This is a genomic window from Afipia felis ATCC 53690, from assembly GCF_000314735.2.
GTDB classification, from domain to species: domain Bacteria; phylum Pseudomonadota; class Alphaproteobacteria; order Rhizobiales; family Xanthobacteraceae; genus Afipia; species Afipia felis.
Map to the genome: position 1 here is coordinate 3875026 of NZ_KB375270.1, position 115343 is coordinate 3990368.

The 115343-nt window shown below is 57.9% G+C and carries 105 protein-coding genes, 2 tRNA genes and 1 pseudogene (2 of these 108 only partly in view); 79 read left to right on the forward strand and 29 right to left on the reverse strand.

Annotated elements, in window-relative coordinates; genetic code table 11:
- Nucleotides 1-163: the 5' portion of an Rrf2 family transcriptional regulator gene (locus tag HMPREF9697_RS18515; RefSeq protein ID WP_002718783.1), read on the reverse strand. 290 nt of this gene lie to the left of the window's left edge; only the first 163 of its 453 coding nucleotides appear in the window; its start codon is at nt 161-163; its stop codon lies off the left edge, out of view.
- A 182-nt stretch (nt 164-345) separates the two neighbouring features.
- On the opposite strand from HMPREF9697_RS18515, the gene HMPREF9697_RS21285 reads away from it, so the two are divergent.
- The 9 genes from HMPREF9697_RS21285 to HMPREF9697_RS18555 all read left to right on the forward strand — a co-directional run bounded on the left by HMPREF9697_RS21285 (nt 346) and on the right by HMPREF9697_RS18555 (nt 12331).
- Nucleotides 346-492 (forward strand): hypothetical protein, encoded by a 147-nt coding sequence (locus HMPREF9697_RS21285; RefSeq protein WP_002718784.1) that lies wholly within the window; start codon nt 346-348, stop codon nt 490-492.
- Nucleotides 493-515: 23 nt separating this feature from the next.
- Nucleotides 516-821, forward strand: a complete 306-nt coding sequence (locus HMPREF9697_RS18520) for a TehB family protein (protein ID WP_002718785.1) — start codon at nt 516-518, stop codon at nt 819-821.
- A gap of 243 nt (nt 822-1064) precedes the next feature.
- Complete coding sequence (locus HMPREF9697_RS18525; RefSeq protein ID WP_002718786.1) at nt 1065-2810, forward strand: chloride channel protein; 1746 nt, start codon at nt 1065-1067, stop codon at nt 2808-2810.
- 274 nt (nt 2811-3084) lie between these two features.
- A complete protein-coding gene (locus tag HMPREF9697_RS18530; RefSeq protein ID WP_002718787.1) occupies nt 3085-6114 on the forward strand; it encodes a molybdopterin oxidoreductase family protein in 3030 nt (1009 codons plus the stop codon).
- A complete protein-coding gene (locus HMPREF9697_RS18535) occupies nt 6111-6869 on the forward strand; it encodes a 4Fe-4S dicluster domain-containing protein (RefSeq protein WP_002718788.1) in 759 nt (252 codons plus the stop codon). The genes HMPREF9697_RS18530 and HMPREF9697_RS18535 overlap by 4 nt, the downstream gene beginning before the upstream one ends.
- A 9-nt stretch (nt 6870-6878) precedes the next feature.
- Entirely contained in the window at nt 6879-7826 is a 948-nt protein-coding gene (locus tag HMPREF9697_RS18540) for a dimethyl sulfoxide reductase anchor subunit family protein (protein ID WP_002718789.1), read from the forward strand.
- Between the two features lie 532 nt (nt 7827-8358).
- Entirely contained in the window at nt 8359-9351 is a 993-nt protein-coding gene (locus tag HMPREF9697_RS18545) for an ABC transporter substrate-binding protein (RefSeq protein ID WP_002718791.1), read from the forward strand.
- A gap of 76 nt (nt 9352-9427) precedes the next feature.
- Entirely contained in the window at nt 9428-10627 is a 1200-nt protein-coding gene (lhgO, locus tag HMPREF9697_RS18550; protein WP_002718792.1) for an L-2-hydroxyglutarate oxidase, read from the forward strand.
- 99 nt (nt 10628-10726) lie between these two features.
- A complete protein-coding gene (locus HMPREF9697_RS18555; RefSeq protein WP_002718793.1) occupies nt 10727-12331 on the forward strand; it encodes a thiamine pyrophosphate-binding protein in 1605 nt (534 codons plus the stop codon).
- A 75-nt stretch (nt 12332-12406) separates the two neighbouring features.
- Here HMPREF9697_RS18555 and HMPREF9697_RS18560 read toward each other — a convergent pair whose 3' ends face one another.
- Complete coding sequence (locus tag HMPREF9697_RS18560; RefSeq protein ID WP_002718794.1) at nt 12407-13513, reverse strand: transglutaminase-like domain-containing protein; 1107 nt, start codon at nt 13511-13513, stop codon at nt 12407-12409.
- A 24-nt stretch (nt 13514-13537) separates the two neighbouring features.
- Nucleotides 13538-14101: a TlpA disulfide reductase family protein gene (locus HMPREF9697_RS18565; protein WP_244597821.1), complete on the reverse strand. Its 564-nt coding sequence runs from the start codon at nt 14099-14101 to the stop codon at nt 13538-13540.
- Nucleotides 14102-14579: 478 nt separating this feature from the next.
- Between HMPREF9697_RS18565 and fdnG the strand changes: the two genes are divergently transcribed.
- From fdnG to HMPREF9697_RS18615, 10 genes and pseudogenes are all read left to right on the forward strand, one after another.
- Nucleotides 14580-17654 carry a formate dehydrogenase-N subunit alpha gene (gene fdnG / locus HMPREF9697_RS18575; RefSeq protein ID WP_147293870.1) on the forward strand — a complete coding sequence of 1025 codons (3075 nt, stop codon included), beginning with the start codon at nt 14580-14582 and terminating at the stop codon, nt 17652-17654.
- Between the two features lie 15 nt (nt 17655-17669).
- The gene (fdxH, locus tag HMPREF9697_RS18580; protein ID WP_002718798.1) at nt 17670-18608 is read left to right on the forward strand and encodes a formate dehydrogenase subunit beta; all 939 of its coding nucleotides are present in this window, start codon (nt 17670-17672) and stop codon (nt 18606-18608) included.
- Entirely contained in the window at nt 18605-19276 is a 672-nt protein-coding gene (locus HMPREF9697_RS18585; RefSeq protein WP_002718799.1) for a formate dehydrogenase subunit gamma, read from the forward strand. Before fdxH ends, HMPREF9697_RS18585 begins: the two co-directional genes overlap by 4 nt.
- Before the next feature lie 150 nt (nt 19277-19426).
- Entirely contained in the window at nt 19427-20341 is a 915-nt protein-coding gene (gene fdhE / locus HMPREF9697_RS18590; RefSeq protein ID WP_002718800.1) for a formate dehydrogenase accessory protein FdhE, read from the forward strand.
- 10 nt (nt 20342-20351) lie between these two features.
- Nucleotides 20352-21767, forward strand: a complete 1416-nt coding sequence (selA, locus tag HMPREF9697_RS18595) for an L-seryl-tRNA(Sec) selenium transferase (protein WP_002718801.1) — start codon at nt 20352-20354, stop codon at nt 21765-21767.
- Nucleotides 21767-22591, forward strand: a complete 825-nt coding sequence (locus tag HMPREF9697_RS18600; protein WP_002718802.1) for a tetratricopeptide repeat protein — start codon at nt 21767-21769, stop codon at nt 22589-22591. The genes selA and HMPREF9697_RS18600 overlap by 1 nt, the downstream gene beginning before the upstream one ends.
- Nucleotides 22588-24417 (forward strand): annotated as a pseudogene (gene selB, locus HMPREF9697_RS18605) (selenocysteine-specific translation elongation factor); the annotation flags it as partial. The gene HMPREF9697_RS18600 and the pseudogene selB, both read left to right, overlap by 4 nt.
- A 141-nt stretch (nt 24418-24558) precedes the next feature.
- Nucleotides 24559-24654 (forward strand) — tRNA-Sec (locus HMPREF9697_RS21115).
- A 29-nt stretch (nt 24655-24683) separates the two neighbouring features.
- Nucleotides 24684-25190, forward strand: a complete 507-nt coding sequence (locus HMPREF9697_RS18610) for a hypothetical protein (RefSeq protein ID WP_002718803.1) — start codon at nt 24684-24686, stop codon at nt 25188-25190.
- Nucleotides 25174-25584 carry a hypothetical protein gene (locus tag HMPREF9697_RS18615; protein ID WP_002718804.1) on the forward strand — a complete coding sequence of 137 codons (411 nt, stop codon included), beginning with the start codon at nt 25174-25176 and terminating at the stop codon, nt 25582-25584. Before HMPREF9697_RS18610 ends, HMPREF9697_RS18615 begins: the two co-directional genes overlap by 17 nt.
- Before the next feature lie 2 nt (nt 25585-25586).
- On the opposite strand, the gene selD is transcribed toward HMPREF9697_RS18615, so the two are convergent.
- Nucleotides 25587-26636: a selenide, water dikinase SelD gene (gene selD, locus HMPREF9697_RS18620; protein WP_002717255.1), complete on the reverse strand. Its 1050-nt coding sequence runs from the start codon at nt 26634-26636 to the stop codon at nt 25587-25589.
- A gap of 189 nt (nt 26637-26825) precedes the next feature.
- Nucleotides 26826-27092 (reverse strand): PepSY domain-containing protein, encoded by a 267-nt coding sequence (locus HMPREF9697_RS18625; RefSeq protein WP_002718805.1) that lies wholly within the window; start codon nt 27090-27092, stop codon nt 26826-26828.
- A gap of 140 nt (nt 27093-27232) precedes the next feature.
- Between HMPREF9697_RS18625 and HMPREF9697_RS18630 the strand changes: the two genes are divergently transcribed.
- From HMPREF9697_RS18630 to HMPREF9697_RS20215, 12 genes are all read left to right on the forward strand, one after another.
- Nucleotides 27233-27481: a hypothetical protein gene (locus HMPREF9697_RS18630; RefSeq protein WP_002718806.1), complete on the forward strand. Its 249-nt coding sequence runs from the start codon at nt 27233-27235 to the stop codon at nt 27479-27481.
- Between the two features lie 108 nt (nt 27482-27589).
- A complete protein-coding gene (locus tag HMPREF9697_RS18635) occupies nt 27590-27868 on the forward strand; it encodes a PepSY domain-containing protein (protein ID WP_244597823.1) in 279 nt (92 codons plus the stop codon).
- A gap of 2 nt (nt 27869-27870) precedes the next feature.
- Nucleotides 27871-28536, forward strand: coding sequence for a response regulator transcription factor (locus tag HMPREF9697_RS18640; protein WP_002718808.1), 666 nt, complete (start codon nt 27871-27873; stop codon nt 28534-28536).
- The gene (locus HMPREF9697_RS18645) at nt 28533-29894 is read left to right on the forward strand and encodes a sensor histidine kinase (protein WP_002718809.1); all 1362 of its coding nucleotides are present in this window, start codon (nt 28533-28535) and stop codon (nt 29892-29894) included. Before HMPREF9697_RS18640 ends, HMPREF9697_RS18645 begins: the two co-directional genes overlap by 4 nt.
- Before the next feature lie 150 nt (nt 29895-30044).
- A complete protein-coding gene (locus HMPREF9697_RS18650) occupies nt 30045-30629 on the forward strand; it encodes a D-sedoheptulose-7-phosphate isomerase (protein WP_002718810.1) in 585 nt (194 codons plus the stop codon).
- Between the two features lie 14 nt (nt 30630-30643).
- The gene (locus HMPREF9697_RS18655) at nt 30644-31849 is read left to right on the forward strand and encodes an HAD-IIIA family hydrolase (RefSeq protein ID WP_051053956.1); all 1206 of its coding nucleotides are present in this window, start codon (nt 30644-30646) and stop codon (nt 31847-31849) included.
- 3 nt (nt 31850-31852) lie between these two features.
- Nucleotides 31853-32848, forward strand: a complete 996-nt coding sequence (locus HMPREF9697_RS18660; RefSeq protein ID WP_002718812.1) for a GHMP family kinase ATP-binding protein — start codon at nt 31853-31855, stop codon at nt 32846-32848.
- Nucleotides 32849-33068: 220 nt separating this feature from the next.
- Nucleotides 33069-38087 carry a glycosyltransferase gene (locus HMPREF9697_RS18665; RefSeq protein ID WP_002718813.1) on the forward strand — a complete coding sequence of 1673 codons (5019 nt, stop codon included), beginning with the start codon at nt 33069-33071 and terminating at the stop codon, nt 38085-38087.
- A 42-nt stretch (nt 38088-38129) separates the two neighbouring features.
- Nucleotides 38130-39356: a rhamnan synthesis F family protein gene (locus HMPREF9697_RS18670; RefSeq protein WP_002718814.1), complete on the forward strand. Its 1227-nt coding sequence runs from the start codon at nt 38130-38132 to the stop codon at nt 39354-39356.
- Between the two features lie 155 nt (nt 39357-39511).
- Nucleotides 39512-40738, forward strand: a complete 1227-nt coding sequence (locus tag HMPREF9697_RS18675) for an FIST signal transduction protein (RefSeq protein ID WP_002718815.1) — start codon at nt 39512-39514, stop codon at nt 40736-40738.
- A gap of 12 nt (nt 40739-40750) precedes the next feature.
- A complete protein-coding gene (locus HMPREF9697_RS20210) occupies nt 40751-41797 on the forward strand; it encodes a GGDEF domain-containing protein (RefSeq protein ID WP_002718816.1) in 1047 nt (348 codons plus the stop codon).
- A 13-nt stretch (nt 41798-41810) separates the two neighbouring features.
- The gene (locus HMPREF9697_RS20215; protein WP_002718817.1) at nt 41811-42764 is read left to right on the forward strand and encodes an EAL domain-containing protein; all 954 of its coding nucleotides are present in this window, start codon (nt 41811-41813) and stop codon (nt 42762-42764) included.
- Between the two features lie 123 nt (nt 42765-42887).
- Here HMPREF9697_RS20215 and HMPREF9697_RS18685 read toward each other — a convergent pair whose 3' ends face one another.
- On the reverse strand, nt 42888-43505 hold the full coding sequence (locus tag HMPREF9697_RS18685; RefSeq protein WP_244597825.1) for a GntR family transcriptional regulator: 618 nt from the start codon (nt 43503-43505) through the stop codon (nt 42888-42890).
- 299 nt (nt 43506-43804) lie between these two features.
- On the opposite strand from HMPREF9697_RS18685, the gene HMPREF9697_RS18690 reads away from it, so the two are divergent.
- The 11 genes from HMPREF9697_RS18690 to HMPREF9697_RS18740 are packed head-to-tail and all read left to right on the forward strand — an operon-like array spanning nt 43805 to nt 54122.
- Entirely contained in the window at nt 43805-44686 is an 882-nt protein-coding gene (locus HMPREF9697_RS18690) for an amino acid ABC transporter substrate-binding protein (protein WP_002718819.1), read from the forward strand.
- 43 nt (nt 44687-44729) lie between these two features.
- The gene (locus HMPREF9697_RS18695; RefSeq protein WP_002718820.1) at nt 44730-45452 is read left to right on the forward strand and encodes an amino acid ABC transporter permease; all 723 of its coding nucleotides are present in this window, start codon (nt 44730-44732) and stop codon (nt 45450-45452) included.
- Complete coding sequence (locus HMPREF9697_RS18700; protein ID WP_002718821.1) at nt 45452-46105, forward strand: amino acid ABC transporter permease; 654 nt, start codon at nt 45452-45454, stop codon at nt 46103-46105. Before HMPREF9697_RS18695 ends, HMPREF9697_RS18700 begins: the two co-directional genes overlap by 1 nt.
- Nucleotides 46102-46830: an amino acid ABC transporter ATP-binding protein gene (locus tag HMPREF9697_RS18705; protein ID WP_002718822.1), complete on the forward strand. Its 729-nt coding sequence runs from the start codon at nt 46102-46104 to the stop codon at nt 46828-46830. The genes HMPREF9697_RS18700 and HMPREF9697_RS18705 overlap by 4 nt, the downstream gene beginning before the upstream one ends.
- Before the next feature lie 9 nt (nt 46831-46839).
- A complete protein-coding gene (locus HMPREF9697_RS18710; RefSeq protein ID WP_002718823.1) occupies nt 46840-47805 on the forward strand; it encodes a 2-hydroxyacid dehydrogenase in 966 nt (321 codons plus the stop codon).
- 19 nt (nt 47806-47824) lie between these two features.
- Entirely contained in the window at nt 47825-48604 is a 780-nt protein-coding gene (locus HMPREF9697_RS18715) for an SDR family oxidoreductase (RefSeq protein WP_002718824.1), read from the forward strand.
- Nucleotides 48605-48619: 15 nt separating this feature from the next.
- Nucleotides 48620-49351 (forward strand): ribonuclease activity regulator RraA, encoded by a 732-nt coding sequence (locus tag HMPREF9697_RS18720; RefSeq protein WP_002718825.1) that lies wholly within the window; start codon nt 48620-48622, stop codon nt 49349-49351.
- A gap of 5 nt (nt 49352-49356) precedes the next feature.
- Nucleotides 49357-50286: a dihydrodipicolinate synthase family protein gene (locus HMPREF9697_RS18725; RefSeq protein WP_002718826.1), complete on the forward strand. Its 930-nt coding sequence runs from the start codon at nt 49357-49359 to the stop codon at nt 50284-50286.
- A gap of 28 nt (nt 50287-50314) precedes the next feature.
- Nucleotides 50315-52018: an IlvD/Edd family dehydratase gene (locus HMPREF9697_RS18730; protein ID WP_002718827.1), complete on the forward strand. Its 1704-nt coding sequence runs from the start codon at nt 50315-50317 to the stop codon at nt 52016-52018.
- Between the two features lie 29 nt (nt 52019-52047).
- Nucleotides 52048-53172 (forward strand): mandelate racemase/muconate lactonizing enzyme family protein, encoded by a 1125-nt coding sequence (locus tag HMPREF9697_RS18735; protein WP_002718828.1) that lies wholly within the window; start codon nt 52048-52050, stop codon nt 53170-53172.
- Nucleotides 53169-54122, forward strand: coding sequence for a 3-hydroxyacyl-CoA dehydrogenase family protein (locus HMPREF9697_RS18740; RefSeq protein ID WP_002718829.1), 954 nt, complete (start codon nt 53169-53171; stop codon nt 54120-54122). The genes HMPREF9697_RS18735 and HMPREF9697_RS18740 overlap by 4 nt, the downstream gene beginning before the upstream one ends.
- Before the next feature lie 98 nt (nt 54123-54220).
- Here HMPREF9697_RS18740 and HMPREF9697_RS18745 read toward each other — a convergent pair whose 3' ends face one another.
- From HMPREF9697_RS18745 to HMPREF9697_RS18765, 5 genes are all read right to left on the reverse strand, one after another.
- Nucleotides 54221-54634, reverse strand: a complete 414-nt coding sequence (locus HMPREF9697_RS18745; RefSeq protein ID WP_157223258.1) for a thioredoxin family protein — start codon at nt 54632-54634, stop codon at nt 54221-54223.
- A 183-nt stretch (nt 54635-54817) separates the two neighbouring features.
- Complete coding sequence (locus tag HMPREF9697_RS18750; protein WP_002718831.1) at nt 54818-55477, reverse strand: L,D-transpeptidase; 660 nt, start codon at nt 55475-55477, stop codon at nt 54818-54820.
- Nucleotides 55478-55586: 109 nt separating this feature from the next.
- Complete coding sequence (locus HMPREF9697_RS18755; RefSeq protein WP_002718832.1) at nt 55587-56390, reverse strand: TlpA disulfide reductase family protein; 804 nt, start codon at nt 56388-56390, stop codon at nt 55587-55589.
- On the reverse strand, nt 56387-58243 hold the full coding sequence (dsbD, locus tag HMPREF9697_RS18760; protein ID WP_002718833.1) for a protein-disulfide reductase DsbD: 1857 nt from the start codon (nt 58241-58243) through the stop codon (nt 56387-56389). Before dsbD ends, HMPREF9697_RS18755 begins: the two co-directional genes overlap by 4 nt.
- A 260-nt stretch (nt 58244-58503) precedes the next feature.
- A complete protein-coding gene (locus HMPREF9697_RS18765) occupies nt 58504-59139 on the reverse strand; it encodes a DsbA family protein (protein WP_002718834.1) in 636 nt (211 codons plus the stop codon).
- 105 nt (nt 59140-59244) lie between these two features.
- Here HMPREF9697_RS18765 and HMPREF9697_RS18770 point away from each other — a divergent pair, with 105 nt between their 5' ends.
- The 4 genes from HMPREF9697_RS18770 (at nt 59245) to HMPREF9697_RS18785 (ending at nt 62991) form a co-directional block, all read left to right on the forward strand.
- A complete protein-coding gene (locus tag HMPREF9697_RS18770) occupies nt 59245-59910 on the forward strand; it encodes a response regulator (RefSeq protein WP_002718835.1) in 666 nt (221 codons plus the stop codon).
- Nucleotides 59907-61271 (forward strand): ATP-binding protein, encoded by a 1365-nt coding sequence (locus HMPREF9697_RS18775; RefSeq protein WP_002718836.1) that lies wholly within the window; start codon nt 59907-59909, stop codon nt 61269-61271. Before HMPREF9697_RS18770 ends, HMPREF9697_RS18775 begins: the two co-directional genes overlap by 4 nt.
- Before the next feature lie 197 nt (nt 61272-61468).
- Entirely contained in the window at nt 61469-61654 is a 186-nt protein-coding gene (locus HMPREF9697_RS18780; protein ID WP_002718837.1) for a hypothetical protein, read from the forward strand.
- Between the two features lie 29 nt (nt 61655-61683).
- Complete coding sequence (locus HMPREF9697_RS18785; protein ID WP_002718838.1) at nt 61684-62991, forward strand: c-type cytochrome; 1308 nt, start codon at nt 61684-61686, stop codon at nt 62989-62991.
- On the opposite strand, the gene HMPREF9697_RS18790 is transcribed toward HMPREF9697_RS18785, so the two are convergent.
- Nucleotides 62992-64968: a 4Fe-4S binding protein gene (locus HMPREF9697_RS18790; RefSeq protein ID WP_002718839.1), complete on the reverse strand. Its 1977-nt coding sequence runs from the start codon at nt 64966-64968 to the stop codon at nt 62992-62994.
- A 148-nt stretch (nt 64969-65116) separates the two neighbouring features.
- Between HMPREF9697_RS18790 and HMPREF9697_RS18795 the strand changes: the two genes are divergently transcribed.
- The 15 genes from HMPREF9697_RS18795 (at nt 65117) to HMPREF9697_RS18865 (ending at nt 81197) form a co-directional block, all read left to right on the forward strand.
- Nucleotides 65117-65860: a biotin/lipoate--protein ligase family protein gene (locus HMPREF9697_RS18795; protein ID WP_002718840.1), complete on the forward strand. Its 744-nt coding sequence runs from the start codon at nt 65117-65119 to the stop codon at nt 65858-65860.
- The gene (locus HMPREF9697_RS18800) at nt 65857-66390 is read left to right on the forward strand and encodes a DUF6505 family protein (RefSeq protein WP_002718841.1); all 534 of its coding nucleotides are present in this window, start codon (nt 65857-65859) and stop codon (nt 66388-66390) included. The genes HMPREF9697_RS18795 and HMPREF9697_RS18800 overlap by 4 nt, the downstream gene beginning before the upstream one ends.
- Complete coding sequence (locus HMPREF9697_RS18805; RefSeq protein ID WP_002718842.1) at nt 66387-67394, forward strand: DUF6352 family protein; 1008 nt, start codon at nt 66387-66389, stop codon at nt 67392-67394. The genes HMPREF9697_RS18800 and HMPREF9697_RS18805 overlap by 4 nt, the downstream gene beginning before the upstream one ends.
- Complete coding sequence (locus HMPREF9697_RS18810; RefSeq protein WP_002718843.1) at nt 67391-67912, forward strand: DUF3305 domain-containing protein; 522 nt, start codon at nt 67391-67393, stop codon at nt 67910-67912. The genes HMPREF9697_RS18805 and HMPREF9697_RS18810 overlap by 4 nt, the downstream gene beginning before the upstream one ends.
- Nucleotides 67905-68582 (forward strand): DUF3306 domain-containing protein, encoded by a 678-nt coding sequence (locus tag HMPREF9697_RS18815; RefSeq protein ID WP_002718844.1) that lies wholly within the window; start codon nt 67905-67907, stop codon nt 68580-68582. The genes HMPREF9697_RS18810 and HMPREF9697_RS18815 overlap by 8 nt, the downstream gene beginning before the upstream one ends.
- A 122-nt stretch (nt 68583-68704) precedes the next feature.
- Entirely contained in the window at nt 68705-69481 is a 777-nt protein-coding gene (locus HMPREF9697_RS18820; protein ID WP_002718845.1) for a molecular chaperone TorD family protein, read from the forward strand.
- Between the two features lie 35 nt (nt 69482-69516).
- Entirely contained in the window at nt 69517-69729 is a 213-nt protein-coding gene (locus HMPREF9697_RS18825) for a twin-arginine translocation signal domain-containing protein (RefSeq protein WP_002718846.1), read from the forward strand.
- A gap of 12 nt (nt 69730-69741) precedes the next feature.
- Entirely contained in the window at nt 69742-72693 is a 2952-nt protein-coding gene (locus HMPREF9697_RS18830) for a formate dehydrogenase subunit alpha (protein WP_002718847.1), read from the forward strand.
- Nucleotides 72694-72705: 12 nt separating this feature from the next.
- A complete protein-coding gene (gene fdh3B, locus HMPREF9697_RS18835) occupies nt 72706-73302 on the forward strand; it encodes a formate dehydrogenase FDH3 subunit beta (protein WP_002718848.1) in 597 nt (198 codons plus the stop codon).
- A gap of 60 nt (nt 73303-73362) precedes the next feature.
- Nucleotides 73363-74376: a formate dehydrogenase subunit gamma gene (locus HMPREF9697_RS18840; protein WP_002718849.1), complete on the forward strand. Its 1014-nt coding sequence runs from the start codon at nt 73363-73365 to the stop codon at nt 74374-74376.
- Nucleotides 74377-75140: 764 nt separating this feature from the next.
- Nucleotides 75141-76229, forward strand: coding sequence for a hypothetical protein (locus HMPREF9697_RS18845; RefSeq protein WP_002718850.1), 1089 nt, complete (start codon nt 75141-75143; stop codon nt 76227-76229).
- Between the two features lie 11 nt (nt 76230-76240).
- Nucleotides 76241-77248: a polysaccharide deacetylase family protein gene (locus HMPREF9697_RS18850; protein WP_002718851.1), complete on the forward strand. Its 1008-nt coding sequence runs from the start codon at nt 76241-76243 to the stop codon at nt 77246-77248.
- 33 nt (nt 77249-77281) lie between these two features.
- The gene (locus HMPREF9697_RS18855; protein ID WP_002718852.1) at nt 77282-80056 is read left to right on the forward strand and encodes a xanthine dehydrogenase family protein molybdopterin-binding subunit; all 2775 of its coding nucleotides are present in this window, start codon (nt 77282-77284) and stop codon (nt 80054-80056) included.
- Nucleotides 80053-80568 (forward strand): (2Fe-2S)-binding protein, encoded by a 516-nt coding sequence (locus tag HMPREF9697_RS18860; protein ID WP_002718853.1) that lies wholly within the window; start codon nt 80053-80055, stop codon nt 80566-80568. The genes HMPREF9697_RS18855 and HMPREF9697_RS18860 overlap by 4 nt, the downstream gene beginning before the upstream one ends.
- A 65-nt stretch (nt 80569-80633) precedes the next feature.
- Complete coding sequence (locus HMPREF9697_RS18865) at nt 80634-81197, forward strand: hypothetical protein (protein WP_051053958.1); 564 nt, start codon at nt 80634-80636, stop codon at nt 81195-81197.
- Nucleotides 81198-81866: 669 nt separating this feature from the next.
- On the opposite strand, the gene ccoS is transcribed toward HMPREF9697_RS18865, so the two are convergent.
- The 7 genes from ccoS to ccoN form a co-directional block, all read right to left on the reverse strand.
- Nucleotides 81867-82019: a cbb3-type cytochrome oxidase assembly protein CcoS gene (gene ccoS, locus HMPREF9697_RS18875; protein ID WP_002718856.1), complete on the reverse strand. Its 153-nt coding sequence runs from the start codon at nt 82017-82019 to the stop codon at nt 81867-81869.
- Between the two features lie 229 nt (nt 82020-82248).
- The gene (locus tag HMPREF9697_RS18880) at nt 82249-83058 is read right to left on the reverse strand and encodes a DUF2189 domain-containing protein (protein ID WP_002718857.1); all 810 of its coding nucleotides are present in this window, start codon (nt 83056-83058) and stop codon (nt 82249-82251) included.
- A 12-nt stretch (nt 83059-83070) separates the two neighbouring features.
- On the reverse strand, nt 83071-83283 hold the full coding sequence (locus HMPREF9697_RS18885; protein ID WP_002718858.1) for a hypothetical protein: 213 nt from the start codon (nt 83281-83283) through the stop codon (nt 83071-83073).
- Nucleotides 83280-84161, reverse strand: a complete 882-nt coding sequence (ccoP, locus tag HMPREF9697_RS18890) for a cytochrome-c oxidase, cbb3-type subunit III (RefSeq protein ID WP_002718859.1) — start codon at nt 84159-84161, stop codon at nt 83280-83282. The genes HMPREF9697_RS18885 and ccoP overlap by 4 nt, the downstream gene beginning before the upstream one ends.
- Nucleotides 84162-84164: 3 nt before the next feature.
- Nucleotides 84165-84356 carry a cbb3-type cytochrome c oxidase subunit 3 gene (locus tag HMPREF9697_RS18895; protein ID WP_002718860.1) on the reverse strand — a complete coding sequence of 64 codons (192 nt, stop codon included), beginning with the start codon at nt 84354-84356 and terminating at the stop codon, nt 84165-84167.
- Nucleotides 84353-85090 (reverse strand): cytochrome-c oxidase, cbb3-type subunit II, encoded by a 738-nt coding sequence (gene ccoO, locus HMPREF9697_RS18900; RefSeq protein ID WP_040308036.1) that lies wholly within the window; start codon nt 85088-85090, stop codon nt 84353-84355. The genes HMPREF9697_RS18895 and ccoO overlap by 4 nt, the downstream gene beginning before the upstream one ends.
- An 11-nt stretch (nt 85091-85101) precedes the next feature.
- Nucleotides 85102-86754, reverse strand: coding sequence for a cytochrome-c oxidase, cbb3-type subunit I (gene ccoN, locus HMPREF9697_RS18905; RefSeq protein WP_172583907.1), 1653 nt, complete (start codon nt 86752-86754; stop codon nt 85102-85104).
- 489 nt (nt 86755-87243) lie between these two features.
- Between ccoN and HMPREF9697_RS18910 the strand changes: the two genes are divergently transcribed.
- Nucleotides 87244-88632 carry a sensor histidine kinase gene (locus HMPREF9697_RS18910; protein WP_002718863.1) on the forward strand — a complete coding sequence of 463 codons (1389 nt, stop codon included), beginning with the start codon at nt 87244-87246 and terminating at the stop codon, nt 88630-88632.
- Nucleotides 88633-88775: 143 nt separating this feature from the next.
- Here the strand turns inward: HMPREF9697_RS18910 and HMPREF9697_RS18915 are convergent, their stop codons facing one another.
- Together HMPREF9697_RS18915 and HMPREF9697_RS18920 are read right to left on the reverse strand one after the other, a co-directional pair.
- Nucleotides 88776-89162: a PLD nuclease N-terminal domain-containing protein gene (locus HMPREF9697_RS18915; RefSeq protein WP_244597827.1), complete on the reverse strand. Its 387-nt coding sequence runs from the start codon at nt 89160-89162 to the stop codon at nt 88776-88778.
- 77 nt (nt 89163-89239) lie between these two features.
- A complete protein-coding gene (locus tag HMPREF9697_RS18920; RefSeq protein ID WP_002718865.1) occupies nt 89240-89944 on the reverse strand; it encodes a carbonic anhydrase in 705 nt (234 codons plus the stop codon).
- A gap of 358 nt (nt 89945-90302) precedes the next feature.
- Here HMPREF9697_RS18920 and HMPREF9697_RS20645 point away from each other — a divergent pair, with 358 nt between their 5' ends.
- Nucleotides 90303-90503, forward strand: coding sequence for a DUF992 domain-containing protein (locus HMPREF9697_RS20645; protein WP_347329683.1), 201 nt, complete (start codon nt 90303-90305; stop codon nt 90501-90503).
- 63 nt (nt 90504-90566) lie between these two features.
- Here HMPREF9697_RS20645 and ureG read toward each other — a convergent pair whose 3' ends face one another.
- Nucleotides 90567-91202, reverse strand: coding sequence for an urease accessory protein UreG (gene ureG / locus HMPREF9697_RS18925; protein WP_002718867.1), 636 nt, complete (start codon nt 91200-91202; stop codon nt 90567-90569).
- Nucleotides 91203-91230: 28 nt separating this feature from the next.
- Complete coding sequence (locus HMPREF9697_RS20650) at nt 91231-91764, reverse strand: urease accessory protein UreE (RefSeq protein WP_081602567.1); 534 nt, start codon at nt 91762-91764, stop codon at nt 91231-91233.
- Nucleotides 91765-91863: 99 nt separating this feature from the next.
- Here HMPREF9697_RS20650 and HMPREF9697_RS18935 point away from each other — a divergent pair, with 99 nt between their 5' ends.
- Genes HMPREF9697_RS18935 through HMPREF9697_RS18955 form a run of 5 tightly spaced genes read left to right on the forward strand, consistent with a single transcriptional unit; the run spans nt 91864 to nt 96293 of the window.
- The gene (locus tag HMPREF9697_RS18935; protein ID WP_347329686.1) at nt 91864-92835 is read left to right on the forward strand and encodes an urease accessory protein UreD; all 972 of its coding nucleotides are present in this window, start codon (nt 91864-91866) and stop codon (nt 92833-92835) included.
- A 24-nt stretch (nt 92836-92859) separates the two neighbouring features.
- Complete coding sequence (ureA, locus tag HMPREF9697_RS18940; protein WP_002718870.1) at nt 92860-93162, forward strand: urease subunit gamma; 303 nt, start codon at nt 92860-92862, stop codon at nt 93160-93162.
- A 9-nt stretch (nt 93163-93171) separates the two neighbouring features.
- Entirely contained in the window at nt 93172-93477 is a 306-nt protein-coding gene (locus HMPREF9697_RS18945; protein WP_002718871.1) for an urease subunit beta, read from the forward strand.
- Nucleotides 93478-93486: 9 nt separating this feature from the next.
- A complete protein-coding gene (gene ureC, locus HMPREF9697_RS18950; protein WP_002718872.1) occupies nt 93487-95190 on the forward strand; it encodes an urease subunit alpha in 1704 nt (567 codons plus the stop codon).
- 53 nt (nt 95191-95243) lie between these two features.
- Nucleotides 95244-96293 (forward strand): urea transporter, encoded by a 1050-nt coding sequence (locus tag HMPREF9697_RS18955; protein ID WP_002718873.1) that lies wholly within the window; start codon nt 95244-95246, stop codon nt 96291-96293.
- On the opposite strand, the gene HMPREF9697_RS18960 is transcribed toward HMPREF9697_RS18955, so the two are convergent.
- Nucleotides 96279-97013, reverse strand: coding sequence for an urease accessory protein UreF (locus HMPREF9697_RS18960; RefSeq protein ID WP_002718874.1), 735 nt, complete (start codon nt 97011-97013; stop codon nt 96279-96281). The two genes, HMPREF9697_RS18955 and HMPREF9697_RS18960, sit on opposite strands and share 15 nt — an antisense overlap.
- Nucleotides 97014-97104: 91 nt before the next feature.
- Nucleotides 97105-98544, reverse strand: coding sequence for a GntP family permease (locus HMPREF9697_RS18965; RefSeq protein ID WP_002718875.1), 1440 nt, complete (start codon nt 98542-98544; stop codon nt 97105-97107).
- Between the two features lie 326 nt (nt 98545-98870).
- Here HMPREF9697_RS18965 and HMPREF9697_RS21120 point away from each other — a divergent pair, with 326 nt between their 5' ends.
- From HMPREF9697_RS21120 to HMPREF9697_RS18980, 4 genes are all read left to right on the forward strand, one after another.
- Nucleotides 98871-99254, forward strand: coding sequence for a hypothetical protein (locus HMPREF9697_RS21120; RefSeq protein ID WP_147293871.1), 384 nt, complete (start codon nt 98871-98873; stop codon nt 99252-99254).
- A 171-nt stretch (nt 99255-99425) separates the two neighbouring features.
- Nucleotides 99426-100610, forward strand: a complete 1185-nt coding sequence (locus tag HMPREF9697_RS18970; protein ID WP_115622209.1) for an efflux RND transporter periplasmic adaptor subunit — start codon at nt 99426-99428, stop codon at nt 100608-100610.
- Nucleotides 100607-103738, forward strand: a complete 3132-nt coding sequence (locus HMPREF9697_RS18975) for an efflux RND transporter permease subunit (RefSeq protein ID WP_002718878.1) — start codon at nt 100607-100609, stop codon at nt 103736-103738. The genes HMPREF9697_RS18970 and HMPREF9697_RS18975 overlap by 4 nt, the downstream gene beginning before the upstream one ends.
- Before the next feature lie 86 nt (nt 103739-103824).
- Nucleotides 103825-104427 (forward strand): HdeD family acid-resistance protein, encoded by a 603-nt coding sequence (locus HMPREF9697_RS18980; protein ID WP_081602599.1) that lies wholly within the window; start codon nt 103825-103827, stop codon nt 104425-104427.
- A gap of 63 nt (nt 104428-104490) precedes the next feature.
- Here HMPREF9697_RS18980 and nikR read toward each other — a convergent pair whose 3' ends face one another.
- Nucleotides 104491-104889 (reverse strand): nickel-responsive transcriptional regulator NikR, encoded by a 399-nt coding sequence (gene nikR, locus HMPREF9697_RS18985; RefSeq protein WP_002718880.1) that lies wholly within the window; start codon nt 104887-104889, stop codon nt 104491-104493.
- A gap of 153 nt (nt 104890-105042) precedes the next feature.
- Here nikR and HMPREF9697_RS18990 point away from each other — a divergent pair, with 153 nt between their 5' ends.
- The 7 genes from HMPREF9697_RS18990 to urtE all read left to right on the forward strand — a co-directional run bounded on the left by HMPREF9697_RS18990 (nt 105043) and on the right by urtE (nt 114040).
- Nucleotides 105043-107349 (forward strand): TonB-dependent receptor, encoded by a 2307-nt coding sequence (locus HMPREF9697_RS18990; RefSeq protein WP_002718881.1) that lies wholly within the window; start codon nt 105043-105045, stop codon nt 107347-107349.
- A 59-nt stretch (nt 107350-107408) separates the two neighbouring features.
- Entirely contained in the window at nt 107409-108104 is a 696-nt protein-coding gene (locus HMPREF9697_RS18995) for a HoxN/HupN/NixA family nickel/cobalt transporter (protein ID WP_002718882.1), read from the forward strand.
- Between the two features lie 270 nt (nt 108105-108374).
- Entirely contained in the window at nt 108375-109703 is a 1329-nt protein-coding gene (gene urtA, locus HMPREF9697_RS19000; protein WP_002718883.1) for an urea ABC transporter substrate-binding protein, read from the forward strand.
- A 97-nt stretch (nt 109704-109800) separates the two neighbouring features.
- On the forward strand, nt 109801-111414 hold the full coding sequence (urtB, locus tag HMPREF9697_RS19005) for an urea ABC transporter permease subunit UrtB (protein ID WP_002718884.1): 1614 nt from the start codon (nt 109801-109803) through the stop codon (nt 111412-111414).
- Complete coding sequence (gene urtC, locus HMPREF9697_RS19010; RefSeq protein WP_040308038.1) at nt 111411-112577, forward strand: urea ABC transporter permease subunit UrtC; 1167 nt, start codon at nt 111411-111413, stop codon at nt 112575-112577. Before urtB ends, urtC begins: the two co-directional genes overlap by 4 nt.
- 3 nt (nt 112578-112580) lie before the next feature.
- Nucleotides 112581-113342: an urea ABC transporter ATP-binding protein UrtD gene (urtD, locus tag HMPREF9697_RS19015; RefSeq protein WP_002718886.1), complete on the forward strand. Its 762-nt coding sequence runs from the start codon at nt 112581-112583 to the stop codon at nt 113340-113342.
- A gap of 2 nt (nt 113343-113344) precedes the next feature.
- Nucleotides 113345-114040: an urea ABC transporter ATP-binding subunit UrtE gene (urtE, locus tag HMPREF9697_RS19020; RefSeq protein ID WP_002718887.1), complete on the forward strand. Its 696-nt coding sequence runs from the start codon at nt 113345-113347 to the stop codon at nt 114038-114040.
- A 497-nt stretch (nt 114041-114537) separates the two neighbouring features.
- On the opposite strand, the gene HMPREF9697_RS19025 is transcribed toward urtE, so the two are convergent.
- The 3 genes from HMPREF9697_RS19025 to HMPREF9697_RS19035 all read right to left on the reverse strand — a co-directional run.
- Nucleotides 114538-114614: transfer RNA gene (locus HMPREF9697_RS19025), tRNA-Met, on the reverse strand.
- A 99-nt stretch (nt 114615-114713) separates the two neighbouring features.
- The gene (locus tag HMPREF9697_RS19030) at nt 114714-115088 is read right to left on the reverse strand and encodes a hypothetical protein (protein ID WP_040308039.1); all 375 of its coding nucleotides are present in this window, start codon (nt 115086-115088) and stop codon (nt 114714-114716) included.
- 42 nt (nt 115089-115130) lie between these two features.
- Nucleotides 115131-115343, reverse strand: the 3' portion of a protein-coding gene (locus tag HMPREF9697_RS19035) for a class I SAM-dependent methyltransferase (RefSeq protein ID WP_002718889.1). It continues 426 nt past the right edge of the window; only the last 213 of its 639 coding nucleotides appear in the window; its start codon lies off the right edge, out of view — the gene reads right to left on this strand; it ends in the stop codon at nt 115131-115133.

Consider the following 115343-nt stretch of genomic DNA (forward strand, 5'->3'; position numbering starts at 1 on the left):
GATAGCCGGCGCGGGTCAACTGGTTGGCGACCTTCATCAGATGGGCTCTGGAAATTCCATAAGCCTCCGCGGTCTCCTCGATGGTAATGAGGCGACCATCCTGAACGACTGCCGCATACATCAGAATGCGCAACGCATAGTCTGAAAAGTTTGTCAGTCGCATGAACAGGATCCCTAGAAGACCATCACTTTATCACATTCGGTATAAAGATGCATCCTAAGTATTCTAATATTCGGGAAATCGGGGCGGGGGTTGAATAAAACAGGTATTTTGTATATATCTTTATTGGGGCGATGTCGGAGAATGATACCGGCGTCGCTAGTTTCTCAGAAAGGGTGTCTCCGATGCCTAAATCTGCAATTGGAACATACAAGAAGCTCGCAACAGACGGCGGACATGACCCTGAGGGCGGCAGTTCGCTTCTGCCAATGCTGATCAGCGGTTTGATCCTGATTGTGATCGGGATGCTGGTCGTCGCGGCGATGTCCTGAGACGCGTTTGGAGAAAAGACATCATGCCCATTCCTGATCGGCTGCCGGATGGATTCGCAGCTTATGGACGTTCGCCGGAGTTCAACTCTGAAGGCCTGCCACCCAAGCTGCAGGCGGGCCATGCCACGAAGGCAGGGACTTGGGGGCTGCTTCACGTGCTGGAGGGGGCGCTACTCTATAAGCTGGAACCGCCGCATCAGGATGAGCGACTGGTGCGAGCGGGGGAGACTGTCGTGATCGAGAGCGAAGTCGCCCACCGTGTCCGGTTCGTTGAGCCGGGCCGGATGTTTGTCGAGTTCTATCGCCACATAGACGCGGCCAAATCCTAATCTTCAACGGTTGCTGGCCGAGCAAGTCATAGCTTGCTGAATTTGTCGTCAACTTGCCGCGTTCCCGCGAGCGAGCCTGCGATTCCATTGGACACGCCGGACTTAGTCGGAAATAGCTATTCCATCGTGTCCTCCGGGTCGATGGCCTCTCGTTTTCCGAAGCGCAATCGATCCTGACAAATAGCCCGCAGACCGAGGCATGGCGATCGGCCTGCCGAGGCTGTCATTGATGAGTGTGCTCGGATGTCGCTGAGAGCTTGGCTGCGGGCGAGGGTGCGGACAAACGAGTTTTTCCTCGTCTTCTTGGCGGTTGTTCTTGGCATCGGAACCGGGTTTGTCGTGACGCTCATGAGCGAGCTCGCGCAGCTTGCTCATGTGCTGATTTATGGAATCCGGATCGACGTCCGGCTGAGTGCTAATGACGTCATCAATCCGTGGGTCGCGGCTGCCTCGCTTGTAGTCGGCGGATTCATATTGGGACTCATGGAGTGGTACCGGCGCCGCAGAAAGATATCGGCCGCCGTCGATCCGGTGGAGGCCAATGCGTTGCGTGGCGGTAGACTGTCCCTGCGCGACAGTCTCATCGTTAGTTTGCAGACCCTGATTTCAAATGGGTCCGGCGCCTCTGTGGGACTGGAGGCAGGCTATACCCAGATCGGCGCCGGATTGTCGTCCCTTGGAGGCCGCTTTTTAAATCTTCGCCGTAACGATTTGCGCATCATCGTCGGAGCGGGTGCCGCCGCGGCCATTGCTGCAGCGTTCGATGCTCCGCTCACGGGTGCTTTTTATGCCTGCGAGTTGATCGTCGGCACTTATACAGCTGCGAGCGCGGCACCCATTCTGGCGGCGGCAATCTCGGGAACGCTGGTGGTGCGATGGCTCGGCACCAACACCTATTCTTTGAATGTTCCGGATCTGGTGATGAGTGATCTGCGCCAATACGGCCTGATGCTCGTTCTGGCCATCCTCGTCAGCGGCATTGGCATTCTTGTCATGCGGGCAGCGCCGCTGGTGGAACGTGTCTTCGGGCACAAGTTGCTGCCGGTCTGGCTCCGCCCGATGATTGGCGCGATGTGTATTGCGGCCATGGCGGCAGTCACGCCCCAGGTGCTTGGTGCCGGGCATGGCGCGATGGTTCTGGACTTGTCGCGTGACATGCTTCCCAGCCACATCGCCCTGTTGATCGTTCTCAAGCTTGCAGCCTGTCTGATCTCTCTGGCGTCGGGATTCCGGGGCGGGTTGTTTTTTGCATCGCTGTTTATCGGTTCTCTGATCGGCAAGCTGTTTGCGACGGTCCTTCACTTATACATTCCGGAGCTGGCGTTTCATGTCGATCCGAACGTCAGCGCTCTGACGGCAATGGCTTGCCTTGGCGTTGCGATCGTCGGCGGCCCGCTCACGATGTCCTTCCTTGTGCTGGAGATGACGCACAGCCTTGAGATTACGGCAGGTGTGCTGGCGTCATGTCTCGTCACGAGCATGATGGTGCGCCAGTTTTTCGGGCACTCGTTCTCGACATGGCGATTGCATCTGCGTGGCGAAACGATCCGGGGCGCGCACGATGTCGGCTGGCTGCGAAGCCTCACCGTGTCGCGTCTGATGCGCACGGATGTGAAAACCGAGCCGCGCCAGGCGACGGTCGACGTTTGTCGCCATCTGCATCCGCTAGGCTCGACCCACGCCATCTTCCTGCTCGACGAAGATCGACATTATGCAGGAACCGTACTGCTGGCGGATTTGTTCTCGAGCGACTACGACATTGGCGCGGATACACGTGAGGTCTCTACGCTCGCAAAATATCTCGAGATGACGTTGACACCATCGATGAACGTCAAGGTTGCGATGGCCTGCTTCGACAAGGCCGAATCTGAAATCCTGGCGGTCACGGATGAGACCACGCACGAAGTTCTCGGCTTCCTGACAGAAGCGTTTGCGCGCAAGCGATACGTCGACGAAATCAATCGCGCGACCGAAGAGGTCTTTCAGTAAGAGCTTGCTTACGGATCGCCTCAGCGTGTTTTCGATTTGATTTTTTGTGCGCGCGGAACGCGGGAAGGTCGCGTCGCTGCGGCACTAAACCTGCGCAATCATTGTCAAAAAAGAAAATGCCGGTGGCTGTTGAAGTCATCAGCATCTTGCTTTGTGCAATGCGAAGTAATCGCCTCAGGCGATCGGTTCGTTCGTAAAAATCAATCGATAAGTATTTGATTTTACGTTGAAAATGCGCCTTTGACTCGTTCTAATCGGAAACTCGGATTAGCCGATGGGCGGTCCAAATGAGGAAGGTCGGACCAGGATGAGTTTGATCGGGGATGCAGCGGGCCACAGGGGCCTCATGCTCAATCGCGATGTCGAAGCCGAGCAGCAGCAGGCGCCCGCCGAGCGGGATATGCTGGAAATGCTCGCGGGTCCGCCAGAGGTGGTCGACACCCAGCCCGTGGTTGGCGACGAGGTGAAGTACACCACCTGTTACATGTGTGCCTGCCGTTGCGGCATCAAAGTCCATATCAAGGACGGCCGCATTCGCTACATCGAAGGCAACAAGGATCACCCGGTCAATCGCGGCGTACTGTGCGGCAAGGGTTCGGCCGGCATCATGCAGCAATATTCCCCCGCCAAGCTGCGCAAGCCGTTGCTGCGCACCGGCGAGCGCGGAAGCGGCGAATTCAAGGAGATCGAGTGGGAGGAAGCGCTCAGTCTCGCGACCAAGTGGCTGGGCGATATCCGCAGCACCGATCCCAAGAAGCTCGCCTTCTTCACCGGGCGCGACCAGAGCCAATCACTCACCGGCTGGTGGGGAATGCAGTTCGGCACACCGAACTTTGCCGCGCATGGCGGCTTCTGCTCGGTCAACATGGCGGCGGGCGGTCTCTATTCGATCGGCGGCGCATTCTGGGAATTCGGTGAGCCCGACTGGGAGCACACCAAATACTTCATGCTGTTCGGTGTCGCCGAAGACCACGACTCCAATCCGATCAAGATCGGTCTTGCCGAACTTAAGAAGCGCGGCGCCAAGTTCATGTCGATCAATCCGGTCAAGACCGGCTATTCCGCGATTGCGGACGAGTGGGTCGGCATCCGCCCCGGCACCGACGGCCTCTTTGTCTTCGCGCTGATCCACTGCCTGCTGCACGCGGATATCGTCGATCTCGATTTTCTTGCGCGCTACACCAATGCGACGTGGCTTGTTGTACAGAATCCGGGCGGCGCCGACCACGGCCTGTTCGCACGTGACGCCAGCGGTGCACCACTCGCGTGGGACAGCAAGACGGGCAAGGCCGTCCCCGCCAGCGGTACGGATTTCTCGCCCGCGATCGTCGGAAACTTCCAGCTCGAAGATGGTCGTCGCGTGACGCCGTCATTCCAGCTGCTTGCCGACCGCTATATGAGCGACGAATATTCGCCGGAAGCGGTTGCGGAGCGCTGTGGCGTGCCGGCGGAACGCATCCGTCGCATTGCCAATGAGATTGCCGAAGCATTCAACGAACCGGTCGTGCTCGATCAGCCATGGACCGATTGGGCTGGGCGTCGTCACGAGAAGATGGTTGGTCGCCCGATCGCGATGCACGCCATGCGTGGCATCTCGGCTCACTCCAACGGATTCCACACATGTCGCGCGCTGCATGTGCTGCAGATGCTGCTCGGCGCGGTCGATACCCCCGGTTCGTGGCGCTACAAGGCGCCGTATCCGAAGCCGCTCCCCGGTGGCCCGCGGCCTGCAGGCAAGACCAGCGCGCCGAATACGCCACTCGACGGCATGCCGCTCGGCTTCACAATGGGGCCGGAAGACCTGCTGGTCGATGAGAAGGGCGGCCCGATCCGTCTCGACAAGGCCTATTCGTGGGAAGCGCCGCTGTCGTCTCACGGCATGATGCACATGGCGATTCACAATGCATGGGCGGCGGATCCTTATCCGGTCGACGTGCTGTTCATGTACATGGCCAACATGGCGTGGAATTCGTCCATGAACACGGCCGGCACCATGCAGATGCTGACCGACAAGAACGAGGACGGCAGTTACAAGATTCCGAAGATCATCTATTCGGACGCGTATGCATCCGAGATGGTGTCGTATTCCGACCTCGTGCTGCCGGACACGACCTATCTCGAGCGCTGGGATTGCATCTCGCTGCTTGATCGTCCGATCGGGAGCGCGCATGGCCCGGCGGATGCGATCCGTCGTCCGGTGCTGAAGCCCGACCGCGATGTGCGTCCGTTCCAGGATGTGCTGATCGAACTCGGCGCGCGCCTCAAGCTGCCGGGCTTCACCAATGAGGACGGCTCGCCGAAATATCCCGGCGGCTATCCCGATTATATCGTCAATCACCAGCGCAAGCCGGGCATCGGTCCGCTGGCCGGTTTCCGCGGCGAGGATGGCGAGACGCCCGGCAAGGGTGCGCCGAACAAGAACCAGCTCGATCGCTACATCGAGAATAAGAGCTTCTGGCGGCTCGAGCTGCCGCACGACGAAGTCTATTTCAAACACGGCAACAAGAACTATCTCGAACATGCCGTGAAGCTCGGCATGATCGACAGCGCCAACCAGATCGTGTTGCATCTCTACAGCGAGCCGCTGCAGAAATTTAAGCTGGCCGCGGAAGGGCATGGCCCGATCCAGCCGCCGGAGCGTGACCGCGAGCGGGTCAAGAATTACTTTGATCCGCTGCCGATCTGGTACCAGCCGCTGGAAGAACAGGCAGTGTCGGCAACCGAATTCCCGCTCTCGGCGATCACCCAGCGTCCGATGGCGATGTACCATTCGTGGCACTCGCAGAACGCTTGGCTACGCCAGATATTCTCGAAGAACTTCCTCTACATGAACCGTGAGACGGCAGAGAAGCTTGGCCTCGCTGACGACGATTACGTCTGGGTGACGAGCTATCACGGTCGCATCCGCGTGCCGGTACGTACCATGGAGGGCGTCAACCCGAACACGGTATGGACGTGGAACGCGATCGGAAAGCGCAAGGGTGCATGGAATCTGCCGTCCGGTGCACCGGAAGGTACGGAGGGCTTTCTCCTCAACCACGTCATTTCCGAGCTGTTGCCCGAGAAGGACGGTTATCGTCATTCCAACTCCGATCCGGTAACCGGGCAAGCCGCTTGGTACGACGTGCGCGTGCGCGTCGAGAAGGCCGCCGCCTCCGAACATACGCCGCTGCCGGAATTCCCGGTGCTCAAGCGTCCGCCGCACATGCCGGAGCGTCCGGCCGTGCTTCGCTTCGACGCTGAAGGCCGCAAGAATCCGTGGGATCCGCTTCCGGCCCGCAAATCATCAGGAGCCGCAAAGTGACGTCGCTTCCCACACCTGTGCCCGGCCAGAAGAAGCTGGGACTCGTCATCGATCTGGACACCTGCGTCGGCTGTCATGCCTGCGCGGTGAACTGCAAGGAGTGGAACGCGAGCGGTCATTCCGGCCCGCTCAGCGATTTCCAGAGCAAGTCCGACGGTGTCTGGTTCAACCGCGTCCACACCTATGAAGCGGGGCAGGGCGAGGCATCGCGGACTGTGAACTTCCCGCGCTCCTGCCTGCATTGCGAGGAGCCGGCCTGCGTCACCGTGTGTCCGACCGGCGCTTCCTACAAGCGCACCGAGGACGGCATCGTTCTCGTCAACGCGGATACCTGCATCGGCTGCAAGCTGTGCTCGTGGGCATGTCCTTACGGCGCGCGCGAGTTCGACGAGGACGACGGCGTGATGAAGAAGTGCACGCTGTGTGTCGACAAGATCTACAACGAGAATTTGCCCGAGGAGGACCGCGTCCCGGCCTGCGTCGCGACTTGCCCGGCAAGTGCCCGGCATTTCGGCGATCTCGGCGATCCGGACTCCGATGTCTCGCGTCTTGTTGCCGAACGTGGCGGTTATGAGCTGATGCCGGAGCTCGGCTACAAGCCGGTCAACCGCTATCTGCCGCCGCGGCCGCGCAAGAACGGTTCGTGCGGTTCGCAGAACGACATTTCGCTCGTGGATATCGTGGCGAAGAAGACGGCCTCAGAAGGCAAAGGCGCAGCCTTGCTTCGCTGGGCCGATCGCGTCCTATCGCGGTGAGGTGAAACGATGCATCCCGCACTCTCCGTCATCGTTTTCACCACGGCCTCCGGCGCTGGCTACGGCTTGCTCGTCTGGTACGGCCTGATGTCGGCATTCTCCGGAACGCCCGGAGATCGTCTGCTCGCACTCGTCGTGCTGCCGCTCGCGCTTGCGCTGGTCACGGTCGGGCTGTTGTCTTCGACCTTTCATCTTGGTCGCCCCGAACGCGCGTGGCGCGCGTTCTCGCAATGGCGCACGTCCTGGCTTTCGCGCGAGGGCGTCTGCTCGTTCGTGACCTATATTCCGGCGGGCCTGCTGCTGCTGGCATGGATCATCTCGCCCGCGCCGGGCGCGCTTGCGGTGGCGCTGGGCCTCATCACGGCGGTCGCGTCGCTCGTTACGATCTATTGCACAGCGATGATCTATGCGTCGCTAAAAACTATTCACCAGTGGCACAACGCCTATGTGGTGCCGAACTATCTCGCCCTCGGTCTCTATAGTGGTGCGCTGCTGCTGGCCACGATTCTGCATCTGCTCGGCCACGGCTCGCAGGGCGTCGATATCGTCGTACTGGTCGCGGGTCTTGCGGCGCTGATCGCCAAGCTGAGTTACTGGCGTTTCATCTCGACAACGCGCCATCCGAGCAGCCCGGAGAGTGCGACAGGTCTCGGCAACATCGGCAAGGTGCGTCTGTTCGAAGCGCCGCATACCGAAGAAAACTATCTGATGCGCGAAATGGGTTTCTCCATCGCCCGCAAACATGCCGAGAAGCTGCGCAGCATTTCGCTGCTCGCGCTGTTCGCTGCCCCGCTCGTTCTGGTGCTGATCGCGATCCTGATCAGCGGCGCTGCTGCTGCGATCACGCTGGTGGTCGCGGTTCTGCTGGCCGCGCTAGGCGTGCTGGTCGAACGCTGGCTATTCTTCGCGGAGGCGCGTCACGTCGTGACGCTGTTCTACGGCGCGCGTGCTGCGTGATGCATTTCACGGATTGATCGTTCTGAGATGATCGATCCGAAGCCAAAACGTCGCACGCCGCGACCCCCAACTCGCGGCGTAGCGGCGCTTTCTTCGTTGATGCATGATGATGTCGATACGCGCCACGCGGCGCAAGCCTGTTCGTATCGCGCGAATTCAAAATTATTCTGTATCGCTCAACAATTTCTTCGCTAGGATCATCAAACAAGAAGTCTGACGACTTTCGCACGGGAATGGCGGACCCAATCGCCGCACCGACAGTGCAAAAGGAGCTCAGAACATGACGCAGTATCGCCAAAGGCGGCTGCGCCGAAAGCCTTGGGAGGGGTGCAGGTACATGACGGTGCTCGTCATGCGGGATGTTGTCCCGCAATGCAGACATTTTTTCTCTCCCGAAATTCTTCTGAAGATTTGCGGCCTCGCGGAGCAGGAGGCTGCGGGTTTGACTGCTGGAAGGGATTGCCAGTCACGCGCAATCCGTAAGTAAACAGTCCGCTCGAGAACCAATCATCAAAAGTGAGGTCGAGATATCATGAAATGGATCCGTCAGATATTCGCTGCAGGCCTTGTCTCTCTTATGACAGCGCCTGCCTTCGCCGCGCCTGTCAACGTGCGCATCGCCAAGCAGCCGGGCGTCGGTTATCTGCCGCTGATGGTGATGGAACACGAAAAGCTGTTCGAGAAATACGCCAAACAGGCCGGCGTCGATATCACCACGGAATGGCTGAAGTTCACCGGCGGTTCCGCGATGAACGAAGCGCTTCTGTCCGGCAATCTCGATATCGCGACGGGCGGCATTCCGCCGCTTCTGACGATCTGGTCGAAAACCCAGAACAACTACAAGGTGAAGGGAATCGCCTCGATCTCCTCGCATCCGCAGTTTCTGGTGACAACAAATCCCAAGGTGAAGACGCTGGCCGACTTTTCGGAGGGTGACAAGATAGCGCTGCCTGCCGTTAAAATCTCGAACCAGGCGGTTATGATCCAGATGGCGGCTATCAAGCAGATGGGCGAGGCGAAGGCCTTTGCGGTTGACCCTTATACGATCTCGATGGGCCACGGTGACGCGATGGCGGCCATGCTTGGCGGCACCATCAATGCTCATTTCGGCCAGTCGCCTTTTCAGGATATCGAGTTGAAGGACCCGCGGGTTCACGTGGTGCTGAACAGCTACGATGCCGTTGGCGGCCCTTATCCGATCGCCGTGGCCTATGCGACCGACCGCTTTATTCAGCAAAATCCGAAACTGCTGAAAGCTTTCGTCGACGCGCTGAAGGAAGCGCAGGGCATGATCCGTTCGGATATCAACTATGCCGCGAAGGTCTGGATCGAGATGGACGTCAAGAAATTCAGCAAGGATGATGCTCTTGCCATTCTCAAGAATCCCAAGATGGTCTGGGATGCAGCGCCTCAAAATACGATCACCTTTCTCAAGCACATGAATAAGGTGGGACTTGTTGAACGGACGACCGACAACTGGAAGGACGTCTATTTCCCGGCGATTTACGATTTGAATGGGTCATGAGTTGAGCGTGTACCGCGCCGCGTAATCGCGGCGCGGTACACGATTTTTGAAGTTGGTAACGGCGGATTTGTCTGGAATGTCCTATACTCATTGCGTCATCGGCGGCGGCATTGTCGGGCTCGCCACCGCGACCGAAATCATGCGCAGGGATCCCAAGGCGCGCGTGGTCTTGATCGAAAAGGAAAATGGCTTCGCCTTTCATCAGACCGGCCACAACAGTGGTGTCATCCACGCCGGCATCTATTACGCTCCCGGATCGCTGAAGGCTCAGCTTTGTCGCGAGGGAGAGAAGGCGACCAAGGAATTCTGCACGGCCCACGACATCCCGTTCGAGACTTGCGGCAAGCTCATCGTCGCGACCGACGCCGTCGAAATGGAGCGGATGCAGGCGCTGATTGGTCGTGCCAAACAGAACGATATTTCGATCGAAGAGGTCTCAGCCTCTCGTCTCCGGCAGCTTGAACCGAATATCACCGGCGATGGTGCTATTCTCGTCCACACCACCGGTATCGTCGATTATCGCCAGATATGCGAGGCGATGGCGGAAGAGCTTCGGCAGAACGGTGCGCGGGTCGTGACAGGCGTTGCCGTCACGCAGATCGAAGAAGGCGGGCAGAACGTCTCCATCACGCTCAGCAACGGTGAGCGGCTGACTGCGGATCGGCTGATCGCTTGCGCGGGCCTGCAGTCGGACCGCATCGCCCGAATGGGCGGACTCAATCCGACGCATCGGATCGTGCCGTTCCGCGGGGAGTATTTCACGCTGCCGCCATCGCGCTCCTCGATCGTCAAGCATCTGATCTATCCCGTCCCGGATCCAGATCTGCAGTTTCTTGGAATCCACCTCACCCGGATGATCGATGGCCGCATCACCATCGGCCCGAATGCGGTGCTTGGATTTCATCGCGAGGGTTACGCAAAAGGTAGCGTGAACCTTCCCGATGTCTTCAGCATGGCGAGCTTCGGCGGGTTCTGGCGGCTGATATTGCAGCACTATCGTGCGGCGCTGAGCGAATTCGGAAACTCCATCTCGCGACGGCGCTATCTCGACTTGTGTCGAAAATATTGTCCGGGGCTGACGCTCGCAGATATGGGGCAGCCGGGGGCGGGAATCCGGGCGCAGGCCGTCATGGCCGATGGTTCGTTACTGCAGGATTTCCTGTTCTTGAACACCAGCCGCCAGATGCATGTCTGTAACGCTCCATCGCCGGCGGCGACATCGGCCATCCCCATTGCGAGGAAGATCGTGGATCAGCTCGATCTGGCCTCGGCATAGCGATCACGTGACAGAGGTCGTATTCCGGAAATCTGAACATCGTCAGGACCACGATCGAATTGTCGGCTCGGACAAGAAAAACATGAAAGGGACTTTGTGATGCGCGGCGCGGACCTTCTTGCACAAACGCTCAAAGCGGCCGGAACGAGCCGGATTTTCTCGCTGTCGGGCAACCAGATCATGCCGGTCTACGACGCATGTTTCGAGCTCGGTATCGAGATCGTTCACACGCGGCATGAGGCGGCGGCTGTTTTCATGGCGGAAGCTCATGCCCAACTGACCGGTGAGGTCGGCGTTGCGCTGGTGACCGCCGGCGGCGGATTGGGGAACGCAGTGGGGCCTCTGTTTTCCGTCGGTGAATCCGAAACGCCCGTTCTGCTGCTGAGTGGCGACTCGCCTGTGGCGCAGGATGGCCGCGGCGCGTTTCAGGAAATGAGCCAGTGTGCGGTCACCGCGCCGTTGACCAAGCTGTCGGTACGCCCAACCAAGGCTTCCGCGCTCGGACACGAGACGGCGCGTGCGATCCGCACCGCGCGTTCGGGCCGGCCCGGCCCGGTTCATATCGCTCTGCCTTTTGATGTGGTCGAAGCCGATGCCGGGACCACCGAAGTGCCGCCGGCGTCGGCTTTCGCGCGGGTGCCGCAATGGTTGGGTGACGAGGATGCGAAACGGATCGCGCAAGCCATCGTGTCGGCGCAGCGGCCGGTTCTGATTTGCGGGCCAGCTATGAACCGCACCCGCAGCGGAGATTTGACCGAACGTCTCGCGTCCGCGCTCGATGTGCCGGTGATTGTGATGGAAAGCCCGCGCGGGCTGAGGGATCCTTCGCTGGGTGAGATCGGCAAGGTGCTTGGCGAGGCCGATTTGATCGTCAGCCTCGGCAAGAGGATCGACTTCACGATGGCATTTGGTGCAGCTCAGTCGTTTCATCCCAACGCGAGCTGGATCGTCGTCGACGCGAAGACGAGTGAATTCGACCGCGCGTATCTGAATCTCGGCGCGAGGTTGAAGATGGCCGCCGCCGCTGACCCTGTCGATGCGGCGAGCCAATTATCTGCTCTTGGCAAGGGAGCCACGAGTCATGCGGAATGGCGCAAGCGCGTGGCCGAGCGATTGGCGGTACGCAATCCGTCTGGGCCGGGTGCAGGAAACGAGCCGATCACTTCAGCGGCGCTGTGTGAAGCTGTGCAGCGCCAGATCAAGTCGGCTGCAGGCTCAGTCGCGGTCTGCGACGGCGGCGAATTCGGGCAGTGGGCGCAGGCGATTACTTCAGCCGATCAGCGCGTTGTTAATGGCGTGTCTGGCGTCATCGGTGGTGGACTGTGTTACGGGCTCGCGGCGGCGTTGGCGAAGCCCAAACATAAGGTATTCGCGCTGATGGGAGACGGTACTGCTGGCTTCCATTTTGCCGAGGTCGAAACTGCTGCGCGTCATGGTGCGGCTTATGTCATCGTCATAGGCAACGACATGCGCTGGAATGCTGAGCATCAAATTCAGTTGCGCGAATACGGACCCAATCGCCTGATCGGTTGTCAGCTGAGCGATGCGCGCTACGACCTCGCAACTGCAGCGATGGGCGGCCACGGCGAGTATGTCACCCGTCTGGACGAACTCGACGCGGCTTTGTCGCGCGCGGTGGCGAGCGGCAAGGTGGCATGCGTCAACGTGATAATCGATGGCGCGCCGGCGCCTGCCGGGCACTAACTACCTGATCGGCAATGATGGTAGCAGCCGTCATTGCCGAAACCACCCGGCGCAAATGCAGCCGGTGGAGAGTGTTCAACTCGCCTTTACCTCTTTCGCCGTCAGGGCGTACCTGAAATTATCTGAATCGAGGCAGTCGAGCAGGAGCGAAGCCCGTTCCGCCTGGGGATACATCAGGAAACCGAGCTTGGGATGCTTGGCTCCAGGCAGCGCGATATCGTGCGCTGTGTTGTAGGCGATCCAGTTGCCTTCCCATGCGCCGAACAAGGTGTTTCGTGCGGCGACGACCTTCGGATCGTTGATCGCGAGATTCGTCGGCGGCTCCTCGAGCATCACCTTGCGGACGTCGGCGGGATCGACCGGGACCCATCCGTGACCTTCGAGGAAAACCTCGGCGCGACAATGCTGCGCCTTGGTCACGTTGGCTGATCCGGCACCGAGGCTTTTGTAGCCGAATTGAGATGGCAGCACGCGCAGGCCGTAAACATCGCGGGCAGGGACGCCGGCAGCGCGGGCGAGGCCAACATAGAGGGCATTGAGATCGGCGCACTTGCCGCCCAGATTGCCACTCTTGAGCATCGCGGCGACATCGCCCACGCCGCAGCCGCGGGTTGAAGCCACACGCGCCGTATTTTCGACGACCCACTCATAGATCGCGCGGGCTTTCTCTATGTCGGTGCTGGCCCTGGCATCGGTGACGATCTTGTCGGACACGGACTTGACGATTCCATCGATCGGGATGAGGTCGGTGCCTTCCAGGTTCAGCTTGCGTTCGGCGTCGCTGAGCGTTGCGGCATTGCCGGGTTTGCCGAGATCAATCGCGCGATCGCGTATCGAGGCGCGGCTGGTGACTTCGATCGACGGCATGAACTCGTCGTCTTTCCAGATCACGTGCAGCATCTCGGCGCCGTATTTCGCGTCGCGCACGCGCGTAATGCTGGCGGCGTTGCTAGCCCATGTGGAATCGCCCGGCCGCATCCATTCGCTTTCGGTGACCGAGGGGAGTGGAATCCATGCCTGCATTTTGCCTTCCGGCTTGTCGACCTCCAGCTTGGTGACGAGGTCGACCGTCCGCCACGCGCCGGGCTTTGGTGCGAACACGACTTCTGAGCGGGCTGTGCCGGGGAAGGTTGCCGCAAGTGAAAGGGCAGCCGTGCCCTTCAGGAATTCTCGCCGTTGCATGATATTCTCCTTTGGATGTTCGGGTCATTTGTCGTGGATTGTTCCGAGATGTGGTCGGCCTGCAGAGGGATTGAGAGATTCAATCGCAGTTAGAACGTCAGGGCGGGACCAATCGAGGTCACCTTCGACGAAAAGCCTCGGCATGAGAGCAGCGTCGAGTACGAAGGTGGTCGGCAGCGCGCTGACATCCCAGGATTTGCTCACCTTGCGATCGCGGTCGAGCAGAACCGCGAAGTCGACCGGCTGCTTGGCGAAGAATGTCCGCACGCGGAGGTCAACTTCGGCGACGTCAACGGCGACGATGATGAGCGGCTTATTGTGAGTCGCGGCAGCCAGCCGCTGCAACGATCCGATCTCGCGGACGCACGACTCGCACCATGTTGCAAAGAAGTGGACCAGAACGATCTTGCCTGCGAAGGCTTGTAGGTCGTGTCGTTCGCCGTGCAAATCGTCCAATAAGAATGTGGGTTTCTTGTCTCCGGGCCAGATTTTCAGAGAGTTTGGTGTGCTGCTCGACGCAGCCTCGGAGGATGCTGTTGCTGCTGGCATGGCAAAACAGCCCAGCGCACAGGCGACACCGAGAAGCACGATGCTGAATCTAGCGATAGATCGAAAGGTGAAAATAGAATGGACGGTAGAGGCAGAGCACGCTTTTAAATATATCGCACCTCGAACAAATGCGTTGCCGCGCTGCGCGAATATATCGCGTTTGTTCTGTCTGATTTGAAGGCCCCGGCCCGCGGGAGCGGTTTGCGCCGCCACGTCGCTACTCTGGGGCGTATTCAGCACATCGTCAAACGAGCTGTGCTGCGACGAAATGACTTAACGTTGCCTTGTCAGCATCGCGCGAGCTCTAAAGGTGCATTTTAAATGAATGGATAATTGAGCAGACGCAACGAGATGCCGCTTTGCAGCAAGACGTAAAAAGTAGCAGCACTTCGAGTGGTTGAGGCAGTGACTGACAAAACCGTAGCTTTGACAGTCACTTGAACTGGGCATATTTCTGTTTTGACTAACTCTAAAGTCGGCTGTCCCCCGGCGGGGGCCAACTCGGAGGAAACGTTCCATGAATATGGAACTGTCGCGGCGCTCGTTTATGCTCGGGGCCGGCGCGGGTTTGGTCGGAACAAGCCTTGGCGCTCTTGGATTTGGTGAAATCGAAGTTGCCCATGCACTTTCAATCCGGCCTTTCAAACTTGCGCAGACCAAGGAAGTTCGCAGCCAGTGTCCGTACTGTGCAGTTTGCTGCGGAATGTTGATCTTCTCTGCCGAGAGCAAGGAAGAAAAAGGCAAAATGGAAGTCACCCACATCGAGGGTGACGTGGATCATCCGGTCAATCGCGGCACACTTTGCCCCAAGGGTGCAGGCGCCCTCGATTACATCAAATCAAAGACGCGGGTGAAGTACCCGATGTATCGCAAGCCCGGAAGCAACGGCTTCGAACGGGTGAGTTGGGATTTCGCGATGGAGCGCATCGCGAAGCTGATGAAAGAAGATCGCGACGCCAACTGGGTCGAGAAGAATCGCGACGGCGTCACTGTCAATCGGTGGCTGACGACCGCATTCCTCGCCGGCAGTTCGGTAGCCAATGAAGGTGGATGGGCAACATTCAAGGTCTCGCGTGGCCTTGGTCTGTTGCAGATCGAAAACCAAGCAAGGATTTGACACGGACCGACGGTGGCCAGTTTGGGCCCCACATTTGGTCGCGGTGCAATGACGAATTCCTGGACGGACATCAAGAACGCTGATCTCGTCTGGATTATGGGTGGTAACGCAGCGGAAGCGCATCCCTGCGGATTCAAGTGGGTCACCGAGGCGAAAGCCGAACGTGGAGCCAAGCTGATGGTGGTTGACCCCCGGTTCAACCGGTCGGCGGCCATGGCGGATCACTATGCGCCGATCCGTTCGGGATCGGATATCGCGTTCCTGTCTGGCGTCGTCAACTATCTGCTGACGAACGACAAGATCCACAAGGAGTATGTGCGCCACTACACCAATGCGGCCTTCATCGTGAAGGACGAGTTCGCGTTCAACGAAGGCCTGTTCACGGGCTATGATGAGAGCAAGCGTTCGTATGACCGCAGCTCATGGGAATACAAGTTCGGACCTGACGGATTCGCTATACGCGATATGACGTTGCAGGACCCGCGCTGTGTATTCCAGCTCATGAAGAAGCACTTCGCACAGTATTCGCCGGAGCTGGTGGAGCGGGTTTGCGGCACGCCGAAGGACAAATTCCTGAAGGTTGCCGAATGGGTCGCTTCGACCGCTAATGGCGAGCGGGCGATGACCATCATGTACGCGCTCGGCTGGACCCAGCACAGTCACGGTGCCCAGAACATCCGCACCGCGGCGATGATCCAGCTTCTGTGCGGCAACATCGGTATCCCCGGCGGCGGCGTTAACGCATTGCGCGGTCATTCCAACGTGCAGGGCATCACCGATGTCGGCACCCTGACGGCGGCGATTCCGGGCTATCTGGCCTTGCCGACCGAACAGGAGCCGACGCTGGAGTCGCATCTTGGCAAGCGGACCTTCAAGCCACTGACCCCGAACCAGACCAGCTACTGGCAGAACTATCGCAAGTTCTATGTCAGCTTCCTGAAGACGCAGTTCGGAGCCAATGCGAAGCCGGAGAATGAGTTCGGCTATAATTATCTGCCGAAACTCGACGGCATCTATGACTGCATCAAGATGTTCGACCTGATGCATCAGGGTAAGACCAACGGTCTTCTCTGTCAGGGGTTCAACCCTCTGATGGCAATTCCCAACTCGAACAAGAGCCGGGAAGCGTTGTCGAAGTTGAAGTTCCTGGTCAGCATGGACCCGATCGAGACAGACACGGTTCGGTTCTGGGAGAACCATGGCGAGTTCAACAATATCGATCCCGCCAAGGTTCAGACCGAGGTGTTCATGCTGCCGGTGACCTCCTTTGCGGAGGAAGAGGGCAGCGTCACCAACTCGAGCCGCCTGATCCAGTGGAAATGGAAGGCAGCCGATCCGTACTTCGAGTCGCGTACCGACACTGAAATCCTCTCGGATCTCTTCGTGCGCATGCGCAAGATGTACGAGAAGGATGGCGGCAAGGGTAAGGACGCGATCCTCGCGGTGGACTGGAGCTACAAGGATCCGCTCCACCCGGCCGTTGAGGAACTCCAGGCCGAACTGAACGGTAAGGCGCTGGTGGACCTCAAGGATGCGGACGGAAAGGTGGTTCGCGCCGCCGGCCAGCGGCTCGCCAGCTTCGGCGAGATGCGCGACGACGGTTCGACTGACGGCTGCATGTGGATCTACACCGGCTTCTACGGTCCGACCGGCAACATGGCCCAGCGGCGCGACAACTCCGACCCTTCGGGTCTGGGTGTCTATCCGAACTGGGGCTTCTCGTGGCCGGCTAACCGCCGTATTCAGTACAATCGTGCTTCGGCAGATCCCGACGGCAAGCCGTGGAGCGAAGCCAAGAAGTACATGTACTGGAACGGCGAACGCTGGACCGGGCCGGATGTGCCGGACTATGTGCCGACGATTCCGCCGAGCCGTGCGGTCGGACCCTTCATCATGAACGCGGAAGGCGTATCGCGTCTCTGGGTTCGTGGCTTGATGGCCGACGGTCCGTTCCCAGTGCACATGGAGCCGTTCGAGTCACCTGTGGGTAACCTTGTGTTCCCGAAACTCAAGGGCAACCCGGTGGCGCGGGCGTTCAAGAACGATCTGGAGGCGCTTGGCACGTCCAAGGACTTCCCGATTGTCGGCACCACGTATCGTCTCACCGAACATTTCCACTACTGGACGAAGGGTGTGCATGCCAATGCGGTCATGCAGCCTGAGTTCTTCGTGGAAATCTCCGAGCAACTCGCGAAGGAGAAGGGGATCAAGCACGGACAGATGGTCCGGATCAGATCCAACCGTGGCGAAGTCAAGGGCAAGGCAGTTGTCACCAAGCGCCTCAAGCCGTTCATGATCGACGGCAAGCCGGTGCATCAGGTGGGATTGCCGCTCAACTTCGGCTTCATCGGCGAGACCAAGAAGGCTTCACCGATCAACAGCCTCACCTCCGCGATCGGCGACTCGAACTCGCAGACGCCGGAATACAAGGCGTTCCTCGTCAATATCGAACCCATCCCGGGTCCGGTGGCTTAAAGGGAGGGCAAAGACATGTTTACACCTGTTCCTAACCCGACCACCAAGCCGGCTCCCGCGAAGTTTGGCGAGCAGGACCTGATCCGCCGTTCGGCATCTACCGTCACTCCGCCTGCCAAACGGCAGACGGAAGTGGCGAAGCTGATCGACGTGTCGAAATGCATTGGCTGCAAGGCCTGCCAGGTGGCGTGCCTCGAGTGGAATAATCTCACCGAGGAAGTCGGCATCAATACGGGTGTCTATGACAACCCGCACGATCTGACGGAAAACACCTGGACGCTGATGCGTTACACTGAGTACGAGAATGCCGAAACCGGCAATCTCGAGTGGCTGATCCGGAAGGATGGCTGCATGCATTGCGAGGATCCGGGCTGCCTCAAGGCTTGCCCGGCACCCGGCGCCATCGTGCAGTACTCCAATGGCATTGTGGATTTTGTCCACGACAAGTGCATCGGCTGCGGCTACTGCGTGAAGGGGTGTCCGTTCAACATCCCGCGCCTGTCGAAGGCCGACTCCAAAGCCTACAAGTGCACGCTCTGCGTTGACCGCGTCGCGGTCGGGCAGGGACCGGCATGTCAGAAGGCGTGTCCGACACAGGCGATTGTGTTCGGCACCAAGGACGAGATGAAGCAGTGGGCTGACCACCGCATCAAGGATCTCAAGTCGCGCGGCTTTAGCAATGCCGGCCTCTACGATCCTCCGGGTGTCGGCGGCACACATGTCATGTACGTGCTGCAACATCTCGACAAGCCGCAGATCTACGCCAACCTGCCGAACAACCCATCGATCAGTCCGATCGTTGAGGTTTGGAAGGGCGTGACCAAGTACGCCGGTCTCGCCGCTATCGGTGCCTTTGCCGCCATCGGATTCCTGCATCATGCCATCGCCGGCCCCAACAGGGTGTCGGAGGAGGATGAGAAGAACGCCGAGCGGTTGACGGAGAGACAGCCATGAGCGAGTTGGAAGTCGACACGGGCGACAGCGTTCGCCCGGGCAAGCCAGTCATCGTCGACCGCTATACCGTCGGCGCGCGCATCAACCACTGGATCACGGCGATCAGCCTCGTGCTGCTCGCTTTGTCCGGCCTCGCACTGTACAGCCCTAGCCTTTATTTTCTGACGGGTGTGTTCGGCGGAGGGCAGTTGACGCGGGCACTCCATCCCTGGATCGGCGTGGTGCTGTTCTTCAGCTTCATGGGGCTGTTCTTCCGTTTCTTCCGGCTCAATCTCTGGAAGAAGAACGACAGCGTCTGGCTGAGCCGGTTGCGTGACGTGTTGGCCGGTGACGAGAACAAGCTGCCTGAAGTCGGCAAATACAATGCCGGGCAGAAGGTGGTGTTCTGGTCGATGTCGCTCCTGATCCTCGTTCTGATCGTCTCCGGCCTGATTAGCTGGGACGCGTATTTCGCAAGCTATTTCACTATCGAACAGCGGCGGATTGCGGTCCTGGTGCATTCGGGGGCTGCGATTGTAGCGATTTGTGTCTGGATCGTTCACGTCTACGCGGGCATCTGGGTGCGCGGCACGATCGGGGCGATGACGCGTGGTCAGGTCACGGGCGGCTGGGCCTGGCGGCATCATCGCAAGTGGCTGAAGGATTTGGTCACGACGACCAAGCACTGAAAATGAATGCGGCGCCGGCATGATGTGCATGTCGGCGCCGCGAGAGGATTGAGATTATGTGGAAGTGTGCTCATCAGGCGAACGAGGTTCTTTATTGCCCCGCAATGTCTGATGAAACCACGTGACCCGTGAGGTTCGTGAGGGTAAATAATGTCCAGCGTCGATCCGACTGCGCCTGATCCATCCGTCATCAGCAACATTCCGACGCCGCAATTTGCGCGGCTCCCAGATCCGAGCCAGTTATTCTCGGTCCGCGAGGCGCGGTTCGCCGCCCTCGCCGAGGGGCATGACCTTGCGCCTTATCTGAAGTTCCTGTCTGGGCTATGTGGAGTGCAGGCGGCCATTCAGGACGGCTTGCCGGAACCGGATGCGATTGCGTCGGAAGCACTGGAGCGCGCTCGTCAACATGGCATGCCGCCGCTCGACCGCGGTCATTTCATAGCCGATGCTGCTTTCGTTGCGACGCTGGATCGGCTGCTTGCGGCGGCAGCCGATATCGATATGCCGACGCAAGCCCGCGCGGCGCTCGAAAAGGTCACGAAAGCGGATGCCGACGGGCGCGCGCGCATGGTCGAGAACGTGTTGGCGGAGGCCATTCCGGTGGAGGCGCTCGCCGAGCACATCTTTGCGGCTGCTGCGCTTCAAGTCCATTTCGCCCGCCTTGCTGCACGGCTCGACGCCAAGAGCCTGCAACCGGTCGGCGATGGCGTGTGTCCGTCCTGCGGGGGAGCGCCGACGGCGACCGTGCTCGTCAACTGGCCGCGCACACCGGGGGCGCGCTATTGTTCCTGCTCGTTGTGCGGAACGCTTTGGAATTACGTGCGCTCGAAATGCACGCTCTGTGGCTCGACCCGCAAAATCCTGTTTCAGGAAATCGAGGGCGCGGGCAACATCAAGGCCGAGACCTGCGATGACTGCCATGGCTATATGAAAGTGCTCAATCATCAGAAAGATGATCGCCTTGATCCGGTAGCCGATGACGTCGCGACGCTGGGGCTCGATCTGCTGGTACGCGAGCTCGGCTTCCGTCGCGGTGGCGTTAATCCATTTCTGATCGGCTACTAGGGAGTCCGATATGGACGCAGGGATTTCCCCCTCCATCCGAATTCCGTCCGTCGATGAGATTTTGAAAACGCCGCAAGCTCATCAGGCGATCGAACGTTTCGGACGGAAACGCACGGTGGATGCGATACGTCATGTGACCGCGGTCGTGCGCCGTGAAATCGGTGCGGACGCGGTGCTCATGCCCGCTCCTGAGGCCATCGCGGCCGATGCCCTTGCGTGGCTTGAGGCCGATGCCCGCCCGAATGCGCGGGCAGTGTTCAATCTCACCGGCACGGTCCTGCACACCAATCTGGGCCGCGCCATTCTCGCGGAAGCAGCGATCGAGGCTGCGACGGTCGCGATGCGCGAAGCGATGGCGCTGGAATTCGATCTGGCGCAGGGCAGGCGCGGCGAACGCGACGCTCTGGTTCGCGGTCTGCTGTGCGAGTTGACCGGCGCCGAGGATGCGACGGTGGTGAACAACAATGCCGCCGCCGTGCTGCTCGCGCTCAACACCTTGGCCAAGGGAAAAGAGGCTATCGTTTCGCGCGGCGAGTTGATCGAGATCGGCGGCGCCTTCCGCATGCCGGAGATCATGGCGCGCGCCGGTGCCAGGCTGGTCGAAGTCGGGACCACCAATCGCACGCATGAAAAGGACTATGCGGCGGCGATCAACCCGAAGACCGGGTTGATTCTCAAGGTCCATACATCAAACTACCGCATCGAGGGCTTCACCAAGTCGGTGTCTGGCAAGGCGATCTCTGCGCTGGCGCGCGCGAGTCACGTTCCGCTCCTGAACGATCTTGGCTCCGGCACGCTGGTTGATCTGTCGTGCTATGGGCTGATGCATGAGCAGACCGTGGCGGAGGCGGTGGCCGAGGGCGCGGACCTCGTGACGTTCTCCGGCGACAAGCTGCTCGGTGGCCCACAGGCCGGATTCATCGTCGGGCGTCGGGATTTGATCGCGCGACTGAACCGCAACCCGATGAAGCGTGCGCTGCGTATCGACAAGATCCGTCTTGCGGCGATCGAAGCGACGCTGCGGCTTTATCGCGATCCGGACCGGCTGGCTGCACGTCTGCCGACATTGCGCATGATGGCGCGGCCGCTTGCCGACATCGAGGCCGCGGCGCAGCGTGTGTTGCCTGCCATCGCGGCCGCCGTGGGTTCTCGCTTTGACGCTGACGTGATCGCCTGCACAAGCCAGATCGGTTCGGGCTCGTTGCCGAGCGAAGTGATTCCAAGTGCGGGCATCGCGTTGCGCGTGGCCAATACGCGCGGCAAGGGCCGTGCCCTCCTGGAATTAGCGACAGCCCTTCGGACGCTGGATCAACCTGTCATCGGCCGCATCGAAAACGATGCGTTTATCCTCGATTTGCGCTGCCTCGAAGACGAGGCCGCGTTCGTGCGCAATCTCGCGACCTTGCGAACAGGGGGCCGAGGCTGATGGGCTTGCGCGGATTCCTTGCACAGTTACGGCAGCGGCGCGATGTGGATGCGCCAGTTGAGGCTGTGGGGGAGGCGTTGGTCGCTGAGCGGATGGCACAGGCTTATGAGGCCGCCGAGGCGAACGACTACGAATCTGCGCTGGCAATCTGGGGGCCACTTGCGCATCAGGGCATTACGCGCGCGCAGAACAATATCGGAAAATGTTTCAGCGATGGACTTGGCGTCGATCGCGATAGCGCGCTTGCGCTGCGCTGGCTGACGCTTGCGGCCGAAGGTGGTGATCCTGTCGGCCAGCGCAACCTTGCCGAAGTCTATTTCAAGGGCGAGGGAGTTCAGGCGAACGCAGTCCGGGCCGCCGAACTATACCGAACGGCGGCGGAAGCAGGCGACGGTCCCGCGCAAGACATGTTGTCGTGGATGCTGGTTGAAGGCGAAATGATCCCTGGCGATCTGTCTGACGCAAAGCATTGGGCGGAAGCCGCAGCGGCGCAGGGCATCGTGCCTGCCATGACACGGCTCGGCATGATGTATCACAACGCGCTTGGCGTCGAACGCGACGCGGCTGCAGCTGCACGCTGGTGGGACAAGGCCGCTGTGCTCGGAGACGCAGATGCACAGGCGATGCTGGGTGCGGCATATCAGCTCGGCGCCGGGGTGCCGCGTGACGGTGTTGCCGCGCTGATGTGGCTGTTGCGGGCGCAGGCCGGCGCAAGCCTGCTGGCGGAGCCCTTCATCCATCCGACATTCGCGGCATTGTCGGTCGCGGAGATCGAGCGTGCCAGGAGGCTCGCGGGCCTGCCATTGCCGGAGCCTGCATTATGATCGTCGGCACCGCTGGGCATATCGATCACGGCAAGACCTCGCTGGTACGGGTGCTGACGGGCGTCGACACCGACCGCCTCAAGGAGGAAAAGGCGCGGGGCATTTCGGTTGATCTCGGCTTCGCCTATCTGCCGATGCCGGCGGGCGGCATTCTTGGCTTCATCGACGTGCCGGGACATGAGCGTTTCGTTCACAACATGCTTGCCGGTGCAACCGGAATCGATTTCGTTTTGCTGGTGATTGCAGCCGATGACGGTGTGATGCCGCAGACGATCGAACATTTGGCAATCGTCAATCTGCTCGGCATCAATGTCGGCGCGGTCGCGATCACCAAATCGGATATGGTGGATACCGAGCGTCTCGCCGAGGTTCGCGTCGAGATTGCAAACCTGCTGGCTTCGACGGTGCTGCATGATGCGCCGATGTTCCCGGTATCCAGCGCGACCGAGGCGGGCGTCGCGGAATTGCGCGCGCATCTTTTCGCGGCGGCGGCAGCATGGTCCGGCCGCTCGGCGCAGGGGCGTTTCCGTCTTGCGGTCGATCGTTCTTTTACGTTGTCTGGCGCGGGGACCGTGGTGACTGGAACGGTGCTCTCTGGCAGTGTCTCGGTCGGAGATCAGGTTGTCATCAGCCCGTCGGGTCGATCGGCGCGCGTGCGTGCTATCCATGCACAGAACCGTGCCGCTGAGCGCGGACAGGCAGGAGATCGCTGTGCGCTCAATCTTGCAGGCGATCAGATCAGCAAGGATGCGATCAGCCGTGGTGACGTCGTGCTCGATCCGCATCTGCATGCGCCGGCCAATCGGATCGATGCGAAATTTCAGGTGCTGGCCTCGGAAACGCGGCCCGTCACGCAGTGGATGCCGGTGCGGTTGCATCACGCCGCGGCCGAGATCGGTGCGCGGGTGGTGTTGCTGGGCGACGATCCGGTGACGCCCGGCGGCGAAGCTTTCGTCCAGCTTGTCACCGACCAGCCGATCGCCGCGGCGGCGGGGGATCGCTTCGTGCTCCGCGATACCACGGCGCAGCGGACCATCGGCGGGGGTGTGCTGGTCGATCTCCGCGCGCCGGCGCGCAAACGTCGTACACCCGAGCGAATTGCGCAGCTTGAAGCAGGCGCGATTGCCGATCCGGACAAAAGCCTATGGGCGATGTTAACCGCCGCCGGTTATATCGACTTTACCGCCTTCGTTCGCGACCGTGCGTTGTCGGCGAGCGAGCGCGACGCGATGATCCAGCGCCTTAGCCTGCTGCGGCTGCCGACTGCGAAAGCCGAATACGTGATCGCGCCGGCTGCGTGGCTTCGTCTGAAGACCGCGATCCATGCAACGCTGACGGCCTTTCATGCCAACCATCCGAACCTGTCCGGCATGGGGTTCGAACGCCTGCGGCTGCAGCTTGAACCACGCTTGGCGGCGCCGGTGTTCGCGGCGCTGCTGCAGGGGCTTGCACGCAACAAGGAGGTAGGCCTCGATGGCGCATGGGTTCGCTTGCCGGGCCATGAGGTGCGGCTGTCGCTGGTCGATGAAGCAGTGTGGAGCAAGATCGCACATTATATTGGCGGCGAGAGTCGTTTCCGGCCACCACGCGTGCGGGATATTGCGGGCTATACCGGCATTGCCGAGCCAGAGGTGAGGCGCGTTTTCAAGCTGATTGGCCGCATGGGCAAGGTCGATGAGATTGCCCACGATCATTTCTTCCTGCGCGGAACAGTCGCCGAGATCGTTCAGATCATGACGGATGTGGCGGTCGCTGCGCCCGATGGCTATTTCACTGCGGCACAGTTGCGCGACCGCCTCGACAATGGCCGCAAGGTTGCGATACAGATTCTCGAATTCTTCGACCGGCATGGCGTTACCATCCGCCACGGTGATTTGCGTCGCGTCAATAAGCATAGGCTTGATCTGTTCGGCAGAGCGTCTGATGAGTTGCCGACGTCAGCAAAGGTTGCGAAGATCGAAGTTAACGGAAGAGCATCGTTCCCGGTGGGGCGTCCGGACTTCAAATCCGGGAGGGGCCGCGAGACGGTCCTTGGTGGGTTCGACTCCCATTCTCTTCCGCCAAATCCTCTCTCATCGAAATTGGGTGTGCGATGACGACGCAGCAGCTCTCCAACTTTCTCGATGGCTTTGAACGCTCCGCGCATGAGGCGAGCGTGAACGAGGAAAATTACCGGCGCGAGATCTCTGCCCGCCTCAAGACGCTCGCGGAGGAACGAGCCTTCGGTTTTCGCAGGCTCAATCTGATGCGGACCGTCGTGGCGGCGATTCAGAAATGCGAGACCGAGGACGATGCGATCGTTGAAGGCTCGGCGGCGTTTCTGCGGGAAGTCGGTTGGTCGGCGGAGAACGAATCCCAGCAGGAGGCGCTGGAGAGGTTTCAGCCAGTCATCCGCACATGCTGGCGGATCAAACAGGCGGGCGGCGAGGAGGGGGCTAACGGCGAGGCGAAGCCTGAAGCAATCCCCGAGGCGAACCCGGACGATATCGGCAAGCAGTTGAGTGAATTCGAAAACTGGTTCGGCAAAGCGCGCAATGGCCCGTTCCTTAGCGTACTTGAGCGAGAGATCGTGGAGCTGCCGCTTGTCGAAATCTGCTAGGGAGCGTCGTGGCAAACTCGATGACGCTCTGTTTGACGATTGGGTCGTCAAGGAATATCGGCGTGCCAATGGTTTTACGGCGCTGATCGTGCTGGTTTCGACGGCAAATCTCGGCGTTGTGCCGTTGCGCTCGACCTTCACGCATATAATCGGCGATGAGATCAACTGGCATCAGTTCAGCATGCTGATGCGCGGGGCGGGCGTGGCCTGGGACGCGGTTCTAATCATGCCGGTTAGCGATGAGGACGGCGGGCCCATTGAGGATCACCGCGCGGCGGAAGAGTTGCGCGCGCTGGAAGATCGCCTCAACGAGGACCGCATGGTCGCCAATGAGGGGCACTTTTTCGACAATTGGGGTCGCCGCATGAAGGTCGAACCCGCGACGGCGAATTGATGTCACGCTATGACGCGCACCTCGGCCGGCCCGGCTGCGGTGTAGCCGATGATCCGGGCGGCGCTGTAGCCCGCGCGGTGAATTGTCTCGAGCGCGGCCTGGGCGTGATCAGCGGCACAGGAAACTAACAACCCGCCCGACGTCTGCGGATCGACCAACAGGTTGCGCTGCCAGTCGGGCAAACCCTCGGGCAGGCGAATGGCATCGCCATAGCTTGCCCAGTTTCGTGTGGATGCACCGGTGACGTAGCCCTGCTGCGCGAGCTGGGCCGCGTGCGTGAACAGTGGCACCTCGGTGGCTTTCAGCGCGACGGTGAGCTTCGAGCCGCGTGCGAGCTCCAGCGCATGGCCGAGCAGGCCGAACCCAGTAACGTCGGTAATGGCGTGAACGGCTTCATCGTTGGCAAGCTCACTGCCAATACGGTTGAGTTGTGTCGTCGAGGCAAGCATTTCGCCGTAACCCTCGCCCGGCAGATCGCCCTTCTTGATGGCGGCGGAATAGATGCCGACGCCGATGGCCTTGGTCAGGATCAGCGCGTCGCCGGGCTTCGCATCGGCATTGCGGCGCACCTGATCGGGACGGCAGAGGCCTATGACGGCAAGACCGTAGATCGGTTCCGTCGCGTCGATCGAGTGACCGCCGGCAACCGGAATTCCGGCCGTCGCACAGACGCTATTGCCACCTGCGATGATGTTGCGCACGTCATCGATTGTGACCTTGTTGAGCGGCATGCCAAGGATCGCGAGCGCCATGATCGGTTTCGCGCCCATGGCGTAGATGTCGGAGATCGCGTTGGTTGCGGCGATGCGGCCGAAATCGAAGGGATCGTCCACCACCGGCATGAAGAAATCCGTGGTGGCCACCACGCAGGTGGAGTCATCGACTTTCCACACCGCGGCGTCGTCACCGGTCTCGACCCCGACCAGCAGTTGACGGAATGGCGCGGCGGCGGGCTGGTTGGCGAGCAACTCCTGCAAGACGGAAGGCGCAAGCTTGCAGCCGCATCCGCCACCGTGGGCAAGGCTCGTCAGGCGCACGATGGGAGCATTCATTGTCAGGTCTCCTGCGGATTGCGCCGCGCAGCGGCAGCCTCACCAGCATTCCGCGCACTGCGCGGAGCGGAGAGCGACAACATACTCCGAAATCATACGCCCGATCGGGCAAGAGATGCAAATGTGCCGTAGCGCCGCATCACTGGCGGCACTCCCGCGGATTAATTTCGCGGGAGTGCTTGATTAATCTTATCTTACAATCTCGCCGGACGTCGGATCGAGATAGAGCGATGTTTTCGCGCCGTTGCGGTCGAATCCTTTGATCTTCCAGCAGCCCTTGCTCTGTTTCGTCTCACGGACCGCATAGCCGAGCGATTCCGCTTTTGCGACGACTTTCTCGATCGGCATCCACTGGCTTGCCGGGACAGGAGCGCAGCGCATTTTGTCGGCAAACGCCGGTTGGACGGCTGCGGTTGTGAGCAAAGCGAGGGTAGCTGAGATGAGGATCGGTTTCATGAGATTCTCCGTGATCAGATAGTATCGATTCGGTCCTTATGGCTGATGGAGGCTGTGGTTCTCCTGATAAGCGCTGTCAGGGAGCTGTCAGGAGCGCTCAGATAAGTTGGCTCTAGGGTCAAACCTTTCGGGAGAGAACCATGCCGGCAGCTCTGGCTTTTCTTTTCATAGCGGTGCCGTTTCTTGCGGCATCGGCGCTCGAATTCGAGGGGTTCATTGCGCTCGTTTTGCTGTTCTGCGTTGCCGCCGGGCTCGCCGGTCCGCCTCAGAATGGTGCGTCGGCCGCGGCGGCCCGTTTGCGGCGGCAACGTCAGGCGCAGGCGCGAGATGAAGCACTGCGCGCGGAGATCGCGGCGCGGCCCCGGTTGCCGGATTTGTCGCGAATTTGATAAAGTGATGCCTGCCCACCCTCACGATCAGAAGATCGAACAGGCTCGACCGGAATCTTGATGATGCTTTGTACGAACCTGAAGTCCCTTGCGTTGCTGGCGACGCTCATGATGGTGGTCATGATGGGTGCAAGGCAGCCTGTGTCCGCGGCCGATTGCAAGCGCAGTCAGGACTGCGCGCTTGATGCCTTCAAGGGCGGGGAAATCAAACCGCTCCCTGATGTGCTCGCGGTAGTGCGCGAGAAAATTCCCGGCGAAGTGGTCAAGGTCGAGCTTGATCGTGAGAAAGGCGTCTGGGTCTACGAAGTCAAAATTCTTACGCCGTCCGGAAAGCGCCGGAAGGTCGAAATTGACGCCAGCACGCTGGCGATCGTCAAAATGGATTGATCGTGCGCGTTCTGGTTGTCGAGGATGAACCGCGGATTGCTGCCGATCTCAAGAAGGCCCTCGAGAGGACGCTTTATGCCGTCGATGTCGCACATGACGGTGAAAAAGCCTGGTTTCTTGGTGAAACTGAGGATTACGATGCCATCGTGCTCGACCTCGGCCTGCCACGCCTCGATGGTCTGTCGGTTTTGAGACGGTTGAGGGATGCCGGGATTGCGACGCCGATCCTGATCCTGACTGCGCGTGACGGCTGGCGGGAGAAGGTCGAAGGCATCAATGCTGGCGCCGACGACTATCTCGTCAAGCCGTTTCAGATGGAGGAGTTGCTCGCGCGGCTTGGCGCGATCACGCGCCGTGCTGCTGGTCATGCTTCGCCAGTTATCAAGGCTGGTGAACTCGAGGTCGATACCCGCGCACGCGTGGCGATGTTGAGCGGCCATCAGCTTGCGCTATCGGCAATGGAATATCGGCTGCTTGCCTATCTTCTGATCCACCGCGGACAAACCATGTCCCAAGGAGAGCTTCTCGAACATCTTCATGATGGCGACACCGATCGTGATGGCAATGCGGTCGAGGCGCTTGTTGCCCGCTTGCGCAAGAAGCTTGGTTTCCCGCTGATTGAAACGCATCGAGGGCGTGGCTACTGCATCCCTGCGGATGCTCCATGAGAACGCATTCGCTGTTGTTCCGTCTTGGCTCGGCCGCCACGATCTTGATTGCGCTGGCGCTGGCCTTGGCGGGCTTCGGGCTGTGGCTGATCTTCAATCAGGAAATCGAGCGGCGCGCGACGAACGAACTCGACCAGATTGTGAAATTCGTAGCAGCGCAGGTACGGATTGATACCGATGGCGCGCCGGTTGTGGATGGCGCGCCCGCCGACCAGCGGTTTGAGGAACCCTATGGTGGTCTCTACTGGCAGGTCAGCACGCGAGAGGGACAGCGTGCACGCTCGCGTTCGCTGTGGGATACGATTCTACCTGAGCCTGAAGGTGCTCTTGATAGTCAACGCCATGTCACCGATCTGGGCGGCCCGGCGGGAGCGCCGTTGCTCGCGGTGGTGCAGGCGATAACCGTGGCCGCGCCAAGCGGGCAGGACGTGCCGTTGCAAATTATTGCCGCCATCGATCGCGGCGATCTTGCGGCGGCACGTCATACGTTTCTTCGCCTGCTTGCCCTCTCTCTGATTGCGCTCGGCCTGCTTCTGATCGTTGCGATGGCGATCTTCATCCGCCTGGCGCTACGCCCGTTCGATCATCTCGGGCAAGGGCTGAAGGCCATCCGCGCCGGAGAAAGTCACGCTCTCGCGGGAACGTTTCCGGACGAGGTGCAACCTGTTGTCGATGATCTCAACCGGCTGGTCCAATTTCAACGCACGGCTGTCGAGCGCGCGAAGCAGCATGCGGGCGATCTCGCCCACGGCTTGAAGACGCCGTTGACGGTTCTCGGTGCGCTCGCGCGGCAGGCCGCGGAAGACGGTCGTAACGATATCGCACAGTCGATCGACGGTGAGGTGCATCAGATGCGGCGGCAGGTCGATCGCGTTCTCGCGCAGGTGCGTGCCAATGCGGGACCGACGCTCGGTGGAAAGACAGTTGCGGTGAAGTCTGTTGCCGCGAAAGTCGTGCATGCGTTCGAGCGGCTTGCCGAGGACAAGATGTTGCGCTGGACGATCGATGTTGCTCCCGATGCGCGGTTTCCCGGAGCGGAAGATGAACTCACGGAAATTCTCGGTAATCTTCTAGATAATGCCTGCAAGTGGGCGCGGAGCGAGATCCTTCTCACTGCTAACCTCTCTAAGGGAGTCCTTGATCTCTGCGTGGATGATGACGGTCCAGGGTTGTCGGCTGAGCAGGCCTCGCAGATTGGGCGAGGACAGCGTTGGGACGAAACGCAGCCCGGAACAGGCTTGGGGCTTGCGATTACGCGTGATCTTGCTGAAGCCCGCCGCGGATCGCTTGTTATGGTGCGTTCGGATATGGGCGGTGCCCGCGCGCATGTCAGGATTCCGCTCGATCCGATTGCGTAAAGTTTTATCGAGCCACCTCGTGTCGGCGAGGCGTTGCCGAAATCCACGTGCCATCGATTCTACTGGAATAAGTGGCCCCGGCCTGTTTTACATATTGTTCGGGAACCCAATCCAATTCCAGTCGGCTGGAATGTGAACTAAGTTATTGAGATGACTGCAATAACCCAAGAGATATCCAGCTATCTTTCGCATACGGTTCGCGTCATCGATTCCGTTCAGGGGCTGTGTGCTGAAATAGAGGCCGCGAAGGACATGTGGATTTCTGCATTGTCCAATGGAGGGAAGGTCTTTTTTTGCGGGAACGGAGGCTCTGCGGCGGACGCTCAGCATTTGGCGGCGGAATTGATGGGACGTTTTTTGATCAATCGCGAACCAATGGCGGCTGTATCCCTGACGGTCGATACGTCGGCTCTTACCGCGATCGGCAATGACTATGGTTATGACAAAGTGTTCTCCCGGCAGTTGCGCGGTCTGGCGCGACCAGGCGATGTGCTCGTCGGGCTTTCGACCAGCGGCAATAGCGCCAATGTCGTCGGTGCCCTTGAAGCCGCGCGCAGCATGGGAGTCAAAACCATCGGCCTGACGGGACGGGGCGGCGGTCGCATGGCTTCGTTGAGCGATGTGCTGATCGCCGTCGATCATGACCGGACCAATCATATTCAGGAAGCGCACATCGTCATCGGACATATGATCTGCGCATTCGTCGAGGCCAAGCTTTGCTCCGCCAAGCCGTAATCCTGTGTGGTGGATTGGGCACGCGCCTGGGTGGTCTCACCGCGCATACGCCAAAGCCGTTGCTGCCGGTGAACGGCACGCCGTTTCTCGACATCCTTATTCAGGAAATCGTCCGATACGGCTTTCGCGAAGTCCTGCTTCTGGCCGGTCGGTATGGCGAACAAATTCGGGCGCAGTATCAGGACCGGGCCATGTTTGGAGCGCGGGTACGGGTCATGATCGAGCCTGAGCCGTTGGGCACCGGAGGAGCCTTGCGTTTCGCGCTTGATGCTCTTGATTCGGAATTCCTGCTGGCGAACGGCGATTCCTGGATCGATGCCGATCTCACGCAATTTTCCCGCGCATGGAAAGAGAAGCAGGCCGGTCATCCCGAAGCGCTCGCGCAGATCCTTCTCCATTCGATCGAAAATCCTGAGCGTTTTGGGGCTGTCGAAACCCGCGACAGCCAGGTCGTGGCTTTTCAGGAAAAAGGCTCTTACCTCGGTGGAGGTCCGCAGCTCATCAATGCCGGCGTCTATGTTTTTCGTCGAGAAGCGATCGTCGAAGCATCGCCGGGCAAGGCAATCTCGCTTGAGCGCGAGATACTTCCCGCCCTCGTGGCGCATGGTCATGTGCTGTGTGCTTCAGCTAGCGAAAACCATTATTTTGTCGATATCGGCGTTCCAGACAGTTATCGAAGCGCGCAGATCGATTTGCCAAAAGCACGAAAGAAGCCGGCGATCTTCTTCGATCGTGACGGCACGCTGAATCGTGATGTGGGTCATACGCATCGCGTCGAGGATCTTCACTGGATGCCGGATGCACGAGAAGCCGTCGCTTATGCGAACGCGAAGGGCTTCTATGCTTTCGTGGCAACGAACCAGGCTGGAGTTGCCAAGGGATTCTATCCGGAATCCGCTATCGTACAGTTTCATGATGCAATGCAGGCCTCTCTGTTCGAGATCGGCGGCCACATCGATGCCTTTGAATGGTGCCCGCATCACCCCGATGGCGTCATCGCTGAATATCGAAAGCAGTGTGAGCGCAGGAAGCCCGGCAACGCGATGCTCGCTGATCTGATGACGGCGTGGCCGGTCGATTTATCTCGCTCTATCATGGTCGGAGATGCAGAAAGCGATATGCACGCGGCCTCGGCTGCGGGTATCAAAGGTGTGCGATACAGCGGAGGATCGCTTCTTGCTCTCCTGAAGCGTGAATTCGAGGAAGTGGGCGGGACATAGCCGATGTGGATTTGCAAGACACCTCTTCGCGCCAGCTTTTTCGGCGGAGGAACGGATTATCCTTCCTATTTCAATTCACGCCCCGGTGCGGTGCTGGGTGGTACCATCGACAAATATGTGTTCATCCAAGCGCTTCCGCTTTCTCCGATCGCCGAACAGAAATTCCGCGTGACATATCGCGCGACTGAGAGTGTCGATGAAGTCGATGCCATCAAGCATCCGGTCATTCGTGAGGCTTTGAAGCTCTACGGCTGGCATGAGCCTTTGAACATTGCCACGATGTCGGATTTACCTGGAGGAACCGGACTCGGGAGTTCTTCGGCCTTCACGGTCGGGTTCATCAACCTCCTGCATCAGATGCGAGGGTGTGAACTGACCCGGTACGAGCTTGCGCGACACGCCATCGATATGGAGCAGGTCGTGCTCAAGGAAAAAGTTGGTATCCAGGATCAGGTGCACGCGGCATTTGGCGGGTTTGCACGCTATGAGTTCAATGGTGGATCGATCTCCATTGAGCCACTGCGGTTGACCACACATCGTCTTGCGCTGTTCAACGCTTCGCTTCTCCTCGTCTACACGGGCGCCCAGCGCAACGCATCCGACGTCACCGTCGAGCAGCAAGATCGAACAGCCGCAGGACTAAACCTCAGCTATCTGAACGAAATGTATGAGATGACCAAGGTCGGCGCCAGAATTCTAGAGTCTGATGGTGACGATCTCGCGGCTCTCAAAAGATTTGCGGATTTGCTCGATCATGGCTGGAAATTGAAGCGGCAACTGGGGGCCACAGTCTCGAACTCGTCGATAGACGAGATTTACATGGCCGGCAGAGAACTCGGCGCATGGGGCGGAAAGCTTCTGGGAGCGGGCGGCGGCGGATTTGTACTGTTCATGGCAGATCCATCGCTTCACCCGCTATTCTCAAGGCGCTTTGGTGCGGGCAATGTTATCCCCGTATCCATGGTTACAGGCGGTTCTGTCGTCCTGCAGGTGAACTGAGCGAATATGCCATTCGCCTTTGATCTGATCCTTTTGATTGGAATAGCGCGCCTGTTCGGCCATGTCGGTTGTGGGCGCGAGGATGCAGCAAAGGTTCTCCCAGGGAGTATCTGGTCGACTACCAGAAGACTGCGTATAGCGGCAGCGTGGTGAGTTGGTTTATCAGCCCGAAATTGCAATAATTGATCTGGCGGAACGTCGCAATAAGAGAAGAGTTGGTATGGAGCATCTCGATCTAACCGAGCAACACGAAGAGCGGCCGAAGGTCGAACGGGTCATATTGGTGACGCCAGCGGCTCCGGGCAGCAAGGGGGACGAGGGAATGCTCCTCGGGGCGCTGCGGATTTTGAATTCCGTGCCTGTCCATCTGCTCAATCCCGAGACGGGTCCTCTATGGACGGATGTGTTGAGCAAAAGCGATGACATGTCGTTTGTCACTGAGCACCAAGGCGCGTTTGCTGATTTTCTTCCGAGTATCCGGCCCACCGATGCCGTTTTTGTCGTGGGAGCGGACGTCATTGACGGGACCTGTGGGCCTGATCCATCTCTTGTTAGGCTGAGTTTTTTGAAGGAAGCGCTGGTACGCGGTGCTCGTGGTGCGATTGCATGCTCCTTTCGATCGGGTGTTGATCCAGCCATTGTAAATTATTTGAAAGACTTGCCAGATTCGAGCGTATTTCTGCGGGATGTCAAATCGCTTGAAAATTTTTCTACTCAGGTGGACTCAAGAGCTGAATTCTTTCCTGACCTGTCTTACTTCGCGGCTCCGTCGGAGTTGCAGAGCCGGAGTTGTGATCCGGACCTGGTCGCATGGATTGCCGGAATACATGAGCGCGGCGGAAAGGTGATCGGTCTGAATTTTAGCGAGCAAATGTTTCGTTCGCTTTCGGACGATCATGACAATGCTGCACGATCCTCACTGGTGACGAATGTTATCAATGAAATTTTGAAGACTGTTCCTAGTGCTTGCTTTGTTCTGATTTCAAACGACAACCGGGATTGGCCTAATCATCTTTCAGACGTCGCGTATCAGGAATTTGCGGCAGAGTCTCTGAAAGACATCGTCGGCATCGATGGGTTCCGCATCCAGGATCCAAGTAGATCGTACCTCGATAATATTGTTCTGATGGGATTCCTTGATCTTTTGGTAACGGGGCGGATGCATCTCGCGCATGCTGCCGTCCGGCAAGGCACTATTCCGTTGATTATGATGGGTACAGGACGTGGATATACGTCAACGGACAAGATGCGCGGAATGTATGAAACGGTCTTTGAAGCCGATTCCGGCGTCGTCAACGAAATCGAGGGATTGGGAGCTGCCATCCGTTGGGCGGAAGAGCGGATGCCTGATCTCAAGACCCGGCTCGGGAAGTGGAATAAAATTTCGCGATTCGAGGAAGAAGTCTTGCGTCCGATGCTTGTCCGCTCGCTCGGATTATCTAAGGAGCCTTCGAGCGGAGGTGAGATGCTCGTTGCGAGCCTGCGCAAGCGGGATGCCGAGACTCGTTTGACGCTGAAACGGTATGAGCCATCTGTGGAAATAGAGCCGGCGCAGGCGGCAACCGAAACTCAGATATTAACGGAGGAGCGAGACAGGCTGCGTGTGGCAACGGACCTGCTGATGACGGAAGGGGACCGGCTCTCGGATGAATTGTTTCGAGCCTATCGCCGGCCGTGGAAGCCGATTCGGCGCACCATCCAGCGTGGATTTCTGAAGTTGATTCTGGTCTTCCGCCCGCTGTTGTCGGAGCGGACAGCCGATCGATTTCGACGTTCCATTCAGAAGCGCAAGCCGTCCTTGATTCTCTCACAATGGGCTGAGTTCAAGGCATACGTTGGAAATTCAGCGAGTCTTCAGACGTCAACGGCTTCAGGACGCATGAAAGCCAAGTTCTGGAAGGTCGTTAAATATCGTCTGTTGCGCCTGTTGTCCAAGTTGGCTCGACCATTCTCGCGGCGGCAGGCTGAAAAATTCCGTCGATCCGCGGACAAGCGCAATCCGTGGCGGTCGAATCTGCCTGTTGCTCCGGTCGTTCCAGCGGTCGTGCAAAGCGTAGATATGATGGATGCGTCCCGCGCGTCCCGTATCTTCGTTGCGGACTATCGCTTGCCGCGCGCAGACACGTCTGCTGGAGAGCGAGCGACGGTCGGGTTGATTTCTGATTTGTGCGCTGTCGGGTATGAGGTTGTCTTTGCTCCGACAGATATGAATGCGACGTCGCCTTACCTTGAAGAGCTGCAGGGGTTGGGTGTCGAGGTTATTACGCGCGAGAGCGGTTACACTTATGCGAGTGACTACATCCGCGAAAAGGGCAAGCAGTTCGGGACATTCTATTTCATCCGTGTGGATGTCGCAGAAGATCTGATTGCCGCCGCTCGTGAGGCCGCGCCTGAGGCACGTACTATTTTTCATGCGCCGGATCTTTACTCCCTGCGTGAGAACCGTGCGGCGGGATTGAGTGGGGATCCCACGGAGAAAAGGACCGCAGAGAAGACCAGAGCCCGCGAAACGGCGATCATGCGGGCTTCCGATCACGTGGTGCTCGTGAGCCCTGCGGAAGTTCCTCATGTGAAGGACATCGTATCGATCGATAAGATATCGGTTTTTCCGGCGCTTTATAGTTCGATCGTTCCTAATCCGCCCGGCTATCGGGAGCGCCAGCATCTGTTCTTTATCGGTGGCTTTGCGCACACGCCGAATGTCGGTGCAGTAAAGTGGTTCGTCGATGAGATATGGCCCGCTATTCATGCGGCGTTGCCGGAAACCGAATTTCATATCATCGGCGCAGAGGCGCCGGAAGATATCGTGAAGCTTGGAGAGCGTCCGGGAGTGCGCTTTGTCGGTTACGTCCCCGATCTCGCTCCAGTGCTGGCGACCTACCGGCTCAGCGTCGTGCCGCTTCTGTATGGCGCCGGCATCAAAGGGAAGCTTGGAACTGCAATGGGTGCCGGCGTTCCGTCGGTTGTCACCACCATTGCTGCGGAAGGCATGAATGTTGTCGACGGGGCTCATGCGCTTGTCCGCGATGAGCCAGCTTTATTCGCGGAAGCGGTTATTCGTCTGTACCAGGATGAAAATCTGTGGGAGCGGATTGCGCGTGGTGGCCGAGCACTGGTGGAGGACAATTTTGGCGATGCCGCCAACCAAGCCTCGTTCCTTCGTCTTCTCGACCGGGCTGGTGTGTTGCCGCTCGATCTTTACGTCAAATATTGTCAGGGCGTTTCACCTTCGCCATTTCCTAGCCTCGATCCGGAGCAGGCGGTCGATGTGTCGATCATTATACCGGTTCATAACCAATGGACTTTGACAAAGGCCTGCTTGAGTTCAGTGCTGCATGCTTGCCGGGGTACGGGTATCGATTGTGAGGTGATCCTTGCCGATGATGCCTCGACCGACGACACTCTCCGCGCCGCGGAATTTTTCCCCGGCCTGAAAATTGTCCGTCAGGATCAAAATCTGGGTTTTCTGGGCAATTGCAACGCAGCCGCTGCAGGTGCACGAGGACGATATCTTCTCTTCCTCAACAATGACACCGTAGTGATGCCAAACTGGCTGACGGCTCTGATGGCGGCTGCGACGAGATACCCCGACGCCGCGATCCTGGGCTCCAAACTGATTTATCCGGACGGTACCATTCAAGATGCCGGCTCAGTTCTTTTTGCAGATGGTTCTGCCGCGAATTTAGGGCGAGGGCAGAATCGCTACGATCCGCGGTTTTGTTTCGACCGGGATGTTGATTACGCGACAGGTGCATCGATCCTTGTAGTGCGAGCGTTTTGGGATGACGTTGGTGGCTTCGATGAGCGTTATATTCCAGCCTATTGCGAAGATTCCGATCTGGCTATGGCTGCGCGCGCGCATGGTCTGCATGTCACCTATATCCCCAGTTCGGAGGTCGTTCACTTCGAACATGGCAGCTACGGTGCTCAGGCTAGCGTGACTCCGCAAGCTTATCAGATCGAAAACGGTAAGAAATTGTTCGACAAGTGGAGCGTGCAGTTTGCCAGAGACCATCTGCCTGCTTCGGCGCTGCAAGATGCTGAAGCAATTCACGCCGAACGGCGGTCTTCGCGCGAAACGCGCAGGCATAAGAAGCTCAATATTCTGTATTTCAGCCCTTTTCCCTCGCACCCGAACAACCACGGAAACCAGGTCAGAATTCAGTCCCTTGGGCGTCATTTCAAACAGTTAGGGCATAAGGTTCATTTTGTTTTGCTTGAAAGCGGCATGGTGAACGACAATGCCATCAAGTTCATGCGTAGCACATGGGATACGTTCGATCTGCTACAGAATAGCAGGTCGCTGGAATCGGACGGCAACCCGATTCCCTTCGATCATTGGTATCAGGAGGGGCTTGGAGAAGAGATCGCGGGGCTGTGCCGGAAATACGACATCAATCTCGTTCTCTGTTCTTATGTCTTCCAGTCGAAACTGCTCGAGTATGTTCCTGTGCATATTCTTAAGGTCATCGACACCCATGACAAGATGGGGGACCGGTATGAAATGTTGCGCAAGAACGGACAGCCTCTCGAATTCTTTTCGTGCTCACCGCAGGAGGAAGGAGAATATTTGCGGCGCGCGGACGTTGTTGTGGCAATGCGAGCAGAAGAAGCCAGCTATTTCGATGACGTTTCAGGCCGCGCCACATCCATCGTTATTCCTCACATTGAGAGGCGGCGATTTGTCGATCGCAACTTCTCAAAGATTGAGAATGTTGGCGTTGTAGCGAGCCCTAACCGGATCAATCTCGCGGTTGTCTCGGAATTGGTGAAAACGTTGGTGGCTCGGGAGCAGCATGCACCTATCCCGTTTACGCTGCATATTGCGGGTCAGATACGCGAGATGGTGCGGTCGCTGCCCAGCAGGGAGCAAGAGTGGTTCGATCGCCCCTGGATTAAACTGCATGGTTTCGTGCCCAATATTGGAGAGTTTTATCGGGCGGTGGATGTGGTGATCTCGCCGGTCACGATGGGAACTGGCATCAACATAAAAACCGTCGAGGCTCTGGCTTACGGCATGCCGCTCTTGTCCACTGCGTGGGGCAGTAAAGGAATTGAAACATCCGAGCCGATGCATCGGCACGCCGATCTCGATTCGCTGTCTCAAAGCCTTTTCGATATCTGTCGTAGCCCATTGCGCCTTCAGCAGCTTGCTGCTGCAAGCCGGACGACCTATGAAAAATTCTATAACGATACTGTTCAGTCGATCGATCTGCTGATGCGAAAAGTGAGAGCCTAACCGAGGGTTGTCCTAACGGCGTTGTCGATACAGGAAGCAGGCATGGTCTCCGAGGGCCAATTCGTCAGATTGGCTTGTCCGCAGGGAACGGCGCATTACTTGCGGGCATCCTGCCGCCCGCGGGTGACGCCTTTTATCCGCGTGTGGAAAAACAATCCTGCCTCAGTGCCGATTTTTATTCCTGCAGCTTCAGAAACAGAAGCTTGCATCAGTGCCCTCGCCGGGAATGTCGATCTGTATTTTCAGAAAGATGAAATTGACGTTCACGCATGGCGATCCTGGTCTTTGTTGGATAATCTTAAGTGGACGAAGCTGTCGCGATTTCATGAATCTACGAAATTTGAAGGCGACGGGATCGTTATTCAGCCGTTCCTGCATCGCTCACCTCAGGCGCTCGATGTGGTGCGCGCGGCTAGGACACTTGCCGAATGGGGCTTTGGTGTCTCAACGCGTGCTCTACAGGATACCTTGTCCTATGAACTTCTCGATCATGCCGCCGCCGCAAGCCGTCGCTGCTCGAGCGAATTTCCTGCAGCGGCCATCGTTGTGCATCTTTACTACGATGAGCTCTGGCCGGATTTCGAGAGCAGACTCTTGCGCCTCTCGGTTCCGTTTCAGCTGCTTCTGACAACGAACGGAGAGTGTCCCGAGCTTTCAGCGAAAGTTTACGCACGGTTTCCGGATGCAAAAATTCTGGCCTATCCTAATCGGGGCCGGGACGTCGGGCCATTCATTCAGCTTTTGCGTGACGGGCACCTAGATCCCTACGGCCTCATTTGCAAGGTCCACGGTAAGCGCTCGGCCGCATCCGGACCGCGCGCTGTTTTTGGCGATATATGGCGTCGTTCGGTGCTAAATGATTTGCTGGGATCCGATGCGCAGGTGAGAACGATCATGAACCGGTTTGCGACAGAACCGGACCTCGGCTTGATCGGGCCTGCGCACTTTCGGTTGCCGAATGAGTATAGGCATTCTTATGGCGACACGTGGAGCAACAATGAGCGACTCACCAAGGACCTGGCTAGTCGACTTGGGTATCCGAGTGAACTGTTCAAGCTCGATTTCTTTGCCGGCACAATGTTCTGGATGCGGAGAGAAATGCTCGATCTTCTGAAGCCGCTCGATCTTTCCTTCGATAGTTTTCCAGAGGAAATGGGACAGACCGATGGGACGCTTCAGCACGCGCTCGAACGCTTGTTCGGTGCGTTGCCAAGTATCGCAGTGCCGACAATGAAAATAGCGGAGGTCAACTGGCGAGGTGGAGATTAATCTGGAATGCTGCTCTGATGCGGAGCTTTCGCCTTTTATCTAATGTGCTGTCGACTTCTTAACCAAACAAGTAAACCATCACGCTCCTTATTTGCTCCTTAACGCCTTGCTTCTAAGCCCTTCTACCAAAGGCTGAAAACAGAAGTTTCAGAGGCATGGTATTTTTAAAGTCTTTTACGGCGTCCGATCGGTCAACAAGTGTGGCGCTTTCTCAATTGGCCGCTCAAATCGACGCGACAAAAATCAATCCTGATCTGGTTTGCGCATTCTATGAATGTGAGCACCAGGATGACGCAATCTTTGATTTCATAAAGCGCAAGTTTCCGAACGCGGCTCTTCTCGGTGGCACCTCCTGTGGGGGGGTCATGAGCGAGGCCGGATTGGCCGGTGCCAACTCGATTGGGTTGCTTCTGATTGAAGACTCCAGCGGCGATTATGGATCTGCTGCCGTAAAACTTGATGCTGATGTGAGCTCCTGCGCGGAGCGCGCGCTCCACGCAGCTCTGGCCGACGCCGGTTGCGCGGGTGAACTGCCAGAATTGATCTGGATCTACCAGGCTCCGGGGCAGGAAGAGGCAGTGATCGAAGGCTTGCGCCGTGTCGTGGACGACCGATGCCCGATCATTGGCGGAAGCGCGGCGGACAGTCATGTGACAGGCGACTGGCGTCAGATCGGTCCAGAAGGGCCGATGAATGACGGGCTTGTTGTAGGCGTGGTGTTTTCCTCCGGCGGTATCGGCTATGCATTTCAGGGAGGCTATGAGCCGACTGGTCCGAATGGCATTGTCACGCAGGTCGCATATGATGCGGCAGGCGAGAACGGTGTCGTCACCAAGGCGCGCGGCAGAAAGATCATTACAATCGACGGGGAGCCGGCCGCCGAGGTTTACAATCGTTGGATCGGGGGCTTTCTCTCAGAGAAGCTCGCACATGGCGGAAGCATTCTGGCCGAAACAACGATGTACCCGCTGGGAATCGCGTCAGGAAGAATCGAAGACGTTACGCATTATGTTCTGGTTCATCCCCATCAAATTCTAGAAGACGGTGCATTATCCACCTTCGCCGCGATTGAGGAGGGGACACGTCTCTACAGCATGAGCGGAGAGAGGGCGCGCCTCGTAGAGCGCGCTGGCAAAGTCTCCACCGCAGCTGCGACAGCGCTAACCAGTGGGTCTAATTCTCTTGCAGGGGGTCTCGTCGTCTATTGTGCCGGCTGCATGATTGCCGTCGGGGACGAGATGCCGAAAGTATCTAAGGCGGTTGCATCAAGCTTCAATGGCATGCCGTTTATTGGCTGCTTCACGTTTGGAGAGCAGGGCTTTCTCCTCGACAAAAACACGCACGGCAATCTGATGATCTCGGCCATCGCGTTTGGGAAATAACGGAAAATGTCTATGCACGGCGCCGAAGAACTTCGAGAGGCGTTGCTGGCAATGCGCCGTGAGATCGATGTTCTGCGCATCGAGGCTACGCACGCCAATCTCCTGCTTGATGCGCTTGATGCCGTTCTGTGTGTCGACGACAGCGTCGATCCGTTCGCCGGTGTTTTTTCAGCTGTGTTTCCGGTGTTCGAGTGTTCATATGCCATTGTGTTGACAGAGAACGATGACAGCGGGGATATGCTGGAATGTGCGACAGCCAGCCATGAGTCGCTTGTCGGGTCGTTATGGAATATGGGGCAGACCTTCAGAAAGGTTCTCGCGGGCCGTATTATTACGACAGTTTCCGGTGTAGGCGACGAGGAGTGGCCGACCCACATCCCTCCTTACCTCTCGAAGGCGCAGCCTACGCTCTATTTGCCGCTTCGCGTGCGGAACCGACGTGGCCTCCTTATGCTGTTGCGGGATACGGACGGCAAGGGCTTTGATCGCACGCACGTCCGGCTCGCGCGAAAATTCTCGCTGTTGGCATCGCATGCTCTTGCAGCCGCTCGAGCTCATCAGACGGAGTCGGAAAGCATCGAACTGAAGCTGCTTGCCGAGCAGCTGACGGCGAGCCAGGAAGAGCTGCGCATCCGTGCGAACCATGATGAACTTACGGGCTTGCCCAATCGTAGGTATGTCCGAGAGCTTGTTGACGGTATCATCGCGGGCAAAGATCTGAATGATGAGCTTGCTTTGGTGTTCGTGGATATCGATCATTTCAAGCGGGTCAATGATTTCTATGGGCATCATGTCGGAGACAGCCTTCTGAAAGGCGTTGCCGACCGGATCTGCGGTCAGATTCGTCCGACCGATGTTGCAGGACGGATCAGTGGCGATGAATTTGTCATCGTTCTTGATCCCGTCAAAGAGCGGCTGGATGCGCTGACTATCGTCGAGCAGATCCGGGACAAGCTCCGCGAGCCGTTTGAAATAGAAGTTCACGATCAAGACATCGGCCTCAATCGGTGTTGCGCTCTTCCCTTTACACGGTCCCGACTACGAAACTCTCCGTTATAATGCCGACACGGCCATGTATCACGCCAAGACGACATCGAAAGGAAATGTCGGATACTTCAATCGTTCACTGGGCCGGCGCGCAGCAGAGCGAATGTCGCTTGAGAACAGGCTGCGTCCCGCTTTTCAGAATAAAGAGTTTCAGTACGCCTTACAGGCGAAGGTCGGTCTGCGTGACAGTGCGGTGACGGGATTCGAGACCTTGATGCGATGGGTTGACGATGCGAGCGTCGTTCACCCGCCAGGGAAGTTTCTCCATATCGTCAGCGAGCTTGGGTTGCTTGATGAAATCACCCGAATGATGCTCGATCGCCTGATTGACGATTTACCTCGGCTCGATGCCTGTTTCGGAGATAGTGTCACTTACAGTATCAACATTTCGGCGAAGCAGGCCGAAAAGATACCGTTTATGGAAAGCTTCATCGAACGTCTTGCAAGTACAGGCCGTGCGAGGAACTTCATAATTGAATTGACAGAAGATGCCTTCGTTCTATCGGGCCCGTTTCAGTCGCGGGTGTTCCCACTCCTGCGTGAAGCTGGGATTGGAATCTCCATCGATGATTTTGGCACCGGTTATTCCTGCCTGTCCTTGCTCGCCGATATTCCCGCCGATGAGCTCAAGGTCGACCGATCGTTGATTTCGTCAATTCATGAAAGGCCGCGCAGCCAAAGTGTGCTGCGAACGATCGAATCGTTGAGTACGGCGCTGGGCATGCGTGTAGTTGCCGAAGGCGTCGAAGCGCCAGAAGAGAGAAGCTATCTGCTCGAATCGACGAGTATCGGTGGTGGGCAAGGGTATCTCTTTCATAAGCCGCAGTTTGTCGATGAACTAGTCGACAACCTGGCACTGAGGCATGCTCAGCTTTGTCAGTTACCAAATTCGTGGATACCATCTCCGGATATCGCGCCTCGGCAGCTTGATGCCCTGGAATTTGACGAGAGTTTATGCAGAAAGGATGCGGCAAAATAAGCCGCATCGAATAAATCTCTTGGCGTGGCCTGTTACATAAAGCCAGATGACTCATACCGCCAAACGATAAAATTTCATTGGGAATGCAGAACAGTTTTGACGGCGCTAAATAGCTATTTCATCTTATTCGCGTGGCAATAACTTCAGATATGCCTCCTTGGACGGAATGATATGCTTGCGGCATAGTTCGATCAGCGCGGGGCGATCGCATGCTTCGATTGCCGCAATCATGGCCCGGTGTTGGTCGCGGGCGCGCAGCATATGGCTCCGCTGATTGATCGAGTGAAATCGGATCACATGCGCGCGGTGCGAAAAATCGTTGATGGCTGCCGTTAAATACGGATTGCCGCAGTTGGCGAACAATGCCCAGTGGAAATTGATGTTTTCGCGAAACACGCGCGTCAGATCGCCCTTGCGAACGGCATCATTATGCTTGGCCTGAATCTTGCGAAGTTCATCCAGCGCGGTTGTGGGCAGAGGCAAAGGAATGAGATTGGCCGCCGTCGTCTCCAGCATATCGCGCATTTCATACAAATGCTTGACTGCAAGAGCTGAGTAGGAGCGCACCTGCGCCCCGCGGTTCGGAACGCGCTCGACGACACCTATCCGTTCGAGATCCAGCAGTGCCTGACGAATGACGTGGCGCTTGGCGCCGAACCGCTCCATGAGTTCATCTTCGATGAGGCGTTCGCGCGGGTGCAGGCGCCCGAGTACGATGTCTTCTTCGATGCTTTCGACCACGCTGGCTGCGGATGATCCCGTCTTCTTAGGCGAACTCTTTGATTTGGCTGCGGGGCGTAGCATGGGGGACCGATGTTCTTCGTGATAGGCGGTTATCTGGCAATTTATACAGGTATCTTCCGTGCGGCAATTTGATTATCAATAATTTTGTTGACAATATCGAGTGACGGACCCTAGCTTTGAAGGCATCGCATTGGAACATCGCCGTGTGGGCTTGCTCGCATGGGAAGCTGTGCGATTTCAAGAAATCACGACAGACCGGACCAACGGTTTGCGATTCATGTTTCTTGGGAGGAATCATGCTGCAGCGCACGTTCGCTATCGCGAGTCTCATCGCAACTTTTGCAATCTCATCTCACTCTGCATTTGCGCAATCTGGCGGTTCGCTGGAAAAAATTGTCGCCAACAAGACGTTCGCGATCGCTTACCGCGAAGAATCCGTGCCCTTTTCGTTTATCGATTCGAGTGGAACGCCGAAGGGATACGCGATCGATATTTGCCTGAAAATCGCCGATGAAATTAAGAAAGAGTACAAGCTCGACAAGATTGACATCAAATACGTGCCAATCACCCCTCAGACTCGTATTCCAGTGATCGCAAACGGCACCGCCAATGCGGAATGTTCGTCCACTACGATTACAACTGGTCGCATGAAGCAGGTGGAATTCCTGACGCCAAATTTCATCACCGGAACCAAGCTGATGGTGCGTAAGGGCTCCGGCATCACGAAGATCGAGGACCTTCAAGGCAAGACGCTGCTGGCGCTGGCCGGAACGACAAACGAGAAGGCAGCACTCGCTGAAATCGTCAAGCACAAGCTGAAGGTCAACGTCGTCAAGGTGAAGGACCATCCGCAAGCGCTTCTGAACCTGGAGCAGGGGCGTGCCGATGCCTACACGTCGAACGACGTGGTGCTGTACGGCATCCGCACGATGGCCAAAAATCCGGGCGATTACGAAGTTGTCGGTCCGTTTTATTCCTACGATCCGTTTTCCATCATGATCCCGAAGAACGACACGGAATTCCGTGCGCTCGGCCTTCGCGTGATGTCCAACCTGTATACGTCTGGCGAGATCTTTCAGCTTTATAAGAAATGGTTCGAGCCGGGACCGACCAATATCAATCTTCCGATGAACGATGATCTGAAGAATGCACTCAGGTTGAACGCGTTCGCGGACTAATTTTCTCGTAAACTGACAAGAAGCAGGTCGTGGAGAAACGGGAATGAATTATTCCTGGGACTGGGGAATGCTGTTTCGCGATCCCTATGCCGGCTGGATCGTCTCCGGTTTTTCCACGACCTGCATTCTGGCAATCTATGCCTGGCTGATTGCATTTTCATTCGGGTCGATCATCGGCGTTCTTCGAACGCTGGACAACAAGATATTGCGAACGGTCGGCACCATCTATGTCGAGATTTTTCGTAACATCCCGCTGCTCGCGCAGATGTTCCTCTGGTATTTCGTGATTCCTGAATTGTTACCGGCCGATGCGCAGCGCTATGTCAAGCGCGGCATGCCTGATCCGCAGTTCTGGACGGCTGTCGTGGCGCTCGGATTCTATACCGCGTCGCGCGTTGCCGAGCAGGTGCGTTCAGGTATCCAATCAATCCCTCGCGGCCAACAGAATGCCGCGTTGGCGATGGGATTCTCGCGGTTGCAGGTTTATCGCTATGTGCTGTTGCCGATCGGGTATCGTACCGTGATCCCATCCCTCACCAATGATTTTCTCGGTGTGTTCAAGAATTCTTCCTTGGCGTTGACGTTAGGTGTGATGGAACTGACCGCCACAGCCAGGCAGATTGAGGAATACACCTTTCAGTCGTTCGAGCCTTTCATGGCCGCGACGGTGCTTTATTCCTGCGTTACGCTTTGCGTCATCGCGCTGATGCGTTTCCTCGAGCGCAAGAGCCGGATCATCGGCACCGCATCTGCGGGAGGCCGCTGATGGGTTTTGATGTCGGCGTTCTCCTGCAACACAAGGAACTGCTGTTTCAGGGTTTGATAGTAAGCTTTCAGTTGACCCTGAGTGCGATCGTGGGCGGCATGCTTATAGGCACTTGCCTTGCGATGATGCGTATGTCCAGCATCTGGATCGTCTCGGCGCTAGCTGGCGGATATGTCAATTTCCTGCGATCGCTGCCGCTGATCCTGGTGATTTTCTGGTTCTATGTGCTCACGCCGAAAATCGTAGGTCATCCGATCGATGCCTATTCGTCGGTGTTGATCGCCTTCATTTTGTTCGAGGCGGCGTATTACTGCGAAATCATTCGCGCGGGAATCTCCAGCGTCAAGCGCGGGCAGGTTCAGGCTGGCCTCGCGATGGGATTCTCCTATTTGAGCGTCATGCGTTACGTCATCCTGCCACAGGCACTCCGCAACATGCTGCCGGTTCTGCTGACGCAGGCGATCATCATGTTTCAGGATACGTCCATTGTTTACGTCGTCGGTGTGCGTGATTTTCTGACAACGGCCGACGTCGTCGCCAATAGCACTAACCGACCGATTGAACTCTATACCGTGGTCGCGATCACTTACCTCGTGATCTGCTTCGCTGCTTCGCAGCTGGTGAGCAGGCTGCAGCGGAGATACGCTCTATGATCGAGATGCGTCATGTCAGCAAATGGTACAACGTATTTCGCGTGCTGGACGATTGTTCGCTGGCCATTAGCAAGGGTGAAGTCGTTGTCATCTGTGGCCCGTCGGGCTCGGGCAAGAGTACGCTGATAAAATGCATGAATGGCCTTGAGGCCTTCCAGAAGGGTGAAGTCTTCGTGGATGGCATTTCGGTCGGCGCTAGGAGTACAAATCTGCCGAAGCTGCGATCGCGAATCGGGATGGTATTTCAGAATTTCGAACTGTTTCCCCACATGAATGTGTTGAAGAACATCGCACTTCCGCAGATCAAAATTCTGAATCGGAGCCGTGCTGAAGCTGAGGTCCGCGCTGAAAAGCTGCTGGCCCGCATGGGCCTGAAGGCTCAGGCTGAAAAATTCCCGGCGCAATTGTCGGGTGGACAGCAGCAGCGTGTGGCGATTGCGCGGGCGCTGGCGATGGACCCAGTTGCGATGCTGTTCGATGAGCCGACCTCGGCGCTCGATCCGGAAATGATCAACGAGGTTCTCGACGTGATGGTGGCTCTGGCGCAAGATGGTATGACCATGGCGGTGGTCACGCATGAGATGGGATTTGCCCGGCGCGTCGCCAATCGTGTTGTGTTCATGGATCAGGGCGCCATTGTCGAGGATGCTGCGAAGGAGGAATTTTTCGGTACTCCGAGAAGTGACCGCGCGCAGCAATTTCTCTCCAAAATCCTGACGCACTGAAAGACGCCGATGTCGGAACAAATTCATGTTCTCAGCATGGGCGAGATGGTGCCCGCGGTGGAGGTCGCGCTCGCGAAGACCTTTGTCGTGCATCGCGCTTCTGCGAACGGTATCTCGAACATCGTCACCGAGTTTGGTGAGCGTATCCGCGGCATTGCTACCCGTGGACGGCAAAAGGCCGACGCGGCCCTCATTGAAAGTTTGCCGAAGCTCGAGATCATCGCGAACTTCGGCGTCGGCTATGATTCGATTGATTTGTCGGCCGCGATTGAGCGCGGAGTCGTCGTGACCAACACGCCCGATGTGCTCAATGATGAAATGGCGGATTTTACCGTCGGTCTTCTTCTATCCACCATTCGCGAGTTGCCGCAGGCGGATCGATATATTCGTGACGGGAAATGGCCGAGTGAAGCTTACCCGCTCACCGAGACTTTGCGCGACCGTACTGTCGGTTTCGTTGGAATGGGGCGTATCGGGCAGGCCATCGCCAAACGCATTGCCGCGTTCGACGTGCCTATTATCTATCATTCCCGTAAGCCGCAGCCGGAGATTGCTTACAAACACTATCCCGACCTGAAAGCAATGGCTGCTGACGCCGATACGCTGATTGCGATCGTGCCCGGTAACGAATCGACCAGGCACATGATTGATGCCGATATTCTTGCAGCGCTCGGATCACGCGGCATTTTGATCAATGTCGCACGGGGTTCGGTGGTCGATCAGGACGCGCTGATCGATGCTTTGCGCAAGGGTGTGATTCATGGCGCAGGCCTCGATGTGTTCACCGACGAACCAAACGTGCCTTTGTCGCTGCTGGCGCTGCCAAATGTCGTAGTGCTGCCGCATATCGGAACTGGCACGCATCATACCCGCGCCATCATGGGTGATCTTGTTGTCGACAATTTGCGATCGTGGTTTTCCGGCAGGGGACCGGTAACGCCGGTCCGGGAAACGCCTTGGCCGAAGGCCGGGTAGAAAATTCGGAGTATTGGAGATGGATTTCGGACTTAGCGGAAAGACGGCGCTGGTTCTCGGTGGTGGTGGCGGGCTTGGCAGCGCGATTGCGCGGCAACTCGCCGCTGAAGGGGCCAAAGTCGCGGTTGGTGACATTGATCATGCAGCAGTCGAGAGAACGGTTGCTTCGCTGTCCGGTGGCAAGGGGTTGGCGTTGCCATGGGACCTTGCCGACTTGTCCGTGATCGACAGCAATATAACGAAGATCGAAGCTGCGTTCGGTCCGGTGGACATTCTCGTTAATAACACGGGCGGTCCGCCGCCGACTCCGGCGGCAGGGCAGGATCCGGCTCTCTGGGGAAAGAGCTTCCAGCAGATGGTACTTTCGGTGATCGCAATCACTGACAGAGTGCTGCCCGGTATGCGCAAGAAGAAATGGGGGCGCATCATCACCAGCACATCGTCCGGAGTGATCTCGCCGATTCCCAATCTCGGGATATCGAACGCACTGCGCCTGTCGCTGGTCGGCTGGTCGAAAACGTTGGCGCGCGAAGTTGGCGGGGATGGCATTACGGCGAATATCATCTTGCCGGGCCGCATCGCTACCGATCGGATCAAATTCCTCGACGAAGCCAAAGCCAAGCGAGAAGGCCGCCCGGTTGAGCAGATATCGGCCGAAAGCACGGCTTCAATCCCGGCCGGTCGTTATGGAAAGCCTGAAGAGTATGCCGACGTTGTCGCGTTCCTGGCGTCAACGCGTGCGTCTTACCTGAACGGTTCGACCATCCGCGTGGATGGCGGCCTCATCACGAGTATCTAGGAGGATCGCTTTCAAATGATGGACGCTCAAAATTATCCTGCCACGCTGCCGCTAGCTCAGAACGTCATCGATGTTCTGTCCAAGGTGACGAACGCGACGATTACAACGATCCTGTTGAAGAAGGGGCTGCGTAATGTCTGGATTCGCGGCTCCCGCCCGCTCAAGCCGGGCCAGAAGCGCATCGTCGGCCGAGCCTTCACCTTGCGCTTCGTTCCGGCGCGCGAAGACCTTGCGACACCGGCTTCATGGGGCGCCCCGATTTCCACGCGCGCCGCTATCGAGGCTATGCCGGAAGGGTGCGTCACGGTCGTCGATGCGATGGGTGTCACGGATGCAGGCATTTTCGGTGACATTCTCTGCGCGCGCATGGCCACGCGAAAAGTTGCGGCGCTCGTGACCGACGGCGTGATGCGGGACGTTGCCGGTGTATTGACCACAGGATTGCCGATTTGGTGTCAGGGTGCAGCCGCGCCAGCATCGGTCACCGGTCTCACATTCGTGAGCTGGCAAGAGCCGATCGCCTGCGGCGGTGTCGCTGTGTTTCCGAACGACGTCATTGTGATCGACGATGACGGCGCGGTGCTTATTCCAGCGGACCTTGTGGATGACGTGGTCGCGGCCGCACCCGAGCAGGAGCGGCTCGAAGCTTGGATCATGTCGGAGGTCGAGAAGGGAACGCCGCTGCCGGGACTCTATCCGCCCAATGAAGCAAATAAGGCCCGTTACGAGGCGAGCAAGAAGGCGTGAGATCAATGCTTCTGAATGCGCAGGCATCAGGCGTTTACACAATTGCAGCAACGCCGTTTCATCCCGATGGTCGATTGGATGTCGAATCCATTGACCGCATGACGGATTTCTATCTGCAGTGCGGTGTCACCGGGATGACCATCCTCGGCATCATGGGCGAAGCGCTAAAACTCGAGCCGGAGGAATCGCTGACGGTCGTCAATCGCGTCGTCAAACGAGCAGGCAAAGTGCCGGTTGTGGTGGGCGTTTCTGCGCCGGGATTTGCAGCAATGCGCGCGCTGTCGCGAGCATCGATGGACGCGGGTGCGGCTGGCGTGATGATTGCTCCAGTGCCGAGCCTGAGAACCGATGACCAAATCGTCACTTACTTTGCTCAGGCGGTGGAGGCTGTCGGGGACGACATTCCGTGGGTGTTACAGGATTATCCGCTCACCCTGAGCGTCGTCATGACGCCCAAGGTTATCCGGCAGATCGTCCAAAACCATGCATCGTGCGTGATGCTCAAGCACGAGGACTGGCCTGGTCTCGAGAAGATCAGTGCCGTGCGCGGATTCCAGAAAGATGGTTCGATGAGGCCGATTTCCATCCTGTGCGGCAATGGCGGCCTGTTCCTGGATTTTGAGATGGAGCGTGGCGCGGACGGCGCAATGACCGGCTATGCTTTCCCTGACATGCTGGTGGATGTCGTGAATCTTCAGAAGACGGGGAAGCGCGATGAGGCGCATGATCTGTTTGACGCCCATCTCCCACTTGTCCGCTACGAGCAGCAACAAGGCGTTGGCCTCGCGACACGTAAGTATGTCTTGCAAAAGCGGGGTGCGATTGCATCCGATGCGCAGCGTAAGCCAGGAAATGCCTTGACCCCAGCAGCAAAGGCTGAGGTCGACTACCTGCTGTCACGTCTAGCCAGGCACGATCCGCGCGCACAGCTCTAAATCATAACATCGGAAAAGGCTCATCATCATGGCTCGCGGTATGCGTAAAGGGTTGACCAGTTATGGCGATCAGGAGTTTTCGCTGTTTCTGCGCAAGGTCTTCATCAAGGCGATGGGATATTCCGATGATGCTCTGGATAGGCCGATTGTCGGCATCACCAATACCTACAGCGATTTCAATCCGTGCCACGGCAATGTGCCAAGCCTGATCGAATCCGCAAAACGCGGTGTCATGCTCGCCGGCGGCCTGCCGATGGTGTTTCCGACCATCACTATTCATGAAAGCTTTGCGCATCCGACCTCGATGTTCCTGCGCAATCTGATGGCCATGGACACGGAGGAGATGATCCGTGCACAGCCCATGGACTCCGTGATCGTCATCGGCGGGTGCGACAAGACATTGCCTGCGCAGATCATGGCGGCAGCCTCGGCCGACCTGCCGAGCATCGTTCTTCCGGTTGGTCCCATGGTGGTCGGCCACCATCGCGGAGAGGTTTTGGGGGCATGTACCGATTGCCGCCGGATGTGGAGCAGTCACCGCGCCGGTGACATCGACGGCGACGAAATCGAGATCATCAATGCGCGGCTGGCGCCTTCCGTCGGGACCTGCATGGTGATGGGGACTGCCAGCACGATGGCCTGTCTTACGGAAGCGATGGGTCTCTCGCTTCCTTATACGGCGGCAGTTCCGGCTACGCATGCCGAGCGGCGACGTTTGGCCGAGGCCACGGGAAAACGGGCCACTGAAATGGCGGTGTCGAATACGCCTCGACCGAGCGCACTGATCACCGAGGATTCGATTCACAACGCGATGGTTGTGCTGCAATCAATCGGAGGATCGACCAACGGTGTCGTTCATCTCGCGGCAATCGCGGGGCGTGCCGGGATCAAGTTCGACCTCGGCGCATTCGACCGGCTTGGCCGTACTGTGCCGGTGTTGTTGAATCTGAAGCCCTCAGGCCAGCATTATATGGAGCACTTCCATCATGCAGGCGGCCTGCCGCGCTTAATGCGTGAACTGCGCGATCTGCTCAAGCTCGATGCGCCTGTGGTCGGCGGCAGCACGGTTGGAGATGTCATTGAACAAGCCGAAGACGTGCCGAATCAGGATGTGATCCGCACACGCGAGAAGCCGCTCAAGCCGCAGGGGGCGATGGCAGTTCTTCATGGCAATCTTGCGCCGCGTGGCGCGGTGATCAAGCAATCGGCCGCAAGCAAGGAGTTGATGGTTCATACGGGACGCGCTGTTGTGTTCGACTCGGTGCAGGACTTGACGGAACGCATCGATTCTCCCGATCTCGATGTCAAAGCCGAGGATGTGTTGGTTTTACGCAATGCTGGCCCGAAGGGCGCGCCCGGCATGCCCGAGGCTGGCTATCTGCCGATTCCCAGGAAGCTCGCGCGTGAAGGCGTCAAGGATATGGTGCGTATTTCCGATGCACGCATGAGCGGTACCGCGTTCGGAACCATCGTGCTGCATATCACACCGGAGTCGGCTGTTGGTGGGCCGCTCGCACTGGTCCGAAACGGCGACAAGATCCATCTCGATGTGCCGAACCGCAGCATTGCTTTGCAGGTCGATGCGGCCGAACTGGAGCGCCGCGCCGAGGCTTTGGCGCCGGTCAGGACCATGGCGAAGCGCGGTTATGCCAAACTCTACGTCGATACGGTGTTGCAGGCTGATGAAGGCTGCGATTTTGAATTTCTGGTGGAAGACCCGCGCGCGACATGATCGCCGCCAACAAGAAGTGGGAGTGAAATATGGCTCGTATTGTTTCGGTTGTGGCACGCACTGTTCGTGTACCCCTTGACCGCCCAACCGCCTTTGCCAACCGTCAAGTTCTGGCGCGGGACTATGCTCTGGTCAAAGTTCGTACTGATGATGGCCTGGAAGGGATCGGCCACTGCTACGCCGGGAACTTCGGCGGGAAGGTTGTCACGCTGGCGGTGCGCGAATTGCTGGCGCCACATCTGATCGGAAAGGAATCCACTGAAGTCGAACTGCTCTGGAAAGAGCTTTATCAGGAGGTGCTGTTGCACGGCCGCACGGGCTCGGTCATGCGTGCGCTGAGCATTCTCGACATTGCATTGTGGGATGTGAATGCTCAAGCTGCCAAGCTGCCGCTGTATCGTTATCTCGGGGCCGCCACGCGCGATCCGGTGCCGGCCTATGGCAGCGGCGGTTACTACCTCGAAGGCAAGACCCCTGAGATGCTGGGCGAGGAAATGGCCTCATATCTGGCTCTGGGCCTGCAGGGCGTGAAAATGAAAGTCGGACGCCTCGATCCGGCTGGGGAAGAAAAGCGGGTGGCCGCCGCGCGCAAAGCTATCGGGCCCGATGCGCTGTTGCTGCTCGACGCCAATAACGCCTGGCACGATGTGCCGACGGCGCTTCGCTATTGCGAACGCTTTGCTGATTATGATCCGTACTGGATCGAGGAGCCGTTCAGCCCCGATCAGATTGACAATCACGCCAAGCTGGCTGAACGCATCAACATCAATGTGGCGACCGGCGAGATCGAAGCCGGACGCTGGCGATTCAAGGAACTACTCGACAAGGGAGGGGCGGCGATTCTTCAAACGGATGCTGCCGTGTGCGGCGGCGTTACGGAGTTCAAGCGGATCGGCGCGATGGCCGATTGCTACGGGGTCAATATGTGCCCGCATTGGTTCCATGACCTTCATCTGCATCTGGTTGCGGCGCTGCCCAACGGCGAAATGGTAGAGTATTTCGCCGACGATCAGGTACTGAACTTCCGTAGGATCATTGATCGGCAGTTGAAGATTGTGCGGGGCAAGGGGCTAGCCTTGCCGACCGATCCCGGCCTCGGTTATTCTTTCGACGAGAAAGTCATTGCCAAGCTCGATGCCGAGGCCTGGGCATGAGCAAGACACTCGTTGTCATCGGCTGCGGTCTGATGGGCTGCGATATCGCGGCGATTTTTGTGTCCCGCGGTTGGTCGGTGAGGGCTGTTGATCCAAAAGCAAAAAACTGGGAGCGGACACGCGATCGTGTTGCGCTCTCGGTTAGCCAGCTTGATACGTCGGCGAACATAGCGAAATTCTCGCTTGCAACGACTGTCGAGGAGTTGGAGTGGAGCGGCGTCGAACTCGTGATCGAAGCCGTTCCGGAAAAAATGGATATCAAGCGACAATTGTTCGCCGCGTTGGACCAGCTGGTGCCGGAGAACATTCCGCTTGCGACGAACACATCGGGTTTGCGTATCACCGAAATCGCGGCTGGCTTAGCTACGCGTCATCGGATGGGAGGGCTGCATTTCTTTCTGCCGGCGCACATTGTGCCTGCGGTGGAAGTTGTTGCTGGCGAATTTACCGATGCAAAAACAATGGATCAGCTGTTCGACATAGTGACGTCAGTTGGCCGTGTTCCGGTTCGCGTCGCAAAGGATGTGCCGGGATTTCTCGCCAACCGCCTACAGCATGCGCTGATGCGTGAAGCGTATGCGATCCTAGACGAGGGAGTGGCGACGCCGGAGGATATCGATGCCGCCGTGCGGTATGGCTTCGGCTTCCGCTACATTGCAGCGGGACCGATTTTGCAGAAAGACCTTGCTGGCTTGGATACGAATTATGCCGCCGGTATCTCGATCTATCCGTATTTGAACAACGGCACCAAGCCAGGGCGCTCGATCGAGTCACTGGTCGAGGCTGGAAATTTCGGTGCCAAAAGCGGCTCTGGATTCTGGGACTGGACACCAGAGCAGGCAAAAGAGCAGCGGGAAAAGTACGAGCAGACATTATTGCAAGCGGCATATCTGTTGTCGTCCGGCGCGCGGCCTCCGGGGAATGCGCGCAGAAACAGAGGCGAGATTTAATCTCGTAATTCTTTGCTAGGTTCGCGGACGATCGGTTGTACCCGGCATCAAGCATGGGCAGGGGTGGTAACTGGGTGGCGGGATGATGGAGCGAATCGTCAGGATGGAACAAATGGGCTAAGCCGCCTAACCAGATCGTCGGCATGGAAGATACCGACCGACCGTGTGCCGGCAAACTCACGGCCTTTTTTCGTGTCGACGATGAAAAGGGTCGGCGGTCCATCGGCCTGAAGATAACGAAGAAGTTCCTGACTATCTTGGTCCATTCTCGTGACATCGACCCGGAGGAGCGCGACATGCTCCATCGCACGCCGCACGTCGGGATCAGGGAGAATCTTTTGGTCGATGACCCTGCAGTAATCGCACCATTCTGCTCCGATATCCACAAGCGCGGCCTTATACCGGGATGACAAAAGGGTCAAACCACTTCGGTAATCGCGCGTGTTGGAGACAACAACACGGATCTTGTCCGCAACCACAGGCGCTCCGTAGATCAACTCGGTCGAACTCATGGCAACGGCGGCCGTCAGTCCGCCGGTTATAAGTTGGCGCCTCGTGAGTACGGTGTGCGTTTGGCGATGCTGATATTCGATGCGACTGCTTTGCCTGGGCTGGTTCATAATGAGACTGTGTTCTGGCGTTGCTAGACGTATATTTGGTTTTCTGCTTGTCGCTTATCTCAAGCAAGGGCGGGACTACCGGACGATAACCTTCGATCCGGAAGGTACCCGCCTGTAAAGATCTATCACGTCTTGATTCATCATCCGGATACAGCCTGACGAAACGGCATGACCGATCGTGCTCGGCTCGTTGGTGCCGTGGATACGAAACAGCGTGTCCTTACCGTCTTTGAAAAGATAGAGCGCGCGTGCACCCAGTGGATTCCCGATTCCCCCATCCATGCCCTTTGCCCAACGTGCGTATCGTTTGGGTTCGCGCGCGATCATGGCAGGTGTCGGAGTCCAATGTGGCCATTCACGCTTGAACCCGACCTTGGCAGTGCCTTTAAATTCAAGACCCTCGCGACCAACGCCCACACCGTAGCGCATCGCCTTGCCGCCTTCCCGCACGAGATAGATGAAGCGGCTTTTGGTGTCGATGACGATCGTACCTGGCGGTTCGTCCGTCTGATAGTTGACTTGCTGCCGGATATTTTTGGGATCGATCTCCGCGACATCGATTGCCGGAACGGTGAATTTTTCGTCCGGCTGTGTCGCGTAAGTGGTATTCGCCGCCAATTGCGATCCTTCGGGGAGTTGCGTGACCGCGACGGGCGATCCGGTCGTCGTGCAGCCGGCAACCGCAAGACCGACGGCCAGGGAGAGAAAGGCCGCATTTTTGTTAGGCAGATTCATAGGTGGACTTTGTCAGGTTGGTGTGCCTGCAAGCTCGACAAGCGGGAAGGTTCACTACGGGAATGAGGGGGATAGGTGGGCGGGGCTCGTTCAGGCAGAACGCACCGTCTCACGTCGCACCTGCGAGCTTATTGATGTTGGTGTCGAGAGCTTCGGGTGAGATTTCCCCCATGTGCGTCGCGGCAAGCGTTCCGTCGGCCTTCAGGAAGAGCGTCATTGGCAGCCCCAGCGTGCGATAGTGCCGTGGCATCTGCATCGACGGATCGAGCAGGACGTGATTGAGCTTAAGACCCTGCGAGGCGAGGTAGGAGCGGATGGTTTCCGCGCTTTCGCCCTGGTTGACGAAAAGAAAGACGACATCGTTTCGACTGGCCGCGACCTTGGCGAGCAACGGCATCTCCCGGCGGCAAGGCGGACACCAACTCGCCCAGAGATTAACGACGACCGGTTTGCCTGCCACGTCGCTGATCGCGAGCGGCGGACCTTCCATCTGCTGGAGGGCAACTGTCGGTGCGATCTGGCCGGACGTGACTTTGGTCAACTGCATGGTGCCAGTCGCGACAAGCACACTGGCTCCCAGCGTGGCAGCGGTCGCCAAGCCCGCGTTAACGGACCGGATAAAGAGAGCGCTGGCGAGCAAGGCAGAGACGAGCCCGGGGATTGGCTCGAAACCACCCTGCCAGATTGCAAAAGCTCTCCAGAGATCGCCGGAAAAGTTTTGCCAATGCAGTGCGACATGACCGAGACGGCCGCCGACCAGACCAGCGATCAGTGCCCATGTTGACCATTTTCCGACCACTGGATCGACTCGGCGCGAGAAGATCGAGCTTAGGAAGCTGAAGACAAAAATGCCGGCCAGGATTGCGATGTGTTGGGTGGGAAAGACAAGAGGGCCGATAGCAATCGCGTTCATCGGGTAGCTTCCAGCTTGGTCGCCGCTGCTTCGAGCGATGCCTTGGTGACGTCACCGACCAGGCGTGTTCCGCTGCTTTCGCGTCCTGCGGCATCGACGAAGATCATCGTTGGGGGACCCACGACCTGAAGGCTTTGCATCATCTCGCGTTGAAGGGGCGAGTTGTTGCTGACATCAAGCTTGAGGAGATTGAACCCGGCAAGCCGTGACTGGACGCCCGGATCTGGCAAAACGCTGCGGTCGATGACGCCACAGGTGATGCACCAGTCGGCGGTCACGTAAAGTAGACTTGGCTTGCCATCGGACGCAGCCATCTTCGCTTTAAGGTCGTCCGGATTGCTGACATTGCGAAAGGAGACACGCTCGGCTGAACTCACCGTTCCGTTGGCTTGCGACAACAGGCTGCCAAGCGGACGAAAAGGATCACCGGCGCCGCTGGCAGCGCCGACTGCCAGAAAGACGCCGTATAACGCGACCGCCAAGCCCACGGTCTTGGCGACACGTTTTCTACCGCTCGCCTCTTCTGTCAATGTATCGAATGCGCCGAGCCAGACGGCTAGGCCGATAGCAAAGAGAGACCATAAGGCAAGCGTCGCTTCTGCGGGCAGCAGTCGTGAAAACATCCAGACCGCCGTGGCGATAAAGATGAAGCCGAACGCCTGTCGAACTCTGGTCATCCATGCGCCGGCTTTTGGCAGTGCAGTGGGTCCGAGCGTGCCGAAGGTAACTAGCGGAATCCCTTTTCCGAGACCAAGAGCGAACAGCGAAGCCGCGCCGATAGCCACGTTTCCGGTCTGAGCAATGTAAATCAGGGCACCTGCAAGCGGCGCCGTGACGCACGGACCGACGATCAGTGCGGAGGTGAAGCCGAGCAGTGCGGCGGATGCCAGCGAGCCACGGTTGCCTTGAGCAAGATCTCCGATTGCGCTGACCCACGTTGATGGAAGCTGTAGCTCGAAGAGGCCGAACATTGACAGGGCGAGAACAACGAAAAGAACGGAAACTGCGCCTATGGCAAGCGGCGACTGCAGTGCCATCTGCAGGTTTTGTCCTGACCAGGCAGCGACGACACCAAGCAGTCCGAAGGCCGTAGCCATCGCCAGGACGTAGGCAAGCGACAAAGTGAAACCCCGGAGCGGCGTGACTGTTTCGCCCTGGCGAGCGATCGCTCCGGCAAGAATGGGATACATCGGAAATACGCATGGGGTGAAAGCGAGCAGAAACCCAAATAGCAGGAAGCTTGCCAGCACCGTGAGAATGCCGCCGTCCTGCAGAAGCTTGCTTATCATGCCGCCGTCTGCCGCGAGGATGATGCCTCCAGCAGAAATTTTCCCTGTGGGAGCTGCCGCAGGAGGGGCGCTCCATTCCTTTGTCAGCGTCGCTTGACCGCGCTCATCAGGATCAGTAACGGCGAGCGTTGTGGCATCGACATGCCGTAGGATCGGCGGGTAACAGACACCTTTGTCCTGACATCCCTGGTAGCGCACTTCGAGCGGGCCGGGAGCAGTGGATGCGACAGGAAGCGTGGCGGTGGCGTGATCATGGAATACGGTCGTGACACCGAATGTTGGATCGTCCTTGGTTTGACCGTTTCCTTGCAGTTCAGGGGCCGCAAGATCCAATGAACTCTGTCGGAAAGCGAACCTTTCTTGGTAAAGATAATAGCCCGGTGCGATCTTCCAGTTGAGCTTGATGTGACCATCGTCCTGGCGTGTAGCCGTGAGCGCAAAAGCCCGATCAATCGGAAGCGGCGGGGCAGTTGTTAATGCCACTTGGCCGGAGGCCTGACTGGAAGCCATGCCGACGGAAACAAAGATGGCGATGAATGCAGACCAAATGTATCGCGACAACAACGGAAACTCCCGGCGCAGATGAGGGCGGCAGGAGAGGTCTGATTTGAAGCTTAAGGCAGCCTTAAGAGTATCTCGGACATCACCAAATAGAGATATCAGTCATCGCCTGGGCCATAGTGTTGAATGCTTTCAACCGCAGAACTTTATGGTCGTGAGTGCTGAAAAGGAACTGCTGTTATTATGGTGGATGTCTGCGCATGTATTCTTGCGGGCCATAACCCATGTGTAAAATGATGAGAATTCGTTAGAGCTTGGAGTTCTCAGTTCTTTGCCATATGTGCGCGAGCGTCGGCAGCCACTCGCTTGAATCCATCATAGTTTAACGCTGACGTTACCCTGTACGGTCCAACGATATAAGCTGGCGTGCCTTGAAGGCCCAAGTAATCGGCTTGAGCAAGATTGCGTCTGAGCATTTCTGTTATTTCGTTGGCGTGAGCATTCAAATCGGAGTCGAGACGATTCATATCGACGCCAGCCTTCGCGATGGCTTCGCGCATCTGTTCGGCTGGAATCTTGTGCCCTGGAATTGCCATCATGGCGGCGTGTGCGACATCGTATTTGCCCTGATATTTGGCTGCCAAAGCCCATTGAGAGCCCTTGATGGAGGCCTCCGTCAGGATTGGCCACTCTTTATAAACAAGGCGAATCTTGCCGTCCGCTTTAACGAAACGCTCCAGCTCTGGTTCTGATTTTTTACAGAATGGGCAATTGTAATCGAAGAAGACGACGATCGTTAGATCACCGTTTTTGTTGCCTGTCGTGGGTGCCGCGGGATCGTTGAGAATGGCTTCGCGGGATGTATCGGCTTCGTTCGCGTGAACGGGCTTGGCGATTGAAACCGCTCCCATCATAGCAAGGATCAGCGCGAGCGTGCGTATTGAGGTCGGTTTGAACATGTCCGGCATCTTCTCTGGTTTTTTAAAGTCGCTATGATTTGGATTGGGTCGGCTACCTTAAGCCAGGCTTAAGCTGTCATTTTTATTGGCATTCCAGAGGTGGCGATGAGAATTCTTGTTGTTGAGGATGATCCGGTCATAGCAAGTGGCTTGAGGAACGGTCTGGGTCTGTCGGGAGGCGTCGTGGACGTCGTTTCGACCTGTGCAGATGCGCGCGAGGCTGTGTTGTCGACTTCGTTTGATGCGATCGTTCTGGACGTCATGTTGCCAGACGGTTCAGGCCTGGATTGGCTGGCCGAGCTTCGGAAAAGTGAAGACAAAACACCTGTCATTGTGCTTACGGCACTTGACGAGGTAAGTGACCGGATCGGCGGGTTGGATCGAGGCGCTGACGATTATCTGGGAAAGCCATTCGACCTCGACGAATTAGCGGCACGCGTGCGCGCCATAGCGAGGCGCAAGGAGGGAAGGGCATCGGCGCATCTGGTCAGCGGCGATGTTGTTTTGGATCCTGCTTCGTTGATGGCGACCTCAATAAACGGTGAAGCCAAGCTCTCTCCCAGGGAGGCGGCGATATTGTTGGCTCTGATGAAGCGCCCAGGTGACATCCGGTCGAAGAATGAACTCGAAGCCGTTATGTATGGCTGGCAGGAGGGGGCCGAAAGCAACACGGTCGAAGTTCACATTCACAATCTCAGGATGAAGATCGGTCGAGATACGATCGAGACCGTAAGGGGCCTCGGTTATCGAATGAAGGTCCGCTCGATATGAGTTCGCTCCGTATTCGACTATCTTTGGTTCTGCTGGTTGCAACCGGATTTGTCTGGCTGTTCGCATCGGCTTGGATTTATTCGGAGAGCAATGCCGAAATCGAGAGAGTACTGGATACCCGTCTACAAGAATCGGCTCGGATGGTTGCCTCGCTCGTTATGCCGAGCAATGCTAGCGACGTTGATCGTTTGGTGGCGAAAGGAAACGCCGCTGCCCTGTCAGAAAGGTACGAACATCAGCTGTCCTGCCAGATTTGGTCGTTCGATGGAAAGTTAATAACAAAGTCCAGCGGAGCACCCGATGAAGCGCTGGCGGGCACGGTTGATGGATTCACCGAGCGTCTCATTGGAGGAGAGCCCTGGCGGGTATTCACCGTAGAGGATCATGAAAAGGGTATTCGCGTTATGGTTGGAGACAGCCTGACGCTGCGGCACCGTCTTATTACAGACCTACTCAAGGGTTTGCTTTTACCGCTCGCGCTGATCATCCCTTTGCTGGCGTTTGTTATTTGGGGGAGTATTTCTGCTGGTCTCAGGCCAATTGATGCCATTGTCGGTGAGTTAAGGTCGCGTAGCGCAGATGATATAAAGCCATTGACGTCGAAAAAATCCCCGCAAGAAATACGCCCGCTCGTTGAGGAACTGAATAAACTATTCGTGGACGTCGATGCCGCGCGACAGCACGAACGTGAGCTGACAGCCTTTGCAGCCCATGAACTGCGAACGCCTTTGGCCGGATTGAAAACGCAGGCGCAAATTGCCATCGCTACGTCCGATCAACACGTTCGCGAAGAGGCGTTGCGACAAATTGTTTTTTCGATCGATCGTACTAGCCGCCTAATCCAGCAAATTCTGACCACGGCAAGGATCGACGCAGCCGTAAGCACCGGTCGGTTGCAATTGGTCGATTTGCGAGGTTTGTTGCAGGAAATCATTGCTGAGCATCCATCCGGAAGGCACGATATTCGCCTTGAATTGGATAATTGCCCTGCATCAATCGAAACAAATCGCGAATTGCTCATACTCGCTCTGCGAAATCTCCATGAGAATGCAATTCAGCATGTGCCAGTGGGTGGTTCAGTAATTTGGAGTTGCGCCTTCACTGGCGGTCGTCGCGTCCTTGTATTGGAGGACACAGGTCCAGGCATTCCCGAGGACGAACTCCCGCTCGTTTTCAATCGTTTTTTTCGTGGGCGGCACAAAACCGGAATCGGTAGCGGCCTGGGCCTGGCTATTGTCGATATTGCACTTAAGCGATTAGGCGCAACTATTGTTTTGAGAAATCGAGACGATGGAAGTGGCCTGCACACTGAAATCACCCTTCCAGAAATCCAGCGCAGTGGTGACAACTTCTCAATTTAAGTGAGGACTCAGTCGGAGAACCTGCCGTATGCAGGCAGAGGATGTGGCGCAAAATATATGCGCAGGGCATTCTTTCGCGGAGGGAACTGAAACCAATCGGCCGCGTTCTGCGTCGATAGGAGTTCGATCTGGAATTTGTTCCAGCAAAACACAGTGAATGGACTTCGAACGGTGACAGCGAAGCGGAGGCATCTCTGATGTGGATGTTGGATAAAAAGCCTCTCCTGCACAAAGCGGATAGTACGGTAGCTTCTCCAACTTTGATTGCTGTGGCTCTTGTACTTTTCTTCACCGTCTTTCTTGTGCTGATCATTCAGCGCCATGAAATGGTGATCGAGGCCATTGGAAACTATTGGCTTGAGCCTGTTACGGTGAGTCCATAGTTCCTGAGGTGTCGCGCACTGGTGGTCGGATGGAGGGATTTGTAGTGATCCGGGCTCCGTCCACAGCAGTGATGGCAGCAGCGCTGATCGCCGTTATGTCGGATGCGGCGACCGGGCAGATGCGCGGTCATGGTGGTCCGGTGCGGGCGGTCGCCGTTTCGCCCGATGAACGAAGCATTCTGTCAGGGAGTTTCGATACATCCGTGATCCGCTGGTCGGTTGTGACCGGGTTTGCGGAACAGGTTTTGCGTTTTCATTCAAGTGCGGTGAATGCGGTCGTATTTCTCAGCGACGCCCGCATGGCGAGCGCGGGTGCTGACGCGCAGATTGCGATCTGGACCGTCGGCCGAGCGAAACCGGATATGATCCTTTCAGGCCATGAGGCGCCGATCGTCGCGCTTGCCGTTTCGCCGGATCGCACGATTCTTGCGTCGGCGTCGTGGGATAGCAGCGTACGGCTCTGGCCGTTGAATGGCAGCGGCAAGCCGCGCATCCTCGAAGGGCACACGCAGAACGTAAATAGTGTTGCCTTCACGCCGGATGGGCTGTCGCTGGTCAGCGTCGGATATGATCTCACGTTGCGTATATGGCCTTTGGCCGGTGGCGCACCGGATGTCGTTACGCTGCCGTCGCCTCTGAATGCTGTCGCGATCGGCCCTGACGGAGGGATCGCAGCCGGCGCCGCGGACGGAATGATTTATTTTCTGACCGGGAACGGCAAGATCGAGAGCAGGATCCAGTCTGGCCGGACACCCGTGATATCACTTGCGGTTTCGCCGGATGGCGCGTTGCTGGCGGCGGCCAATATTGGCGGCTCAGTGGAGATCATCAATCGCAAGACGCGAACTGTCGAGCGCACGCTGGTCGGGCCGGGGTTGCCGGTCTGGTCTGTCGCATTCTTTGGAGATAGCCGAACATTGCTGACCGGCGGCGCTGATCACACGATCCGGCGTTGGAATGCGCTGACCGGGGAGTTGCTTGGGTCGCCGGTAGTTGGTGCACCGGGGGATCCGCTGGCGGCGTTCGCTGGCGATCATGGTGCGGAAGTATTTCGTGCCTGCATCGCCTGCCATACTTTGTCGGAGAAGGACGGGGCTCGCGCTGGCCCGACGCTGGCCGGCATCTTCGGCCGCAAGATCGCATCGCTGCCGGATTATAATTTCTCCGAGGCGTTGAAGAAAATGGATATCGTGTGGACGCCCGAAACCGTGGCCAAACTGTTCGAAGTCGGACCGGCGACATACACGCCCGGCACCAAGATGCCGGAACAGCGCATCGATTCACCGGAAGATCGCAAGGCACTCACCGATTTCCTCGCCCGTGTGACCGCGAAATAGTCAGTTCTTTGGATTCTGGTCGCGTGCGCGCAGATAGTCGTCCGTGGTGCGCGGTGCCGGACGTTCGGGAACGCCGGCAAACGGATCGAAGCCTTCCTCGCTCATGGCAATAACGCGGCAATCGGCGCACATCCTGATGGCATCAACACGCTTGTTGGCGCTGGGATACATCCAGTGCCGGCCTTCCAGCTTTGCTGCAACCCGGTCAATCGTACTTTTGACGCCGAACGGCTTATGACAGCGGATGCAAAGCGCCGGCTCTTCCTCTTTGATCGTGCGGGCGAGGGCGGTGGTCGCGCGAAAATCGATCTGCGGTATCAGTTCGATCACTTTTTCCGGGCAGGTCGACTGACATAAACCGCATTGCACACACGCATCTTCCGCGAACCGCAGCATAGGCCGATCGGGATCGTCGGACAGCGCACCCGTTGGACAGACTGAGACGCAGGACAGGCAAAGGGTGCAGCCGTCGACTCGAACGTTGAGGGTGCCGAACGGTGCCTCCTCGGGCAGCGCGATGATGTCGACCGGCGCGGGCGCTACGCGATGCAATTCCTGCAAAGCGAAGCGCAGCACGTCGCGTTTTCGTCCGATGGTCTTGAAGGTTGCCGGTTGCTGCACGGCCGGGGCGGGTGTCATTGCCCGCAGGATTGTGTCGAGTTGATCCGGATCGTCGGTCTCAATCGTTGCGACCCGTTCGCCACTGAAGCCAAGTCCACGGAGAATTGCTTCGGCGAGCGCCGTGGTTTTCGCAAGTCCGCCGGTCTCGTGGCGAGGGCGCGCTCGCAACAACAACCGAAGGTTCGAGGCACCATAGGCGAAAGCGGCGGCAATGGTTTCCAGCCCGATCTGGGTAACCTCATTGATGGCGAGCGGAAGCACGTTCGCGGGGAGGCCGTCGCCATGGCGTGCGAGCGCCTCGATCAGGGGGGCACCATGGTCTCCGTCATGCAGCAACAGGATGGGATCGGTGCCGCCGGCCTGGTGATAGGCTGTCAGCATCGTCCGTAATTTGTGGATCAAGGCGTCGGCAGGAGGAAGCGCATAGGCGGCGGCCCCTGTCGGGCATGCCGTGGCGCACTGGCCGCATCCGGCGCATACCTCCGCATCAATGATGACATGATCACCATTGGGCGTAATCGCGCCGGTCGGGCAGAGATCGAGGCAGCGATGACACCCAACGATGTTCGAACGCGAATGGGCGCACAAATCGGCGGTGAAGTTGATGTAGCGCGGCTTGTCGAAGCTGCCGACAAGATCGCGTGCCTTCAGGACGGCGCGCAAGGTTGCGGCCGGATCGTTCGGGTCGGCCCGTAGATAACCGTCCCGCAGATCGTGCGCTGGGAACAATGGTGCGCCGCCCGAAAGATCGAGCACGAGATCGCAGCGGGATATGGCGCCATTTCGTGATGGTTCAAAGACGAGTGTGTCGCGTGAAGACGGCAGCGGGCGCGCGTAATCGTCGACAGTTAGTTCAAAGGCGCCGAGATGCCCCGCCGCGTTGCGGATGGTTCCCTTGACCACGGGAAAGATCGTGACGCTCGGCGGCGTGAGCTCTCCCGGCTTGTCGATCAGGACGGTGACATCGAGCTGATCGGCCAGCAGTTTGCCGGCTTCGATCGCGCTTTCATCGCGGCCGTACACGAGGATGACGCCTTCGCTCGACAGGTTGACGAGCGGAAAATCCGGCTCGCGCTCGGCCGCAGCCGCGAACAGCGCCGCCATTTTAGGGCCGGCCCGTGCGCCTTCGTTCGACCAGCCTGCTGTTTCGCGCACATTGACAAAATCGATCGACGCATCGCATTCACCAGCTAATTCCGAAAAGCGCGGAGCTTCCTGGGTGCAGCCGACAGTGACTGCCGCGCCGTCCTGCAGGGCTGCGCGGAATTGCTCTGTCTCGGCTCGGCATAAATGACGAAAGGTGGATACATCGGCGCTGATACACGCCTCGCGCACGGCACTCGCATCGAGGCTCATCGTATCCTCGCACGAGCACATCAATATCTTACGTGGTCGGTCCGCCATGGCCGCCGCCTGCGTTTTCGATACGGGACTCGTATCGAAGACTTGAAGCCTATAACTATACAGGGTTGATTGGAATAGTAGCCGGAGGTCGTGTTACCGCATGCGAGTCCGCGCCCCGTTCGAACAGGTACTCAGTCTTCCGCCGCCGTTTGAGCTGGTGACGCTGCGCGAGCGGGCGAGCGCATTTGCCCATGCGGTGGAGATCGCGCCGCAGCGCGGCGCCGGAACACTGGTTTATGTCGGCTGTTTCGATCTTGCCGAATTCGCTGTAGTTCTGGAACCGGAGGAGCCACTAAGCATGGCGCGCCGAGCGTTTTATGCCGGCATGGTCGCACTGTGCGACGCACTGCTTGCCTACGCGCCGCCGCAGAAAATGGTGACAGTCGACTGGCCGGACACTATCCGGGTTGACGGCGGCTTGCTCGGCGGCGGGCAACTCGGATGGCCGCCCGGTGCGCCGGAAGATGAGCCGCCGCCTTGGCTGGTGTTCGGGGCTATGGTCCGCACGGTGTCAATGACCGGTGAGGAGAGCGGTGTTCATCCGCTGGCGACTGCGCTCGAGCAGGAAGGTTTTGATGATGTCGGTGCGTCGAACCTCACGGAAGCGTTCGCACGTCATCTCATGGCAGCTATCCACGGTTGGCAAGTGGATGGGTTCGATAGCGTCGGACGAGCGTTTGTCGAGCGCCTGCCTCGTACGGCTGGCACTCATTATCAGATAGCTGACAATGGCGACCTGCTCGTTATGCATGCGGGAAGGACCGATGTCGGGCGGAGCGTTCTGCTGCCGGCGTTGCGCGCGCCTTCGTGGCTCGACCCGCAAACGGGAGGGCCTCGGCTGTGAAACTTTTAAAGACGGTTGCCCTTGATCCATCAGACACGTTCGTATTCGACCCGGCAGCCGAGCCGGGGGAATGGGCAGTGTCGGGCGCTTTTCGGTTCTGGGGAGACGATCCCGATACGCTGCAAGGCAAGGCGCGCTCGGCGTTTCGTGGCGGATTTCTCGGGCTGCAATCATGGGGTTGGTCAACGCTGGTGGAGATCGTCGAAGTGACCGACAACGATCGTGCCGCCGTGGTGGAAATGCTGGCGCAACAGCTTATCGACCGACTCGGCGCGCCCGATCTTGCGACTGCGCGGCAAGCGGCAGAGGAGGAGGTGAGCTTTGCCGAATCCCTTTGCAACGAGGCCACTGGCATCCTGATCGCAGTTCATCGTACCGCGGAAGGTGGCGAGATCCGCGAAAGTTTCCGTGCGTTGCGGTCGCGCGGCAAGTCGCGACATCAACGCGCGTTTGCGTTTCTGGAAGCGCAGGACGATGAGCAACCGGCGGATGACATCGATCTTGCGAGCATGGAGCGCGAGCGCAAATGAAAGATTTCTGGATTTCCTGCGGTCATCATCTGCTGGATCAAGAACCGGGCGGGGGACTCGTCGCGACCGATGAGTTCCTCAAGGCGTATTTTATCCGGCCCGAACTGATGCCGCCGGCCGAAGCCTGTCAGGCCGAACGGCAATTGCATGCGGCCTTGCTGGCGCAGCCGCGACGTCCGGTAGATGCGAATGAGGTTTCTGCAATCGTTGATCCCGATGCGCGGGAAAACTGGCAGTTTGTATTGGCCTTCCGCGAGTTGCTGCTGAGTCATCCTACGCTCGAAGCGGCCTATCTGGCGCTGATGCGCGGCGGGGCCGTCGCGTTGCCGCCGCTGTTCGTCAGCCAGTTGACGCACGTTATCCTGCGCAATGCGCTCAACGGTTGTGACGATCCGTTCGTTTTGCGCGCCGGTGAATTGTTCTTCCGGCCTCAGCGCGTCACGGCCAATCAAGGGTCCCTGCTGGCAGTCGATGAGGAATGGATCGGAGGCGAGAATCCGGTACCCACGACGCCGTTATTGGCGCTGCTTGAAATTCCAGAAGAAACTCAGATCGACATCCTCGATGAGGAAAACACCGGCGATTATTGGCAGCGCAGCGACATGTTCGACATGGGACTCGATCTTTCCGCGGGCGGGCGGGGTACGCTGGCTGTTGCTGAAGTCATGAGACGCTGGATCGCGCATCTGCTCGCGATCGACGTGATAATTGAGCCGCTCGCTGAGCTGCGCGACGCCACGCTGACCTGGTATGTCGGTCTCGATTCTGAGGCAACGGCAATCGGCAACCGGCTCTGGAATGGCGAGGAACTCGACGACCAGACTGCTGGCCGGGTGGCAGGACTTTTCCGGCTGACTTTTTCGGATGACATCGCCGTCAGCCATGGTTTGGAGAATGAACCGATTTATCTCATCATGGCGACGACGCCGGAGAGAATATTGCGCATGAAACCGCAAAACCTGATCACGGGTTTGCCGATTAAGCACTTGGAGGCGACCAGTTGAGTCCTGCCGCGGTTCCGCTGTTGAGCATTCCTGTCGGAGTGGTGGTGGAGCGCCGCAAGGCAGCGTCCCAATGGACCGATTTTATTTGGCGGGCGGTCGGGGTGCTGCCCGGTGAGCCGGACATGGAAGCCTGGACGGTGCTGCGCGAACAGGATGATGTCACGCTGTTCTATGTCGGGTCCGCCTTGGTTGACCTCTACCGTTCGGAAACCGAGCGCTATCGTGAAAATCTTGCCTCCGGTACCCCCAGCATCTGGGTGGTGATGAGCCCGTCCGAAGGGGCGTGGCCCTATGCGGTAACCGCCGCTACGGCTGACGCTGCCGAAGGCGAGAGTTTTACCGAAGCGGCGACCAACCTTGTCGAGCCGGTGCCGATGCCGGAGATCATTCGCGATGCGATTGACCGCTTTATCGCCGGACACCACGTTGAACGAGAGGAGTTTTTCAAGCGAAGGCGCGGCCGCGCTGATCCTGAGGCGCTTGCGAGACGCCTGCAGAAAGGTCGGACGAATGAGTGACGAGGACTTTCTCAGCCGATGGTCGCACCGCAAGCGTCTTGCGGAGGCTTCGCCTGAATTCTTGTCTCCGTTGCCGGTTCCCGCTTCACCGGGACAAGGAGATCAGGGGGCTGCCGTAAATTCTGAAGCGGGCAAACCTGTCGACGGGCCTGACCTTTCGGCGCTGCCGCCGCTGGATGCGATTACAGCGGCAACCAATGTCACGGCATTCCTGCGCAAAGGAGTTCCGCTCGCGCTGACTCGTGAAGCGCTCCGCCGTGCATGGCTTGCAGATCCCGCGATCCGCGATTTCGTCGGGCTTGCCGAGAACGCCTGGGATTTCAATGATCCAAATGCGATGCCGGGATTTGGGCCACTCGATTACACCCCGGAGCAGGTGCGTGACTTGGTTGCGAGGATCGTCAGTGAGCGGAAGCCGGTGGCTGGGGGCGATGCGAATTCTGTTACGCCGCAGCTACAGCAAGACGTCGTCAGTCCAGCCGATCCGCTGCCGGAGAGTTCTCCTGACCGCGAGACAGCGGCCGATGCACCGGAGACAACTATCGACCAGATCAAAAGAGATGGAGGGGTGACGGGAACCGGCACCACAACGCCGCGAAGTTTAGTTGTTGGCGAGCAGGCTCATTGTTCCGTTGTGCGTCGCACTCATGGAAGTGCGTTGCCGCAATAGCTGCGGCAAAGAACATAGCCTCACCCTATAAGCTTTCCATTGACGGCCACTATCTCGCGGGCCTAGCTTTGAAGCATTCCAAAGTGAAAGGCGCATATGGCGCTCACTTGAGGAAAATGAATATGCGCGATTCTGGATTAGATCGGGCAATTCAACTGGCGGGAGGCGTCGCCGAGCTCGCCCGCAGAATAGGCATACGCCAACCCTCAGTATCGAACTGGAGTCGGGTTCCTGCCGAACGTGTGACTGCGGTTGAAGCCGTAACCGGCCTATCGCGCGTACATCTTCGTCCCGATCTTTATAGCGAGTTAGCCGTGACTGATCAGGTCCACGACATTGATGTGGGCCGTGCCCAGGAATATGCGCTGCTCGCCACGCTGTTGTCACAGGCTCCCTCGGCGAAATTGATCACACAGATCGCCAAGCTGCGCGGCGATGCGAGCCCGCTTGGAACGGCTCATGCCCATCTTGGAGATGCTGCAGCGAGGGCCGATCCTGCCGCTGTCGACCGCGAATACTTTGATCTCTTCGTCGGTCTTGGGCGTGGCGAATTGATGCCGTATGCCTCGTTCTATTTGACTGGATTTCTCAATGAACGGCCGCTGTCGCATCTGCGACAGGATTTGGCTGCGCTTGGTATCGAGCGTGTCGAGAACAATTTCGAGCCGGAAGATCATGCGGCGACACTCTGCGAGATCATGGCGGGATTGGCCGGCGGACGTTTCCCCGCGTCCGAGGCTGCCCAGCGTGAGATGTTCGAAAAGCATTTGGCGCCATGGATGGGCCGTCTGTTCACTGACATGGAGAATGCAGCGGCTGCGGATTTCTATCGATCGGTCGGCTCGCTCGGCCGGCTCTTTCTTCAGATTGAAGCGGAGGCCTTCATGCTCGCCGATTGAGCGGGCAGTCGAACGGCCCCAATGGAGGACGTGCGATGAAAGAGGACGACAAAGCTGCCGTAGGCCGCCGCAGTTTTCTGCGTGGAGTCGGCATCGGCGCGCTCGGTGCCGGAGCGGCTGTCGTATCGCCGCTGATGCCTGAGGCAAAAGCTGACAGCGAGACGAACGATGAGAAGCGCAAGGCGCGCTACAACCCCAATTCGCCCGACATCAAAGCGTATTACCGCGTGAATCGTTACCCCAAATAGCGGGAGGCGGCCGTGCTGATCAAAAGAACCCAACGACAAAACTCGCAGGCAATGCGTCAAGGTTCGGCGGCGGGCACGTTGGCCGATCGAGGACAAGGTTTCGATCGCCGGACGTTTCTGCGCCGGTCTGGCCTGGCCGCAGGTGGCTTGGCTGCCTTGAGCACGTTATCACCCGGAAGTGTCCGCAAGGCCGAAGCGGCAGCGGCAGGACCGCTGACTTCGGGTGCAACCGTTCGCAAGAGTATATGCACCCATTGTGCCGTCGGTTGTACCGTGACCGCAGAAGTGCTGAACGGCGTCTGGATTGGCCAAGAGCCGAGTTGGGATTCTCCGATCAATCGCGGTTCGCATTGCGCCAAGGGCGCGTCCGTGCGCGAACTGGTTCACAGCGATCGCCGCCTTCGCTATCCGATGAAGCTTGTCAACGGACAATGGACGCGCCTCTCCTGGGATGTCGCGATTGACGAGATCGGCGACAAGCTGATGCAGATTCGCGCGAAGTCCGGCGCGGAGTCGGTCTATTGGCTCGGCTCAGCCAAGATGACGAACGAAGCTTCGTATCTATTCCGAAAGCTCGGTGCCTATTGGGGTACCAATAACACCGACCACCAGGCGCGCATTTGCCATTCGACGACGGTGACCGGCGTAGCAAATACCTGGGGCTACGGCGCGATGACGAACAGCTTCAACGACATTCGTAATGCCAAGACCCAGATCATCATGGGCGGCAATCCGGCCGAAGCTCACCCGGTCTCGCTGCAGCATTTGCTCGAAGGTGCCGAACTCAACAAGGCCAATCTTGTCGTCATTGATCCACGTCTGACGCGCACCGCCGCGCATGCGACCGAATATGTGCGGCTGCGGCCGGGCACCGACATTCCGGTGCTGTACGGCATGATGTGGCACATCCTGAAGAATGGCTGGGAGGACAAGGAATTCATCGAGCAACGCGTCTACGGCTTTGATGATATCCGCAGAGAAGTCGAGAAGTGGCCACCGGACGAGGTCGAGCGCGTGAGCGGCGTGCCCGGTGCGCAACTCGAGCGAGTCGCGAAAATGTTCGCGACCGAGAAGCCGGCGACGCTGATCTGGTGCATGGGCCAGACGCAGCACACGGTCGGCACAGCGAACGTCCGTGCGAGCTGCATCGCGCTTTTGATGACCGGAAATGTCGGCAAATCCGGCACTGGCGCCAATATCTTCCGCGGTCATGACAACGTGCAGGGCGCGACCGACGTCGGCCTCGATGTCGTGACGCTGCCGTTCTATTACGGCCTCGCGGAAGGCGCCTGGAAGCATTGGTCCCGAGTCTGGGAGACGGATTTCGAGTGGTTCAAGTCGCGCTTTGACGATCCGAAGATGATGAATATTCCCGGCATTCCGCTGACGCGCTGGTTCGACGCTGTGCTTCTGCCGCAGAGCGATGTGGCCCAGAAGGACAATGTGCGGGCTATGTTCGTGCAAGGTCATGCCAGCAACAGCATCACCCGCATTCCGGAATCGATGAAGGGGCTGAAAGCGCTCGAGTTGCTGGTGGTTGCGGATCCTCACCCAACCACCTGGGCTTCGCTATCGGTGCAGGCGGGCCGCAAGGACAACGTCTATCTGCTGCCGATCTGCACGCAGTTCGAAGCAACGGGTTCGCGCGTCGCATCCAATCGCTCGCTGCAATGGGGCGAGCAGATCGTGAAGCCGATTTTCGAATCGAAGGACGATCTCGAACTGATGTATCTGGTGGCGCGCAAGCTCGGCTTCGCGGACAAGATGTTCAAGAACATCAAGGTCGAGAACAATCTGCCGGAGGCGGAAGATCTTCTTCGCGAGATCAACCGCGGCAGTTGGTCGACCGGCTATTGCGGTCAGTCGCCGGAGCGGCTCAAGGCGCATATGAAGAACCAGGACAAATTCGACCTGGTGACGATGCGTGCGCCGAAAGATCTGCCGGAGATCGGCGGTGATTATTATGGGCTGCCGTGGCCATGCTGGGGCTCGCCGGAGGTCCGGCATCCGGGCACGCCGCTGCTCTACAACACCAATCTCGCCGTGATGGACGGCGGCGGCTGCTTCCGTCCGCGGTTCGGATTGGAGCGCGAGGAAAAGCTGCCCGATGGCACGACCCGCAAGGTCAGCCTGTTGGCCAATGGCTCCTACTCGAAGGATTCGGAGATCAAGGACGGCTATCCGGAATTTACACTGGCCAGCCTCAAGAAGCTGGGCTGGGACAAGGACCTGACTGACGCCGAAATGGCGGTGATCAACAAGGTCAGCCCGGCTAACCCGGACACGGTATCGTGGTCGACGGATTTATCTGGCGGCATCCAGCGCGTGGCGCTGAAGCACAACTGTGTGCCATACGGCAACGGCAAGGCGCGGATGAACGCGTTCGGTTTACCGGATCCGATCCCGGTGCATCGCGAGCCGATTTATACGCCGCGCGCCGAACTTGTGGCGAAGTATCCGACTTTGCCGGATGCCAAGCAGTTCCGTCTACCCAATATCGGTTTCTCGGTGCAGAAGGCGGCGGTGGACAAAGGCATTGCGAAGCAATTCCCGCTGATCCTGTCTTCCGGCCGGCTTGTCGAATACGAGGGCGGTGGCGAGGAGACGCGAACCAACCCATGGCTCGCCGAACTGCAGCAAGACATGTTCATCGAGATCAACACGACGGATGCCGCTGACCGCGGCATCAAGGACGGCGGCTGGGTCTGGGTGACCGGTGCGGAAAATGGTTCGAAAGCACGGATGAAGGCGCTGGTAACCCCGCGGGTCGGCAAAGGTGTTGCCTGGATGCCGTTCCATTTCGGCGGGTGGTTCGAAGGTAACGATCTGCGCGGCAACTACCCGAAGGGCACCGATCCGATCGTGCTCGGCGAAAGCGCCAATACGATCACAACCTACGGATACGATCCCGCGACCGGTATGCAGGAGCCGAAAGTCACTCTTTGTCAGATCGTCGCGGCATAAGGAGCAGCAGTCATGGCCCGGATGAAGTTTCTCTGTGACGCGGATCGCTGCATCGAGTGCAATGCCTGCGTCACCGCCTGCAAGAACGAGCACGAAGTGCCGTGGGGGATCAACCGCCGACGCGTGGTGACCATCAATGATGGCAAGCCTGGAGAGCGGTCGATTTCGATGGCGTGCATGCATTGCACGGACGCGCCGTGTGCGGCTGTCTGCCCCGTCAATTGTTTCTACACCACAGCCGATGCCGTCGTGTTGCACTCCAAGGATCTCTGCATCGGCTGCGGCTATTGTTTCTACGCGTGCCCGTTCGGTGCACCGCAGTATCCGAAGCTTGGAAATTTCGGTTCACGCGGCAAAATGGACAAGTGCACGTTCTGCGCTGGCGGCCCTGAGGCTGACGGTAGCAAGGAAGAATATGAGAAGTACGGCGCCAATCGCCTCGCTGAAGGCAAACTGCCGCTATGCGCTGAGATGTGTTCGACCAAATCACTTCTGGCCGGCGATGGCGAGATCATTGCCCAGATCTACAAGGAAAGAGTGACGAAGCGCGGCTACGGCTCGGGCGCATGGGGCTGGAAGACAGCCTATCGGGAGACCATCGCCTCGTAACTCATAAGGTCGAAATGGCTGCATGGGCACGCAGCCGACGGAAATCGAGGGAGAACGCTCATGGCGTCTTTTGCAAGGTATCTCCGTTTTGTAGCTGGCGTCGCAGCTTTCTTCCTCATGATTGCACTATCCGTTCCGGCGGCTGCCCAGCAATCTCCACAGGTTGATCCGACTGCCCGCGCGGTTCATGAGCAGCAACTGTTGAAGGAATTCGATCGTATTCAAGGGCGTGTCACTATCCCGGACACGCGGTCAGGTGTTCTGGAGCAACCGGCTGGCCGCGATTGGCGATATTTTCGTAACGTGACGCTGCGCTGGATTGGTGGAATTGCAATTCTTGGAATGCTTGCCGTCCTCGTCATCTTCTATTTGATGCGCGGCATGGTCCGTATCGCAGGTGGGCGTTCCGGGCGAACCATTGTTCGTTTCTCGGGGTTTGAGCGGTTCGTACACTGGATGACTGCGACCTGCTTTATCATTCTGGCCATTTCAGGTTTGAACATCACCTTCGGGCGGCCGCTGTTGCTGCCGCTGATCGGACACGATGCATTCTCCGCATGGTCGCAGTGGGCGAAGTACGCCCACAATTATCTGAGTTTCCCCTTCACCATCGGTGTTATCCTCATTTTCCTGATGTGGATTGGCGGCAATATTCCCAACAAGGTTGATGTTGAGTGGCTCAAGGCGGGCGGCGGCATTGTTGGCGACAGTCATCCGCCGGCCTATCGATTTAATGCCGGGCAGAAGGCAGTTTACTGGATCGTTGTGATCGGGGGCGGCGCAGTCGCCGTCACCGGCTATCAGTTGATGTTTCCGTTCTATGTCACCAACATCGAAGGAATGCAGCTTGCGCAGATCGTCCACGCTGTTGTGGGCGTGCTGTTCATCGCCGTCATGCTAGCGCATATCTACATCGGCACCATCGGAATGGAGGGTGCATTCGAAGCAATGGGCGAGGGAACGGTTGATCTGAATTGGGCGAAAGAACACCACAGCCTATGGCTTGAGGAGGAGCGCGCGCGAATGGACGCTAATAAAACGCACCATCAGCCGTCATCAACACCGGCGGAATAATGGCACGGAGACAGACGCAGAACTTTAGACGATTTGGGCTTTTTTGGAGGATACTTCATGAAAGTTTTTTTGCTGGCATGTAGTTGTGCTGTCGTGATCGCACTTGTGGCGGTCGGAGGCTTGAGTATCGTTCAGGAGCCTGTCAGCGTCGCCTTCTCAACATCAGCCGTGCGTCTTTAGCGCCATCGCTGTATTGCCTCTGGGGACTTAATCAAGGGTAGGGGGACGGTGAGGGCGTGTCTGACGGGCTCGGTTGCACAAGCTGACCCGGAGTAGCCAAAGCTCTCGTCCACTGTCGACGTCGATGTCACAAAAGCTGCCGGTTCGCTTCCGCCCCAATTTTGAAGTGCAACCGCACAGATGTCGAATGTCGGTAAATGTCGCTATGCGAACATAGCATCAGCTGACAAGCTTTCTTCGAAAAGCTATCCAGTTGCTCTGGCCGATAAGGAGCCAAGTTTATCGGCTCTAGAATATTGATTCTGGCCCAGAGCAGCCGTTTCAACGGCCATATGTTTTCATCGTGGCAGGCGCGTTTTTTTCGGGTAACGCGTTTCATGCAAACACTTATTCGTCGCAAATGGGGTTAGCTAAAACTACGGGAAAAGTATTTCTCCGATAGATATCGGAATGATTCCATGTAACTTCTATCGAGAGATTCTCTCTCTGATCGTAACGCTGGTCTTCTTGGCGATAGTTCGAATTTATTGGCTTTAAATGTCTTTTTGCGGGCCCGTATAGGACGGCTTCGCTGGGAGTTTAAAATGAAGTTTTACCGTGGGTTGGCCCTCGTGACGATTTTCTGCGGTAGCACTGCTATCGCAACTGCTCAAACTCTCCCATCGTACATGGCCCCAATTTCGGGTCGCGTGACATCGACGGATGCCGAAACGGCTACCAAAAATGTGCTGGCGCTCAACACCACCATGTTCGAACTCTATGGTGACGCCGCGAAGGTTTTTCAGGCCAACATTCTCGCTAAGCACCCAGTGATCCTCGGACTGTTTTCGGGGGCCGGCGGCCGGTTTACGCTTTATCGGCCGGGTCAGCCGCCGCTGGACGCGCCGTCGGTGCCAATGGTCTATCAATTGCTGAAATCGGTCGGCCATAGCACGATGGCACTGGCCGAGGTGGTTGGGCCGTATGTCGACAATCCTGACAACAAATCGTGGCGCGGAGCATTGCTGGCATACCGCAGCCGGATGCAGTCTGCGCTCGATGGTCTGGATGCAACGGACATGCCCGCCGATTGGCGCGACAACAACCGTGTCATTCTCCAGAACAATATCGCTTTCATGGATGATTGCGCCGCGAAGGGCGTCATAAATTTCTCGGCACTCGAAGCCTTCAGCAAGAAGCAGGGGCCTTATCTGGCCAAGAACGTCGCTTGGGCTGCTCAAACTCAGGTCAAGCACTGGATGACGGTTCTTGCCGACTGGAAGGCCATGCTCGGCGCTGATTGGGACAAGGTGTATGCAGCCAGCAATACGATTTATGTCGCCCGCCAGAACAACGTGCTGTTCAGCGTGCTGGCGCAATTCTTTCCGCCCGAAGCCGTCAACGATCGTCTGCTCCTGATTGAGACGGTCTCCTTCACCACGACGCAGACTGACATGCTGGATTCGCTGACGCGCATCATAGCGGACCGCTCGGTGGGCTCATTGTTCTTCGGTAACTATCACTTGATGGACTACGAGCTGATGGGAGGCGATGCGCGCACCGCAATCATTGCGGAAACGGAAAAGCGTGGGATGAAGCCTTTCCTGCCGCCTGCAGTGCCGTTCGGCTCACACCAATGGCCGACGCTGATCACGCCCGGGCCGGGACCTGCATCTATCGCGGATTTGAAATAACGGATGGACGCATGCGACCGCAGCGCGATTTTGGGAGGTCGATCGTTCGGGTGGCCGGCTTCATCGCCGGAGTGACATTTTTGCTCGTTGCATACCTGCCTTCAATCGCAGGCGCGCAGGATGCGATCGACAGCGTCACCGGCTTTCCGCGCGAACCCATCCCGGTTGTGCACTGGCCCGCGGGGAAAAAGGTTGCTGTCAGCTTTGCTCTGTTCGTCGAGGAATTCGGCTTCGGCCAGGGTCCGGTTTTTCGGCCCGATCTCGCGAGCCGTAACCCCGACCTCGTGAATGAGGCCTTTCGGCAATATGCGATCGACTATGGCATCGCCCGAGTCGGCCGAACGTTCAAGGATCTCGGTGTCCCACTCACCATCGTGCTGAATGCGGAGTTCGTCGGCGCGCATCCTTCGGTATGGAAAGAACTTCGCGCCTCACAGCCGAACGCGCCGATCGTGGCTCACGGCATGAATAACACCAGTCATATGCTGCCGCTCGGTCGCGGGCTTGCCGAGCAGAAAGCCTATATCCACCAAACCCTCGACCTGATCGCGAACACCACGGGAGTCAGACCCGTCGGTTGGTCATCTCCGAGCGTATATTCCAACGCCGATACAATGCAGGCGACTGCCGCAGAAGGAATTTCATATACGCTCGATCAAATGGATTCCGATGTCATTTCGCGACTAAAGACTCCGAGTGGTCCTTTGATGCTGTTGCCGTATCCGGTTGTCACCGTTGACATGGGGCAATTTCTGGCGCGCGCGAAGTCTCCGGTGGAGATCGAACAGCTTTGGCTCGATTATGTGCTTGAGCTTGCACGCGAGGGACGTACCGATCCTGCCCGTCCGGCGACGGCCGTCGTGATCGGTATCCATCCTTTCGTCGTCGGTACCCCTGACGGCGCAGCCATGATGCGGCGCGTTCTTACACGCCTCAAGGAAAACGACACGGTCTGGCTGACCGATACGAACGCGATCCTGACTGCGATGGCGCAGCAGCCAGCAGATGCGCATAAGTAAGGCGCTCCGTGAGAACGGCTCAAGGGTGAAAAGATGACGCTGTCGCGGCGCGAGTTCGTAAAATGGGTCACGGCGAACGGCATTGCACTTAGCCTCTCGACACTGGGGTATGCCCGGGAAGCTGATTTTGCCTCGCATGAAACATTGCCCGGACGCCAGAACTGGAATCCGGCCGCGAACGGGTTGGGTCGCGTGGACGGCTTCGCGAAGGTGACGGGTGCGAAGCTCTATGCATCTGACTTCCGTGCGTCCGATCTTCCCGGCTGGCCCAAGACAACAGCCCATGCGCTGCTCATCAGGGCGCCAGATGCCACCCATGTTTATACCGGCATGGATCTCGCGCGTCTGACCGGCGCGATGAAGCCTACGGTGGTCGTCACCGCGCAGGATCTTGAGAAAATAGGGGCTCGCGTTCCTGAATTCTACGCAGGCGATCTGTTCTGCCCGATTGGCAAGACGCCGCTCTATCTCGGTCAGCCCGTGGCACTTCTCCTGTTTGAAGCATTTGATGCATTCGACCAGGCGAGGCTTGCGCTGCGCGACGGCACATTCGTTCAGTTCGCTGAGGAAACAGGTCCGGTCGGAGCGCCCGACTATGGCGCATTCCGCTTCACGCGCGTTGCGGGCGCAACGCCGGATGCTCCTGACGTCTATTCGCCGTTGCAAGCAGGCTGGGTAATGCCACGCCGGGTCCAGAATTCGGCGCTGCCGGTCTGGTCGTCGGCTGCTCAACCTCGAACGGCTTACGCAAAGGCGGCGATGCTGGGAGAAAAAATCCGCGCCGAGCTTGCAGCTAAAAATCCTGACATGCTCGTGCTGGACCGGGAATTCGAGACGCAATCGGTCGACCCCATGTTCCTTGAGCCCGAATCCGGGCTCGCCTGGTACGACTTGGCCAACAGTAAACTCGAACTCTTGCTCGGTGTGCAATCGCCCTATGAGGCGACCGAGTCGATTGCCCATTTGCTGGGGAAAGCGCGCGCCCCTTTCAAACCGGCTCGCATCAACGCGCAGTTCGCTCATATTGGCGGCGGGTTTGGAGGGCGGGATCATACACCTTTTATTCTCTACGTCGCTCTTGCGGCGATGTTCCTTCCGAACCGGCCGATCCGGCTTGCGCATGATCGCTATCAGCAATTTCAGGCAGGGATTAAACGTCATCCCTTCAAAATGCGGTCCCGGATCGGCATTGATCGCGCGAGTGGCAAGATCACGGCATTCGCAGCTGACCATGTGCTGGACGGAGGAGGGCTCGCCAATTTTTCGGCCAATGTCGCGACAGTTGCAGCCACGGCCGCAATCGGCATCTACGATGTTCCCAAAGTCGATGTCACGACGGTTGCGCGGCACAGCCGAGGGGTGACTGCCGGATCGATGCGCGGCTATGGCACGTTGCAAACGATGACGGCGCTCGAGGTGTTGATCGATGAGGCCGCGACAGCGCTGCCGCTTGATCCGATTGAATTCAGGCGACGCAATGCGCTCAAGCCGAACGGCCGGACTATGACGGGAAATCCGTATAGCGTCTCGGTGCGCACCACGGAAATTCTGGACAAGCTTGAAAAGCATCCGATCTGCCGAGATCGAACGCAAGAAAAAGCCAGAACACAGAGGGATGGTACACTTGTCGGTACCGGGGTTGCCTGTGTTACCAAGGACTACGGCGCCGGCGCGGACTGTTCGCTGGGGCGCGTGGAAATCGACCGGGATGGCCGGATTGCGATCTATTGCGACCATGTCGAGATGGGAAATGGTATCGGCACTGCGCTGGCCAACCGCGTGGCGGTCCATCTCGGTGGGATCGCGGATGAGGTCGCGGTCGCGCGCGTTGATACTTACGCAGCACTCGAACTCGTAACTTCTGGCGATGCCTATACTATGGACCAGAAGACGCAGGATATCGCAGCGAAGAATCCGCGCTGGGTGCCTGCCATCAGCTCTCCGACGAGCGCCTCCATTGGCGCGCATGTGGGGACGCATTCTGCGGCCGAGGCTGCTCGCGTGATCTTTCGTTTCGGCTTGTGGCCCGCGGCGCTCGCTATGTGGAATATCGCTCCAAACGATGCGAGAGCGAAAGACTGGTCCAAAGCAAGCTGGAAAGATGGGCAACTCGTGATGCCGGGCGTGCGGCCGCTGGCGTTACCGTCGCTCGCCGCCGCTGCGCATGCGCGCAACCTCGTGACCGGTGCTATCGCACACAGTTTTTCACGATGGGCATGGTCACATGCACGTTTCCCGGTATCGGGCGAGCAGTGGGCTGGCGACATAGATGCCCTGGCGATCCGCAAGGGTAATGGGCGGTTTCAGCGGCTCAATCGTAACCATGTCAAATTTCCGCCGACCGACAACAACCGGATCGGCACGGTCTATACCTCGATGTGCGGAACGCTTGTCCGTGTGGAAATCAAGCGCGCGACGGGAGTGCTGCGTATCGCGAAAGCCTATAGCGTTTTCGAGTGCGGGCAGGCGTTGGTGCCGGAAGTCGTGCTGGGACAATCGCAGGGCGGCTTTGCGATGGGCGTGGGTTATGCATTGCTTGAAACATTGCCTCCATACGAAGGTGGCCCGGGCAATGGTCAATGGAATCTCGGCCAGTATCTTGTGGCGCGTGGATCGGATTTGCCGCTGCATGATCTCGAGATCGAAATGCTGCCACCGTTGACGCCGGACGAACCTCCCAAAGGCATGGCGGAGGTCGTCATGATCCCCGTCGTTCCCGCGATTCTGAACGCCATCTTTGACGCTACCGGGCATCGATTCCAATCCTTGCCGGTTACCCAAAGCGTCCTCAAGGGAGCGCTTACATGATGATGCTCGCCGTGACGATCAACGGGCATGCTCATGGCCCGACAGAGGTGCGCGACGATCTCACCATGAATGATTTCTTGCGTGAGCATCTTGGGATGACTGGTACCAAGTTCGGTTGCGGCGCTGCGCAATGCCTGAGTTGCGCGGTGATCGTCGACGATCCGGACGGGACGAGTTACACGCGCCCGACCTGTATCGTCGCTGCCACCGAATTCAACGGCAAGGCAATCCGCACTGTCGAAGGCCACGCAAAAGATGGGCAACTTTCGTCTCTGCAAAAATCCTTCGTCGAGCATTTCGCATTTCAATGTGGCTATTGCACCGCAGGATTTCTCAATGAAGGACAGGTGCTGCTGGAGCGTCTTGCAAAGGCGCCTGTCCCTCGCGCGGAGCTTGAAAACACGATTGCCGAGGCATTCGACGGGCATCTTTGCCGCTGCACCGGTTACATCAAGTACCACCAGGCCGTGCGAGATGTGGTTCTGGCTGAAGCGCACCGCTATCTCAAATAACGGCTGACGGAGCGAATGAGATGACGGCCGGGATAAGAACGTACGCTTTAGCGCTTGCTGTTTTGATGACGTATATGCTGGCGGCCTATGCCGTTGTCCCGACTCCATCGAACGAGCTTGCTTCTCCGGAAAGCTTTTCCTCGATCCCGGATCAACCGGCGCGCTCGGCAGCAATATTTACGGAGCTTGGCAAGGTTCTCACGAGTCCCCGCTGCGTCAATTGTCATCCTGCCGGCGATCGACCCCATCAGGGCGATCTGGGCCGTCCTCATCAGCCTCCGGTCGAACGAGGAGCCGATGGTCTGGGAGCCGCGGCGATGCGGTGTCCGATCTGTCATCAGAAAGCGAATTTCGAGCCGGGCCGTGTGCCGGGCCATCCGGAGTGGCATCTAGCGCCGCGTGAAATGGCGTGGGAAGGCAAGACGATCGGTGAGATCTGCGTCCAGATCAAGGATCCAGCACGCAACGGTGGCCTGAAGCTGGAAGATCTTATCCATCACATCGGGGAAGATACTCTGGTTGGCTGGGCTTGGGCTCCGGGCTTCGGTCGTACGCCTGCTCCAGGGACACAGAAGGAAGCGCGTGCGCTCGTCGAGGCATGGATCGGGACCGGCGCGGTTTGCCCGTGAAGTCGAGGGTCGTAGCGTAGTTCGCGGCATGCGGAATCGACGATCTCACGGCTTTATGCTTGATCGCGAGACGGGGCGCTTTGCAGCGGAAAGATTTCCAACCAGAAGAGCAGGTGATGTTGATGTGACATCCTACTGCGGTTGAGCGTCTAACTCCTGCTTAAGAACATCGATCAGTTCTTGATTGGTTGTCTCAATGCGAAGATATCCGTTCCAAGTTACCGGGCCGACTTTGGCTTGATTTGTCGTGAGATTGTTTCGGAGGACCGAGAATTGCTCTCTGTGGCGAGGCGGAATGAGCAGTTCCATCTTAAAAACCTCCACGGCTATGACTCTCGGATGAAAAAGGAAACCGAGATTTGGGCTGCTGCAATCGCTGACGTCCGCTTTACCGAGACAACTCATACGAAGATTCGCCATTTCGAATCGCTAGCTGCCATACCAAATGGGATTTCTGGCCAGAGTATGTCACTCATTTAAGGTTGGGATTCGAAGGGCAGGCGAGGAGCGAGAGGCACAGTTAAATCGCCGGGGCGAAAACGATGTCGTTATTGCCCCTAAGACGGTGATCTGAAGTGCTATGATGGTGACAGTCTTGGCTGCGAGCGTCTATTCTAGGATCATTCGAGGTCCATTCGCTCACTCTAATTTATGAGCTTAGGCATCCGCCTAAAGCGGCACGTCCTTGTCGTCGAGCAGGATGCGTTCTGCGGCGCCGTTGAGGTCGTCATATTGCCCGTTGCGGAGCGCCCACATGAAGGCGCCGAGACCGGCGAGACCGAGCAGCAGTGCGACGGGAACGAGAAACAGGAAATTGTCCATCACGCATGCTCCATGATAGTTGGAGAGATGTGCGTTACATATCCCGGATAGCAATCCGCGCCTGGATCAGAACCTCGCCGTCCTTGTTGACGTCGTTCGCCACCGTCAGTGCGGATGCCTCCGGCGGAGGTGCAACACATCATCGGCTTCTCCAACGCCCCCTTCACGATGAATACTGGCGCGAAGGGCTTTCACGACCCGGCGGCGCAGCGCCGCTGAGTAATTCAGGTCAGGTCGCCTTCGCGGCAACCGGAGCAGCTTTCATCGCTTCATAAGCATGCCAGGTGCCATGCCCAAGCACCGGGAACACAACGATCAAGCCGAGCAGGCCGGTGGCGAGGGACAGCAGGAACAGTCCCAGTACAATCGCGCCCCAGGTTAGCATGACTGGCAGGTTCTTGCCGACTAGCGCGAAGCTCGTGCCCATCGCGGTCAGCGCATCGACGCGTTGCTCGAGCTGCATTGGAATCGAGAAGGCGCTGATGGCGAAAGAGAAGGAGGCGAACAATGCACCTACGGCGCTGCCGACAATCAACATCGCCCATCCGATCGGCGTGGAGAATAGCATCGCGGCGACATGGTCGAGGCCGGGGAAGGGCAGCAGCCCGAAGAACAGTGCGTAGATGATGACGGCAGCGCGCATCCAGACCAGCATCAGCAGGCACAGCAGTACGCCTGTGAACAGGATTTGTGGCCCTGCAGCTGGGCGCACGAAGATCATCCGCGTCAGGCTAACAGGTTCGCCGTGCGCGATCTGCCGGCTCTTGGCGTAGGTGCCGATCGCGAGCAGCGGCCCCATCACCATGAATCCGGCGAGTGCCGGAAACAGGATGTAATCCCGGCCAAACAGGAACAGACCATCGATGATCGCTGCCGACAGGAGAAAGATCAGCATGCCATAGGCAATGCTCGGGCCGGGCACGGTGCGGAAATCCCGCCAGCCCTGCGCGAGCCATTTGAATGCGGTTGCGGACGGCAGATTGCGCGCCCAGCGGTTTTCGTGTGGCAGTGGCGGAACTACTGCCGGAATGACAACCATGTCAGCCCCCGTTTATTTCGGCGTGCAGGACGATTGCGCGGCGCTGAAAGAGCCGTGCGAGGCGTTACCGTTGCCAAGCCTCAGATGCGATACGCAATCCGGTTGCGATGTTATGGCTACATGCACGAAATGCCAGTTCGCGGCGGCAAAGATGAGAATGATTGCAGTTGCGATCACCCACATCGTCAGGCGGCCGCGGCGGCCAAGGGAAATGCCGGTGCTCATGGCTTCGGACTCCGCAGGTCGGTGATGTAAAGCGCAAGGATCTTGCGGTCGACGTCCGACAGCCGGCCTTCCCATGTCGGCATATGGCCTTGCCGCCCGCCCCAGACGGTGTTGGTGATCGACTGGGTGTCGCCGCCGTAAATCCAGAACGCATCGGTCAGGTCGGGCGCGCCGGCTTCATGGCTGCCCTTGGCGTCCTCGCCGTGACAAGCGACGCAATTCGCGGCGAAGACTTCCTTGCCGGCTGCGATCTTGTCAGCGGGAATGGTTTTGTCGCCGGGGTGGGAGAGGCTGCGGACGAACGCGACCACCTTGTCGATGTCAGGACGCTGCAGGATGCTGTCACGCCCAAAAGCGGGCATTTGCGAACTGCGGCTGTCCGGATGAGCGGAGTTGATACCGACGCGGATGGTCTGGGCGATCTCCTCCGGGCTTCCGCCCCACAACCACGATTGTGTGGTGAGGTTGGGGAAGCCCTTGTTGCCCCTGGCGTCGCGGCCGTGGCAGGCGGCGCAATTGTCGCCGAACAGGGCCCGGCCAGATTCTCGCACCACGTCCATCAGTTGCGGGTCTTTCTGGATATCCGCAAAGCTCTTGCTTTCGATTTGTTGTGTCCAGTGAGCGCGGTCGAGTGCGGCCTGTTTGACCGACTGGGTGACATCGGCGCGGACGTCGTCGCCGAGCAATCCCTTGGTGTAGGTGGTGCCGACCGGCCAGGTTGGCATCAGCACCCAGTATCCGAGGGAGAACAGCGCGGTCGCGAGCAGGAAGAAATAGATTACGCGCGGTACCGGTGTGTTCAGCTCGGTGATGCCGTTCCATTCGTGGCCGGTGGAAAGATGCCCGGTGTAGGGGTCGCGGATGAAATGGTCACCCATGGTCTAGTCCTTCGGAGTCTTGTCGTTGGCGGGACGGTCTTCCTTATCTTCGAGAATGGCGCGCCCAGCGCGATCGAACTTCTTCTTGTTCGAGGGCCAATAAACGTAGATGACGACGGCGGCCGAAAACGCCAGCAGGTAGAATAACCCGTACGATTTGGAGAGCCAGACGAGAACGTCGTGATCGAGGTTCATGGCGTTCCTCCTGCATCCGCGACCGGCTTCCCGGTGATATCGGTCAGACGGCCGAGAACTTGCAGATAGGCCACCAGCGCGTCCATTTCGGTCAACTGACTGGGTTTGCCATCGAAGGCGCGGACGTTGGTGTCCTTGCCATAGCGCTTGGTCACGCCGTCGGCGTCACTCGAATCCGGCGCAGCCTGCCCGTAGGCGTCGGCAGTGGCATTGGCGATCATGTCGTCGGTGTAGGGAACGCCGACAGCACGCTGCGCCTTCAAATGGTCGCCTAGATCGTCGGTCCGCAATTCAGTGCGCGACAGCCAGGCATAGGCCGGCATCACGGATTCCGGCACCACGTCGCGCGGGTTGTTGAGATGGATGACCTGCCATTCGTCGGAATACTTACCGCCGATCCGCGCGAGGTCGGGTCCGGTGCGCTTCGATCCCCACAGCATCGGGTGATCATATTTGGATTCAACTGCGAGCGAGTAATGGCCATAACGCTCCACCTCGTCGCGCAGGGTGCGGATCATCTGCGAGTGGCACGCATAGCAGCCCTCGCGGATGTAGATGTTGCGTCCTGCGAGTTCGAGCGGCGTATAGACGCGCATGTTCGGCGCGTCTTCCACCGTCTGGTGGATGGTGAATAGCGGCGCGATCTCGAACAGGCCGCCGACGCTGGCGACGGCGATGATCATCAGCACCAGGCCGATCGACTTGCGCTCGAGGCGATAGTGAAATCCAAACATCGACATCGGCTTTACTCCCCCGGCTGCAGCGCAGGCGCGCCTGCAAGCTCGGGATGGTCGGTAGCGGGTTCGGTCGCAATATGCGGCACGGCGCGGATGGTCATCCAGATATTGTAACAACCGATGACGGTGCCGATCAGGAACAGGAGGCCGCCGATCGCGCGGGCGATGTAATAGGGATGCATCGCGACGAGCGAGTCGACGAAGGAGTAGGCGAGTGTGCCGCTCTCGTTATAGGTCCGCCACATCAGGCCCTGAATGATGCCGGAATTCCACATCGCGAAGACGTAAGTAACGGTACCCGCCAGCGCGAGCCAGAAATGCGCCTCTACAAGACGGGCCGAATACATCGCTGGACGTTTCCACAGCCACGGCACGGAGGCATAAATTGCGCCGAAGGTAATCATCGCCACCCAGCCGAGCGCACCGGCATGGACATGGCCGATGGTCCAGTCGGTGTAATGCGACAGTGCATTGACCGGACGGATCGCCATGAACGAGCCTTCAAACGTGGTCAATCCGTAGAACACCGCTGCGACCATCATGAAGCGCAGCACGGCGTCGTCGCGGACCTTGTGCCATGCGCCGTTGAGCGTCATCAGCGCGTTGCCTGCGGACACCCAGGACGGAATCAGAAGCATCAGCGAGAAGGTCATGCCGAGCGACTGCACCCATTGGGGCAGAGCCGTGTAGTGCAGATGGTGCGAGCCTGCCCACATGTAGAAGAAGGTAATGCCCCAGAAGCTGATGATCGACATCCGGTAGGAGTAGATAGGCCGCTCGGCGCGCTTGGGCATATAGTAGTACATCATGCCAAGAAAGCCGGACGTGAGGAAGAAGGCGACGGCGTTGTGGCCGTACCACCACTGGGTCATCGCATCCTGCACGCCAGAGAACAGAGAGTAGCTTTTCACGCCCGCCCACGACACCGGGACTGCCAGGTTGTTGACGATGTGCAGCATCGCCACGACCAGGATGAAGGCGAGGTAATACCAGTTGGCGACGTAGATGTGTGGTTCCTTGCGATGCGCCAGTGTGCGCATGTAGAGGATGAAGTAGACCACCCACACCACGACGAGCCAGATATCGGCATACCATTCCGGCTCGGCATATTCCTTCGACTGCGTGATGCCCATCAGGTAGCCGGTCGCGGCGATGACGCAGAACAGGTTGTAGCCGAGAAGAACAAACCACGGGCTGAGCTGGCCGGGAAGGCGCGCACGGCAGGTGCGCTGCATCACATAGAACGATGTCGCGATCAGCGCGTTGCCGCCGAATCCGAAGATCACGCCGCTGGTGTGAACGGGGCGCAGGCGGCCAAAGCTCGACCATCCGGCATCGAAGGTAAGGTTGGGATTGACCAGAAGCCACGCCACCCAGTCGCCGACGAACATCGCGACCACGGCCCAGCCCATCGCGAGCAGAATGCCGACCTTGCTCGGGTCATCGTAATATTGGTTCAAGCGATCGGGAGAAGGTTCGGGAGAGTAGTATCCGGAGCCGACCCAGAAGATGCCAGCGAGTGCCGCGACCATCACCAGCGCGCCATGGACGCTGAACAGATCGGCTCGGCCTGCAATGGTCATCACCGCGCCGGCGATGAACATGATAAGCAGAATGACGAGGCCTGACTCGCGCTCGTCTTTGGTGAGTTGTTCGATCATTCGCATCGTTATCTGCCCCGCATCGGCGAATACCTGCTTGCCGCAGGCAAAGGATTCAAGGGTCGCGACGTTTTCGGAAGGAATCGAGCGCGACGTGCGCAACATATTCTAGAGCGTTTCAGCATGCCGTCATTCGGAATGATGAAAGAAGGTGATGACAATTTATCTGGCGTTGCGGCACGATTTTTGAGCTAACGCAAAATATACAGGAAGTTGAATAAAATTCGATCAGGCCGTTGCCTTATCGAGAGTATTACGCGCAGGCGCAGTTGATCTATTCCGCTGTGAATGCGGACTTCCCCGATTATTTCGGAGCGTATGTCTCGCCCAACCACAGTGATCGCCTGACTGGCCACCTTGGTGCGGCCTTCGCAGCAAATAGGGCAATCGCAGTACCCTCAATTAGGCTGGGCAACTCCTCGACACCTCTGAGAGTGGTTGTATAGACTATGAACCTGAGGAAGGCCCGGCACTAAATGGAGAGCGGGCATGGAGGAGTTTGACCGCGCAGATTGGAGGCCTGGCGAGTTCGGCTTGCAGCGAAACGTCGAGGCGCTCCGACTGATCTACGATACGGCACCAATCGGACTCGCATTCCTGTCGCCGGACTGTCGTTATCTGCAGATCAATCAGCGCCTTACAGAGATCTGCGGTATTTCAATCGAAGGGCACCTGGGTCGGACGGTGCGCGAATGCGTGCCAATGCTGGCGGATTCCATTGAAGGAATCGTGCGATCAATCGTGACAACCGGGAATCCGGTCACAGGTGTTGAGGTCAGTGGCCAACGTCCAGGGGAAAACGAGCATCGTACGTGGACCACGTACTGGCATCCGGTTCGAGGTCTTCAAGGCGACATTGTCGGAGTGAATGTCGCGGCCGAAGAGATTACCGGGCGCCAGCTAGCTGAGACGAAGCTACGCGAAAGAGAGCAGCAATTCTATTCACTGTCGAATTTAATCCCACAGCTCGTCTGGATGGCAGATGCAGCCGGTCATATCTTCTGGTTCAATAGCCGCTGGTATGAATACACTGGATTGCCCTCGATAGAAAGCGAGCCATATGATTGGCACAGCGTGCTTGATCCTGTCTCACGGACGAAAGCGGACTCGGGATGGCAGCAAGCTCTAAAAGAGGGCGTTCCATTAGAGTTGGAGCTCGGTCTGCGAGGCCGCGAAGGTGAGTGCCGTCCATTCCTCACTCGGGTAATCCCGCTGCGCGATGTATCCGGCGAGGTCTATCGCTGGATTGGTACTCATGTCGATATCAGCGAACAGAAGCGGCGAGAGGAGCACATCCGTTTTATCGCCCTTGAACTGTCACATCGCACAAAGAACCTTCTTGCGGTTGTGATAGCGGTGGCCAAGCAGACCGCACTCTATGCGAACGATATCCAACATTATCAAGAGTGCTTCGTAAGTCGGTTGGATGCCCTCTCTCATTGCCACGATCTGCTCGTGAGGGATAATTGGCAGGGTGCACCGCTTCATGATTTGGTGACCGCGCAAATGAAGCCGTTCAACGAGATCGACTCGGGGCGTATCAAAGCGTCTGGGCCGTTGGTGATTCTCCGACCCGATGCGGTGCAAAATCTCGGACTGGCGCTGCACGAACTGGCTACGAATGCGTCAAAGCATGGCGCGTTATCCAATACATCTGGAAATGTGCTGATTAACTGGCACGTTGATCCTCAGAATGGTCGCGTCCGTGTCTTGTGGTCTGAACAGGGTGGTCCCTCCGTGATACCTCCACGCAAGCATGGGTTCGGTCATGTGGTGATTGAGCAAGTCGTGCCGCGATCTCTGGATGGTCACAGTAAGTTGGAATTTCTGCCAACGGGCGTGAATTGGACGTTCGATTTCTCAAATCGAAACGAGTGATGCATCAGATTTCATTTGAGAAAATGGAATGGAAAAGGTAACCGTCTCCGTCCTACACGAATATGAGTTTCCCGTGTTGGCGATGCGCATTGGGATGCTTTAGCTTAAAAGCCAGGTTCGATTGAATAGTTGCAACTCCGATATCATTGCACGACGCGGGCTCTGAGTTTTGTATACTCCTGTTCAGAGATAGATCCCGTTGATTTGAGCCGATCGAGTTTTTCAATCTCATCGGCTGCACTGAATCCCACGAATTTGCGTAGCTCGTCCCGAGCTTCCTTGGCTTGAGCCTGCTCCCGCTCCGCCATGCTTCGTCCTTGCGTAAGGATGTATGCGAAGATGCCGATGTAAGGCAGTACGATCAGAAAAATAACCCAAAGTACTTTGCCAAGACCGGATACATCGTGGCGACGAAAAAGGTCTCTCGACACGGTTATAAGCAGCCAAAACCAAAGGATGAACATGAACACGGCAAAAACGTCTGCCACGAAATTGGTGAATGTGAAGCCGCCTTGAAACAGCATCTTCATCCTCTCTCTCGTTGGTGATGGTCATAATCGCCGAGATTTCGTTGCTTGCTCAGTCTCGTTCATGGTTTCAGCTTCGGCTAGACGAGAGTAACTTTTCCTGTTGCCAAGTCGTACACCCCGCCGACCACCCGAATTTTCTTCTTCGCAACCATGTCGGACAAGATGGGTGTCGCAGTCTGGAGGCGTTTGACGTTGTACTGTACGTTTGCAACGACGGCGCGTTGCTCAAGATTGTCGCCGGGCTTTTTCACGACTGGCTCAATGCCTGGCTTCATCGCTCTCGCGAGATCCGCGATGTGGCCGGGCAGCTTGTTGCCTTTCTGAAGTGCTGCGACTGTCGCATTGACGGCACCGCAACTGCTGTGGCCGAGCACCATGATGAGTTTGGTGCCAAGGACTGCGGCGCCAAACTCCAGACTTGCCAGACCCTCGGTTGTTACGAAATTGCCGGCGACGCGGACGACAAATAGATCGCCCGGCGACTGATCAAATGCGAGTTCGGGTGCGATGCGGGAATCGGCGCATCCCAATATTGCGGCGAATGGAGCCTGGCCGGAAGCACGGCTGGCACGGCCAGAGGAGAAGTCACGTTCGCGCGGCTGGTTCGCTACGTAACGTTCATTACCATCGACCAGAAGTTTCAGCGCCGCGTCTGGGGTGTCGGCCGCTCTGACAGGTTGAGCTTCGGCAATGTTGATGAAGGGTGTTGTTGCCAGCGCCGCGGCGCCCGTCTGTAGAAACGCACGGCGACTGATGCCGGAAGCCAAACAAGATCTGCACATGGCGTAAATCCTCCAGTTCTATCGAGTGACAAGTCTACGAAAAGAGAAGGAGAGAGACGTCGCCGTGTCTCAAAGGCTACTATGGATCAGAACTTGGGAGCAAGCGCCGGATTCTGGCGAGAGGATTTGATTAAAGGTGTCGGGACTATCTGCGTCGCTGACACGATTCCGAAGAGTATCGCTTCGTACGATTGAGATGACGTCAGTCAGATATTGAACCCGCGATGTTCACGCGCTCCGGCGAAAGTAGGGCAATATGCCCATTGGAATTTGTCGTCAGGGTATGAATGTAAAGTGGAGGCGCTATCAGCGGCTCCCATAACCGGTGATGGACCCGATACGACTTTCAAGAAGCTGCATGTCCACTTGGGTCGTTTTCGCTAAGAACTCGCGCATAGGTCCAGCCACCTTGCGCGGGACATATGTCGAAGCGAGCGGCAATATTTCGTTCGGTCCGGGCTTGGGCGCCAACGTTCTCATCGGCGGATCTCAGTGGACAATTGCCTTGCAACCTTTATCCGTTGAGCGGAGGTTGGAATCAACCTCGCGGCAGGCGTGACTCGTCTGACGCTGAGCCGTATGGGGAAGCCTTGAGAAAATCGGATGGTTGATCGAGTGAGCCTCACGCCGGCAAGCGGTGATCTATTTCGACGCCGCCGTTTTTGACAATGAAGTCGATGATCGTCTGGAGGCCTTCGTTTCGTGACAGATCGGTGAACCCAAACGGACGGCCGCGGCGCATCCGCTCGGCGTCCTTGCGCATGACATCGAGGTCAACGTTCACATGTGGAGCAAGATCGGACTTGTTGATCACAAGGAAATCCGAGCGCGTGATCCCGGGACCGCCTTTGCGGGGAATCTCCTCGCCCTGACACACTGAAATGACGTAGAGCGTCAGATCGGCGAGGTCCGGGGAGAATGTTGCGGCGAGATTGTCGCCGCCCGATTCAATAAAAATAATGTCGAGGTCCGGAAATTTTCGATTCATCTCGGCGATGGCCTGGAGATTGATGGATGCATCCTCGCGGATAGCCGTATGGGGGCAACCTCCTGTCTCGACCCCCAGAATGCGATCCTCCGAGAGTGCCTGATGCCGCGCCAAAATCAGCGCGTCCTCCTTCGTATAGATGTCGTTAGTGATGACGGCGATAGACAGTTGTCCGCGCAGCGCTTTGCAGAGCTTTTCTGTCAGTGTTGTTTTGCCCGAGCCGACCGGGCCGCCGATGCCGACCCGAAGAGGTCCGTTGTGCGACGACATGAAGAATTCCTCATGAAGCTATTATGCTTCAGTCATGGTGATGATGATGTGAATGGGCGTGATTGTGGTGATGATCGTGCGCATGGTCGTGATCGTGACCATGATCATGGCCGTGCTCGTGACCATGGCCTGCATAAGCGCCGCGCACCGGATTAAAGGGTGCGACGATCTCATGCACCTTGGCATCAAGGCCCTCCAGCATTGCCTTGATGACGTGATCGCGCAGGATCAGGATTCTGTCAGTTGCGATTGCAGCAGGCAGATGACGGTTGCCGATATGCCAGGCGAGTTCCGCAAGGTGAGCGCTATTGCGTCCCGTGATTTCGTAGAGGGGCTCGTCAGCGGCGACGATGCCCACAACCGCACCGTTGTCGAGCACCAGCTGATCTCCGGCGATCAGAATCACGGGATCTGGAAGGTCTACGAGAACGTCATTCCCATTCGTCAGGTTGATGGTCTTGCGCCGCAAATGGCGTTCGTCGTGCTGCAGTACGGCCGTGCCAAATGTTTGTGCCTCAATTTTAGTCCTTGATGCAGCTCTAACAGCGATTGCCCGCAACATGGCGTCCTCTTTCTGTCCAGATACTGATTCAATTTTTAAAGAAACATCGTATCGCGCATGTTAATCTGCCGTAACTTACGGGCTTACTCAAGCAAGCTGTTGCGGCTGCTCAGTGCTAAAGTCAATTCGCTGGTTTTCGTGTTGCAGGCTATTTGGGGTCGAGCTAAGCTTAAACCCAATCCGCAGGCAGGTGTTACGGAACACCGTCACCTATATAACAATCGCACGGGCAAGGAGTGCTCCTTGAAGGCGAATTGTTGGCGTGCAGAGCTTGAGCTTTGGCTGGAGCGTCATGATGGCAAAACGCGGTTGATGCGTCGGCGTCATGTTGGTCCGCTTGCCATCCAGCGTCCTTTCCATCCTGAATCCGATGGTACAGCCCATGTCTATCTCCTGCATCCGCCGGGAGGCGTTGCCGGCGGCGACAGTTTAGAGATCACCTGCCATGTTGAATCGGGAGCGCGCGCCGTCCTGACGACGCCTGGTGCCACCAAGTTCTACCGCAGCGATCATCAGAGCAGGCAGCGCACCGTGATCAATGTCGGCGCTGGCGCTGTTTGCGAATATCTCCCTCAGGAATCCATCATTTATAATGGCGCGGACACCCGCGTTGAAACGCGCGTGATGCTCGCGGATGTCGATGCGACCTATGTCGGGTGGGATTTTTTCAGCTTCGGCCGTCCCGCTTCGGGTGAACGCTTTGCGGACGGCTCGATGCAACAGCGCGTCGAGGTGTCGATCGGGGGGCGGCCTGTCTGGTTCGAGCGCCTTTCGCTTCAGGGAGACTCGTACCTCGGCCGCGCGCTGTTCGCATTTGGTGGCCGGCCGATTATTGGCACCATGGTGTATGTCGGACCTATTGCCGGAAATGCTGCCGAGCGGACCCGAGCCGAATTCGAAGAAGCCGATGGCCGTGTCTTTTCGGTGAGTCAACTCAAACAGGGTGTTGTTTGCCGCTACCTCGGTGAAAGCATGTCGGAGGGCAAATCGCTTTTCGCGCGTGCTTGGAACGTGTTGCGCGATGCTGGTCAGAGGAAGCCGGCGGCAATGCCGCGTATATGGGCAACCTGAGACAGCGTAGAAGAGGGTTGAACGATGGAACTGCTACCTCGCGAGAAAGACAAGCTCCTGCTTTTCACCGCCGGATTGGTGGCGGAGCGCCGGAAGGCGCGCGGTGTGAAGCTCAACTATCCGGAAGTGATTGCGTATATCTCTGCCGCCATTCTGGAGGCCGCGCGCGATGGTAAAACCGTTGCGGAGTTGATGTCGTATGGCGCTACGCTTCTCACGCGAGATGATGTGATGGAAGGCGTGCCTGAAATGATCCACGACATTCAGGTTGAGGCGACGTTCCCCGACGGCACCAAATTGGTCACGGTCCATAACCCAATTCCATAGGAGTCCGCGATGATTCCCGGCGAATACTTCATTGAGGATGGCTCCGTGGAGCTGAATGCAGGTCGAAAGACTTGCAAGATTGAAGTCAAGAATTCCGGCGATCGGCCGATCCAGGTCGGTTCGCATTATCATTTCTACGAAACGAACGAAGCGCTGGTTTTCGACCGCGACAAAGCGAAAGGCTTTCGCCTTAATATCCCTGCGGGAACTGCCGTGCGTTTTGAACCCGGCCAGGATCGCGCGGTTGAACTCGTCGCGCTGGATGGCGATCGCAAGGTCTATGGCTTTAACGCCAAGATCATGGGCAAACTGTAGGAGGGATGGATGGCTTCGATCACACGTCAGGCCTACTCGGATCTCTACGGTCCAACCACGGGCGACCGGCTGCGTCTGGCCGACACCGAACTCATCATTGAAGTCGAAAAAGATCACACCGTTTACGGCGAAGAAGTCAGCTTCGGCGGCGGCAAGGTGATCCGCGATGGCATGGGGCAGGGCCAGCGTCTGGCCGCAGAAGTCGCCGATGTCGTTATCACCAATGTCATTATTTTGGATCATTGGGGTATTGTGAAAGCCGATGTCGGCATCAAGGATGGCCGCATCTCCGGCATCGGAAAGGCCGGCAACCCGGATATTCAGCCGGGTGTGAACATCGTCATCGGGCCGGGCACCGATGTCATTGCTGGCGAGGGTAGGATTCTCACGGCCGGTGCTATCGATACGCACATCCATTTCATCGCGCCGCAGCAGGCTGAAGAGGCTCTTTCCAGCGGCACGACGACGCTGGTCGGCGGCGGCATGGGTCCGACTGTCGGCACGCTCGCCACGACGGTGACGCCGGGCCCTTGGGCAATTCACCGGATGTTGGAAGCGGCTGAAGATCTTCCCATCAATATTGGGTTGCTCGGCAAGGGCAACGCCAGTCTGCCAGAACCATTGCGCGAGCAGATTCATGCAGGCGTGGTCGGTCTGAAGCTGCATGAAGACTGGGGCACGACTCCCGCTGCCATCGATAATTGTCTCACCGTTGCTGATGAAGAGGACATTCAGGTTGCGATCCACACGGATACGCTGAATGAAAGTGGGTTCGTGCGGGATAGCTTTGCTGCCATGAAGGGGCGGGCGATCCACAGCTTTCATACGGAAGGTGCCGGCGGTGGCCACGCGCCGGATATCATCACCGCGGCGGGTGAACCGAACATCCTGCCGTCCTCTACCAACCCGACGCGGCCGTATACGATCAACACCGTCGACGAACATCTCGATATGCTGATGGTGTGTCACCACCTCAGCCCGCAAATTCCGGAGGACGTTGCGTTCGCCGAATCGCGCATCCGCAAGGAAACGATCGCAGCGGAAGACATTCTGCATGATCTCGGCGTCTTCTCGATGATGTCGTCGGATTCGCAGGCCATGGGTCGGATCGGCGAAACGACGCTGCGTTGCTGGCAAACGGCGCACAAGATGAAGGTGCAGAGAGGGCCGCTGCCTGAAGACAGCGCGCGCAACGATAATTTTCGCGTCAAACGCTATGTCGCCAAACACACCATCAATCCGGCGATCACCCATGGCTTCGCTCATGAGATCGGCTCCATCGAAGTCGGCAAGCGCGCAGACCTTGTCCTGTGGAAGCCGGCCTTCTTTGGGGTGAAGCCGTCGCTCGTCATGCTCGGCGGCATGATCGCGACGGCTCCGATGGGCGATCCCAACGCTTCGATCTCGACACCGCAGCCGGTGCATTATCGTCCGATGTATGGTGTGCTGGGTCGTGCACGCGGTTCAACCGGCGTCACGTTCGTCTCGAAGGCGGCGCTTGACGACGGGATCGGTGAGAAGCTGAAGCTTTCCAAGAAACTCGTCGCGGTGCGCGGGACCCGTACAATCCGCAAGAAAGATATGATCCACAACGGGCTCACGCCCAAGCTGGAGGTCGACCCCCAGAACTATCAAGTCAGGGTCGACGGAAAGATCATCACCTGCGAGCCAGCTGACGTGCTGCCAATGGCGCAGCGCTATTTCCTGTTCTAGGCGATTACCCGGAGAGGGCGCTCACATTTTGTCTTGAAGCTCGGGAGATTTCCGTGCGCGTAGGGCAATTCCAAGATCACCCGACCCTCGGCTTCGTCGATTGGACGTTGCGTGGCGTAGGGCAGGTTGTTTTTCAGAATAATCCGTTGGCGGGTCTCGTTATTCTCCTCGGGCTTCTTGTCAACTCGTGGATCTATGCAGCGATATGCATTCTGGGTGTGGTTGCCAGCACGCTGACCGCGATCTGGCTGAAAGCCGATAAGGGCCTTATTCGCGATGGCCTGTTCGGCTTCAACGGTGCGCTCGTCGCGCTCGCACTTGTCGCCTTCACCAGTGAGGATTTCCAGACCGGGGCGATACCTTCTGTCGCCATGACCGTTTATCTTGTCTGCGCGGCGGCGTTCACCACCATGGCCTTCGCAACCATCGCCGCACTGCTTGGTCCGCATAAGGTGGCGCCTCTGACCATGCCCTTTGTGCTTGTGGGCTGGCTCTTCCTTTTTGCCGTCCTGAAATTCAATGCCATCGAGGCCGGTCCGATGGCAAAGCCCGTCTCGCCGGACCAGTTCGCCTATAGCGCGCCATATGACTTTGGGACGTGGTATCAGGGAATAGGCACATCGATCGGTCAGATCTTTTTCCAGGATAACTGGATCACGGGCTACATCATCCTTGTCGGCATCGCTATCAACTCTCGCATCAGCGCGGCCATGTGCTTGCTTGGTGCCGTGATCGGCACTTTCATCGCGGCCCTTTTTGGAGGGCCGGAAGGTGCAATTCGGGACGGGCTCTTTGGCTACAACGCAGCCCTCACGGCGATTGCACTCGGTGGCTTCTTTCTGGTCTTCAACTGGAGCAGCCTGCTTTATGCCGTCTTCGGGGCGGTCGTGTCAGCCTGGCTCTGGGCCTCGATTGCGATTTTTTTAAAACCCATCGGCATGCCGGTGCTGACATCGACCTTTGTTCTCGTGACCTGGATCATGCTGATCGGCCAGTACGCTTTTAAAGCGCTGGTGCCGGTGCCCCCTGCCGAGGCAACGACGCCGGAAGACAACCGCCGGCGTTATCTTGCAGGGCTGCAAACGGACTCAGGAGCGGAATAGCCGGCTGTACTGGGTCTCGTGCCAAGCGCTTGCCATGGCCATGAGAGGAGCCACATTGCCGATCTCGTCGTCGGTGAGGGAGGCTGCATTTTCCGCCGCGCGCTCGATCACGGGCACTGACTCAATCATGATGCGTTGGCCGGCCGTATGGCCCAGTGGCACAAGACGGATCGCAGCGGCAACCTGACCCTCCACGACACTCCACATCAAGCCCTTAAGCGCGTCGGCTGGCGCGATTTGCCAATGGTGGATGGCGATGGCGAAGACCGCCGGATAGGTGACGGCGTGGCTGGCGTCACTCCGGGCGAGGGGGAGTTCGAGATCCGTAAGCAGACGCAACAGGGCCTCGGCCATTCGCTGGTCTTCCAGAGCGAGCTCGCGGCTTTCCCGGCCGGCTGCAAGCCAGGCGTCGCAGGCGAGGAAGCGCTCTATGTCATCCTGCATAAGGGCATGGATCAGCCGCCAGAACAACGCGCCGTCGAGCGCGGCATAGCTGTGCTCCAGCGTGCCCAGTATCCAGTCGCGCGCATTCGTTTCGTTCTTGACGATGCCGGAGGCGACCGCCCATTCCAGTCCTCGAGAGTAGGAAAAGGCGCCCGCGGGCAAGCTTTGGCTTACGAGACGCAGGAGATGAAGCGGCAAAGCGCGAGAGCCGTCATGAAACACCACACTCACTCTCCGATTATACAGGCTAGGCAGTGTGGCCTGCCAAGGAAGCATGAGAATCCACGAGCCGGGCAGAGGCCGCCCGACTTGGAGCCTTCGGCCTTCCACGCCAATATTGACCCATTCCTGTGGTTTTCGCCACCGGTCAGAACGAGCCAAACATCGAGCCCAATACGAAAACAACGGCTAGCGAAATGATCACGCCGACGATCACCGTCATGACCATGTCGAAGTAGCTTTCCGCATGCGTTTGCTTGCTGATCTGCAGCAAGAGCAAGACAGTGCCGTTATGCGGCAGGGCATCGAGCGTCCCTGCGCTGATCACCGTGAGGCGATGCATCAGTGCGGGATCGATGCCGTGTTCGAGTGCGAGGCGCATGTACTCGCTGCCCAGCGCGTTCAGCGCGATGGCCATACCGCCGGACGCTGTTCCTGTCAGCGCTGCCAAGGCGTTCATTGCAACGACGAGAGAAACCAGCGGCCCTCCCGGCACTTCCAAAACAGCATCGCGAACGGATGTAAATGCAGGCATTGCTGCTATGACAGCCCCGAATCCGACGAGGCTGGCGATGGTCAGAATTGGCAGAACGGAGGAATTTGCGCCTGCATCAAGGCTCTCACGCAGTGAGGCGAGGCGCCGGTAGTTCACGATGATAAGCGTGAGGATGGCGGCTGCCAACGCAATGAGAACCGCCCATACGCCGGTGACCGCTCCAACATTAATTCCCCACGGTTCCTCGGCGAGGAATGAGAAATCAATGCTCGGAAGAATGACCAGCGCCATCATGAAGTTGACGACAATGACCACGATGAGAGGCAACAAGGCAAAAATAAAAGGAGGGTAATCGGTAGCCCGCTTGCCGTGGCTCAATTCTGCCGGATCGAAATCTCCCGAAAGTGTCGCCTGCTCGCGGATTTTCTCATCGATAACGGCGGCATCGGCATTGTCGATATAGACTTCACCCGCCTGTCGCGCGGCAGCCTCAGCGCGGGCAAGCCACCACATTCCGAATACAAAAGTAACGATCGAGGCAATGATGCCGAGGCCGGGCGCGGCGAAGGTCGTAGTGTCGAAGTAGGGCATCGGAATCGCGTTATTGGTCGATGGCGTTCCGGGGAGCGCGGACATTGTAAATGTAAATGCGCCAAGACCAATCGCTGCAGGCATCAGCCTGCTTGGTATGTTCGCGGCCTTGAACATTTCACGAGCCATCGGGACAAGCACAAAGAACGCGACGAATACGCTGACACCGCCATAGGTTACGATGGCGGACGCAAGAACGACTGAAAGCATCGTCCGCTTCACGCCGAGCCGTTCCGTCAGGGAATGCGCGATAGACGTAATCGATCCGCTGTCATCCATCAGTTTCCCGAAGATTCCTCCCAGCAGGAACAGAGGAAACCACCGCGCGACGAATCCTGCCGTGCCGGTCATGAAAGTCTGCGTCCAGTTCGCCAGCAGGGGCTCGCCGGAGATTAAAGCGGCGAGAAGTGCAGCCGCCGGCGATAGCAAGAGGACGCTCCAACCGCGGTAGGCCAGCCACATCAAAAGCGCTAGTGCAACCAATATCCCAAGAAGTCCCATGGTCAGATCCTTTACATGAAGGATTGCAGCGATGACGTCATCCGTGGATTTGTTTGTATCGGGTGCAGTAGATTTGGCTGATAATCACTCCCGCTCTATTGCTATCTCAAGCGGTCGAGGAATCTTCGCTTGAATCATATGTGATGCTGCAAGCTAGCACGGTGTCAGCTTGTACGTAAGCGATGTTTGGCACGCATGCTTCCGGCTGCATTTCGATGACGTCAGTATTGAGTGATCGTTCTGTCATCGGACGCTCGCCCCATGCTGATCGTGGATTTTCGGCGCGGCTTTCTTATCAAAGCGGACTGCCTTGGAATGATTCATAGATGAATGCGCGGATCAGCACCGTTGATCCACGATATTTTGTTAAAAAGCGTTTGATTTGTCCCGGCAATTTCATGCGCAGCGATGTGCTTGGTGCAGCGCAACGTTACCCGCTTGCCGGGTCGAACGATTGTAGCGGCACGACTGACGCAGAGACAGCCCAGCCAATCACGAGACATTCTTGTCATCTTGCTGCACTCGGGGGTACGCTACGTTCGACATTCGAGGAGCTTGCTGATTTTACCACTGTCCGGATGCTGCATTGTCACCGCTTGAGGAGACCTGCCATGGCTGAACTTGTGGTTATCGGGTTTGAAGATCGAAACGGTGTGAGTCTCGTGCTGCCGGAACTGATCTTCCTCCAAAGAGAGAGTCTCCAGATCTAGAAGGTGCAGTCGTCGCCAGTCGTCATTTCGACGGTGATAATCGAATGCATTTTCTTTCAACTTTTCCGAACCAAATAACGGACGGCGTGTCGGCGATGCGAAGGGATCATATCCATGAACTCGCGGAGTCTTCTCACTGACGCAGGCAGTTCATGCGTCCCGGTCTGGCCCATGTCCGCGGTGCCATCCGCGGCGCGATTCAGAGCAGCGCGACACTGGATTTTGTTGTGTGGCCTTGCATCGATTCTGATTCTGAATGGCCACGCTGTTCGGGCCCAACAACCGCAATCGCCTGCCGTCGGCGTGACGCCGGTGCAGTTGGAGGATGTATCGCCGGCCTCGGAATTTGTCGGGCGCGTCGAGGCCGTCAACGCGGTGGATATTCGTGCCAGAGTCGAGGGGTTTATCGAGGAGCGGACCTTCACGGAAGGGCAGGCGGTTCAAAGCGGACAATCGCTCTTCATTCTGGAGAAGGTCGCATATGAAGCGGCGGTGACAACCGCCCGCGCCAGCGTCACGAGCGCAGAGGCGGCGCTGAAGGACGCCGAAAGGCGTGTGCAACGTAATCAGGAGCTGCGCAGGACACAGGCGGTGTCGCAAGTCTCTCTCGAGGAGGCTCAAACCGCCCGCGACACTGCGCAAGCCAATGTTCTGTCCGCTCAGGCCAGCGTGCGCATGGCCGAGCTCAACCTGAGCTACACCGTGATCAAGGCGCCGATTACCGGCCGCATTGGTGTCGCCGCCTTTGCAGTCGGAAGTCTTGTGGGACCGTCTTCCGGAAATTTGGCCCGGGTGGTGCAGGTTGATCCGATCAGGGTTGTTTTCTCGGTCAGCGATCGCATCATCCTGGATATGCGGGAAGAGAACAACAATCGCGGCAAGCAGGAGATTGCCCGCAAGTATGTGCCGATGCTGCGTCTCTCCAATGGCAGCGATTACCCGATCAAGGGTGAAATCGACTTTGCTGGCAACGAGGTTGACCAGACGACAGGGACGATTTCGATCAGAGCCAGTTTTTCCAATCCGGATGGGCTCCTTGTGCCTGGTCAGTTTGTGACTGTGATCATCCGCCGCTCTGAGCCGGTTCGCCGGCCTGTCGTTCCCGTTGGGGCCGTGCAGCTCGACCGGGCAGGACGCTTTGTTCTCATTCTGGATGAAAACGGAAAAGTCGCGGAACGACGCATAAAGACCGGTGCGCAGCTTGGGCAAAACTGGGTTGTGACCGATGGACTGACGGGCGGGGAAAGCCTCATTGTGCAGGGCTTTCAGAATGCCCGGCCCGGTGCTGCTGTGCGGGTTGTTCCAGTATCTCCTGGCGCTATTTCTCCCCCAGATGTGGGAGTGAGTGCCCGATGATCTCGTTCCTGTTCATTGACAAGCCGCGTTTTGCGATGGTGATCGCGATTGTAACGCTGCTCGCCGGCTTGCTCGCTCTCAGTCAGATTCCGGTCGCGCAGTTTCCACCAATCACGCCGCCCGAGGTCCAGGTGACCGCCAGCTATCCGGGCGCCAATGCCGAGGTTGTCAACGAGAGCATTGGTGCGCCGATTGAGGATCAGGTGAACGGCGTCGAGAACATGCTCTACATGTCCTCGTCGAGCACGAACAATGGCGGTTATTCACTGACTGTCACTTTCGCCGTCGGCACCGACCCGGCCATCGCGCAGGTCAACGTACAGAATCGTGTTGCTCTTGCGACGCCACGGCTACCACCTGTCGTCACGCAGACGGGTGTTTCGGTCCGCAGTCGCTCCACCAGCATGCTGATGGGCGTGGCGATTTATTCGCCCAAGGGGACGCATGACGAAATCTTCGTCAGCAATTATGCGTCCATCAATGTGCGTGATGCACTGGCGCGCGTTGCGGGCGTTGGCGAGGCCGGAATCTTTGGTCCGGTCTACGGCATGCGCATCTGGATGAACCCGGATCGCATGCAGGCGCTCGGGATCACCGCATCGGATTTGATGAGTGCCATACGTGCCCAGAACGCCTTGGCATCGGCGGGCTTGATAGGCTCGGCGCCCGCGCAGCCTGGACAGCAACTGCAGATGACGGTGATGGCGCGAGGCCGTCTGGCGGACCCGAAGGAATTTGGGAATATCGTTGTGCGTACCAATGCCGATGGAGCCATCGTTCGCCTCCGGGACGTGGCGCGGGTCGAACTCGGGGCTGAATCGTATGACACCGGTTCGAAATTCAACGGCCAGCCGAGTGCGACCCTCGTTATCTATCAATCGCCGGACGCCAACGCGCTGGCCGTTTCCCGTGCCGTCAAAGACGAACTCAAGCGCCTTTCGGCGTCGTTTCCTGACGACATGTCCTACACGGTGGTGTTCGACACCACCTCTTTTGTCAGCGCGACGATCCACGAGATCATGATCACGCTTCTGATCACCTTCATTCTCGTGGTCCTTGTCACCTACATATTCCTTCAGGACTGGCGTGCCACGCTGATTCCGACGCTGACGATTCCGGTCTCGTTGATCGGCGGTTTCGCCATTTTGTATGTGCTCGATTACTCGGCGAACACCATCACGCTGTTCGCGATTGTGCTCGCCATTAGTCTCGTTGTCGACGACGCCATTATCGTGGTTGAGAACGTGCAGCGCGTGATGAAGGAAGATGGCGTTCCAGTTGCCGAAGCGACCCGCCGCACGATGCAGCAGGTCACGGGCCCGATTGTCGCCACCACGCTCGTGCTGGCTGCTTTGTTCGTACCGGTGAGCTTTCTCGGAGGGATCGTCGGCCAGCTCTACAGGCAATTCGCCGTCACGATTCTCGTCACGATCACGCTCTCGACGATCAATGCTCTAACGTTGAGTCCGGCGTTATGCGCCTTGCTGCTGCGTCCGCCCACGGAAAATCGCGGGCGGATTTTTAGCGCATTCAATGGCGCGTTGGATGTCTCGCGGGACTGGTATCTCTGGCTATTGGCCTGGTTCAGCCGCAGACTGATATTCGCGACGGTTATACTGGCGGCTATATTCGGCGGCGCCTATGGGCTGATGCGTATTCTGCCGACGGGCTTCATTCCATCCGAAGATCTCGGCTACCTCTTTGTCAATGTGCAATTGCCGAACGCCGCTTCGCTCCAGCGAACGGAAGCGGTGATCGACGACGTGACGAACATCCTGCGGGCGACGCCGGGGGTGGATAATGTCATCGGGATTGCCGGCAACAGTCTGATCGGTGGCAGCGGATCCGACACCGGCATGGCGATCGCGGCTCTCAAGCCGTGGGACAAGCGAAACAGTTCCAACGAAAGTATCGGCGGCATCCTCACCCATCTGCGCGCTCAGTTCGCAGGATTGCCTGCCGCCACCATCGTGCCTTTCAACCCGCCGGCTATTCCGGGTCTCGGAACGACCGGCGGGTTTGACATGCGGCTGCAGGCTCGCGGCGGCCAAAGCCAGGAAGATCTTGCGGAGGCGGCACGGGCCCTGATTTTCAAGGCCAATCAGACGCCGGGGCTGACTGGCGTCTTCACTACGTTTTCCGCGGACGTCCCACAGATCTATCTCGATATTGATCGCAAGCGAGCCGATCTTTTCGGTCTTTCTCCGGCGAATATCTTTGCCGCCTTGCAGGCGCATCTGGGCTCCGCGTATGTCGATGACTTCAATATCTTCTCGCGAGTCTATCAAGTCCGCATTCAGGACGAACCCGAATTTCGTAATCGTGTGGACGATATTCTGCGTCTGCATGTTCGTAATGCAGCCGGAGATCTGGTGCCGTTACGGTCGATCGTGACTCCGACGACGTCGTTCGGGCCGAACGCCATCAATCGGTACAATCTCTTCCCGGCGGCCTCGATCAACGGGCAGCCCTCGCCCGGAACGAGCACGGGGCAGGCGCTCTCCATCATGGCGAATCTGGCGCGCGCGACCCTGCCGAACAATTTCAATTTCGAATGGACCGGGCTCGCTTTGCAGGAAAGCCAGGCAGGCAATCAGACCATCATTGTCTTTATCATGGGTATTGTTTTCACCTATCTGTTTCTGGTCGCTCAATATGAGAGCTGGTGCGTTCCGGTTGCTGTCATGCTTGCAGTGTCGGTGGCGGTTCTCGGCGCTCTCGGAAGTCTCGCCATCTCCCGTATCCCGATCGATATTTATGCCCAGATCGGATTGATCTTGCTGATTGGTCTCGCGGCCAAGAACGCAATCCTGATTGTGGAGTTCGCCAAGCATAAGCGCGAGGAAGGCAAGAGCATCGATGAAGCTGCGATGGAAGGTACCGCTCAGCGCTACCGCCCGGTTCTCATGACCGCATTCGCCTCGATCCTCGGCGTGATCCCGCTCGTCGTCGCGAGCGGGGCAGGAGCGGGCAGCCGTCAGTCCATCGGTTTGACCTTGTTCGGGGGCCTTCTGATCGGAACGTTGATAGGGCTTGTGCTGATTCCGGTTCTCTATGTCATGGTGCAAAGCGTTCGTGAGCGCATGAAATCGTGGTTGTTCGGTGTGCGGAGCGATGAGCCTTGTTAAGCAGAAGTTCGCGATCGCCGCCTTAACAGGATCTGAAATCGGCTTCACGCATCCACTGAGATGACGACGATATGGCAGGATGGATGATGGCTACTGAACAATTTGATCGATCACCGCAGTCTGGAGTCGATGCGAACGATATCGATCGCCGGCATCAGGCAGCTACCCTTAAGCTAAAATGGGGAAGATTTTTCGTTCTGGGTATTGTTCTTGTTATTGCTGGGGTGCTCGCAATAGCCCTACCCGAAATTTCAGCATTTGCGACAGGATCTGTTTTCGGGATTGCTCTCGGATTGGCCGGAGTTGCAAAAATGGCGCTTTCCCTGCAGATCAAGGAATGGAGCGGTTTTCTCTGGCAGGAGCTGACCGGTGCGGCTGAGGTGGTCGGGGGCATCTTGATCTATTTCAACCCTTTGAAGGGTGCTTTAGCCATCGCTCTTTTGATTGCGCTGGTGCTGCTGGTTCAAAGCTTCTTGCAGATCGCGTTGGCCTTCCGAATCCGCAAGCAAAATGGCTGGCAATGGTTTGCTTTGTCGAGTCTGGTTTCGTTAGCTGCTAGTGCAGCGCTTGTAATCAAACTTCCTTTTACAATCGGATACGAACCGGGGGTGATTGCGGGCATAACCCTTCTCGTCGCGGGAATCGCTTACATTGCAATTGCGTTCACGATGCGGAGCGGCCAGCGATGATGGCCCATCAAGAATGTTCAGCAGTCTCGGAGCTTTGGTGGAACGAAAAAGAAGGGTTGCCACTTATGTCGGGATCAGGATCAGGCGCCCGTACTTGACGCCGCGTTCGGCAATAATGTGATCGGCAAAATGCTGGATCTCGCTGCCGGAGCCGCGGAATGCAGTCACCTCCATGCAATTATCATTGTCGAGGTGAACATGGAGCGTCGCCAGCGAGAGATCGTGGTGGCTGTGATAATTTTCCACCAGCCGCCGTGACAGATTGCGTGCGGCGTGGTCGTAAACATAGACGAGCGCAGCGACGCATTCGCCGGATTTGCCTTTCTCCTGCGCGGCCTGCTGCATACCGGCACGCGCGAAGTCACGTATCGCCTCGGAGCGGTTCTGGTATCCGTGCTCTGCGATCATTCTGTCGAGTTCATCGATCAGATCGTTATCGAGCGTGATGGTGATGCGTTGCATGGTCCTTCCTTTTAAGCTCGACAAGTATGATGATTTATTCATATCATCATACTTGTGATGTCAGATTCTTCGCTCTCCGTTAGTTTGCAGCATAGCCTGCCAGACGTCGCAGTGTGATTCATTCGTTCTGATTGTCGTCGCTGGGAGTGGGCGATGCGTCGATCTCTGGGCGTTTCGGGGCTTGTACTGATCGATCTGATAGCCGTGGCATCGTCTGCCTCGGCGCAGAGCGTGGCTTCCACCCGGCTTCCCGAGATCGAAATCGACGCGCCACACCGCCGCCAGGATAAAAATGTCAGGCGAAAGCCGGTGGCGGCACAGGAACGGGGACGGCACCGCGAAGTGTCCAGAAACCCAGCGCCGGCCAGCAGCGCTGCGGCGAGGCCAAATGCTGAACCAAATGCCGAGGGAGCGGTTGCCTCCGCTCCGGCCGCGGCTGCCAGTGAAAAGACCGTGAGCGGCGAAGAGGTCAATGCGCGGCCGTTCTCGCGTCCAGCCGAAGCGCTGGAAGTTGTGCCCGGTCTCATCGTCACGCAGCATAGCGGTGAGGGGAAAGCCAATCAGTACTTTCTGCGTGGCTATAATCTCGATCATGGCACGGACCTAGCGATCACCGTGGATGATATGCCGGTCAACATGCGCACGCATGCGCATGGGCAGGGTTATGCCGATCTGAATTTCCTGATTCCGGAATTGATAAAATCGGTCAATATCCGCAAGGGACCGTACTTCGCAGATGAGGGAGATTTCTCTTCCGTCGGCGCCGTGCATATAGGTCTGCTCGACACTATCGAGAAATCGATGGCCCTCATGACGGTGGGCAGCTTCGGATACAATCGCGTGCTTGGCATCACCTCGACGAAGGCCGGCGAAGGTCATTTGCTGGTCGCCGGAGAAGCCAACACCTATAATGGTCCGTGGGATTATCCCGACAAGGTCAGGAAGCTGAACGCTGTCGTTCGATACAGCCAGGGTGTGGCCTCCGATGGATTCTCTCTGACGGGAATGGCTTATTCCAACCGCTGGAATTCCACTGATCAGGTCCCGCTGCGCGCGATCACTTCGGGGCAGATCGGGCTTTACGGGGCACTCGATCCGACCGATGGCGGCAATTCCGATCGGTTTTCGCTTTCAGGACGATGGGCAAAAAGCGACGAGAATGGCGCCTCGAAGGTCAGCTTCTATGTGATTAAAAGCTCGCTCGATCTGTACAATAATTTCACATTCTTTCTGGATAATCCGAACGAGGGCGATCAATTCCATCAGCACGACAACCGCGTGCTCGGCGGCATCAGCGCTTCGCACACATTCAACAGCACCTTCGCCGGTTTGCCGATGCAAACCGAGATCGGCCTCCAGAGCCGCTATGACGACATTCGCCTGTCGCTGTCCAATACGTATCAGCGGCAATTTCTGACGGGGACGCGCGACGATAAAGTGAAGGAAGCGAGTGTTGGAATCTATATCCAGAATACGGTGCAATGGACGAACTGGCTCCGCACGACACTGGGCTATCGTGGTGATTTCTACAATGCGAATGTCGATTCGCTTTTGACGCCGGCTAATTCCGGCAATGCCAATGCATCAATCGGGAGTCCGAAACTCAGTGTCGTGCTGGGGCCGTTTGCGAAGACTGAATTCTTCTTCAACGCGGGAGAGGGATTCCACAGCAATGACGCGCGCGGTGTGACGATCAAGGAATCGCCGTCAGACGGATCGCCATTGGATGCCTCACCGTTTCTGGTCAAGACGCGCGGGATCGAGTTCGGTGTGCGAACGCGCCTCATTCCTGGTCTCGACAGTGCGGTGAGCCTGTTCCTGCTCGATCAGGCTTCGGAGATCCTGTTCGTCGGTGATGCGGGCGACACCGAGCCCAGCCGTCCGAGCCGCCGCTACGGTATCGAGTGGACCAACCGCTACAAGCCGGTCTCGTGGTTCAGCCTCGATGGCGACATCGCTCTGACCCATGCGAGATTTCGCGGATACGATTCAGCACAGGCTGCTGCTCACGCAGAACTGGCCGGCTATCCGGAAGCGCAGATCGGCAATGCGCCCGGCAACCTCATTCCCGGAGCGCCGAATCTCATCGCATCCGCGGGATTCAGGATTGGGGAGGCGACCGGTTGGTTCGGAGGGTTGCGTTATCGTTACTTTGGCCCGCGGCCTTTGACGGAAGACGGCGCGTTTGTCTCGCCTGCGACAGGTATCCTGAACGGGCAACTGGGCTACCGCTTCGAAAATGGCTGGCGTATTCAGCTTGATGCGTTCAATCTCACTGACAGCCGTTCGGATCAGATCACTTACGCTTATGGCTCGCTACTCAAGACTGATGCTCTGTTCGCGCAATGCAATTCCGGCAGTCCTCCGCCTGCGGCGGTCTGCCAGACGGGGGTAATGGATAGGGTGCTGCACCCTGTCGAACCGCTTGCCTTTCGACTTACACTTGCGGGAAAATTCTGAACGGCATTTTATAAAATTCCGAATGGTCCTGATCCAGTCACAACGAGATTGTCGCGCGTATGTTTGGAATTCTGGGATTGGGTTTTCTGCTTGGCATGCAGCACGCGCTTGAAGCCGACCACATTGCGGCGGTGTCCAGCATTGCAGCTCGGCGCAGTCAGGTCGGCGATATTGTCCGGCATGGGCTGACCTGGGGGCTCGGGCACACGGTCACGCTGTTTGTTTTCGCGGGCGCGGCGATCCTGCTTGGCCACGCAATTCCTGAACGTATGTCCCAGCCGCTCGAAACCGCTGTGGGCATCATGCTGGTCGGGCTGGGTACGCATCTGCTGTGGCGGATTTGGCGCGATCGTGTGCACTTTCACCGCCATCGCCACGGTGATGGCGTCGAGCATTTGCACTTGCACAGTCATGCCACTGACAGCGTTCCTCATGCGCAGAGTGAACATGGCCATGCGCATGGTTTCCGCTGGCGCTCGCTGCTGGTGGGTTTGATGCATGGCATGGCAGGTTCGGCGGCGCTGATAGTGTTGGCGGCAACGCAGGTGGCGAACCCGTTATATGGCATACTCTATGTATTGCTGTTCGGGATTGGCTCGATGCTCGGCATGGGTGCACTATCGGTTGTGATTGCCGTGCCTCTCGTCATCTCGGAGCGATGGCTGACGGGCGCAAATCGAGTGCTGCAGGTGGCGGTGGGACTTGTCACCATCGCGATTGGTTTTTCGACGATTTATGCCACCGCACTCGCATGAGGATCCAATAGGGGATCATGCTCTTTCCGCCGCTTGCTTAAACAAATGGCAGGGTAGGTGCCTAATTCGTGACCAGAAACGGCGCGCATTTTGGCTGGTTGCTTAAGGCGTAATCTCGCCGCAAATCGAAATATCTAAGAGATTGATTTTTGGCCATTATTTGCAGCGGTCTTTGTTCGTTTCTGTGGCATGGTTCTTGCGATTCTCCTGACGCGGAGGCGGTGAAGCACCGTCTGCAGCGTGAATGCACGCGTCAGGGAGTTATATCGCATGTTCATTCAATCAATTTCGGCGATCGGAAAATCGCGCGGCCTTAGGCGGTTTGCTGCGGGAGCGGGGATTGCTTTAAGCCTCGCGACCTTTGGCGCAGCTAGGGCTGCAGATGACACGATCAAGGTCGGCATCCTGCACTCTTTGTCCGGAACGATGGCCATCAGCGAAACGACGCTGAAGGATGCAGTGCTCATGATGATCGATGAGCAGAACAAGAAAGGCGGACTGCTCGGCAAGAAGCTCGAAGCCGTGGTGGTGGATCCGGCATCGAACTGGCCGCTGTTCGCGGAAAAAGCGCGAGAACTCATCACCAAGGATAAGGTCGCGGTTGTCTTTGGCTGCTGGACGTCGGTCTCGCGCAAGTCCGTGCTGCCGGTTTTCAAGGAGCTGGATTCGATCCTCTTTTATCCGGTGCAGTACGAAGGAGAGGAAAGCGAGCGCAACGTGTTTTACACCGGCGCGGCACCAAACCAGCAGGCGATCCCTGCGGTGGACTATCTGATGAAAGAAGAGAAGGTGAAGCGCTGGGTGCTTGAGGGCACCGACTACGTTTATCCGCGCACCACCAACAAGATTCTCGAAGCCTATCTGAAATCGAAGGGCGTCGCGCCGGAAGACATTACGGTCAATTACACGCCGTTCGGGTTCTCCGACTGGCAGACGGAAGTTTCCAAAATCAAGGCGTTCGGCTCGGCGGGCAAGAAAACCGCGGTTGTTTCCACCATCAACGGCGATGCCAACGTGCCGTTTTATAAGGAGCTCGGGAACCAGGGCATCAAGGCCACCGACATTCCCGTGGTCGCTTTCTCCGTGGGTGAGGAGGAGCTTGCCGGCATCGACACCAAGCCGTTGATCGGTCATCTGGCGGCCTGGAATTACTTCGAGTCGATCAAGACGCCCGCCAACGCCAAGTTCATCGAACAGTGGCATGCCTTCACCAAGAATCCGAAGCGCGTGACCAACGATCCGATGGAAGCGCACTACATTGGCTTCAACATGTGGGTGAAGGCCGTCGAGAAAGCTGGAACGACCAACTCCGACAAGGTGATCGATGCTCTGCCCGGCATCAAGCAGGCCAACCTGACTGGCGGTGTTTCGACCATGCTTCCGAACCATCACATCACCAAGCCCGTCTTTATTGGAGAAATCCAGGGTGACGGACAGTTCAACGTCGTGTCTCCCGATGATCCGACGAAGGCGACGCTGGTGCCCGGCGATGCATGGTCGAATTATCTGGAAGGCTCGAAAGACCTTGAGGCCGACTGGGTGACCCTGAAGTGCGGCAACTACAACACCAAGGAAAAGAAGTGTCTCGGTGGGAGCTGACAGCGGAGCGGTTGGCGTGAACCAGCGCTCGCCGAGCCGTTGAGGTCAAACAAGGAAGGCGACGGGTTTCGCCGCCTTCTCCATCGCCGGGGTTGTGATGTCATTTCATCGTTTTCAAACATGTCGAATCTTTTTCGCTGTTCTGGGACTGATCGTCGCCACGGCGCTTCCTGCACTGGCCGATCCGTTCGAGGCCGCGGTCGCAAAATTTGCGAACGGCTCGTTTGCGGATTCGATGGAAGCTGTTGAGGCCATTGCCGCCAGCGGAAACGCCGAAGCCTATCCCATTATCTCCGCGCTACAGGAGAGCCGCCTGCTGACGGACTCTGATACGAAGAAGGTTTATATCAAGACCGCCGATGGCAAATATCTCGATGCAGCTACAGGACAACATGTCGCTTCTGTGTCGCAAAGTGCCAGCCCTGTGCGTCTCAACAATCGGATGCGCAGGCATGTCGAGTCGGCCCTTGCGGGCCTGACCTTGTCGTCACCGGACGCGGCTGTGCGCATTCAGGCGGCCCAATCGGTTTTCAAGAGCCGCAATCCGTCCGCTCTGCCGGCGGTTGAAACCGCTCTGCAAAAGGAAACGAATACATCCGCCAGATTGGCCTTTGCCGAGGCGAAGGCGGCGATCATTCTGTCGAAAGCTGACGCGACCGATGCGGAAAAACTCGATGCGATTGCTGTGGTCAGCGGGCGAGGCGATCAGGACGCGCTGGCGCTGCTCAATGATTTGCAGGTGGGATCATCAGAACGGCTAACGCGTGCGAAAGGAAATGCAATTGGTTCGATCAAGAACAAGCTGGCCGTCTGGTCCGTTGCGCAAAATGCATGGTACGGCATTTCGTTAGGTTCGGTCCTGCTGCTGGCCGCGATCGGGCTGGCCATCACGTTCGGTGTCATGGGCGTCATCAACATGGCCCACGGCGAGATGGTGATGATCGGCGCGTACGTTACTTTTGTGGTGCAGGAAATCATTCGCACGAAATATCCTGCGCTGTTCGATTATTCACTGATCGTAGCGCTGCCTTCGGCATTTCTGGTTGCGGGTGCGATCGGCATCGTGATCGAGCGAGCCGTCATCCGGTTTCTCTATGGGCGGCCACTGGAAACGCTGCTGGCGACGTGGGGCATCTCACTTATTCTTCAGCAGGCGGTGCGTACCGCATTCGGTCCGACCAATCGCGAGGTCGGCAATCCGTCATGGATGAGCGGCGCATTCGACCTCGGACAGTTGACGATCACCTATAACCGCCTGTGGATCGTGGTTTTTGCCATTGCCGTTTTCCTCGTCCTGCAGGCGATGTTGCGTTACACGAGCCTTGGCCTTGAAATGCGCGCCGTGACCCAGAACCGCCGCATGGCGGCGGCCATGGGGATCGCAACGTCGCGGGTCGATGCTCTGACCTTCGGGCTTGGCTCCGGCATTGCGGGTATTGCCGGCGTTGCATTGTCACAGATCGACAACGTCAGCCCCAACCTTGGGCAAAGCTACATCATCGACAGTTTCATGGTCGTGGTATTCGGCGGCGTAGGAAATCTGTGGGGTACGCTGGTCGGCGCGCTGACGCTCGGCATGGCGAACAAATTCCTTGAGCCGGTGGCGGGAGCGGTGCTCGGCAAGATCGCCATTCTGGTTCTCATCATTCTTTTCATCCAGAAGCGGCCGCGCGGAATGTTCGCGCTCAAGGGCCGATCGGTGGAAGCATGATGCCGCATCTTTTGACTCGGTCGCTCAACAGGAGCGCGGCGGGATTCCTCCTTGTCGTGGCGGCTTGCGGCATTCTGGTGCCAATATCGAACCTGCTGCTTCCGGAAACCTCGCCGCTGCAGGTGCCAACCTATCTCGTCGCGCTGTTCGGTAAATACGTCTGTTACGCCATTCTTGCGCTGTCGATCGATCTGATCTGGGGCTATTGCGGAATCCTGTCGCTGGGACATGGGGCGTTCTTCGCGCTCGGCGGTTACGCCATGGGCATGTATCTGATGCGGCAGATCGGAACGCGCGGTGTCTACGGCAATCCGATTTTGCCGGATTTCATGGTGTTTCTGAATTACAGCAAGCTTCCCTGGTATTGGCATGGCTTCGACATGTTCTGGTTCGCCGCGCTGATGGTGCTGTTGGTGCCGGGCCTGCTTGCGTTCTGCTTTGGCTGGCTGGCATTCCGCTCGCGAGTGACCGGTGTGTATCTTTCCATCATCACCCAGGCGATGACCTATGCGCTGTTGCTTGCATTCTTTCGAAATGATTTTGGTTTCGGCGGAAATAACGGCCTGACGGATTTCAAGGACATTCTCGGCTTCAACGTGCAGGCACAGGGAGCGCGCGCCACGCTGTTCTTCCTGTCCTGCCTGGCGTTGTCATTGGCGTTTCTACTGTGCCGCGCCATCGTGACATCCAAACTCGGCAAGGTGCTCATCGCGATCCGCGATGCTGAATCCCGAACACGGTTCCTGGGATACCGCGTCGAGTCCTATAAACTCTTTGTGTTCACGCTGTCCGCGTGCATGGCGGGTGTGGCGGGTGCGCTTTACGTGCCGCAGGTCGGCATCATCAATCCCGGCGAGTTTGCGCCGGCCAATTCCATCGAGGCGGTAATCTGGGTAGCGGTGGGTGGCCGCGGCACGTTGATAGGTGCTGTGCTCGGTGCCGTTGTCGTGAACTACGCCAAGACGGTTTTTACCTCGGGTGCGCTGGCGTCGTACTGGTTGTTCATGCTGGGTGCCTTGTTTGTCGGCGTCACGCTGCTGCTGCCGAAGGGCATCGTCGGAACCGTCTCGGACTGGTGGCAAGGGCACAGTGCCGGCGCGGAAGCGAATGTCCGGGATACGGCGGAAGAAGATGGCGTCACCGGTACGAGCCTGGCGGAGTAGTTTATGAGCATGCTTGATATGCGAACGACTTCGGCCATGCTCTACCTTGACGGTGTGCATGTGTCGTTTGACGGATTTCACGCCATCAACGGTCTGTCTCTGACGATTGCGCCGGGCGAGATGCGTGCGATCATCGGCCCGAACGGGGCTGGCAAGACCACGATGATGGACATTATCACCGGCAAGACACGGCCTGACAAAGGCGATGTGCTGTTCGATGGCACCGTCGATCTGACACGTCTGGATGAGGCTGAAATTGCCGAACTCGGGATCGGCCGAAAATTCCAAAAGCCCACCGTCTTCGAAAGCCAGACGGTTGAGGACAATCTGCTGCTGGCGCTCAAGACCGATCATCGTGTGTCAAAGACACTGTTCTGGCACGAATCTCCGGATGAGTCGGCGCGGATCGACCGTGTTCTGAAAACGATCCGGCTCGCCAATTCGCGCAACCGGTTGGCGGGTGCGCTTTCGCATGGTCAGAAGCAATGGCTCGAGATCGGGATGTTGCTGGCGCAGGATCCGAAACTGCTTCTCGTTGATGAGCCGGTGGCGGGAATGACAGATGTAGAGACGCACCAGACCGCGGAGCTTCTCAAGGAGATCAACAAGGAGAAGACGGTTGTTGTTGTCGAACATGACATGACCTTTGTCCGCGAACTTGGTGTTCGCGTGACATGCCTGCATGAAGGCTCAGTTCTCGCAGAGGGGTCGATCGATCAGGTATCGGCGAGCGAGCGTGTTATCGAAGTCTATCTGGGACGGTAACGATGCTGGAGGTCAACAACATCAGCCTTTATTACGGAGCGGCGCAGGCGCTGCGCGGTGTGTCGCTGGTTGCCGAACCGGGCAAAGTGACGTGTGTGCTCGGTCGCAATGGTGTCGGAAAGACCAGCCTGTTACGTGCGATGGTGGGCCAGTTCCCGATCGCAAGCGGATCCATTATGTTCGATGGTGCAGACATTTCCGGGCTGAAACCATATCAGCGTGCTCGCCAGGGCATGTCGTTCGTGCCGCAGGGGCGTGAAATATTTCCGTTGCTGACGGTGGAGGAGAACCTCAGGACCGGTTATGCGCCATTGAAGCGGAAAGAACGCAAGATTCCAGATGATGTGTTCTCTCTGTTCCCGGTTCTGCATTCGATGCTTGGGCGGCGCGGCGGTGATCTATCGGGCGGGCAGCAGCAACAACTGGCAATTGGCAGGGCGCTGGTGATGCGCCCAAAAGTACTGCTGCTCGACGAGCCGACTGAAGGGATTCAACCTTCCATTATCAAGGATATCGCCCGGGCGATCTCATACCTACGCAGTCTCGGGAGCATCTCCATTGTCTTGGTCGAGCAGTATCTCGACTTCGCCTGCGAGCTTGGCGACAGTTTCGCTGTCATGGATCGTGGCATGATTAAATTCGGCTGCGACCGCAACAACCTCGACCCCGGCGAAATCAGCCGGGCGATGGCGATCTGAAATATTCATCTATGTATAGGGATGCGTTCGAAGCGCGGATGCCTGATTATTTGAACGCAGTTAGAGGCGGGCTTGGGTGCGCACATCGTTAGCTACGAGAAATTATTATTGCGCTGCAGCCAGCATTTGAAACTGCTCACAGACTTAACGAGCCGTGGTGACGGGCGCGATGGACGTCCGTCACATTAGTGACCGTTCATAATATTTGGCGCGATCCGGCAGATTGTGAAACTCCAGCCATCAAGGGTGTGCGAGTCGAGCGTCCGCGCAAAACGGGGCGCTCGTAAAGCTCCGATGCAAATCGGCCCAAACGTATCTGTAGATAATATCGGCCGCCCTCGCGGCGGGTGAGGTAGGGGGCGCGCGCCATCGCGTTTCCGTCCTTTCCGGGCGCGATTGGCTTGTGTGACATCACTGGGAGATGTCACACAGCGATCTCGAACCCCTGATTGGGCGAGTGTGTTGAATTTCAAGGATTTTTGGAAAGCCGACGAAGTTGGTAGCGAGAGAGGGACTCGAACCCCCGACCCCAGGATTATGATTCCCGTGCTCTAACCAGCTGAGCTACCTCGCCAAACGTCCGGGTGCCCCGGTTCCACCGAAGGCGCGCGAATGGCGGCATATAAAGAGGGACCCAAATGCCTGTCAAGCAAGAGAAGGCTGTGGAGACGCATCATTTCGGCCGCACATTCGGATCGCCGCCAGGGCTGCCAGGCGGAGGAATTACCGGCATCGAGCCGCTGGGTGGATTTGGTGTCGGCGCATGAATCTCGGGATCGACGCCGGGAGGAGGGCACAGCACACCGTCCGATCGGGCGAGCGTATCGCCGAGCGTCTTGCCTGCCCCGTCTTTCGGGTTCGACGGTTGGACGCTGCCTTCGGTCGGCGCTACCTGCGTGGGCGCGCATTTCGTTGTGGAATGATCGGAATTCGGCGGCGCAGTTTGCGCCTGCGGAGTCGAAGGGGCAGGTGCTGCCTCCGCCATCACGAGTGACGGCACAGCCGCCAAGGTACAGGCCATCGCGAGGCGCGAGATGGATATCCGCATGCCGGTTGAACGGCTGCGGCGCGTGGATGTTCCTTGCCGAAATCAGCGCTTGCGATAACGGATCAGGGAGAAATGTCCCATCGGTGGCATCGGCCGTCGCTCGATCAGATCGATGCCGCCATGGCGTGCTGCCCAGTTGACGAGCCGGGCCCATGGGAACTCGGGCCGCCAACCCAGTCGCCGTGCCACCGGCGCGAACGCCAACTCGAAGACTTTGCGTGGGCCGCTTTCCGCACCGATGTGGTTCACGAGGAT

What these genes read in the sequence shown, in the direction of transcription:
- HMPREF9697_RS21285 (WP_002718784.1), top strand. Translation starts at nt 346, where the DNA reads ATGCCTAAATCTGCAATTGGAACATACAAGAAGCTCGCAACAGACGGC.
- HMPREF9697_RS18520 (WP_002718785.1), top strand. Translation starts at nt 516, where the DNA reads ATGCCCATTCCTGATCGGCTGCCGGATGGATTCGCAGCTTATGGACGT.
- HMPREF9697_RS18525 (WP_002718786.1), top strand. Translation starts at nt 1,065, where the DNA reads ATGTCGCTGAGAGCTTGGCTGCGGGCGAGGGTGCGGACAAACGAGTTT.
- HMPREF9697_RS18530 (WP_002718787.1), top strand. Translation starts at nt 3,085, where the DNA reads ATGGGCGGTCCAAATGAGGAAGGTCGGACCAGGATGAGTTTGATCGGG.
- HMPREF9697_RS18540 (WP_002718789.1), top strand. Translation starts at nt 6,879, where the DNA reads ATGCATCCCGCACTCTCCGTCATCGTTTTCACCACGGCCTCCGGCGCT.
- HMPREF9697_RS18545 (WP_002718791.1), top strand. Translation starts at nt 8,359, where the DNA reads ATGAAATGGATCCGTCAGATATTCGCTGCAGGCCTTGTCTCTCTTATG.
- lhgO (WP_002718792.1), top strand. Translation starts at nt 9,428, where the DNA reads ATGTCCTATACTCATTGCGTCATCGGCGGCGGCATTGTCGGGCTCGCC.
- HMPREF9697_RS18555 (WP_002718793.1), top strand. Translation starts at nt 10,727, where the DNA reads ATGCGCGGCGCGGACCTTCTTGCACAAACGCTCAAAGCGGCCGGAACG.
- HMPREF9697_RS18560 (WP_002718794.1), bottom strand. Translation starts at nt 13,513, where the DNA reads ATGCAACGGCGAGAATTCCTGAAGGGCACGGCTGCCCTTTCACTTGCG.
- fdxH (WP_002718798.1), top strand. Translation starts at nt 17,670, where the DNA reads ATGTTTACACCTGTTCCTAACCCGACCACCAAGCCGGCTCCCGCGAAG.
- HMPREF9697_RS18585 (WP_002718799.1), top strand. Translation starts at nt 18,605, where the DNA reads ATGAGCGAGTTGGAAGTCGACACGGGCGACAGCGTTCGCCCGGGCAAG.
- fdhE (WP_002718800.1), top strand. Translation starts at nt 19,427, where the DNA reads ATGTCCAGCGTCGATCCGACTGCGCCTGATCCATCCGTCATCAGCAAC.
- selA (WP_002718801.1), top strand. Translation starts at nt 20,352, where the DNA reads ATGGACGCAGGGATTTCCCCCTCCATCCGAATTCCGTCCGTCGATGAG.
- HMPREF9697_RS18600 (WP_002718802.1), top strand. Translation starts at nt 21,767, where the DNA reads ATGGGCTTGCGCGGATTCCTTGCACAGTTACGGCAGCGGCGCGATGTG.
- HMPREF9697_RS18610 (WP_002718803.1), top strand. Translation starts at nt 24,684, where the DNA reads ATGACGACGCAGCAGCTCTCCAACTTTCTCGATGGCTTTGAACGCTCC.
- selD (WP_002717255.1), bottom strand. Translation starts at nt 26,636, where the DNA reads ATGAATGCTCCCATCGTGCGCCTGACGAGCCTTGCCCACGGTGGCGGA.
- HMPREF9697_RS18625 (WP_002718805.1), bottom strand. Translation starts at nt 27,092, where the DNA reads ATGAAACCGATCCTCATCTCAGCTACCCTCGCTTTGCTCACAACCGCA.
- HMPREF9697_RS18630 (WP_002718806.1), top strand. Translation starts at nt 27,233, where the DNA reads ATGCCGGCAGCTCTGGCTTTTCTTTTCATAGCGGTGCCGTTTCTTGCG.
- HMPREF9697_RS18635 (WP_244597823.1), top strand. Translation starts at nt 27,590, where the DNA reads ATGATGGTGGTCATGATGGGTGCAAGGCAGCCTGTGTCCGCGGCCGAT.
- HMPREF9697_RS18645 (WP_002718809.1), top strand. Translation starts at nt 28,533, where the DNA reads ATGAGAACGCATTCGCTGTTGTTCCGTCTTGGCTCGGCCGCCACGATC.
- HMPREF9697_RS18650 (WP_002718810.1), top strand. Translation starts at nt 30,045, where the DNA reads ATGACTGCAATAACCCAAGAGATATCCAGCTATCTTTCGCATACGGTT.
- HMPREF9697_RS18660 (WP_002718812.1), top strand. Translation starts at nt 31,853, where the DNA reads ATGTGGATTTGCAAGACACCTCTTCGCGCCAGCTTTTTCGGCGGAGGA.
- HMPREF9697_RS18665 (WP_002718813.1), top strand. Translation starts at nt 33,069, where the DNA reads ATGGAGCATCTCGATCTAACCGAGCAACACGAAGAGCGGCCGAAGGTC.
- HMPREF9697_RS18670 (WP_002718814.1), top strand. Translation starts at nt 38,130, where the DNA reads ATGGTCTCCGAGGGCCAATTCGTCAGATTGGCTTGTCCGCAGGGAACG.
- HMPREF9697_RS18675 (WP_002718815.1), top strand. Translation starts at nt 39,512, where the DNA reads ATGGTATTTTTAAAGTCTTTTACGGCGTCCGATCGGTCAACAAGTGTG.
- HMPREF9697_RS20210 (WP_002718816.1), top strand. Translation starts at nt 40,751, where the DNA reads ATGCACGGCGCCGAAGAACTTCGAGAGGCGTTGCTGGCAATGCGCCGT.
- HMPREF9697_RS20215 (WP_002718817.1), top strand. Translation starts at nt 41,811, where the DNA reads ATGTATCACGCCAAGACGACATCGAAAGGAAATGTCGGATACTTCAAT.
- HMPREF9697_RS18690 (WP_002718819.1), top strand. Translation starts at nt 43,805, where the DNA reads ATGCTGCAGCGCACGTTCGCTATCGCGAGTCTCATCGCAACTTTTGCA.
- HMPREF9697_RS18695 (WP_002718820.1), top strand. Translation starts at nt 44,730, where the DNA reads ATGAATTATTCCTGGGACTGGGGAATGCTGTTTCGCGATCCCTATGCC.
- HMPREF9697_RS18700 (WP_002718821.1), top strand. Translation starts at nt 45,452, where the DNA reads ATGGGTTTTGATGTCGGCGTTCTCCTGCAACACAAGGAACTGCTGTTT.
- HMPREF9697_RS18705 (WP_002718822.1), top strand. Translation starts at nt 46,102, where the DNA reads ATGATCGAGATGCGTCATGTCAGCAAATGGTACAACGTATTTCGCGTG.
- HMPREF9697_RS18710 (WP_002718823.1), top strand. Translation starts at nt 46,840, where the DNA reads ATGTCGGAACAAATTCATGTTCTCAGCATGGGCGAGATGGTGCCCGCG.
- HMPREF9697_RS18715 (WP_002718824.1), top strand. Translation starts at nt 47,825, where the DNA reads ATGGATTTCGGACTTAGCGGAAAGACGGCGCTGGTTCTCGGTGGTGGT.
- HMPREF9697_RS18720 (WP_002718825.1), top strand. Translation starts at nt 48,620, where the DNA reads ATGATGGACGCTCAAAATTATCCTGCCACGCTGCCGCTAGCTCAGAAC.
- HMPREF9697_RS18725 (WP_002718826.1), top strand. Translation starts at nt 49,357, where the DNA reads ATGCTTCTGAATGCGCAGGCATCAGGCGTTTACACAATTGCAGCAACG.
- HMPREF9697_RS18730 (WP_002718827.1), top strand. Translation starts at nt 50,315, where the DNA reads ATGGCTCGCGGTATGCGTAAAGGGTTGACCAGTTATGGCGATCAGGAG.
- HMPREF9697_RS18735 (WP_002718828.1), top strand. Translation starts at nt 52,048, where the DNA reads ATGGCTCGTATTGTTTCGGTTGTGGCACGCACTGTTCGTGTACCCCTT.
- HMPREF9697_RS18740 (WP_002718829.1), top strand. Translation starts at nt 53,169, where the DNA reads ATGAGCAAGACACTCGTTGTCATCGGCTGCGGTCTGATGGGCTGCGAT.
- HMPREF9697_RS18745 (WP_157223258.1), bottom strand. Translation starts at nt 54,634, where the DNA reads ATGAGTTCGACCGAGTTGATCTACGGAGCGCCTGTGGTTGCGGACAAG.
- HMPREF9697_RS18750 (WP_002718831.1), bottom strand. Translation starts at nt 55,477, where the DNA reads ATGAATCTGCCTAACAAAAATGCGGCCTTTCTCTCCCTGGCCGTCGGT.
- HMPREF9697_RS18755 (WP_002718832.1), bottom strand. Translation starts at nt 56,390, where the DNA reads ATGAACGCGATTGCTATCGGCCCTCTTGTCTTTCCCACCCAACACATC.
- HMPREF9697_RS18765 (WP_002718834.1), bottom strand. Translation starts at nt 59,139, where the DNA reads ATGTTCAAACCGACCTCAATACGCACGCTCGCGCTGATCCTTGCTATG.
- HMPREF9697_RS18770 (WP_002718835.1), top strand. Translation starts at nt 59,245, where the DNA reads ATGAGAATTCTTGTTGTTGAGGATGATCCGGTCATAGCAAGTGGCTTG.
- HMPREF9697_RS18775 (WP_002718836.1), top strand. Translation starts at nt 59,907, where the DNA reads ATGAGTTCGCTCCGTATTCGACTATCTTTGGTTCTGCTGGTTGCAACC.
- HMPREF9697_RS18780 (WP_002718837.1), top strand. Translation starts at nt 61,469, where the DNA reads ATGTGGATGTTGGATAAAAAGCCTCTCCTGCACAAAGCGGATAGTACG.
- HMPREF9697_RS18785 (WP_002718838.1), top strand. Translation starts at nt 61,684, where the DNA reads ATGGAGGGATTTGTAGTGATCCGGGCTCCGTCCACAGCAGTGATGGCA.
- HMPREF9697_RS18790 (WP_002718839.1), bottom strand. Translation starts at nt 64,968, where the DNA reads ATGAGCCTCGATGCGAGTGCCGTGCGCGAGGCGTGTATCAGCGCCGAT.
- HMPREF9697_RS18795 (WP_002718840.1), top strand. Translation starts at nt 65,117, where the DNA reads ATGCGAGTCCGCGCCCCGTTCGAACAGGTACTCAGTCTTCCGCCGCCG.
- HMPREF9697_RS18805 (WP_002718842.1), top strand. Translation starts at nt 66,387, where the DNA reads ATGAAAGATTTCTGGATTTCCTGCGGTCATCATCTGCTGGATCAAGAA.
- HMPREF9697_RS18815 (WP_002718844.1), top strand. Translation starts at nt 67,905, where the DNA reads ATGAGTGACGAGGACTTTCTCAGCCGATGGTCGCACCGCAAGCGTCTT.
- HMPREF9697_RS18820 (WP_002718845.1), top strand. Translation starts at nt 68,705, where the DNA reads ATGCGCGATTCTGGATTAGATCGGGCAATTCAACTGGCGGGAGGCGTC.
- HMPREF9697_RS18825 (WP_002718846.1), top strand. Translation starts at nt 69,517, where the DNA reads ATGAAAGAGGACGACAAAGCTGCCGTAGGCCGCCGCAGTTTTCTGCGT.
- fdh3B (WP_002718848.1), top strand. Translation starts at nt 72,706, where the DNA reads ATGGCCCGGATGAAGTTTCTCTGTGACGCGGATCGCTGCATCGAGTGC.
- HMPREF9697_RS18840 (WP_002718849.1), top strand. Translation starts at nt 73,363, where the DNA reads ATGGCGTCTTTTGCAAGGTATCTCCGTTTTGTAGCTGGCGTCGCAGCT.
- HMPREF9697_RS18845 (WP_002718850.1), top strand. Translation starts at nt 75,141, where the DNA reads ATGAAGTTTTACCGTGGGTTGGCCCTCGTGACGATTTTCTGCGGTAGC.
- HMPREF9697_RS18850 (WP_002718851.1), top strand. Translation starts at nt 76,241, where the DNA reads ATGCGACCGCAGCGCGATTTTGGGAGGTCGATCGTTCGGGTGGCCGGC.
- HMPREF9697_RS18855 (WP_002718852.1), top strand. Translation starts at nt 77,282, where the DNA reads ATGACGCTGTCGCGGCGCGAGTTCGTAAAATGGGTCACGGCGAACGGC.
- HMPREF9697_RS18860 (WP_002718853.1), top strand. Translation starts at nt 80,053, where the DNA reads ATGATGATGCTCGCCGTGACGATCAACGGGCATGCTCATGGCCCGACA.
- HMPREF9697_RS18865 (WP_051053958.1), top strand. Translation starts at nt 80,634, where the DNA reads ATGACGTATATGCTGGCGGCCTATGCCGTTGTCCCGACTCCATCGAAC.
- ccoS (WP_002718856.1), bottom strand. Translation starts at nt 82,019, where the DNA reads ATGGACAATTTCCTGTTTCTCGTTCCCGTCGCACTGCTGCTCGGTCTC.
- HMPREF9697_RS18880 (WP_002718857.1), bottom strand. Translation starts at nt 83,058, where the DNA reads ATGGTTGTCATTCCGGCAGTAGTTCCGCCACTGCCACACGAAAACCGC.
- HMPREF9697_RS18885 (WP_002718858.1), bottom strand. Translation starts at nt 83,283, where the DNA reads ATGAGCACCGGCATTTCCCTTGGCCGCCGCGGCCGCCTGACGATGTGG.
- ccoP (WP_002718859.1), bottom strand. Translation starts at nt 84,161, where the DNA reads ATGGGTGACCATTTCATCCGCGACCCCTACACCGGGCATCTTTCCACC.
- HMPREF9697_RS18895 (WP_002718860.1), bottom strand. Translation starts at nt 84,356, where the DNA reads ATGAACCTCGATCACGACGTTCTCGTCTGGCTCTCCAAATCGTACGGG.
- ccoO (WP_040308036.1), bottom strand. Translation starts at nt 85,090, where the DNA reads ATGTTTGGATTTCACTATCGCCTCGAGCGCAAGTCGATCGGCCTGGTG.
- ccoN (WP_172583907.1), bottom strand. Translation starts at nt 86,754, where the DNA reads ATGATCGAACAACTCACCAAAGACGAGCGCGAGTCAGGCCTCGTCATT.
- HMPREF9697_RS18910 (WP_002718863.1), top strand. Translation starts at nt 87,244, where the DNA reads ATGGAGGAGTTTGACCGCGCAGATTGGAGGCCTGGCGAGTTCGGCTTG.
- HMPREF9697_RS18915 (WP_244597827.1), bottom strand. Translation starts at nt 89,162, where the DNA reads ATGAAGATGCTGTTTCAAGGCGGCTTCACATTCACCAATTTCGTGGCA.
- HMPREF9697_RS18920 (WP_002718865.1), bottom strand. Translation starts at nt 89,944, where the DNA reads ATGTGCAGATCTTGTTTGGCTTCCGGCATCAGTCGCCGTGCGTTTCTA.
- HMPREF9697_RS20645 (WP_347329683.1), top strand. Translation starts at nt 90,303, where the DNA reads ATGTCCACTTGGGTCGTTTTCGCTAAGAACTCGCGCATAGGTCCAGCC.
- ureG (WP_002718867.1), bottom strand. Translation starts at nt 91,202, where the DNA reads ATGTCGTCGCACAACGGACCTCTTCGGGTCGGCATCGGCGGCCCGGTC.
- HMPREF9697_RS20650 (WP_081602567.1), bottom strand. Translation starts at nt 91,764, where the DNA reads ATGTTGCGGGCAATCGCTGTTAGAGCTGCATCAAGGACTAAAATTGAG.
- ureA (WP_002718870.1), top strand. Translation starts at nt 92,860, where the DNA reads ATGGAACTGCTACCTCGCGAGAAAGACAAGCTCCTGCTTTTCACCGCC.
- HMPREF9697_RS18945 (WP_002718871.1), top strand. Translation starts at nt 93,172, where the DNA reads ATGATTCCCGGCGAATACTTCATTGAGGATGGCTCCGTGGAGCTGAAT.
- ureC (WP_002718872.1), top strand. Translation starts at nt 93,487, where the DNA reads ATGGCTTCGATCACACGTCAGGCCTACTCGGATCTCTACGGTCCAACC.
- HMPREF9697_RS18960 (WP_002718874.1), bottom strand. Translation starts at nt 97,013, where the DNA reads ATGCTTCCTTGGCAGGCCACACTGCCTAGCCTGTATAATCGGAGAGTG.
- HMPREF9697_RS18965 (WP_002718875.1), bottom strand. Translation starts at nt 98,544, where the DNA reads ATGGGACTTCTTGGGATATTGGTTGCACTAGCGCTTTTGATGTGGCTG.
- HMPREF9697_RS21120 (WP_147293871.1), top strand. Translation starts at nt 98,871, where the DNA reads ATGAATGCGCGGATCAGCACCGTTGATCCACGATATTTTGTTAAAAAG.
- HMPREF9697_RS18970 (WP_115622209.1), top strand. Translation starts at nt 99,426, where the DNA reads ATGTCCGCGGTGCCATCCGCGGCGCGATTCAGAGCAGCGCGACACTGG.
- HMPREF9697_RS18975 (WP_002718878.1), top strand. Translation starts at nt 100,607, where the DNA reads ATGATCTCGTTCCTGTTCATTGACAAGCCGCGTTTTGCGATGGTGATC.
- HMPREF9697_RS18980 (WP_081602599.1), top strand. Translation starts at nt 103,825, where the DNA reads ATGGCTACTGAACAATTTGATCGATCACCGCAGTCTGGAGTCGATGCG.
- nikR (WP_002718880.1), bottom strand. Translation starts at nt 104,889, where the DNA reads ATGCAACGCATCACCATCACGCTCGATAACGATCTGATCGATGAACTC.
- HMPREF9697_RS18990 (WP_002718881.1), top strand. Translation starts at nt 105,043, where the DNA reads ATGCGTCGATCTCTGGGCGTTTCGGGGCTTGTACTGATCGATCTGATA.
- HMPREF9697_RS18995 (WP_002718882.1), top strand. Translation starts at nt 107,409, where the DNA reads ATGTTTGGAATTCTGGGATTGGGTTTTCTGCTTGGCATGCAGCACGCG.
- urtA (WP_002718883.1), top strand. Translation starts at nt 108,375, where the DNA reads ATGTTCATTCAATCAATTTCGGCGATCGGAAAATCGCGCGGCCTTAGG.
- urtB (WP_002718884.1), top strand. Translation starts at nt 109,801, where the DNA reads ATGTCATTTCATCGTTTTCAAACATGTCGAATCTTTTTCGCTGTTCTG.
- urtC (WP_040308038.1), top strand. Translation starts at nt 111,411, where the DNA reads ATGATGCCGCATCTTTTGACTCGGTCGCTCAACAGGAGCGCGGCGGGA.
- urtD (WP_002718886.1), top strand. Translation starts at nt 112,581, where the DNA reads ATGAGCATGCTTGATATGCGAACGACTTCGGCCATGCTCTACCTTGAC.
- urtE (WP_002718887.1), top strand. Translation starts at nt 113,345, where the DNA reads ATGCTGGAGGTCAACAACATCAGCCTTTATTACGGAGCGGCGCAGGCG.
- HMPREF9697_RS19030 (WP_040308039.1), bottom strand. Translation starts at nt 115,088, where the DNA reads ATGCGGATATCCATCTCGCGCCTCGCGATGGCCTGTACCTTGGCGGCT.